Origin of the sequence: Rhodobacter sp. TJ_12 (genome assembly GCF_020023995.1) — a bacterium.
In the GTDB taxonomy this organism is placed as follows: Bacteria; Pseudomonadota; Alphaproteobacteria; order Rhodobacterales; family Rhodobacteraceae; genus Rhodobacter.
In genome coordinates, this window is the sequence record NZ_NRRD01000004.1 from 1 (window position 1) to 112,691 (window position 112,691).

Below are 112,691 nucleotides of genomic sequence, written 5' to 3' on the forward strand. Positions count from 1 at the left end.
CCCCTGCACAGGTCATTCCCACGCCCGCCCCGCGCGCGATGCCGCCCATCGCGGCCCAACCCTGCCCCGGCGCAGCACTTGGCACGGCACTTGCTTCACTGCTGTGACAGGTCCGCGCCACCGGCGGGCCGCAACGGAGGCCCGGATGCACGACTTCTTTTTGATCTTGCTGAGCACGGCGCTCGTCAACAACGTGGTCTTGGTGAAATTCCTTGGCCTGTGCCCCTTTATGGGGGTGTCGCGGAAAACCGATGCCGCCGTGGGCATGGGGCTGGCCACCACTTTCGTGCTGACGCTGGCCGCCGCCGCCAGCTGGTTCATCGAGGTGCTGGTGCTGGAGCCGCTTGATCTTGGCTTCTTGCGCATCCTGAGCCTGATCTTGGTGATCGCCGCCATCGTGCAATTCATCGAAACGGTGTTGCGCAAGGTTTCGCCGGGGCTGCACCGCAACCTTGGGATTTATCTGCCGCTGATCACCACCAACTGCGCGGTTCTGGGCGTGGCGCTTTTGAACATCCAAGAAGGCCACGGCTTCGCCTCCAGCCTGCTTTACGGTTTCGGCTCGGCCTTGGGCTTCACGCTGGTTCTGGTGATCTTTGCGGGCATGCGTGAACGCATGGCACAACTGGCCGTGCCCGCTGCCTTTGCCGGCGCCCCCATCGCTTTCGTTTCCGCAGGCCTTCTGTCGATGGCCTTCATGGGCTTTGCCGGCCTTGTCCCGAACTGAGTTGACCAAGGAGTAAACCAGATGATCGAAGCCGTCGCCGCGATGTCTGCCCTCGGGCTCGGGTTCGGGCTGATGCTCGGCTTTGCCGCGCGCAAGTTCTATGTCGAGACGCCGCCCGTGGTGGATGCGATCGACGCGATCTTGCCGGGCACCAATTGCGGCGCCTGCGGCTATCCGGGCTGCCATGGTCTGGCCGAAGCGATGGCGGCAGGCGAAGCCCCGGTGACCGCCTGCACGCCGGGCGGGCGCGATCTGGCGCTGGAACTGGCCGAAGTGGTCGATACCGTCGGCTGCGGCGCGGGCGGCGTGTCGCTTTCGGGCATGAGCGAGACCGAACCGATGGTGGCCTTCATTTTTGAGGACCACTGCACCGGCTGCACCAAATGCTTCAAGCGCTGTCCGACCGACGCGATCATCGGCGCGAACCGGCAGATTCATACCGTCATCACCGATGCCTGCACTGGCTGTGACGCCTGCATCGAGGTTTGTCCGACCGAGGCCATCGTGAAACGCGTCAAACCCAAGACCCTGCGCCAATGGTATTGGGAAAAACCCGAACCGCGGCTTGGCACCGCCAGCACGGAGCGTGCAGCATGAGCGTCCTTCCCTCCCTTGGCACCCTGCTTCACCCCTCGCAGTTCTTTTCCTTCAAAGGGGTGCACCCCGATCCGCGCAAACACCTCAGCTCGGAGCACGAGATCGAGGTGATGCCGGTGCCGACCCTGATCCGGCTGCCCTTGCAACAGCATATCGGCGCCGAGGCCGAACCGATCGTCGAACGCGATGATCTGGTGCTGAAAGGCCAGTTGATCGCCAAGGCGCGCGGGCCGGTGTCGGCCAATATCCATGCGCCGACCTCGGGCCGGGTGATCGCGGTGGGCCATTTCACCGCCCCGCATCCCTCGGGGCTGCCGGTGCCCACGATCACCATTCGCCCCGATGGCGAAGACAAATGGGGCGCGCGCCTGCCGCGTATCCGCCCCGAGGACGCCAGCCCCGAAGAGATTGCGGCGCAGGTCGCGGCGGCGGGCATCGTCGGCATGGGCGGCGCCACCTTCCCGTCGGCGGTGAAGCTGAACCTGCGCGCGAAATACGATCTGCACACGCTCGTCATCAATGGCGCGGAATGCGAACCCTATCTGACCTGCGATGACCGTCTGATGCGTGAACGCGCCGAGGAAATCGCCGATGGCATCGGCATCATGGGCCGCGCGCTTGGCGTGAAAAATATCATCGTCGCGATTGAATCGAACAAGCCGCAAGCGATCGAGGTGATGAGCCGCTACAACCGCGCGCTCGACTACACCTTCCAAATCAAGGTCGTGCCGACGCAATATCCGATGGGCTCGGAAAAGCATCTGGTGCGGCTGTTGACCGGCAAGGAAACGCCCGCGCGCGCGCTGACGGCGGACCTTGGCGTGGTGGTGCATAATGTGGCCACGGCCCATGCCGTCCACAATGCTGTGCGCTACGGCGAGCCGCTGATTTCGCGCATCGTCACCGTTTCGGGCCGCGCGATCAAACGCCCGGCCAATGTGAAGGTGATGATTGGCACGCCAATGTCGGAAGTGATCGACCATTGCGGCGGTTTCACCGAAGAACCTGACCGGCTGCTTTTGGGCGGGCCGATGATGGGCCAGCCGATTTCCAATCGCCGCGTGCCGATTGTGAAAGGCGCCAACGGCATTTTGGCGCTGGCCAAATCCGAAACCCCCGGTTCGGATGTGATGCCCTGCATCCGCTGCGGGCGCTGTGTGCAATCCTGCCCGGTGGGGCTGACGCCGTTTGAGATGAACGCCCGCATCCAAGCCGATGATCTGGACGGCGCGGCCAAGATCGGGCTGATGGATTGCCTCACCTGCGGCTGCTGCGCCTACACCTGCCCGGGCAATATCCCGCTGGTGCAGACCTTTCACTTTGCCAAGGGCAAACTGGCCGAAAAGCAAAGCCGCAAGCATCAGGCCGAGGAAACCAAACGCCTCGCCGAGGCGCGCAAGGCCCGAGAAGCCGCCATTGCCGAGGCAAAACGGCAAATGATGCTCAAGCGCAAGGCCGAAATGGAAGCCAAGAAGAAAGCCGCCGCAGAAAAAGCGGCCGCCGAAGCGGCCGAGGCTGAACCGGCGATGCAACAAACCCAAGGGGAGGCCAATTCGTGACCGCACAACCGCTTCTCGCCGCCCCGCATACCCATACCGTCTTCACCGTGAACCGCACGATGCTGGCGGTGGTGCTGGCGCTGACGCCCGCCACTGTGTTTGGCCTCTATCAATTCGGCTGGCCCGCAATCTTTTTGTTCGTGACCACCGTCGCTTCGGCCTATCTGTTTGAAATTCTGTCACTTTGGGTGGCAGGAAAACCCATCGGCCCGTTCGCACGCGATGGCTCGGCGCTGCTCTCCGGCTGGCTGGTGGCGATGACCTTGCCGCCCTATGCACCGTGGTGGGTGGGGGTTGTGGGCTCTGGCATCGCCATTGTCATTGCCAAGCATATGTTCGGCGGTCTGGGCCAGAACCTGTTCAACCCCGCGATGGTCGCGCGGGCGATGCTGCTGATTGCGCTGCCCGTGCATATGACCACTTGGGTGCCGCCGGTGGGCCTGCTCAATGGTCCCGATTTCCTGCAATCGCTCGCCATCACCTTTGCCGGGTCGACCGAATATGACGCGATTTCTTCGGCCTCGACACTCAGCCATATCAAAAGCCAACTTGGCGCGGGCGCCTCGATGGAGGCGATCACCCCCGATCTGGCCGATCTGAAGGCGCGGTTGTTCGGCCTTGTGCCGGGATCGATGGGCGAAACCCCGACGCTGTTGCTGTTGGCCGGGGGCTTGGCGCTGGTCTTCATGCGGATCATCACGCTTGCCATTCCGCTTTCGGTGCTGGGCACGATTGCGGGGCTGTCCTTCGTCGCCTCGACCATCTCGCCCGGAACTTTCGCGCCGCCGATCCTGCATCTGACCGCGGGCTCCACGATGCTGTGTGCCTTCTTCATCGCCACCGATTACGTGACCTCGCCGGTCTCGGCCTTGGGCAAGGTGATCTACGGCATCTGCATCGGCGCGCTGATCTTTGTGATCCGCACCTGGGGCTCGTTCCCCGAAGGCGTGGCCTTTGCGGTGCTGTTGATGAACGCCTGCACGCCGCTGATTGAAACCTATGTCCGCCCGCGTGTCTTTGGGCGCACCCGCACCGGCAAACCCTTGCCGATTGTGAAACCGAACCGCACCAAGCAATCCGCCGGAGACAAGGCATGAGCGAGGACACCAAAGACACGAAACCGGCAAAAAGCTGGCTGAAATCCTCGCCCTTCGCGCATGGGCTGATGCTGGGGCTGTTTTCGCTGGTCACCGCCGGGCTTTTGGCGATGGCCGACCAAACCACCCAAGCGCCCATCGCGCAGCGCAGTGCCGAAGATTTGGCCGCCTCGCTGGACCAGGTGCTGCCTGCCGAAATCTATGACAACAGCCCCGCCACCGATTTGCGCAGCGTCGAAGATGCTGATGAGGGCGTGGTGCAGGTGCATATCGCCGCGATGGGCAACCGCGTCACCGGCATGGCCTATGAGTTGGTGGGCTATGGCTATTCCGGCGCGATCCGGGTGCTGATCGGGATTGCGCCCGATGGCACGCTTTTGGGCGTGCGGGTGCTGTCGCATACCGAAACCCCGGGCCTTGGCGATAAGATCGAAGTCACAAAAGGCGATTGGATCGAAGGCTTTACCGGACGTTCGTTGACCGACCCCACCCCCGATGGCTGGAAGGTGAAACGCGACGGCGGCATTTTCGACCAATTCTCGGGCGCGACCATCACCCCGCGCGCCGTGGTCGCCACCATCGCCCGCGGCCTGACCTTTTTTGAGCGCAACCGCCTTGCGCTGACCGCCCCCATCCCCCGCAACGGAGACGAATGATGGCCACAGATTACGGCAAAATCGCCCGCGACGGCTTTTGGGACAAAAACATCGTCTTCGGCCAGCTTCTGGCTTTGTGCCCGGCGCTTGCCATCACCGGCACCGCAACCAATGGTCTGGGGATGGGACTGGCCTCCACGGCCGTGCTGATCGCGGCAAATGGGATCATTTCCGCGCTGCGCAAGGTGATTGCGCCGGAAATCCGCATCCCCACCTTTGTGCTGATCATCGCCTGTATCGTGACGGTGGTGGATATGGCGCTGAATGCTTGGGTGCATGACCTGCACAAGGTGCTGGGCCTGTTCATTCCGCTGATCGTGACGAACTGCGCGATTTTGGGCCGCGCGGAATCCTTTGCCTCGCGCAATGCGGTGATCCCGTCTTTGTGGGATGGGCTGATGATGGGCATCGGTTTCACCGTGGCGCTGGTGCTGGTGGGGGCTTTGCGCGAAATCTTTGGCTCGGGCACGCTGTTTGCCAATGCCTCGGTGCTGCTGGGAAGCCATTTCGCCTTCATGGAAATGACGCTCTTTCCCGATTTCCCCGGCTTTTTGATCCTGATCTTGCCGCCCGGCGGCTTCATCGTGACGGGCTTTTTGCTTGCCATCAAAGCGGTGATCGATGCACGCGGCAAATCGATTGACGAGGAAATCGAAGAAATGCGCGCGCCCAAGGTCTTTACCGCCGCCGGTGCGCTGGGTCCGGTCCCGGTTGAGGAGGATGCGCAATGATCGTCGGTGTTGCCTATGCCAAGCCGACCGCACAGGTCTGGAAACATGTCGATGTGCCCGAAGAGGCCACCGCGAAAGACGCCATCGACCGGTCGGGGCTTTTGGAACAATTCCCCGAGATTGATCTGGAAGAAAACAAGATCGGCATTTTTGGCCAGATCTGCAAACTTGACCGAGTGCTGAAGGAAGGCGACCGGGTGGAGATTTACCGCCCCATTCACCCCGAAGCCGAACTTCTTGAAAAGAAACGCTGAAAAGGAGCGATCTGATGACCCGTATGAGCCGCCGCAGCCTGACCCTAGGCCTTTTGTCCGGCGCCGCGCTGGCGGCCACGGGCACCAGCTTCGCGCTGCGCAAGGGCGAGCGCGCCCTTGTGATTGGCGCGGGCCCCGCAGGGGCCTTGGCCGCCTCGAAACTGGCCGCTTCCAACCCCGGCGCCTCGGTCACGCTGATCGAACGCGACCCGACCCGGATGGCACGCGACCCGGCCCCCGCCACCGCCTTTGACCGCCCCGCCTCGGGCGCCACCTTGTCCACCCTTGCCGCCGCCGGTGTGCAGGTGAAAATCGACGAGGTGACGGGCGTCGATTGGCGCGCAGGCCGCGCCGCGCTGTTTTCGGGCCGCAATATGGGTTTCGACCGGCTGGTGCTGGCCCCGGGCATCGCGCCGCGGGCCGAAAAGATCGCCGGGCTGGATGCCCGCGCGCGCCACGCTTGGCCCGCCGCTTGGGGCAATGCCCGCGAGGCGCGTCGGCTGACCGCGCAACTGGCTGCGCTGCAAGAAAACGGTCATGTCGTGCTGCGCCTGCCCGCCGAGATCAGCCACCCGCATGTGGCCATGACCCGCGCGCTGGCTTTGGCCCGCGCCGTGGCGGCGGTGCCGGGCGCGCGGCTCACTGTTTTGGACGAAAGCGATGATCCGGCGCTGCGTCAGGGCTTTGCCATGGCGGCGGGGCTGCAACGCATCGCGCGCAATGTGGCTTGGGTGACCCCGGCGCAGGGCGCGCGGGTGACCGCTGTCGATGCATCGCGCGGGCGGATCGTGGCCGAGGCAGGCGAGCTGCGCGCCGATGTGGTCAATTTCATCGCGCCGCAACAGGCCGGCGTCTTGGCGCAAAAGGCCGGGCTGACCGATGCCTCGGGCTGGTGCCCCTGCGACGATCAAGGCCGCTCCAACCGCGTTCTGGGCGCTGTGGTGCTGGGCGATGCGCGCAAAGCCGCTGCGCGCACCGTGGCTTGCGCGCTGGCCTCGGCGCAGGCGCTGCCGGTCTAACCCCCCCCGTCCCAGCACGGGGCGGCAAGATATTGGAAAGGCCCCGCGGGCGCACGGGGCCTTTCCTCGACTGCACGACCGAAAGATCAGGCGCGCAGGTCGAACCGGTCTGCTTCCATCACCTTGACCCAAGCGGCGACGAAATCGCAAACGAATTTCTCTTGCGCATCGTCTTGGGCATAGACTTCGGCATAGGCGCGCAAGATCGCATTCGAACCAAACACAAGGTCCACACGGCTGGCCGGCCATTTCGCGGTGCCACTGGCCCGGTCGCGCACCTCATAGCCGCCCGGCACCTGCGCCCAAGTGTTGCCCATATCGGTCAGGTTGACAAAGAAATCGGTGCTCAGCGCGCCGACGCGGTCGGTAAACACCCCCTCGTCGCCGCCGCCCGCATTGGTGCCCATCACCCGCAGGCCGCCCACCAGCACGGTCATTTCCGCCGCCGTCAGCCCCATCAGTTGCGCGCGGTCCAAAAGCAGTTCTTCCGGTGCAACGGCGTAGTCTTTCTTGAGCCAGTTGCGGAACCCGTCGTGAATCGGCTCCAATACGTCGAAGCTATCCGCATCGGTCATCTCGTCGGTCGCATCGCCCCGGCCCGGGGTAAAGGGCACCTCGGTCGGGACACCGGCCGCCTTGGCCGCCAGCTCGACCCCGACATTGCCCGCCAGCACAATCGTATCCGCGACAGAGGCCCCGGCTTCGGCGGCAAGCGGTTCCAGCACCGACAGCACCTTGGCCAGACGCGCAGGCTCGTTGCCCTCCCAATCCTTTTGCGGCGCAAGACGGATACGGGCGCCATTCGCACCGCCACGCATGTCGGACTGACGGAAGGTGCGCGCGCTGTCCCATGCGGTGGCGACCAATTCGCCGACGCTCAACCCAGAAGCGGCGATCTTTTCTTTCAGCGCGGCCACATCATAGCCCGTCGGGCCAACCGGCACCGGGTCTTGCCAGATCAGATCCTCGCTTGGCACCCACGGGCCAAGATAGCGCTGCTTCGGCCCCATATCGCGGTGCAACAGCTTGAACCATGCCCGCGCGAAGGCATCGTTGAAGGCCTCCGGATCGGCCATGAATTTCTGGCAGATCGCATTGTAGATCGGGTCCACCTTCATCGCCATATCCGCATCGGTCATCATCGGATTGTGGCGTTTGCTCGGGTCGGTGGCATCAACCGGCTTGTCTTCTTCCTTGATGTCGACGGGCTCCCATTGCCACGCCCCGGCGGGCGATTTGCGCAACTCCCATTCATGACCAAAGAGCATCTCGAAAAAGCCCATGTCCCATTTGGTGGGATGCGTGGTCCACGCCCCTTCAAGGCCCGAGGTGATGGCATTGGCGGCTTTGCCCTCCATCGTCGGGTTCGCCCAGCCAAGGCCTTGGGCCGTCACATCCGCCGCTTCCGGGTCCGCACCCAGCTTGCCCGCATCGCCGTTGCCATGCGTCTTGCCGACCGTATGCCCGCCCGCCGTCAGCGCGACGGTTTCTTCGTCATTCATCCCCATCCGGGCAAAGGTTTCGCGCACATGCAGCGCGGTTTTCGCCGGGTCGGGTTTGCCGTTCACGCCTTCGGGGTTCACATAGATCAGCCCCATCTGCACGGCGGCCAGCGGGTTTTCCATCGTGTCGGGCTTTTCGACATCGCCATAGCGGCCATCGGACGGCGCCAGCCACTCGGTCTCTGCGCCCCAATAGACGTCTTTTTCGGGCGCCCAAATATCTTCGCGGCCAAAGCCGAAACCATAGGGTTTCAGCCCCATCGATTCATAGGCCACCGTGCCCGCATAAAGGATCAGGTCCGCCCAAGAGATTTTGTTGCCGTATTTCTTTTTGATCGGCCACAAAAGGCGGCGCGCTTTATCCAGCGACACGTTATCGGGCCAGGAATTGAGCGGCGCGAAACGTTGGTTCCCGGTATTGCCGCCGCCGCGGCCATCGGCGCTGCGGTAGCTGCCCGCCGCGTGCCACGCCATGCGGATCATCAACCCGCCATAGTGGCCCCAATCGGCCGGCCACCACGATTGGCTATCGGTCATCAGCGCGTGCAGATCGGCGCGCAGCGCCTCGAAATCCAGTTCTTGCACCGCTTCACGGTAATTGAACCCCTTGAGCGGGTTGGTCTTTTCATCATGTTGATGCAAGATGTCGAGGTTCAGCGCATTGGGCCACCAGCGCATCGTATCCGCGCCCAGCGCCGTGGCGCCGCCATGCATCACCGGGCATTTGCCGCTGCTTTTCATCTCGTTTCCGTCCATCTGTCTTCCTCCCGTGGTTGCGTGTTTCGGGGCCATCCCCGTCTTCTTTCCCAAGGTAGAATTCGGACCCGATAATTTCCAATTGCATTAGCTGAAGGCTTCGATAAGAAAATCTGATGCTGAACCTGTCGATGAAACAGTTGCGCTATTTCGATGCGCTGGCGCGGCTGGGCCATTTTGGCCGCGCGGCGGAAGATTGCGCGATTTCACAACCCGCGCTGTCGGTGCAAATCCGCGAGATGGAGGCCGCCGTGGGCGGCGCTTTGGTGGAACGCTCTGCCCGGCAGATCCGGCTGACGGCGTTGGGGGCGGCCTTTGCCCCGCGGGTGCGCGATATTTTGCGCGCCGTGGATGAACTTGGCCATCTGGCGCGCAGCGCACAGGGCCCGCTAAGCGGCCCCTTGCGGCTGGGCGTGATCCCGACCATCGCGCCCTATCTTTTGCCCGCGATCGTATCGGATTGTGCCACGGCCTTTCCCGGCCTTGATCTGTTGCCGCGCGAGGCGGTGACGGGCAAGCTGGTGGGGGATTTGTTGGAGGCGCGGCTGGATGCGGCGATCATGGCGCTGCCGGTTTCGGAACCTGCATTGCTGGAAGTGCCGCTGTTTGACGAAGATTTCGTGTTGGTGCGCCCGCCCGGCGAGGCAGGCCAGCCCGTCCCCTCGGCCGAGGCGCTGCCCACAATGCGGCTGTTGCTGCTGGAAGAGGGGCATTGCTTTCGCGATCAGGCGCTGGCCTTTTGCACGCTGGGCCCCAGCCCCGGGCGCAATGTGATGGAGGGCTCGTCGCTGTCGACATTGGTGCAGATGGTCGGCGCCGGGATCGGGGTCACGCTTTTGCCCGAAATCGCGCTGCCGGTCGAAACGCGGCTGGCACAGGTGGATCTGGCGCGGTTGCCGCCCCCGGTGCCGGGGCGCAAGGTCGGGATGGTGTGGCGGCGATCTTCGCCGCTGGGACCGCAATTGCACGAGGTGGCGGCGCTGATCGCGCGGCTCGGGGCGGCGCAGCGCGATGGCGCAAAGGCCTTGGCCTTGGGCCAGACCGGCCGCTAGGCGCGGCGCGGGTGCTGCCATCTGCCGCCGCGCCACAGGCTTGCCAAGAGACGCGGTTGCGGGCACGAAAGAAGAAATACAAGGAGCCGCCTCATGTCTTTCGCGCCCCCCCGTTTGCTTCGTGAAGGTCACCGCCCGCTTTATCTTGCCGCCGCCCTGTTTGCCGTGCTGGCCGCCGGGCTTTGGGGCCATTGGATCGGCCATGGCATTGGCAACGCGCTTTTGCCCACCCGCGCCCTGCCGATTGACTGGCACGCGCATGAGCTGATTTTCGGCTATGGCGGTGCGGTGATGGCGGGGATCTTTCTGGCCTCTGCCCCGCGCTTTACCGGTTGGATTTTCTTTCCGCTTCTGACCGCGCTTTGGGTGGCCGGGCGGATCGCCATGGCGGCTTCTGGCGCGCTGTCGGCGCCCTTGGTGGCGCTGATTGATCTAAGCTTTGACGTGGTGGTGATGGCGCGGGTGGCGATGCCGCTTTTTGCGGGCAAGATCACCGCCGAAACCTTTCACGCCAAGCTTAAGACGCTGGGCTTCGTGACGATTTTCTTGCTGCACTTCCTCTCCAACCTTGTGATGCACCTCGATTGGATGGGGATTTGGGACGGGATTGCCGCGACCGGCGCGATGGCGGGGCTGATGGCTTGCGCCACGATGAACGCGGCCTTTGGCGGCAAGCTGACCGCCGCGCTGACCCGCAATGCGATGGTGCATGCCGGTGAAACCGCCCTGCCCCGCCCGCTTGCCAGCCTTGACCGTTGGGGGCCAATCTTCACCGGTCTGTGCGTGCCCGCAGCGTTCTTGCCGGTGCGGGCCTTCGGCGCGGTGCTGGTGCTTGCCGGGGCGTTGAACCTGTTTCGGGTGATGTTCTGGCGCTCTGGCTGGGCGTTTAAAAACGACGCGCTGCTGACCGGCTTCCATGTGGCCTTCATGTGCCTTGGCCTTGGCCAATATGCGATGGGGCTATCGGCGGTGACGGCGATGCAAATCTTCCCCGCCGCGATCCATTTGCTGGCCATCGGCGCGGTGGCGGGGCTGTCGATGGCGGTGATGATCAAATCGAGCCTTGGCCGCGCCGCGCGCCCCGCAGTGGCGACCAAACCGCTCAAAGCCGCAGGGATCGCGCTGATCTTGTCGCTGGCGCTGCGTGTTTCGGGCGAGCAGACGGTGACGCTGATGGCCTCGGCGCTTTTGTTCGCGGCCGCCTATGCGGCGCTGGTGGTGGGGCTTGCGCCGGCGCTCTTTGGGCGCAAACTGACCCCCGGCGAGCCTGGCGCGCGACCCTTGGGCCATGGCAAAGGCGATGGCATGACCACCACCGTGCAGATCAAGGGGCTAAGCGATTAAGGCTGCCAGCTTTGCGCTTGCGGCGGGCCAAGGCGGAGCAAATCCACGGCCCGCGCCCCGATCTGGCGGGCGATATCCTCGACCCCTTGCGGGCGCAGATAGAAGGCAGGCACGGGCGGCAGGATGATGCCGCCCATTTCCGTGACCGTGGTCATATTGCGCAGATGCGCCAGCGTCAGCGGTGCTTCGCGCGCGAGCAAGATCAGCGGACGCCGTTCTTTCAGCTGCACCGAGGCGGCACGGACCAAAAGGTTATCATCCATCCCGCAGGCAATCGCCGCGAGCGAGCGCATCGAGCACGGCGCGACAATCATCCCGGCGCTTGGCGCAGACCCCGACGCAATTGCTGCGCCGACATTGCCAATCGCATGGCTGCGGGTCGCCAAAGATTGCAGCCGCGCAAGCGCGCCCTCATCCGCCTCGGTCGCAAAGGTCAACTTCGCTGCCGAGGACATCACCAAATCGATCTCGACCTCAAGCGCATGCAGCGCCTCGGCCACGGCCAGCGACAACAGCGCACCGGAGGCGCCCGAAACGCCCAAAATCACCCGCGCGGTCATTTCACACCGCCGGGGAATTGGCGCTTCAAAACGGCCTCAGCAAAAGCCTCATCTTCGGGGCGCATTTTCATCACCGTGCCCCATTCGCGCGTGGTCTCGGTGCCGATCTTGGTGGTGGCATCGATGCCGAGCTTGCCGGCCAAGCCCTCCAACGGGGAGGCGAAATCAAGGTAATCCATCGGCGTGCGATCCAGCACCACCAGATCGCGGCCCGGATCCATCCGGGTAGCCATCGCCCAAGCGATATCATCCCAATTGCGCGGGTCGATATCGTCATCCACGACGATCACCATTTTCGTATAGCTGAACTGCGCCAGCATCCCCCAAAGCGCCATCATCACGCGGCGCGCTTGGCCGGGGTAGCTTTTCTTAATCTGCACCACCGCAATGCGATAAGAACAAGCCGCAGGCGGCAGCCAAAGGTCTTTCACCTCGGGGATTTGTTGGCGGATGACCGGCAGCGCCAGATCGTTGAACACCTCGCCAATGATCGCGGGCTCATCCGGCGGGCGGCCCGTATAGGTGGACAGATAAATCGGGTCTTTGCGATGCGTCAGCGCAGACACCCGCATCACCGGGAACGGCTCCACCGCGTTATAATAGCCGGTGTGATCGCCAAACGGGCCCTCGGGGGCGGTGTCGCCCTCGGTGATCCAGCCCTCAATCACCATTTCGGCATTGGCGGGCACCATCAGGGGCACGGTTTTGCACGGCACCAAATGGCTCCGCTGGCCGCGCAACACGCCCGAAAAAGTGAGTTCCGAGACGTTTTCAGGCAAAGGCAAAGCGGCCGAAAGCAGCGTCGCCGGGTCCGCGCCCAAAACCATTGCCACGGGCATCGGTTTGCCCGCCGCCTGCCAAGTGCGGTGATGCTGCGCGCCGCCGCGATGGGCAAGCCAGCGCATGATGATGCTTTCGGGCCCATGCAACTGCGCGCGATAGATGCCAAGGTTATACGACATCACCGCATTCACATCGGAGCCATGCGGACGCGTGACGACCACGGGCCAGGTGAAGAGCCGCCCGCCATCGCCCGGCCAAAGCTGCTGCACCGGCAACTCCTCAAGGTTCAACCCCTTGCCGGGTTCCAGAACGACCTCCTGCACCGGGCCTTTTTTCGAGATATTCACCCGTGTGGACAGCGCCGCTTTCAACATCGGCCAGCGCGAGATCGCATCGCGCATCCCCTCCACCGGTTCGGGGGTTTTGAGCGAGGCGAGAAATTCGCCCAAAGCGGGCACCTGATCAAGCGGCAGCCCCAGCCCCGCCGCCACCCGCGACGTGGTGCCGAACAGATTCGTCACCACCGGAATTTCGGCACGTTTGCCGCCGGGCAAAACAGGCGCGTCAAACCGCAGCACCGGCCCGCCCTGTTCCAAAACCGCGCGATGCACCGCAGACATCTGCAATTCCACGCCCACCGGCTCGGCGATGGCGCGTAACTCATTGCGGCCCTTTGCCCAATCCAGGAAGGACCGCAGGTCGGAAAAAACGGGTAAGCTGCGCATATGTCCTCCTAAGTCATGGTGGCGATAGCATCTAGGGTTCATCAAAGGTTTGACATTGATCAAGTTGCCGCATTGTGACCCGCGTTAAACCACCCCATCTAGGGACGGGGAGTAATCCCCCGACGAAAGGAGCGCCATGTCCGACCATGACCAAATCCCCCGCCTGCCCAAATTGATGGGTCGGGCGATGCGGCCTTTGCCGACGGCGCCGCTGTCGGTGACTTTGACCCTTTTGGCGCGCCGCATTGCCAAACGCCACCCGGGCCTGTTTCAACGGCTCGGCCAATACCGTGAAACGCGCTTCTTGCTGGATGCGACCGACCTGCCCTTCAAGCTGCTGCTGGATCTGCGCGACGGCAAGGTGAAGCTGACCGCGCATCGCACCGCCCCCGAAGCCGAGGCCCGCATTGCCGGGCCGATTGCCGGTTTTCTTGGCATGATGCACGGCGCCTATGATGGCGACGCGCTGTTTTTCTCGCGCGATTTGATCGTTGAGGGCGACACCTCTGCCGTGGTGGCGCTGCGCAATGCGATTGATGATGCGGAGCTTGACCTTTCGGCGGAGCTGGCAGAACTTGCCGGTCCGCTCAAACCCTTCGTGCAGCCCGCCGTCACATTGGCGGAAAAAGGCTCTGGCATGGTGCTGCACCGGGTCGATACGCTGGCTGGAGGCTGGACATGATGGAACTGGTTTGCCCCGCGGGCACCCCTGCCGCGCTGCGCGCCGCCGTGGAGGCTGGCGCGCATGCCGTTTATTGCGGGTTTTCCGATGAGACGAACGCGCGCAACTTTCCGGGCCTGAACTTCTCGCCCGAGGAATTGGTGCCCGCCGTTGCGGGCGCGCACAAACGCGGCGCCAAGGTGCTGGTGGCGCTGAACACCTTCCCGCGGGCGGGGGGCGAAAAGCTTTGGCACCAACGCTTGGCCGATGCCGAGGCGGCGGGCGTCGATGCGGTGATCTTGGCCGATATCGGGCTTTTGGATTATGCCGCGACGCATCACCCGAACCTGCGCCGCCACCTGAGCGTGCAAGCCGCTGCCGCCAACCCCGATGCGATCAACTTCTACGCCGAAGCCTTTGACGTGAAACGGGTTGTTCTGCCGCGCGTGCTGACCGTGGCCGAGATTTCCGCGATCAACAAAGAAATCGACGTGGAAACCGAGGCGTTCGTCTTTGGCGGGCTGTGCGTGATGGCCGAGGGGCGCTGTGCGCTGTCGTCTTATGCCACGGGTCTGTCGCCCAATATGAACGGCGTCTGCTCTCCCGCGTCCCATGTGGTCTATGCCGAAGAAGGCCCGGATCTGGCGGCGAAGCTGGGTGGCTTCACCATTCACCGCACGCCGAAAGACCGCCCCGCGCCCTATCCGACGCTGTGCAAGGGCTGCTTTACCTCGGGCGAGCAAACCGGCCATGTGTTTGAAGACCCGGTTTCGCTCGATGCGCGCCACTTGATTCCGGCGCTGGCAAAAGCGGGCGTGACCGCGCTCAAAATCGAAGGGCGGCAACGCTCGCGCGCCTATGTGGCCGAGGTGGTCCGCGCCTTCCGCGCCGCCACCGATGCCCTTGCCGATGGGCGCGAATTGCCGCTGGCAGAGCTTGCCCGGCTGACAGAAGGCCAATCCGCCACCGCCGGGGCCTATGCGAAAACCTGGAGATGACGATGGACCTGACGGTAGGCTCGAACCTGTTCTTCTGGACAGCCGACGCAACGCGCAAATTCTACGCTGACCTTGCGCAGGCCCCGGTCTCGCGGGTGGTTGTGGGCGAGGTGGTCTGTTCCAAACGGTTGCCGTTTTGGGAAGCCGAAATCCCCACCGCGCTCGCCACGCTGCAAGAGGCGGGCAAGGACGTGGCGATCTCGACCCTTGGGCTTGTCACGCTCAAGCGCGAACGCAACCAGACCGATGATATTTTCGGTATGGGCGTGCCGGTTGAGATCAACGATATCACCGCGCTCAAGCACCTGCCGGAAAACACCCCGTTTTGGGTGGGTCCGCTGGTGAACGTCTATAACGAGGGCACGGTGGCCTATCTGGCGCGCCGGGGCGCGACCCGGATCTGCCTGCCGCCCGAATTGCCGCTGGCCTCGATTGCGACCTTGGCGAAAGCGGGCAAAGAGGCGGGGGTGAAGATCGAGGTCTGGGGCCATGGGCGGTTGCCGCTTGCCATTTCGGCGCGCTGCTACCATGCGCGGCTGAATGACCGGGCCAAGGACAATTGCCAATTCATCTGCGGCGAAGACCTGGACGGGCGCGAGGTTGATACGCTTGACGGGCAGGCGTTTTTGTCGGTGAACGGCGTGCAAACGCTGTCCGCCGCCACCGGCTGCGCGGCCTATCACACCGAAGCTTTGCGCGAAGCGGGCGTTGATAGCCTGCGGCTGTCGCCGCAAACGGGCGACTTCAACGCGCTTTGCGCAGGCTATGCCGACCGGATTGCGGGCAATATCTCGCCCGAAGCTTTGGTGGCGCAACTGCTGCCCGAGGCGCCGGGTGGCCGCTTTGCCGATGGCTTCTTTACCGGGCCTTCGGGCTCCGACTGGGCGCATCCGATCCCGGCCTAAGCTTTTGGCCGGGGGCGGCAAAAGTCTGCCCCCGGCCCCAGCTCAAACGCAATAATGTGATGTAGGAATATGCCTTTAGGCTGATCTATGTCATGCAAGCCCCTTCCCCGCCTCGCTAATCTCGCCCCGTCGGTCACTGCGCCTGGGGAGGAACAGCATGAGCACGCGGCTTCGGGATTTCACACCATCGGTCAGCCCCTATGGCAATCGCGGCACGGGGCCGGTGCGCAGCCAGCATCCGCGTTACGTCACGCTCACCCCGCCCTGCTCTGCCGCCTGCCCGGCGGGGGAAAACATTCGCGCCTGGCTTGAGCTTGCGATGCAGGGCCGCTACCGCGCCGCTTGGGAAAAGCTGACCGAAGACAACCCGATGCCCGCCGTGCATGGCCGGGTGTGCTACCACCCTTGCGAAAGCAATTGTAACCGGGGCGAGGTGGATGAGGCGGTCTCGATCCACGCGGTGGAACGCTTCTTGGGCGATATGGCCACGCGCGAGGGTTGGGAGTTTCACAAGCTCCGTTCGGACACCGACAAACGCGTGTTGATCGTGGGGGCCGGGCCTGCGGGGCTTTCGGCCGCTTATCATTTGGCCCGCCTTGGCCATAAGGTCGAAATCCGCGAAGCCGGGCCGATTGCGGGCGGCATGATGCATTTTGGCATTCCCGCCTACCGGATGCCGCGCGCCGAACTGGCCGCCGATGTGGCGCGGATTGTGAATTTGGGGGTGCGGATCACGCTCAACCACAAGGTCACCGACCTGATGGCCGAAAAGGAACAGGGCGGGTTTGATGCGGTGTTTCTGGCGATTGGCGCGGGGCTGGGAAAACGCGTTGAAATCCCCGCGCGCGATGCCGCCAAGGTTTTGGATGCGGTGAACTTGCTCCATGAAACCTCGTCCGAGACCCCGCCGCTTTTGGGCCGCCGCGTGGTGGTTTATGGTGGCGGCAATACCGCGATGGATGCTGCGCGCACCGCCAAACGGCTTGGCGCGACCGAGACCATCATCGTCTACCGCCGCGACCGAGATCATATGTCCGCGCATAGTTTTGAAGCCGATGAAGCGATTGAAGAAGGCGTCAAAATCCGCTGGCTGACCACGATCAAGGAAATCTCGGGCTCTGATCTGCAGGTCGAGCGAATGGAAATTGATGCCGAGGGCCGCCCCCAACCCACGGGCGAGATTGAAACGCTTTCGGCGGATGCGGTGGTGCTGGCTTTGGGCCAACAAACCGACAGCGGGTTTTTGAAAAACGTGCCGGGGCTGGAGTTCACCCCCGATGGCGCGGTGGTGGTTTCGGGCGAGATGATGACCGGGGCGACGGGTGTCTTTGCAGGCGGCGATATGGTGCCCGCGCAGCAATCTGTCACCATCTCCACCGGCCACGGCAAACGCGCGGCGCGCCATATAGATGCGTGGCTGCGCGGCGAGACGTACAGCGAGCCCCCCCCCAAGCCGGTGGCCGATTTCGCCAAGCTACATTTGCCGGTTTATTCCGATGCCGAGCAAAGCGCGCAGGCGCATTTGTCGGACACCGTGCGCATGGGCGGCTTTCAGGAAATCATCAAAGGGCTGACCACCAAGGAAGCCCGCTATGAGGCCGCGCGGTGCTATTCTTGCGGGCAATGTTATGAATGCGACAATTGCTTTGCCGCCTGCCCAGAAGAGGCGATTGTGAAGCACGGCCCCGGGCGCGGCTACCGCATTGATCTGACCAAATGCACAGGCTGCGCAACCTGCGAAGAACAATGCCCCTGCGGCGCGCTTGATATGATTGCGGAGGAGGCCCCCCATGCGTGACACGGTTGTGCAACAAGAGGCCCCCGCCAATGACGCAACCACCGTGCAAGCGGTGATGGATGGCAACACGGCCGTCGCCCATATCGCTTACCGCGTGAATGAGGTTTGCGGGATCTACCCGATCACCCCCTCTTCGACGATGGCGGAACTGGCCGATGAATGGGCGTCGCGCGACATCCGTAACATCTGGGGCAATGTCCCCGTGGTGCAAGAAATGCAGTCCGAGGCCGGGGCCGCAGGCGCGGTGCATGGCGCTTTGCAAGCGGGCGCGATGACGACGACCTTCACCGCCTCGCAGGGGCTGATGCTGATGATCCCCAATATGTTCAAGATCGCGGGGGAGCTGACACCGACGGTCTTTCATGTGGCGGCGCGCGCTTTGGCGACCCATGCGCTCTCGATCTTTGGCGATCATTCCGATGTGATGGCGGTGCGGTCGACGGGTTTTGCGATGCTCGCCTCCGCCTCGGTGCAAGAGGCCCATGATATGGCGCTGATTGCCCAAGCCGCCACGCTGCGTGCCCGCGTGCCCTTTGTGCATTTTTTCGATGGGTTCCGCACCAGCCATGAGGTCAATACGCTGAGCCTCATCCCGGATGCGCAAATCCGCGCGATGATTGACGATGATCTGGTGCGCGCGCATCGCGCCCGCGCACTTTCGCCCGATAACCCCGTGGTGCGCGGCACCGCGCAAAACCCCGATGTGTTCTTTCAAGGGCGCGAAGCGGCAAACCCGTTCCACGCGGCGGTGCCCGGCATTGTGGCGGAGGAAATGGCAAAACTCGCCACCCTCACCGGGCGCGCCTATAAGCTGTGCGATTACATCGGCGACCCAGAGGCCGAGCGGGTGATTGTGGTCATGGGCTCGGGCGCGGAGGTGGTGGAAGAGGCGCTCGCCGCGCTCAACGCCCAAGGGGCGAAACTCGGCGCGGTGGTGGTGCGGCTCTACCGCCCCTTCCCGGCGGAGGCGTTCTTGGCGGCACTGCCCGCCAGTTGCACCAAATTGGCCGTGCTCGATCGTTGCAAAGAACCCGGCGCCCCGGGCGAGCCGCTCTTTTTGGATGTGGTGGCCACATTGGCCGAGGCCGTCGCCACCGGCAAACGCGCCGCCCTGCCGCGTATCACCGGCGGGCGCTATGGCCTTTCATCCAAGGACTTTGACCCCGCGCAGGTGAAAGCGATTTATGATGATCTGGCGGGGGATGCGCCCAAACAGGGCTTTACCGTCGGTATCACCGATGATGTGGGGCTGACCTCTCTGCCCGCTGACCCCAGCTTTGTGACCGAGCCGCAAGACGTTGTGCGCGCGGTCTTTTATGGCCTTGGGGCCGATGGCACGGTGGGGGCCAATAAAAACTCGGTCAAGATTTTGGCGGAAGAAGCCGGGCGCTTTGCGCAGGGCTATTTTGTCTATGACAGCCATAAATCCGGCGCGCAGACGGTGTCTCACCTCCGCTTTGGCCCGCGCCCGATCAAAGCGCCCTATCTCATTCATTCGGCCAATTTCGTGGCCTGCCATCAGTTCCACTTCCTGCAAAAGATCGACGTGTTGCGCGTGGCTGCTCCGCGGGCAACCTTCCTTTTGAACGCCCCATTTGGGCCAGAGAAGGTCTGGGACCGCCTGCCGCGGTCTGCCCAAGCGGCGATCATCGATAAGGGGCTGAAATTCTATGTGATTGATGCCAACAAAGCCGCGCGCGAAGTGGGGCTGGGGCGGCGCACCAATACGATCTTGCAGACCTGTTTCTTTGCGCTTTCGGGCGTGTTGCCGCGCGAAGCGGCGATTGAACAGATCAAAGCCGCGATCAAGAAAACCTATGGCCGCAAAGGCAAACGGGTGATCGAGCAAAACTGGGCGGCGGTGGATGGCGCGCTGGAACGGCTGCATGAGGTCCCCGTGCCCAAAGCGCCCAGTTCAGAGACCGAACGGCCGCCCGCCGTGCCCGCCACCGCACCCGAGTTTGTGCGCCACGTCACCGCGCTGATGATGGAAGATCGCGGCGACGAGATCCCGGTGAGCTTGCTGCCCGCCGATGGCACCTTCCCCACCGGCACGGCAGCGTGGGAAAAACGCAATGTGGCCGATGAAGTGCCGCTTTGGCGCGACGATTTGTGCATCCAATGCGGGCAATGTTCGTTCGTCTGCCCGCACAGCGTCATTCGCGCGAAATACTTTGACGAAGACCTGCTGGAAGGCGCGCCCGAAGGGTTCAAATCCGCGCCCGTCAATGCGCGCGGCTACCCCGGCGCGCGGTTTTCTTTGCAATTCCATGTCGAAGATTGCACCGGTTGCGGGCTGTGTATAGAGGCTTGCCCCTCGCTTTCGCCCCATGAGCCGGGGGTGAAGGCGATCAACCTTTCAGAGAAGCAACCGCTTGTCGAAACCGCGCGTAAGGCGATGACCTTCTTTGAACATCTGCCGGTGAATGACCGCGCGCGGATCGACTTTGCCAATGTGCGCGGCGTGCAATTCCTTGAGCCTTTGTTCGAGTTCTCGGGCGCTTGCGCGGGCTGTGGGGAAACGCCCTATGTGAAGCTGCTCAGCCAATTGTTTGGCGACCGGCTGATGGTGGCCAATGCCACGGGCTGTTCCTCGATTTATTCGGGCAACCTGCCGGTGACGCCTTGGACGAAAAACGCCGAAGGGCGCGGCCCGGCTTGGGCAAACTCGCTTTTCGAGGATAACGCCGAATTTGGCCTTGGCTTCCGGTTGGCGGCGGACAAGCACCTAGACCTTGCCCGCAGGCTTTCCCAAGAGATGGCGCCGATGGTGGGCGAGGATTTGGTGGCCGATATCCTCAGCGCGCCACAAATCCGCGAAAGCGAGATCCGCGCGCAGCGCGAGCGCGTTGCCACGCTGAAAACCCGGCTTCTTGCGCATCGCGAGGCCCCGCAAGCGCGGCATCTTCTGAGTGTGGTGGATCACCTTGTCCGCCGCTCGATCTGGATCGTTGGCGGCGATGGCTGGGCCTATGACATTGGCTATGGCGGGCTTGACCATGTGCTGGCCTCTGGGCGCAATGTGAATGTGTTGGTGATGGACACGGAGGTTTATTCCAACACGGGCGGGCAGGCCTCAAAGGCCACGCCCTTGGGGGCGATTGCGAAATTCGCGGCCGCGGGCAAGCGCACCGCGCGCAAAGATTTGGCTTTGCAAGCCGTGGCTTACGGCAATGTCTACGTGGCGCAGGTGGCGATGGGGGCCAACCCGCAACAAACGCTGCAAGCCTTCCGCGAGGCCGAGGCTTATGACGGGCCGAGCCTTATTTTGGCCTATAGCCATTGTATCGCGCATGGGTTTGACATCCGCCAAGGGCTGAACCAGCAAGACCGGGCCGTGGCCTCTGGCTATTGGCCGCTCCTGCGCTATGATCCGCAATTGCGGGGCACCGGTGCGGCGCCGTTCCGGCTGGATAGCCCGCGCCCGGTGCTGCCCTTCAAGGATTACGCCTATAATGAGTTGCGTTATTCCGCCCTTGCCGCGACCCGGCCCGAAGAGGCCGCCGCCCTGTTGGATCAGGCGCAGCAGGCGATCTTGGAGAAATACCGCAGCTATGAAGATTTCGCCGCGATGGACGGCGGCCCCGGCCCGGCGCAAGCGCTGGGCGCTGCGGGCAAACTGTAACGGAGACCCGAGATGGAGATGAAAACCCGCTATCTGGGCCTTGATTTGCCAAGCCCGCTTGTGGCCTCGGCCAGCCCGCAAAACGCCAAGCTTGAGGTGCTCAAGATCTTGGCCGATCACGGCGCGGGGGCGGTGGTGCTGCCCTCGGTGTTTGAGGAGCAAATCTGGCATGAGCAGCGCATTCTCGATCAGCTGGTCGAGCATGGCGCGGAAAGCTCGGGCGAGGCGCTGAGCTATTTCCCGACCCAATCGGCCTTTGCCTTTGACAGCTCCAACCACCTGACATTGGTGGAAAAGGCCGCTGCCGTGCTGCCCATTCCGGTGATTGCCTCGCTTAATGGCACCACCGATAGCGGCTGGACCGATATGGCCTATGATTTCGCCGAAGCAGGCGCTGGGGCGATTGAACTGAATGTCCATTTCCTGCCCACCGATCCCGATATGTCGGGGGCCGCAGTGGAAAAGCGCACGCTGGATGTGGTGGCGGCGGTCTGTGACACGGTGGATATTCCGGTTTCGGTGAAAATCGGCCCCTATTTTTCGTCCCCCGCGCATATGGCCAAACGGATCGTGCAGGCCGGGGCGGAAGGCGTGGTGTTGTTCAACCGTTTCTATCAGCCCGATATCGACCCGGTGCGGCTGGCCGTCGAGCCGCAACTGGAACTGTCGCGCCGCTATGAGATGCGGCTGCCGATGCGCTGGATCGGTGTGCTTGCGGGGCGGTTCAAGGGCTCGATCGCCGCGACAACGGGGGTGGAAACCGCGGAAGATGTGGTGCGCTATCTGTTGGCGGGGGCGGATGTGGTGATGACCACCTCGGCGCTGTTGCGCCATGGGCCGGAACATATCGGCATTTTGCGGCAAGGCCTGGAAGACTGGCTGTCCGCGCGCGGACTGCAAAGCCCCGACGATCTGCGCGGCAAACTTGCCTATGGCGCGATGGATGACCCCGAGGGCTATGAGCGCGCCAATTACATCAAGGTCATGCAAAGCTGGGGCAAGGGCTGAGGGCGCAAACGGGCGTCAAGGGGAATATGGGTGCGCGTTAACGCCGCATAAAGAGCACGAGCCTATGTTGGCGCAGAGTTCGTCCCATTTTTTGGAGCCGCCATGTTCCTTCGCCGCCCGCCTAAAGCCACAGATTCGCGCCAAGAGGCCCTGAACACCGCCGTGGAATCCGCACTGGCCGTGACCTCGTTCAATCTTGATGGCAAAATCATGAGCGCCAATTCGGCCTATTGTGATTTGCTTGGCTACACCGAAGCGGAACTGGTGGGCCAATCGCTCGCCATGATCATGCTGCCCAGCTATGCCAAAACCGTCGGCACCGGGAAGTTTTGGGATGATCTGCGTGCGGGCGAGATCGTGCACTTGGCCGTGACGCGGCTGCGCAAGAACGGCGATCCGGTCTGGCTCGAATCGACCTATGTGCCGGTGCGCGATGCCTCGGGCAAAGTGGTCGAAGTGTTCAACTTTGCCTCTGACATCAGCGAAAAGACCCGCGAACGCAAGCATCTCGAATCGATGATGGCCGCGCTGCACCGCTCGCAGGCGGTGATCGAATTCGACCTGCAGGGCAATATCGTCGACGTGAACGACACGTTCTTGGCGGCGATGGGCTACACGCGCGACGAACTGATCGGCAAGCATCACCGCATGTTCATGCCCCCCGGCGCCGCCGAAAAGGCCGATTACGCCGAGTTCTGGGACACGCTGCGCACCGGCGAATTCGTCGCGGGCGTGTTCAGCCGGGTCGCCAAGGGCGGGCGCCAGATATTCTTGCGCGCCACCTACAACCCGATCAAGGGTGTCGATGGCAAGCTTGCCGGGGTGGTGAAATATGCCCAAGACATCACCGAAGATCGCCGCACCGCGCTTGACCAAGCCGGGCAGATCCATGCGCTGCACCGCTCACAAGCGGTGATCGAATTCGACCTGCAGGGCAACATTCTGACTGCGAATGATAATTTCCTGAACGTGATGGGCTACACGCTTGACGAGCTTGTCGGTCAGAAACACGGGATTTTCCTTGCCGCCGAGGAACGCGAAAGCCCGACCTATGCCCACTTCTGGCAAGAGTTGCGCAAGGGCAAAGCGCAGGTGGCCGAATTCCGGCGGATCGCGAAATCGGGCGCAGATGTCTGGATTCAGGCCAGCTACAACCCGATCCTTGATGCCGATGGCAAACCCTACAAGGTGGTGAAATTCGCCACTGATATCACCGCGCAAAAGGATGCGATCCTTGCGTTCGAAGAGGGAATTTCGGCGCTGAGCGCGGGGCAGTTGGACCACCGCATCACCGAAGCGCTGCCGAGCGAATTCGAAGCGCTGCGCGCCAATTACAACGCAGCGATGGAGCGGCTGTCCGAACTGGTGGGCGCGATCTTGGAAAGCGCGGAATCGATCCGCGCGGAAACCGCGAACCTCTCGGGGGCTTCGGCCGAATTGGGGCGGCGCACCGAAACGCAGGCGGCCTCCTTGGAAGAAACCGCCGCCGCGCTGAACCAGCTTTCCGCCTCGGTCGAAAGCTCGGCCACCGGCGCGCGCAATGCGGCCTCGGCGGTGGGTAAGGCGCGGTCGCGCTCCACCGAAGGGCGGCGCGTTGTCGAACAGACGATCTCGGCGATGGGCGATATTGCGACAAGTTCGGATCAGATTTCGCGCATCACCTCGGTGATCGACGACATCGCCTTCCAAACCAATCTTCTGGCGCTGAACGCCGGGGTCGAGGCCGCGCGGGCGGGCGAAACCGGGCGTGGCTTCGCCGTTGTCGCCTCGGAAGTGCGCGCGCTGGCGCAGCGCTCGTCCGAAGCGGCGCGCGAGATTGCCGAACTGATCGAAACCTCTAGCAAACAGGTCCGCCAAGGCGTTGAACTGGTCAATGAATCCGGCACGGCGCTAAGCGAAATCGACGCGCTGGTGAACGAGGTCGATGGCCTTGTGCAGGCGATTGCGGGCTCGTCGGTGGAACAATCGACCGGGCTGGCCGAGATCAATTCGGCGGTGAACCAACTCGATCAGGTGACGCAGCAAAACGCGGCCATGTTCGAAGAAAGCTCTGCAGCGGTTTCGGTGCTGAGCAGCCAAGCCGGGCAACTGGCCGCGCAAGGGGCGGTGTTCCGTGTGAACCAAACGATGACCAGTTCATTGGCGCTACGCGCCGCCTCCTAAGCTGGGCAGATAGATCAAAGAACGCCGCGCAATCTGCGCGGCGTTTTGCGTTTTGGCTTACGTTTTGGCGAGGCGCCCCGATGATCCTCGGGCGATCACTCGCAGGGTTCGGGATTGGCGCGTTTCCAGCGCACCGAGGAAAAGAAGCTCAACCCGATGAACAGCACCCCCAGCAGACCGGTGGCCCATTCCGGCACCGGGAACAGGGTCTGGGCGAACATCGCGCCCGACAGCACCAAGATCGACCAAAAGGCCCCATGTTCCAAAAAGCGGAATTCGCTTAGCGCGTGCCGTTCGACCAGCATCACCGTCATCGACCGCACATAGAACGCGCCGATCCCCAAGCCGATCGCGATCAAAAACAGGTTTTGCGTCAGCGCAAAGGCCCCGATCACGCCGTCAAAACTGAACGAGGCATCCAGCACTTCCAGATAGAGAAAGGCGCCGATGCCACCGCGCGCCACATCAGAGGCCAGCGCGCCGCGATCCAGCACCTGCCCCAAACCTTCGACCGCCAAAAAGGTCAACAAGCCGGTGCAGGCCGCCACCAGAAATGTGCCCTGTTCTTGCACAGGCTGGACCCAGGCCACAAACAGCACCAAGGCCAGAACGAAGCCGATCTCCAACCCTCGGACAGAGGCGCACGCGCTGAGCCTGCGTTCCAAGGCCGGGAACCAATGCACATCCTTGCCTTCATCGACGAAGTAGCTTAGCGCCACCATCATCAGGAAGGCACCGCCAAATCCTGCAATAGAAACATGGGCTTCGTCGATGATCTTGGCATATTCCTGTGGCTCTGTGGCGGCCAGCCGTATCGCCTCCAGCGGGCCGACATGGGCCGCCACCACAACAATGATCAGCGGGAAGATGATCCGCATGCCAAAGACCGCGATCAAGATCCCCCAGGTCAGAAACCTTCGCTGCCACACCGGCGACATCCGCCCCAGCTTGTTGGCATTGACGATGGCATTGTCGAACGACAAAGAGATTTCCAGCACCGCCAGCACACAGGCGACAAAGAAGAACGACATCGCCCCCGAAAACGTGTGTTCGTAGACGAAACCGAGCCACAAAGAGAGCAGAAGGCCAATCGCTGTGAAGCCGAAGGCCCAGCCGAAATAGTGGAAGGTGCTGCGCATTCTGTCCCCGCTGCGACAGCCGGGTGGACCGGCTGCATATCCTTGGGCTTGATGTAGGAAGTGGCACGCCGGGCTGCAAGCCCCTGCCCCGCCCCTGCGCGGATGTGACCGAGGCAGCGCGGTAGGGCCGTGCGCCCGGGCTAGCCTGCGGCCCCGCGCCGCCGGGTCCAGCCATAAAGCGCGACAAGCTCGGTGGCGACATGCGCGCCGGCAATCGCGGTGGCCCCGGTCGGGTCATAGGGGGGCGAGACCTCGACCACATCGCCGCCAACCATATTGATGCCCGCCAGCCCGCGCAAAAGCGCCGCCGCCTGCCAACTGGCCAGGCCGCCCCAGACCGGGGTGCCGGTGCCGGGGGCAAAGGCGGGGTCGAGGCAATCAATATCGAAGCTGATGTAGCATGGCCGCTCGCCCACCACCTGTTTGATGCGGTTCACCGTCTCGGCCACGCCCGCTTGATGCACAAAGGGGGCGTCAAGAATATGCACCCCGCAGGTGTCTGGGTTGTCGGTGCGGATGCCCACCGAAACGGTGGTTTCCGGCGCGACATAGCCCAGCTTCAGCGCTTTATAAAGAAAGGTGCCGTGGTCGATCCGGCTCATGTCATCATCGGCCCAAGTGTCGGAATGGGCATCAAAGTGGATCAGCGCCACCGGCCCGTGACGATCCGCCATCGCGCGCAAGATCGGCTGGGTGATGAAATGATCGCCCCCCAGCGTAATCACCCCCGCCCCCGCGCCCAAGATGGTGGCGATGTGGTTGGTGACCCGGTCGGGGAAGCTGGCCGTATGCGCATAGTCAAAGGCCAGATCGCCATAATCGACAATCTGCATCTCGCTGAGCGGATCATAGCCCCATCCATAGGGCGCATCGAAAGCTTGCAGCGTTGCCGCCTCGCGGATCGCGCGCGGGCCAAAGCGGGTGCCGGGGCGGTTGGTCACCGCCTGATCGAAGGGCACGCCGGTGATAGCAAGATCGACGCCAACCAAATCCTTGCTATAGCGGCGGCGCAGAAATGACGGCGCACCGCCAAAAGCGTTTTCATAGGCAAGACCGCGCGCCTCGGCCCGGGTGAATGCCGTATCCACTTGATTTTTCGCGTCTTCCAGTGCCATGAGCGCCCCCTTTTCGGCCCGAGTATGGGCTCTTTTCAGGTAGAAGTGTCAACCAAAACCTGCGTCAGGCTGTCGCAGATAGAACCATTCCAAACTTGATCTGGATCAACTCTCTCACGCCCGCGTGAACTTAGATTTATTCTATATTTTGCTACGGAGGAACCATCCATGGAACGCTCTCTCGCCCTCGGGCTGGCCCTGACCACCGCCTTGGCCACGCCGGTGCTGGCGGATGACACGGCGCTGCGCGATGAGGCCAAAGACCTTTTCGAAGTCATCCCGATGCAGGCGCCCCTGCTGGAAAACAACAATGCGGTGACCCGCGACAAGGTCGACCTTGGCGCGATGTTGTTCTTCGATCCGCGGATGTCGAAATCGGGCCTGTTCTCGTGCCAGTCGTGCCATAATGTGGGGATCGGTGGCGTCGACGGGCTGGAAACCTCGGTCGGTCACGGCTGGCAAGCGGGTCCGCGCAACGCGCCGACGATGCTGAACGCCGTTTTCAACATCGCCCAATTCTGGGATGGCCGTGCGCCTGACTTGGCCGCACAAGCCAAAGGCCCGGTGCAGGCGGGTGTGGAAATGAACAACACCCCGGAACAAGTGGTGGCGACGCTGAAATCGATGGATGGCTATGTCAGCGCCTTCGACGCCGCCTTCCCGGGCGAAGATGACCCGATCACCTTTGACAATTTCGCGCTGGCGATCGAGGCATTCGAGGCCACGCTGCTCACCCCGAATTCGCGGTTTGACCAATGGCTGATGGGCCAAGACGGCGCGATGACCGATCAAGAAAAGAACGGTCTGACGCTGTTCGTCGAAACCGGCTGTGCAACCTGCCACAACGGCATCAACTTCGGCGGCAACGGCTATTATCCGTTCGGTCTGGTGGAAAAACCCGGCGCCGATGTACTGCCCGAGGGGGACAAGGGCCGCTTTGCCGTGTCTGAAACCGCCGATGACGAATACGTCTTCCGCGCCGCGCCGCTGCGCAACATCGCGCTGACCGCGCCTTACTTCCACTCGGGCAAGGTCTGGGATCTCAATCAAGCGGTCGCCATCATGGCGAATTCGCAGCTTGGGGCAGAGCTGGATGATGCGCAAATCGACGACATCACTGCCTTCTTGGAAACGCTGACCGGCGAACAACCCGAAGTCGTGCATCCGACGCTGCCGGTGCGCACCTCGGCCACGCCGAAACCGGCGCCGATGTAAGCAGACCACGACGGCCTTTGGCCTACGTCCCAACGAAAAGGCGCGGGGGAAACCCCGCGCCTTCACCATTTCGATGGCCTTGGCGGCGCCAAACGCTTGCCGCCTCGGGCGCGTCCCTTACACGGCGCGGATTTGTTTCGCCTTGGGCGTCGGCGCACCGGAATTGGCATCGATGAAATCAAGCACCAGCGGGCGAATGTTGTTGCGCCAGCTGCGCCCCGCGAAAATGCCGTAATGGCCCGCGCCGGGTTCCAGATGCTGGGCCTTCATCTCGTCGGGCAGGCCGGTGCAAAGCCGCAGCGCCGCAACGCATTGGCCCGGCGCAGAAATATCGTCATTCGCGCCTTCGACCGTTTTTACTGCGACCGTGGTGATCTTGCCGATATCGACAGGTTTGCCCGCGACGGTGAATTTGTTTTGTGCGATCTCCAGCCCTTTGAAAATCCGCTCCACCGTCGAAAGATAGAATTCCGCCGTCATATCCATCACGGCCAGATATTCGTCATAGAAGATATTGTGGTGGTCGTGTTCGGAGCCTTCGTCCTGCGCCTCGGCCATGATCTTGTCGGTGAAGGCTTTGGAGTGTTTGTCCATGTTCATCGAGATGAACGAGGCCAATTGCATCAGCCCCGGATAGACCAGCCGCCCCGCGCCCTTATATTTGAAGCCGACGCGTTGAATGACCAAATGCTCCAACTGGCCCATCGTCACGCGGCGACCGAAATCGGTCACATCGGTGGCCGCGGCATCGGGATCAATCGGCCCGCCGATCAACGTCAGCGTGCGCGGCTGCGCCTCGGGTTCTTCTTCGGCCAGATAGGCGGTGGCGGCCAATGTCAGCGGCGCGGGCTGGCAGACCGCGATCACATGGATATCGGGCCCCAAAAGCCGCATGAATTCCACAAGGTAAAGCGTGTAATCCTCGATATCGAATTTGCCCTCGGAGGCGGGAATATCACGCGCATTATGCCAATCTGTCACATAAACGTCGGCATCGGGCAGCAGGCTATTCACCGTGGAGCGGAGCAACGTCGCATAATGGCCCGACATCGGCGCCACCAAAAGCACCCGGCGCTTCATCGGCGCGCGGCCTTGAACCTTGAAATGGATCAGGGCGCCAAACGGTTTATCAAGCAGCGTTTCCACATCGATCAGGTGGTCTTTGCCATCGGCGGCGGGGATCGAGCGGATGCCCCAATCGGGCTTGATGACCATGCGCGCAAAACTGCGCTCGGTCACGCGGCCCCAAGCGGACATCAGTTTGAACATCGGATGAGGCGTCAACCCCCAGACCGGATAGGAGGCCATGGCGCGTGCAGAGGCGCCCATCCACTCGTTGGTATTCCTGATGGTTTCCATCAGGTCGTAACTCATCATGCCTTTCATGGCGCTCCCTCGAAATCGCGCACAACCCCGCTTGCCCCTGATGCATGCGACGTTATGTTTCAAAGAGGATAGGGAGGAAATTGCATTATGACAACGCCCGAAGAGATCGAATCTGCTGCATCGCAGCAAATGCGAGAGAATCTGGCGCGCATCGAAACATTGACAACCCGCTTGGTGGACGCGCTGGCGCATAAGCGCGCGCCCAACCTTGCGCTCGAAGGCCCGGGGATGGATCTCTACCTGGCCTCGTCTGCGGCTTATATGAAGGCGCTCGCGGAAAACCCCGCCAAGATTTTTGAGGCGCAGGTGCGCTATTGGGGCGATGCGATGACGCATTACATGGAGGCCAGTCACGCGCTGGCGCAGGGCAAATTGCAACCGCCCGAAGACCCCGGCCCCAAAGATCGGCGCTTTTCCAACCCGTTGTGGGACAGCCACCCCTATTTCAATTTCGTCAAACAGCAATATCTGATCGCCGCCAAGGCGATTGAGGAGGGCGCGGCCAAGGTCGAGGGGCTTGACCCGGTGAACCGCCGCCGGCTGGATTATTTCACCAAGCAGATCGTCGATTTGATGGCGCCCACGAATTTTCTGGCCACCAACCCCGATGCGCTGGAGCGCGCGGTCGCGACCGAGGGGGAAAGTCTGGTGCGCGGGTTGGAAAACCTTGTCCGCGATATCGAGGAAAACAAAGGCGATCTGATCGTCACGCTTTCCGACCGCAACGCCTTTAAAGTGGGCGAGAATATCGGCACCGCCGAAGGGGCGGTTGTGTATCGCAATGATATGATGGAGCTGATCCAATACGCCCCCACCACCGAAACGGTGCACAAAACCCCGTTGATCATTTTCCCGCCGTGGATCAACAAGTTCTATATCCTTGATCTGAAACCGCAAAACAGCCTGATCCGCTGGATCGTCGATCAAGGCTTCACGCTGTTTGTCGTCAGTTGGAAAAACCCCGATGCCTCTTATGCCGATATCGGCCTAGAGGATTACATCACCGAGGGCTATCTGACCGCGATTGAAAAGGTGAAAAAGATCACCGGCGAGCCCAAGGTGAATGCCGTGGGCTATTGCATCGCGGGCACCACACTGTCGCTGACGCTCGCGCTTTTGAACAAGCGCAAGGATCGCTCGATCAATTCGGCGACCTTCTTTACCACACTGACCGATTTTTCGGATCAGGGCGAGTTCACCGCCTTCTTGCAAGACGATTTCGTTGACGGGATCGAAGCGCAATGCAAGGCGGATGGGGTGCTGTCGAGCTATTTCATGACCCGCACCTTTTCCTATCTGCGGGCCAACGACCTGATATATCAGCCCGCGATCCGCGCTTACATGCTGGGGGAATCGCCGCCCGCTTTCGATCTGCTGTACTGGAACGGCGACAGCACCAACCTGCCGGGCAAAATGGCGATGCAATATCTGCGCGGCCTGTGCCAAGAAGACAGTTTCACCGCCAAGGGTTTTCCGCTTTTGGGCGAGGTGCTGAAAGTTTCGGATGTGAAAGTGCCGCTGTGCGCGATTGCCTGCGAAACCGACCATATTGCGCCGTGGGTTTCCAGTTTCACCGGGGTGGCGCAGATGGGGGCGAAGGATAAGACCTTCATCTTGTCGGAATCGGGCCATATCGCCGGGATCGTCAATCCCCCATCCAAAAAGAAATACGGCCATTACACCTCGGAGGCGCCGGTCGAAAATTATGCCGACTGGAAGGCCGTGGCCGATTATCATCACGGCAGTTGGTGGCCGCGCTGGGGGGAATGGCTGGCCAAACGCTCGGGCAAACAGGTGCCCGCACGCGCCGTGGGCGATGCAGCGCATCCGCCCCTTGCGCCCGCGCCCGGCACCTATGTGACCGAGGTGGTGAAGATCTAGACCCAAGCGGCGCGGCCGGTTCCCAGCCGCCGCGCTTCCATATTGGCCCAAGGCCCCAATCGAACCTATGCCTTGCGACCGATGAGCCCACCGAAGGGAAAAGGGCCGCCCAAGCTGCGGCGGCCCCATTTGTGTCTATAAAGGCGCGGCGCCGCGCTTATTGCTTCAGCGGCGGCCAATCCTTTTTGTCATCTTCGGCGTCATCCTCGGCGGCGCTTGCTTCGAAGGGGCCGAAGTCAAAGGCATCGACTCGCAGGCCGTAATCGGCCTTGTCGGACAGCGCGGCAATAGGGGTCTTGGCGGCGCTATCTTCCCCGGTTGTGCCCACCGAAGCCCCCAAACCATTCACCAGATCGTCCCAGCCTGCTTTCGTCGGCCCAGACCCCATAAGTTGTTCGTAAACGGCCATCTCCTCTTCCGAGAGGTCTTCGCCAAGCAGGCCGACAGCGGCGTCTGTCTCTGCCTGCGCGGCCGCCAGAATATCGAGTACTTTCCCCAAACGGGGATCTGCGCGCAATTTTGCGGTCAGATCCCCTTGGTCTTCAAGGTCAATATCCGCCATACCCTCAGCAAAAACAGGAAGTTCCGGATGCCGCAGGTCATCGATCCCGACCAAAATCACCGGCGTTTTGCCGTCCTCTTCGGGGGTGGAATCGTAGGGCGTATCAAACAGATCGAACATCGGGCGCTTCCTTCGCGGCTGTGGGCCCAGCAAGACCGGGCCGGTAAGGCAGCCTTGCAAAGGGGGCACATCGCTCGCAATTCCCCCGTTGGGGGATGGAACGCGCAAAACCGAGGCCAAAAGGACCGCGGGACGCCTTATGCCTCGTCGTCGTCCACCGGGCCGATGCGCGGGGCGCGACCTTGGGGGGCATTGCTGCTGAGCACGCGGCGGCGGGTCGGCTCTGCCGACAGATTATCCGGCGTCTCTTCAACAATCTCGGCGCGGGCTTGGCGCGGCGGGGCATTTTCCAGCACCCGGCGGAACACCAGCATATTGTGATACACGGTGGTCTTCGAGGTCAGGCCCGAACGTTCCTCGGCGGGCAGCGTTTCGGCGCGGCAATATTCCCAGCCTTCCGCCGCCATTTCATTCATCAACAAGCTTAGCGCATGGGCAAAACGATCCGCGCCCGTCTTCAGCCCCCGGCCCTTTTCGCCCCGCACCGGCGCGGGCACCACCTTGTATTCGTAAGCCTGCATCTTGTTGTCCGTTCTGAAAAGGGTGCGGCGCCAGCAAACACCGCCCTGCCCTATGCGTCAAGAAACGAAGGGGTGAGGCCATGGTCTGTGCCCCGCACAATCGCGCCTCTTGCACGCTCCTGCCCGATGCGCCACAAATCGCTAACCCGATAAAGAGGACGCCCAGATGCTCGATACCAACGCCAAGCCCACCGAAGAAATCGACCTGCGCGAGGTGTTCGGCCTCGAAAGCGATATGAAGGTCAAGGGCTTCGCGGAACGCACCGACCGCGTGCCGGACGTCGATTCGACCTATAAATTCGACCCCGATACCACGCTCGCCATTCTGGCAGGCTTTGCCTACAACCGCCGCGTGATGATTCAGGGCTATCACGGCACCGGCAAATCCACCCATATCGAACAGGTGGCAGCGCGGCTCAATTGGCCCTGTGTGCGGGTCAACCTTGACAGCCATGTCAGCCGGATCGACCTGATCGGCAAAGACGCGATCAAACTGGTCGATGGCAAACAGGTCACCGTTTTCCATGAAGGTATCCTGCCTTGGGCGCTGCGCAACCCGACCGCGATTGTGTTTGATGAATATGATGCGGGGCGCGCCGATGTGATGTTCGTGATCCAGCGCGTGCTGGAGGCCGATGGCAAGCTGACGCTTCTGGACCAAAACGAGGTGATCACGCCGCATTCGTGCTTCCGGCTTTTTGCCACGTCGAACACCGTGGGTCTGGGCGACACGACGGGGCTTTACCACGGCACGCAACAAATCAACCAAGGCCAGATGGACCGCTGGTCGCTGGTGTCGACGCTGAACTATCTTAGCCATGATGCCGAAGCGGCGATCGTCTTGTCGAAATGCCCCAATTACAACACCGACAAGGGCCGCAAGATCATCAACCAGATGGTCACCGTGGCCGATCTGACCCGCTCGGCCTTCATGAACGGCGATCTGTCCACCGTCATGTCGCCCCGCACGGTGATTGCCTGGGCGCAAAACGCCGATATCTTCCGCAATGTGGGCTATGCGTTCCGGCTGACCTTCCTGAACAAATGCGACGAGTTGGAACGCGCCACCGTGGCCGAATTCTATCAGCGCCTGTTCGATGAGGAACTGCCCGAAAGCGCGGCGGTGATTGCGGGGCGCTAAGCCCCTACATCACGGGCCAAATGAAAAGCGGCGCGCCCTTTGGCGCGCCGCTTTTCATTTCGTGAGCGGTTATTAAACTTAGCCGCGCGCGGCTTTGGTGGCAGCGCCCCACCACGCGATATCGGCCAGAAGGCCCTTGGCCGAGCCTTCGATATGGCCCGCGATCTCCGACATTTCGCCATTGGACCCCAGCGGCGAGATCGCCATGAAATCGCCCCCACCAATATGCACCGCGTTGCGCACCGGCACCATTTGCAGCTCGACCGCGATGCCGCGCAGATGTTCGATCGCGCGCCCCGCGCCAAGGCCGCCATAGCCCACCGCGCCCATCGGCTTTTTCGCCCATTCGACATAGGCTTGATCGAGCGCGTTTTTCAAAACGCCGGTGATCGAGTGGTTGTATTCGGCGGTCACAAAAATATAGCCGTCAAATTCGGCGATCTTTTTCTGCCAGCGCACCGCTTCGGCATTTTGCGACGGTGCCCAAGCGTTCGAGGCGACCTCGTCAAAGAACGGCAGGTCGTAATCGCGCAGATCGACCAGTTCGAAACTCATTTCGGGGTGCTCGGCGCGGGCAAAATCCAAGAACCATTGCGCGGGTTTATCGGCCAGCCGCGTCGGGCGGGTCGAGGACAGGATGACGGCGATATTGAGTTTGTCAGACATAGGAACCTCTGGTGTCCGGTGTGGCTTTCCTCAAATATGGCGCACAATGCCGCAAAGAAAAGCCAAGGTTCTGCGCGCAAAAGAACAGCCCCCGTGCTTTTTCGTGTTCTTGTCGGCCCAAGCATTGTGCCGCTGGACGGCGCGCCTTGGCGGTGCTTTACATGCAGTATGACGAAGCCCACGCAAAACCCCGCCGACCCGTTTAAAAAGGCCTTGGCAGAGGCCACGAAGACGCTTGCCGATGCGCCCGAGATGAAGGTCAGCTACACCGTCGACCCGTCCGGCGTGGCGGGCGATGCGATGCGCCTGCCACAGGTAAGCCGCCGCATGACGCGCGACGAAATCATGATGGCGCGCGGCACGGGCGATGCGCTGGCGCTGCGCGAACGCCACCATGATGCAAAGGTCGCCGCGCGCTACACGCCCTCGGGCGAGATGGCGAAAAGCCTGTTTGAGGCAATGGAAACCGCGCGCTGCGAAGCTTTGGGCGCGCGCGATATGCCCGGCACGATGACCAACATCGATTTCAAGATCGGCCATGAGGCCGAGCGCAAGGGCTATGGCCAGATCCGCACGCAGGCCGAGGCGCCGCTTCCAGTCGCAGCGGGCTATCTGGTGCGCGAACTGGCAACGGGGCGCAAATTGCCCGCCGCTGCCGATCATGTGCTTGAGCTCTGGCGGGGTTTTTTGGAAGACAGCGCCGGGCAGGACTTCGAAAACATCAATCACGTGCTGGCCGATCAAGCGGCTTTCGCGCGGCTCGCGCGGCAGGTGATTGCCGATCTGGGCTATGCCGATCAGTTGGGCGATGACCCCGACGAGCCCAATAATGACGACAGCGAGGCCGAGGAAAGCGAAAACGATCCCGAGGCGCAAAACGAGGATCGCTCGGAAGAAGATCAGGTCGAAGAAGACAGCGAGTCGACGCCGGAGCGCAGCCAAGACGACAGCCAAGACCAGACCCAGACGACGGTCAGCCAAGACGATATTTCCGACCAAGAACTGGGCGAAGAAGTGGAGATGCCGCAAGCGGATGCGCCGCCAGAGCCTCCGCCGCCCCCGCCGCATTCGCAGGCCGACCCAAATTACACCGTCTTCACCACCGATTTTGACGAGGAAATCCGCGCAGAAGATTTGGCGGAGCCCGCCGAATTGGAACGGCTGCGGGCCTATCTGGATCAGCAATTGGAACCGCTCAAGGGGGCGGTGGCGCGGCTTGCCAACAAGCTGCAACGCCGCTTGCAGGCCCAGCAAAATCGGTCTTGGGAATTTGACCGCGAAGAGGGCCAGTTGGATGCGGGCCGTTTGGCGCGGGTGGTGGCGAACCCGACCACGCCGCTCAGTTTCAAGGTCGAAAAAGACACCGAATTTCGCGACACCTGCGTGACGCTGCTGTTGGACAACTCCGGCTCGATGCGCGGTCGCCCGATCTCGATTGCCGCGATTTGCGCCGATGTTTTGGCGCGCACGCTGGAACGCTGCTCGGTCAAGGTGGAGATTTTGGGTTTCACCACCCGCGCGTGGAAAGGCGGCCAAGCCCGCGAGAAATGGTTGGCCGAAGGGCGCCCGCAAAGCCCCGGGCGGCTCAACGATCTGCGCCACATCATCTACAAAGGGGCCGATGCGCCGTGGCGGCGTGTGCGGTCCAACCTTGGGCTGATGATGAAAGAGGGGTTGCTGAAAGAAAACATCGACGGCGAGGCGCTCGAATGGGCGTATAAACGCGCCGTTTCGCGCCCGGAATCGCGCAAGATCTTGATGGTGATTTCCGATGGCGCGCCGGTCGATGATTCAACTTTGTCGGTCAACCCCGCGATCTATCTGGAAAAACACCTGCGCGACGTGATCGAAATGGTCGAACGCAAGCGCGCCGTGGAACTGATTGCCATTGGCATCGGCCATGATGTAACGCGCTATTATAGCCGCGCGGTCACCATCACCGATGTCGAACAATTGGCGGGCGCGATGACCGAACAGCTTGCCGCGCTGTTTGACAATGATCCGCGCGCCCGTGCGCGGGTGCTGGGTCTAAAAAAGGCCATCTAAACCGGCCTTCGGGGGAAAGATGTTTCAAGATTTTACCACCCGCTCCGCGCCCGAACATGGCCCCGCGCGGCTCGCCGCGCTGCGTCAGGCGCTGACGCAAGCGGGGCTGAGTGGCTTTTTGGTGCCGCGCGCCGATGCGCATCAGGGCGAATATGTGGCCGAGTGCGATGCCCGGCTGGCGTGGCTGACGGGCTTCACCGGCTCGGCCGGTTTTTGCGCGGTGCTGCCCGATCTGGCGGGCATTTTCATTGATGGCCGCTACCGCGTGCAGGTGCGCGCCGAGGTGGATCTAAGCGCCTTCACCCCGGTCAACTGGCCCGAGCAAAAGCTTGGCCCGTGGCTTCGCGCCCATGCGCCCGAAGGCGCGCGGATCGGCTTTGATCCATGGCTGCACACGATCCGCGAGATCGAGGAATTGCGCAGCGCGCTGGAGGGCAGCGGGGTCACGCTGGTCGAAAGCGCCAATCTGGTGGATACGATCTGGCCCGACCGCCCTGCCCCGCCGCAACAGCCCGCACGGGTGCATCCGCCGGAATTCGCGGGCGAAAGCAGCGCGGACAAACGCGCCCGTCTTGGCGAAGCACTGACCGAATTGGGGGCCGAAGCCGCCGTGCTGACCTTGCCCGATTCCATCGCTTGGCTTTTGAACATTCGTGGCGCGGATATTCCGCGCAACCCGGTGATGCAGGCCTTTGCGGTTTTGCATGCCAACGGGCATCTGACGCTGTTCGTAGATAGCGCGAAAATCGACGGGCCGCTGCGCGCGCATTTGGGCGATGCGGTCACCTTGCGCCCGGTTTCGGCTTTTGCGCCCGGGCTGCGCTCTCTGACCGGGCCGGTGCTGGTTGACCCCGGCTCGGCCCCGCAGCAAGTCGCGCGCGAATTGGCCGAAGCCGATGTGACCGTTCTGCGCGCCGAAGACCCGTGTCTTTTGCCCAAGGCGCGCAAGAACGCCGCCGAGGTGGCGGGGATGAAGGCCGCCCATATCCGCGATGCGGCGGCTTTGGTCGAATTTCTGTGCTGGCTCGACACAGAGGCCCCCAAGGGCACCCTGACCGAGATTGACGTGGTCAAAGCGCTGGAAGAGGCGCGCCGGGCCACCGGCCAGCTTCTTGATATCAGCTTCGACACGATTTGCGGCGCGGGTCAAAATGGCGCGATTGTCCATTACCGCGTGACCGAGGCGACGAACCGCCCCGTCAACCCCGGTGACGTGCTGCTGATCGACAGCGGCGCGCAATATCCCGATGGCACCACCGATATCACGCGCACGCTGGCTGTGGGCGCCCCGCCTACCGGCGCCGCGCAGGCCTTTACCCGCGTGTTGCAAGGCATGATCGCCCTGTCGCGTGCGCGCTTCCCACGCGGGCTGGCCGGGCGCGACCTAGATGCTTTGGCGCGCGCGGCGCTTTGGGCCGCCGGGATGGATTACGACCACGGCACCGGCCATGGCGTCGGCGCGGCGCTTTGCGTGCATGAAGGCCCGGCGCGGATTTCGCGGCTTTCAGATGTGCCGCTGGCGCCGGGAATGATCTTGTCGAACGAGCCCGGCCATTATCACGAGGGGCATTGGGGCATTCGGATCGAAAACCTGATCTTGGTCGAGACCGCCCCGAAGATCGGCGACGAGCGCGACCATCTGTGCTTTGCCACCCTGACATGGGTGCCCATCGACCGGCGCTTGATCGTGGCCGAGATGCTTAGCACCGCCGAACGTGACTGGCTCGACACCTATCACGCCGGGGTGTTTGCGCGCATCGGCCCGCTGGTTTCTGCCCCCGCGCGCGATTGGCTGAAAGCGGTTTGCGCCCCGCTTTGAGATGCGCCGCCCCCTTTGACAGGGGCAACCTTTGGGGCGATTTCGGAAGATCCGGGGGCACAGCCCCCGGCGGGTCGCCCCGCGCCAGCGGGGCGAAACACCTTTAAAGTCGGGCCTTAGAGTAAAGACAGGCCTAGAGCTTCAGCGCCCCTTTGGCCGCCCGCGCGATGACCAGTTCTTCGTTCGTCGGGATCACCCGCACTGCCACGCGCCCGGTCGAAATCGCGCGCGCATGGGTGGCATTCGCCTCGGCATCTACCTCGACCCCGGCCCAGCCAAGCGCTTCACAAACTTCGGCCCGCACCAGCGCAGAGTTTTCCCCGATCCCGCCGCAAAACACGAGCCCGTCGATCCCGCCCATCGCCGCGGCAAGCGAGGCAATCTCGCGCGCCACGCGGTGACAGAAATAATCGATCGCCTCGCGCGCATGCGGGTCCTTGGAGGCTTCGAGCGTGCGCATGTCATTCGACACGCCCGACATGCCCAAAAGGCCCGAGCGTTTGAACAACAATTCGGTGATTTCGGCGGCGCCCATCTTTTCCTGATCCATCAGGTATAGCACGACGCCGGCATCCAACTCCCCGGCGCGCGAGCCCATCGGCAGCCCCGACAGGGTGGAAAAGCCCATCGTCGAGGCAATCGATTTGCCGCCCCGGATTGCACAGATCGACGCGCCCGATCCCAGATGCGCCACAACCACCCGGCCAGCGCGCACCTCTGGCTCTTCGGCGGCAAGAACGCTGTCGATATATTCGTAGCTTAGCCCATGGAAGCCGTAGCGGCGCAGCCCCTTTTCGTAATAGTGGCGCGGCAGGGCATAGGTATCCTCGACAAACGGATGGCCGCGGTGAAAGGCCGTATCGAAACACACCACATTCGGCACGCCCGGAAACGCCTCGGTCGAGGCGCGCACCCCCGCAAGATTGTGCGGCTGGTGCAAAGGCGCAAAGGGGCTGAGCCGTTCCAGATGGTCCAGCAGCACCTCGGTCACCGGTTCGGGTTCGGCGTGATCCACCCCGCCATGCACGATGCGGTGGCCGATCGCGATGATCTCTAGCCCCGGCAGATCGTTCCGAAAGGCCGACAGCGCCGAGCGCAGCGCCAGCGTATGGGTGGCGAAATCATCCGGCCCAAGGTTGGGCACCGGCATCGCCGCGCCCTCGGCATCTTTCAGTTTCAGGCTGGCTTCCGGTGCGGCCAGACGGTCCACATGGGCGGTGGCAAGCGCGGTCAATTCCTCGTCGAACAGACCGAGTTTGAGCGAGGACGAGCCCGCGTTCAGCGTCAAAATTGCGCGTGTCATCAATGGCCCTCCGACAACCGGTTCCAGTGGATCGAGGCCACAGCAGCCGAGGCCAGACGCGCCATCGCACTGTCAGACCGCGAATTGAGGATCACCGGCACCCGCGCGCCCAGCACGACGCCCGCAGCTTCCGCATGGCTGATATAGGCAAGCTGTTTGGCCAGCATGTTGCCCGCATCGATGCCCGGCACCACCAACACATCGGCCTGCCCCGCCACCGGGCCGCGCAGCCCCTTGGTGCGCGCAGCGCCAATATCGACCGCGTTATCCATCGCCAGCGGGCCATCGACGACGCCGCCCTTGATCTGGCCGCGTTCGGCCATTTTCGACAGCAGCGCCGCATCGATCGACGACGGCATCGACGGGTTCACCGTCTCCACCGCGCTGAGAACGCCCACTTTCGGGGTTTCCATGCCGAGCGAGATCGCCAGATCGATGGCGTTTTGGCAAATGTCCACCTTGGTGGCCAGATCGGGGGCAATGTTGATCGCCGCATCGGTGACCAAAAGCGGATGGCTGACGCCCGGCACATCCATCACGAAAACATGGGTAAACCGGCGCCCGATCCGCAGCCCGGTTTGCTTATCCAGCATCGGGCGCAAAAGGTCGTCGGTGTGCAGATGCCCTTTCATGATCGCCTGCGCACGGCCCTCATGCACCAAGGCCACAGCCTGACGCGCCGCATCGCGATGCGTCATCATCTCGACCACTTCGTAATCGGCCAAGGATTTGCCAAGCGCCTTGGCCGCGGCTTCGATTTTTTCGGGTTTGCCGATCAAGATCGGTTTAATGAGCCCGCGCTCGGCCGAGATCAGCGCCCCTTCCAGCGCGGTCTGTTCTTCGGGGCAGACGACAGCAGTGGCCAGTTCGGGCAGGTCTTCGGCCTTGTCGAGCAGCTTTTCGAAATGGCGATGGCGCTGCACGATCAGCCCCGGCGCGTCGATTTCTTCGTAACGGATGTATTTCTCGGGCGCGTGCACCCGCGCCTGACCCGAACAGATCAGCGCATCATCGCCGACCCGGCGCACCTCTGTGTTCAGCAGCACGATCCCGCTGGCTTCCTTGGAATGCACGGTGACCTTGGCCACCAACTCTTCGCCAGCCTGCACGTAATCGTGAAAGCTGAGCGTTTGGTCGCGGTAGCGCGTGCCCGGCCCCGGCAAGATCGAGCCCAGAAGCGATGACAGCATCGACGCCACGAAAAGACCCGGCGCCAAGGGCTGGGCCTTCTGACCCTCGGCATCTTGATGTTCAACGTGCATCGGGTTGTGATTGCCCGTTGCCGCAACAAAGGCATAGATATCATCTGCCGTGCATAGCCGGCGCAACTCGGCGCTCATTCCCGGTTGCAGTTCGTCATACATACGGCTTTCGAAGATCATGCCGGACTCCTTTCGTGATCGACTTTTCGCGCCTTCCGGCTCCCCCCGAACGGAGTCAGGCGCATGCATGTGTCCTCCTAACGGCGGCGCAATACAAGCACATTGATCGGCGACAAACGGATGTGATTTTTTCGCCCCTTTCGGCGCGCGCATGAACGGCCTATGAGAAGCGAAACGGCGGAGGAAAGAATGGGACAGGCATCCTTCTGGCAAGAGGCAGAGACTCTATTGGGCGCACGTCTGGTGCGCACGCAGGCCGATCGCGATCTGCATGGGCATTCCGAGACATGGTTTGCCCCCACCCCGCCCGAGGCAGTGGCCTATCCCGAAACCACTGCCGAAGTGGCGGCGCTGGTCAAGCTTTGTGCCGCGCATCATGTGCCGGTTGTGGGCTGGGGCGCGGGCAGTTCGCTTGAAGGACATGCCTTGGCGATCAAGGGCGGCATTGTGGTCGATTTTCGGCGCATGGCGGCGGTGCTTGAAACCCGGCCCGAAGATCGGCTGGTGCGGGTGCAGCCGGGGATCACGCGCGAAGCGTTGAACACCGATCTGCGCGCCACCGGGCTTTTCTTCCCGGTCGATCCCGGCGCCAATGCCTCGCTTGGCGGAATGGCAGCGACCCGCGCCAGCGGCACCACGACGGTGCGCTATGGCTCCATGCGCGATAACGTGGCCGGGCTTGAGGTGGTGCTAGCCGATGGGCAGGTGATCCGCACCGGCTCGGGCGCGGCAAAATCGGCCTCGGGCTATGATCTGACCGCGCTGATGCTGGGGTCCGAGGGCACCTTGGGGCTGATCACCGAATTGACCCTGCGGCTGCATCCGCACCCCGAGGCGATTTCCTCGGCGGTTTGCGCCTTTGACACGCTGGAAACGGCGGTGGAGACCGTGCAAATGGTGATGCAAATGGGCATCCCGATGGCACGGATCGAATTTGTCGATGCCGAAATCGCGCGTGTCTTCAACAAAATGAACGGCTCCAGCCTGCCCGAAAAGCCGCATCTGATGATCGAATTTCACGGCTCAGACGCCAGCGTGGCCGAGGCCAGCGCGCGCTTTGGCGAGGTGGTGACGGAAATGGGTGGGGCCGATTTTCAATGGGCCACCACCACCGAAGACCGCAACCGGCTGTGGAAAATGCGCCACGGCGCCTATTCCGCCTGTTTGGCTGCGCGGCCCGGTTGCATGGGGCTGGTGACCGATGTTTGCGTGCCGATGTCGCGGCTGGCCGAAGCGGTGGCCAAAGGCCGCGCGATGCTGGATGCGGCGGGGCTGACCGCGCCGATCCTTGGCCATGTGGGCGACGGCAATTTCCACGCGATCGTGCTGCTTGATCGCGACAATGCCGCAGAGCTGCAAAAGGCCAAGGATGTGGCGCATGATCTGGCGCATATGGCGCTAGAGATGGGCGGCACGATCACCGGCGAACACGGGATTGGGCTGGGCAAACGCGATATGATGGCCGAAGAACACGGGGCCGCCTGGGGCGTGATGGGGGCGATCAAACAGGCGCTTGATCCGCAAAATATCCTCAACCCCGGCAAGCTGGTGCCAGATGCCAAAGGGGTGGTGTGATGCTGGCCGATCCTGCCGATCTGCCGCGCCGTTTCGCCGCCCTTTGGGGCGCGCATGATGCCCGCGGCATCGCCGCGCTTTTTGCCCCCGATGGCGAGTTTCTCAGCCTCACCGGCGGCGCGGCGCAAAACCCCAAGGAAATCGCCGAGCTTTTGGCGGGCGAATTTGCGGGCGCCTTTCAGCGGGCGCGACTGGTGACCGGGCGCACCCGGCTGCGCCCCATGGGCGACAGCGCGGCGGTGGTCTGGCAACGCTTCGTTCTGTCGGGTCTGGTCGATGCGCAGGGGGCCGAAGCCGGGCGGATTGGCGCGGCCTTTTGCGCGACGCTGGAACGTGTCGGCGCGGGCTGGCAGATCGTCTCGGCGCAATTCGTGGTCGAGGGCTAGGTCCTAGCCCGCCAAAAGCGACTGCGCGGCCGCGCGGGCGGCGTCGCTGACCTCGGCACCCGAAATCATCCGCGCGATTTCATCCACCCGTTCCGCAGGCGCCAAAGGCACAACCCGCGAAGTGGTCATGCCGCCTTCGACCGATTTCGCCACTTGAAAATGCACCGCACCGCGCGCCGCCACCTGCGGGCTGTGGGTCACCACCAAAACCTGTGCCCCCTCGGACAGTTTGGCCAGCCGTCGCCCCACCGCATCGGCGGTGGCCCCGCCCACGCCCCGGTCGATCTCGTCAAAGATCAGCACCAGCGCATCAGCGCCACGCGCCAAAACCACCTTGAGGGCCAGCAAAAAGCGCGAAAGCTCCCCGCCAGAGGCAATTTTATCCAGCGGTCCGGCGGGCGCACCGGGATTGGTGGCGACGGTAAAAGCCACGGCGTCGCTGCCCTCTGGCCCCGGCTCGCCCGCGCCGATCAGCGTGGCAAACACCGCACGGTCGAGTTTTAGCGGCGCCAGTTCCGCCGCCATCGCGGCATCCAGCTTGCCCGCCGCGGCGCGGCGCGCCTCGGACAGCGCTTTCGCGGCCACTTCATAGCGGCTTTGCGCGGCTGCAACCTCGGCTTCCAGCCCGGCAATCCCCTCTTCACCTGCATCCAAAGCGGCCAAGCGATCCGACAGCTTTTGCGCCAGATCGGCCAGATCATCGGGCAACACCCCATGTTTGCGCGCCGCCGCACGCAGGGCAAACAGCCGTTCCTCACAAGCTTCCAAGGCATGCGGGTCAAAGGACATCGCCTCAAGCGCGGTTTCCACCCCCGCCGCGGCCTCGCCCAATTCGATCAAGGCGCGCTCCAACGCGGCCAAGGGCGCATCCAACTGCCCCTCGGCCCGATCCGCCGCGCCTTGCAGCCAACGATCGGCATCGCGCATCGCCCCCTCGGCGCCTTCAGGGCCCAGCATCTGCGCGGCGCGCGCGACATCCGAGCGGATCTTTTCCGCCGCTTGCATCATCCGGCGCTGTGCATCAAGCCGGTCTTCCTCACCGGGTTCGGGGGCCAGCTTGTCCAGTTCGGCCACGGCATGGCGCAGAAATTCCTCTTCGCCCTTCACCGCCGCAAGCGCGGCCTGTGCCTCGGCCAGACGTTTCGCCGCCGCCGCCCGCGCCACCCACGCCGCGCGGGTGTCCGCCAACAGCCGGTCATGCCCGGCAAACGCATCCAGCGCCGCGCGGTGCCCGCGCGCATTCAACAACCCGCCGTCATCTTGCTGGCCATGCAATTCCACCAAAGACGCCGAAACGCTGCGCAGCACCTCGCCCGAGGCGCGCCGATCGTTGATATAGGCAGTTTTGCGGCCATCGGTGCTGTTCACCCGGCGCAAGATCAATTCATCCGACACCGGCAGCCCCGCCGCCGCCAAAACGCCGCGCGCGGGATGATCGGCGGGCAAATCGAAGACCGCGACCACCTCGCCCTGCGCCGCGCCTTGGCGCACCAGTTCGGCGCGGCCCCGCCAGCCCAGCACGAAGCCCAAACAATCCAGCAAGATGGATTTGCCCGCCCCGGTCTCGCCGGTCAGCACATTCAGACCCGGCCCAAAATCCAGTTCGAGCCGGTCGATCAGCAACATATCCCGAATGTCGAGCGTGCGCAGCATGTCAGCCCCCGAAGGCGACCCTTCCCCCGTGGTTCGGGGTCAGAGCCACGCCCCCTTGATGACCTGACGATAAATCGTGGCCAGCCAGCCATTCCCCTTGGCCTCGGGCTCAAGCCCCTGCTTTTTCAGCCGCTTATAAGCGTCTTCATAGAAGGGCGAGGCTTGGAAGTTATGGCCCAGAATCGCCCCGGCAGTCTGTGCCTCGTCGGTCAGCCCGAGCGACAGATAGGCCTCGACCAGACGCATCAGCGCCTCGGGCGTTTGGGTGGTGGTTTGGTATTGTTCGACCACGACGCGGAAGCGGTTGATCGCGGCGGTGTAATGGCCCTTCTTGAGGTAGAACCGCCCGATTTCCATTTCTTTCGCGGCCAGATGGTCAAAGGCCAAATCGAATTTCAGCGCGGCCGAGCGGGCATAATCGCTGTCGGGATATTCCTCGATCACCGCGCGCAAGGCTTGCAAGGCCTGGAAGGTCAGGCCTTGGTCGCGACCGACCTCGTCGATCTGATCATAATAGCTGAGCGCCAGCAGATATTTGGCATAGGCTGCATCTTCCGAGCCCGGATAGGTGTCCAAATAGCGCTGCGCGGCGGCGCGCGCCTCTTCGTATTTTTTGGCCTTGTGCTGGGCAAAGGCCTGCATGATCAGCGCGCGCTTGGCATATTCCGAATAGGGATAAAGGCGTTCCACCTCCGAAAAATAGCGCAGCGCTTCGACCGGGCGGCGCGGGTTGCCGACTTCCAGTTCATATTCGCCGCGCTTGTAAATTTCTTCGGCGGTGAAATTTTCCAGCGGCGGTTCTTTGTCAGAGCCCCCACCACAAGCGGCCAAAGTCGCAATCAGCACCAGACTTCCGACCCGAAGCGCCGCCGTTCTGCCCAGTGCCATGCCCTGCCTCTTCCCGTTTGGTTGCCGGCCCGTGCCGGCCCATCGTTGACGACGCCGCTTAAAGCGCCGTGCTTCGCTCGTCCTAGCACAGAAAAATCGGCTGCGCAAAACGCCTTTCGCCCCTTTGGCGCCGGGTTTTCACAACCGTGACCGATAACAAACGGGGCAGATGGCGCATAAGCCGCGCCCCCTGCCCCAAGATGCTGTAGATCGTTGAAAAGCTTAACGAGCGGCCACAGATGCGGGGCGCAGCACGCCTGCGCCGGGCAAACGGTGCACCTGTTCGAGCGAGCAGGTCTCGCGCTGCCACGCGGTCGCATCAACAAAAAGCGCACGCAACAGCTTGTTCGTCAGCGCATGGCCCGCGCGATTGCCGACATAACGTGCCAGCAGCGGGGCCCCGGCCAGCGCCAGATCGCCCATCGCATCCAGCATCTTGTGGCGCACGGCCTCATCGGTATGGCGCAGCCCGCCGGGGCTCAACACCTTTGCCCCCTCGACCACGACGGCGTTTTCATAGGTGCCGCCCAAGGCCAGACCATTGGCGCGCATGAAATCCACATCCGCCTGACGGCAGAAGGTGCGGCTGTCCATCAGTTCGCGCACGAAAGCCCCATTCGACATGCTCAAACGTTTGGCCTGTTTGCCAATCGCGGCATCGTCAAACTCGATCGCGAAATCGATCTCCAGCGCGGTGGCGGGTTCCAGCCGGGCAGTCGCTACGCCCTCGGACACTTCGACGGATTTAAGGACACGGATCGCCGCCAGCGGCGCGGCCAGCGCGCGCAGCCCGGCGCGGCGGATCTGCGCGACAAAAGGCGCCGAAGACCCATCCAGAATCGGCACTTCGGGGCCGTCGATTTCGATCAGCGCATTGGTGACGCCAAGCCCCGCCAGCGCGGCCATGATATGTTCGATGGTCGAGACCGACACGCCCGCGTCATTTTCGATCAAGGTGCACAGCTTCGACGGCGTGACCATGTTCCACAGCGCCGGAATACGCGGGTTCAGCCCCACCACATCGGTGCGGCGGAACGTGATACCGTGATCGGCGGTCGCCGGATGCAACACCATGCGCACAGGCTTGCCCGAATGCAGGCCGGTGCCGGTGAAGGCGACAGATTTCGCAAGCGTGATTTGCACGATTGTGCGGCCTTTCTTTCCCTTCCCCCGAAACTCTCCGACCCGGAGCGGGGTTCCCAGTGTCAGTTAAAAGCGCATTGCCCACATCACAATTCACCTTTTGCAACAAACTGAAACAGAACCGTAACGCCCCGGCAAAACCCCGCCGATTCAGCGCCAAGCCTTTGGAACGAAACGAAAAAGGGCCGGGTTTCCCCGGCCCCTTTGCGACATTTCGTGATGCGTCAATTTGCCTGACGGCGCAGGAAAGCCGGAATTTCGATCCGATCCTGATCGGTTTCGGCCTCATCCTCATAAGCTTGATGCTGCGGCGCGGCGGGCATCGCACGCTGAGTCGCAGCACTCCCCTCGCTCGCATGACCCGTCATACGGTTAATCAAGGAGTTGATGCCGAAGCGGCCTTTTTCCCCACCTTGCTGCGGTGCGGCAGCGGGGCGGCTGGCAGCCATCGGCTGTTGCGGCGCGGCGGGGCGCTGATAGCCACCGGCGGGCACTTTGCTGACCGCAGCCTGCAACCGGGCCAGCGCCTCGGGCGAGGGTTGGCCGGGCGCGCGCGGGCGCGGCGCGACGAAGCTGGCATCTTCGCCATAGCCGGGGGCCTCAGCCTCATATTGCGGCTCGGGGCGCGGCTGATAGGCCGGGGGCGGCAGCTCGTCTTCGGCCTGCGCCTGCGGCTGCGGCGCCGCCGGGCGCGGCGCGACTTGCGCGGCGGGCTGGGCGCGCATCGGCTGGGCAGCCGGTTGCATCGGCTGCTGCGGCGGCTGATAGGCGGCAGGCGCTTCGGCCGGGGCTTCGAATAGGTTGCGCTCATAGCCCTGCGCGGCATCGGGCTGCTGCGCGGCGGGCTGTTGTGCCGGCACTTGCTGCGCCGAGGTCACTTGCAGCGTGGGCTTGGCCGGTTCCGGCTCGGACGCGGCGGGTTTCAGCGGTTCGGCCATCGACCGGCGCGGCACCGGCACTTCGGCGGTTGCGGCCACCGCGTCGATCCCGGTCGCCACGACCGACACGCGCATCGCGCCTTCCATCTCCGGGTCGAGCGTCGAGCCAACGATGATATTCGCATCCGGATCGACTTCTTCGCGGATGCGGTTCGCGGCTTCGTCCAGTTCGAACAGCGTCAGGTCATAGCCACCGGTGATGTTGATCAGCACGCCCTTGGCGCCTTTGAGGCTGATTTCATCCAGCAGCGGGTTCGAAATCGCTTGTTCGGCGGCCACAACGGCGCGGTCATCGCCGGTGCCTTCGCCCGTGCCCATCATCGCTTTGCCCATTTCATCCATCACGGCGCGGACATCGGCAAAGTCGAGGTTGATCAGGCCGGGGCGGACCATCAGATCGGTCACGCCTTTGACGCCCTGGTAAAGCACGTCATCGGCCATCGCGAAAGCTTCGGTGAAGGTCGTCTTTTCATTCGCCAGACGGAACAGGTTCTGGTTCGGAATGATGATCAGCGTATCGACGACCTTTTGCAGCGCCTCAAGCCCTGCATCGGCCTGACGCATCCGCTTCGGCCCTTCGAATTGGAAGGGCTTGGTCACAACGCCGACGGTCAGAACGCCCAATTCGCGCGCCGCTTGGGCGATAATCGGGGCCGCGCCGGTGCCGGTGCCACCGCCCATCCCGGCGGTGATGAAGCACATATGCGCGCCCACCAGATGATCGACGATTTCCTCGATCGTTTCTTCGGCGGCACTGGCCCCAACAGAGGGACGCGCGCCCGCGCCCAGACCCTCGGTCGCCTTCACCCCCATCTGGATGCGCGCACGCGACTTCGACTGTTGCAGCGCCTGCGCATCGGTGTTGGCCACGACGAATTCGACGCCCTCAAGCGCCTTGTCGATCATGTTGTTGACGGCGTTGCCGCCCGCGCCGCCCACACCGAACACGGTGATCCGCGGCTTGAGGTCTTCGTGCTCTGACATGCTCAGATTCAAGGTCATTGGAGTCCGCCTGTGTGTTCCCGCGGCCTTGTGCCGGCCGACTGTCCCCGAAATTAAATGGATACTACCTATGAATTTGAGGGCCGTCACTCAAAAAACACGAGAAATCCACAAAATATGGCCACGGAAATGCCGCCTTTGGCGGTATTTCGCGCAAACGCCATCATATGGGGGAATCGAATCCGTACTCCCCTTGCAGTTGTCTTACCAATTATCGCGGAACCAGCGCACCGCACGCTTGAAAGAGCGCCCGCCCATCCGGTCCACGGGAATCTCGAAATCCCACCACTCGTCTTGCGGACAGGCCGCAAACAGCGCCAGCCCCACCATCGCGGAAAAGCCTGGCCCACGCGCCGCCTCGGGCATGCCTTGCACCCGCATCGGGCGGCCCAGCCGCACATTCTGGCCCAAGATCTTGGCCGCCAGCATGTCCAGCCCCGGGATCTGGCTTGCGCCGCCGGTCAGCACGATTTGCTGGCTGGGCAGATACTCAAAGCCCGCCACATCCAGCCGCGCGCGCACCTCTTCCAAAATCTCTTCGACGCGCGGGCGCATGATGCCGATCAACTCGGTGCGGCTGACGGTGCGGCGGTCTTTCTCCCAATCGCCCGAATTGGCCGACAGTTCGATCATTTCGCGGTCGTCGCGCCCGGTGGCATAGACCCCACCATGAAAGGTCTTGATGCGCTCTGCCATGGCCATCGGCACTTGCAGCCCGGCGGCAATATCGCGGGTCACAGTATCGCCCCCCATGCGCACCGCATCGGCAAAGATCATGTGTTTTTTCAAGAAGATAGAAACGCCCGTGGCGCCGCCGCCCATATCGATGCAGGCCGCGCCCAGCTCTTGCTCATCTTCCACCAGCGCCGACAAACCCGCCACATAGGCCGAGCTGGCCAGCCCCGCCAGTTCCAGATCGCAGCGCCGGATGCAATGGATGATGTTTTGCACCGCCGCCGCATCGATGGTCAGCATATGCATATCGGTGGCCAACGTCGCCCCCACATGGCCGCGTGGATCGGCAAGACCCGAGCGATGGTCGAGCGCGAAATTCACCGGATGGGCATGCAGCACATCGCGCCCCGGCCCGATATCGGGCATGTCACAGGCCGCCAGCACCCGCGCCACATCCTGTTCATCGACATGGCCGCCCGAAACCGCCACCTCACCAGCCAACCCATAGCTGCGCGGATCGCCGCCTGCGAAACAGGCGATGACGTGATCGACGCGGGTATTGGCCATTTTCTGTGCCGCCTGCACCACGGTGCGGATCGCACGTTCGGTTTCCACCATCGCGTCGATCTCGCCATAGCGCACGCCTTGCGAACAGATCGTCTTCGCGCCCACCACCCGCATTGCAGATTGCCGGTAAAGCGGGATCACCGTGTCATTGGCGGGCTCGGGCGGTTCGAACCGCAGCACGAGGCAAGACACTTTCGAAGTGCCAATATCCAAAAGCGCGATCACGCCGCGGCTCATGGCTGCGGTGCGCATCGTCCGCATGGCGCGTTGAGTCCGGTGAAACTCGGTCATGGGGAGGCCTTTGCTGAGGTGATGCCCTTGGCGTCATGAAGCGCGTCAAGCGCCGCGCTGCTTAGCCGGATCGTCGGGCGGGTTTCATTACGTAAATCGAGCCGGGTGAAATCGCGGCTCAGCAAATCTTCGGCGGTATCGAGCGCCAGCGTGCGTTGCACGGCGCGCACAGGGTTGTCTTCGGGCAGCAAAATGCGCTGATCGCGGTCCAACACCAGATCCCAGCGCCGCTCCCCCACCCGCACAAGGCCGCGCGCGCGCGGCAAAATCGGTTTTGCCGCCGCAAGGATCGCCAGCGCTTCGGGCACGGCCTTATCCGCCCCCTGCCCTGCGATCAGCGGCAGATCGGGGCGCGCATCGCGGCGCGTCAGCGAGGCCGTGCGATGCCCGGTCATATCCAGCATCTCGATCCCGCGTGCCGTGCGCCACAAGATCACCGGAGTGCGTTCTTGAACCCGCACCTCCAGCGTGCCGCCCGATTGCACGACGATCGCCACGCTTTCGACCGCGTCAAGCCGCCGGATCGCGGCGCGATAGGCATCCAGATCGATGGCAAAGCGCGACGCGGGCAGGCCCACCGGCAACAGCGCGCGCACCGCGCCCTCCACCTCGGCGGAGGCCCCCGCAACATCCAGCGTCGAAATGCGGAATTCGGGGCGGTTTTGAATTTGGGTTTTGACGATCAGATAGCGTTCGATCAGATCGGCGCGCCGCCCGGCATCGCCCAGCCACAGCCCAAGCCCAAGCGTGACGCAAAAGACCGGCAGACCGATCCGGGTGACCAGCCGCACGAAAGGCGTCAGCCACAACCGCTCCAGCCGGAACGCCAAGCGCGAGGGCGCGGCGCGGCGCGGCGGCTTGGGGGCATGTTGCTTTTGCGGTGCCACGACCGGGCCGCGCCGGGCAGCCTGCGGCGGGCGCGGATAGCGCGGATCGGCGCTTAGCGGTCGCATGAGGCATCCTCCACGATCCAGCGGCACAATTGCGCAAAATCCATCCCCTCGGCGGCGGCCTGTTCTGGCACAAGCGAGGTCGGCGTCATCCCCGGCTGGGTGTTGGTTTCCAAAAGGATCAGACCCTCCAGCCCGCGCGCCGCATCCCACCGGAAATCGGTGCGGCTCACCCCCCGGCAGCCCAAGGCCAGATGGGCGCGCAGGGCATAATCGCGGCAGGCTTCGGTGATATTTTCGGGCAGATCGGCGGGGCAGATGTGATGCGACCCGCCCGCAGTATATTTGGCGGCATAGTCATACCAGCCCTCGGTCACGATCTCGGTCACGCACAGCGCGCGATCCCCCAGCACGGTGCAGGTCAGTTCGCGGCCCGGCACGTAAGCCTCGACCATCACCACTTCAGGCATGGCGTCATCCAGCACCGGCGGCGCATTCGCGCCTTCCATCACCAAATAGACCCCGACCGAGGAACCTTCGTTATTCGGTTTGACGACATAGGGGACCGGCAGCACATGGGCGGCGGCGACCTCGGCCTTGCTGGCCAAGCGGCTGTCAACCACCGGCAGCCCCGCCGCCTGATAGGCCGCTTTCGCGCGGATCTTATCCATCGCCAGCGCCGAAGACAGCACCCCCGAATGGGTATAGGGCAGGCGCAACCATTCCAGCAGCCCCTGCACACAGCCATCTTCGCCCCAACGGCCATGCAATGCATTGAACACAACATCGGGCGCAGCGGCTTGCAACCGCTGCGCGAGGTCCGCCCCCGCATCGATCTCCAGAACGTCGTATCCCGCCTTGCGCAGTGCCACGGCGCATTCACGCCCAGACGACAAGGACACCTCGCGCTCTGCCGAGGGTCCGCCCATCAATACCGCCACAAGGGGGGTTGCCCTGCTCGACATACCCGCCACTTTCGCCTCTGCCGGGGTTTGCCCCGTGCATTTGTTTTGCCCGCATGGGCTTGCCCATGCATCTTGTTATTGTTGCGGATCGGGTCTCAATATTCGCCGATACGCATGATTTCCCATTCTAACGAAATTCCCTGCGTCTGCAAAACCTTTTTGCGCACCTCTTCGCCCAATTGCTCAAGATCTTGGGCCGTCGCCCCGCCCGCGTTGATCAAGAAATTGGAATGCTTTTCACTCATTTGCGCGCCGCCCAAGGTTGCACCGCGCATTCCCGCCTTGTCGATCACCGCCCAAGCTTTCAACTCATGCGTGTCATCGGCGCGCCCCGTGGACGATGCGCCCGAGGGGTTGCGGAAGGTCGATCCGGCGGAGCGTTCCTTGGTGGGCTGGCTGGCATCGCGCTTGGCGATTTGCTCGGCCATCCGTGCCTCCAGCGCTTCGGGGTCGCCCTGCGCCGCGCGAAAGGTCGCCGCCACGATCACCGCCCCCTCGGGCAGTTGCGAGGACCGATAGGCGAGATTGAGCGCCGCAACCGGCAGCGTCTGAACCTCGCCCGCGCGGGTGACAATCCGCACTGAAATCAGATGATCGGCCACATAGGAGCCATAACAGCCCGCATTCATCTTTACCGCGCCGCCAATGCTGCCCGGGATGGTGCGCAAAAAGGTCAGATCGCGCCCCGCCTGCGCCGCGCGGCGCGCCACATGGGCATCAAGCGCGGCGGCGCCTGCGGTCACGGTTTCGCCGTCAATGTCAATGCCGTTAAAGCCCCGCCCAAGCCGGATCACCACCGCACGAATGCCGCCATCGCGCACGATCAGGTTGGACCCCACGCCCATCGGAAACACCGCGACATTTTCAGGCAGCGCCTTGAGAAAGTCCGCCAGATCCGCTTCGTCGGCGGGCTGAAAGAACCAATCCGCCGGACCGCCCACGCGCAACCACGTCAGATCGGCCAACGAGCGTTGCGGCGTCAGCACGCCGCGCGGGGTATAAGAAAGGCTATCCATACCCCCTGCCCTAACGCGGCGCGGCAGAGGCGGCAAGGGGGCGCCGCCCCGCACACGTTTGCGTGACCAATGGAACCCACGCCGCAACCGGGCGTTGTGCCTGTTCAATCCGCGCCCATCACAGGAGAATACCATGCGCCTACCGCTTTTGCGCCTGACCGTCGTATCCGTCTCCATGGCCGTCACCACCGGTGCCGTCATCGTGCTTGGCCTGACGGCCGGGTATCATGACTGGATGCTGTTTGCCGCCGCTGCCACCTTTGGCTTCTTTGCCGGGGGGGCGTTCGGGCTGATCATCGCACGTTGGCTGCGCGAAGCGCCGACGCCGCTGCGCCCGGCCAGCCCCAGCATGGACCCCGAGGCTGCACGCCGCGCGGTCGAGCCGCGTGCCCGCGTCGGTTATCCGCCCGCGCCGCAGCAAGGCACGGCCTAATCACACCCTAGCGTTCGGCCCGGCGCAGGTTGGCGAAAAGCCGCCGCACGGGCCAGCGCAACACACTGAGGCCAGCCGCCAACACCACCAGCCCCCAAATCGCGCCGTTTTGCCAAGTGACCCATCCAAGGATCGGCACCCCCACCGCAATCAACCCCCAAGCGGCGGGCCAATGGTAGCGTTGCGGCCCCAGCGCGATGACCGAAGCCACCACCACCCAAAGACAGGCGGCGACAAGCGAAAGTGTCATGGTGGCCTCCCTTCCCTGACGGCGCCTAGGCGAGCTTTGCGGGCAGACCTTGCGCCCAAGTCGAAATCGTCCCCGCGCCAAGGCAAACGACAATATCGCCCGGACGCGCCTGTTCCTTGACCAGCCGCGCCAGATCGTCTTCGTTGAAAAGCGCGCGAGCATGGCGATGGCCATGGCGAATAAGGCCTGACACCAGATCATCGCGGCTAGCCCCCGGGATCGGGTCTTCGCCGGCGGCATAGACATCGGCAATCGCCACCACGTCAGCCTCGTTGAAACAGGTGCAGAAATCGTCAAAAAGCGACGCCAGCCGCGAATAGCGGTGCGGCTGATGCGCAGCAATCACCCGCGCCCCGGGCGTGCCCGACACGGCCTGACGCGCCGCTTTCAACACGGCGGCGATTTCCACCGGGTGATGGCCGTAATCGTCGATCACCGTGACGCCGCCCAGCACCTCGCCCACTTTGGTGAAGCGGCGGTTCACCCCGCCAAAGGCCGCCAAAGCCGCGCGGATTTCGTCTTTTTTCATACCCAGATGACGCGCCACAGCCACGGCGGCCAAAGCGTTAGAGACGTTATGATCGCCCGGCATCGGCAGGGTGCAGCCCTCGATCATCGACCCGTCGTCTTCGGCTTGCAGCAAAATGTCGAAATGCGCATTGCCCTTTTCAAAGGTCAGGTTCACCGCGCGCACATCGGCTTGGGCGTTAAACCCAAAGGTCAGCACGCGGCGGTCATTGACCTTGCCCACCAGCGCCTGCACCTCGGGATGGTCGGTGCAGCACACCGCCAGCCCATAAAACGGAATGCCCGAAACAAAGTCATAAAAGCCTTTGCGCAGGTTCTCGATCGTGCCCCAATGCTCCATATGCTCGGGGTCGATATTGGTCACAATGGCGATGGTCGCGGGCAAGCGGTTGAACGAGCCATCGGACTCGTCCGCCTCCACCACCATCCATTCGCCTGCGCCCGCACGCGCGTTCGAGCCATAGGCATGGATGATCCCGCCATTGATCACGGTCGGGTCGAAATTGCCCTTATCCAAAAGCGTCGCCACCATCGTCGTAGTGGTGGTTTTGCCATGCGTGCCCGCCACCGCAATGTTGGAGCGCAGCCGCATCAGTTCGGCCAGCATTTCGGCGCGGCGCACCACCGGCAACTGGCGTTTGCGCGCCTCTTCCAGTTCCGGGTTGCCCGGTTTGATCGCCGAAGAAATCACGACGACCGCCGCTTCGCCGATATTTTCCGCCCGCTGGCCTTCAAAGACCTCGGCCCCCAATTCCACCAGACGCTCGGTGATCTTGGAGGTTTTCATATCCGAGCCCTGCACCGAAAAGCCCTGCGTCAGCAGCACTTCGGCAATGCCAGACATGCCAATGCCGCCGATCCCGACAAAATGGATGGGGCCCAATTCCCCGGGCAGTTTGGTGGCATTCATGTCTTTGGTCCTGCAAGCTGTTCAACAAGGGCAACAAGGCGCGCGGTGGCATCGGGGATGCCATAGCTCAGCGACGCTCGCGCCATCTGCCCTGCCCCTTCGGGATTGTCCAGCACCAGCGCGATCTGATCACGCAAGCTTTCCACGCTCGCGGCACTTTCGGGCATACGGATTGCCCCGCCCGCGTCGACCAACCCGCGCGCATTGGCGGTTTGGTGATCGCCCGCCGCGACAGCATAGGGGATCAAGATCGCGGGCCGCCCGATCACCGAGATATCGGCAACAGACGAGGCCCCGGCGCGCGAAATCACCAACTGGCATTCGGCCAAGCGGCGCGGCACATCGGTGAAAAATGGCTCCACCTCGGCGTCAATGCCTGCCTCGGCATAGGCGCGCGCGACACGGGCACCATCTTCGGGCCGCGCCTGATGCGCGACGCGCAGAAAATGGCGCAGGTTTTCGGGCAAGGCCGCAAGCGCGGCGGGCACAAGGTCGGACAAGATCCGCGCGCCTTGGCTGCCACCGATCACCAGCACCGACATCGGGTAGTCACCGGGCACGATGTAGGGGGCAGCCGCGCGTTCCGCCACCGCCGCGCGCACCGGATTGCCGGTATGGATGCCCTGCACGCCCTTGGGCAGATCGGTCGGCCATGTGCCGCAGGCAAAGGCCTGCACGCGTTTGGCAAAGACCCGGTTCACCTTGCCCATCACCCCATTTTGTTCATGGATCGCGCGGGGAATGCGCAACAGCGTGGCCGAGGCCAGCGCCGGAATCGTCGGGTATCCCCCAAAGCCGACCACAACACAGGGCCGGTCCAACATGTTGCGCCAAACCGCCGAGATCACCCCGCCCGCGATGCGAAACGGCACAGCGAGTTTCGCGAGCGCCCCCCCACGCGCAAAAGTGGCCGAGGCCACCGTTTCCACCTGCACCATATGCGGAAAGCCGCCCGCGTAGCGCGCGCCGCGCGCATCGGTCGACAGCTTCACCCGCCAGCCACGGCGCACCATTGCCTCGGCCAGCGCTTGGGCGGGAAACATATGACCGCCGGTGCCACCGGCGGCGATCAGCAAAAGCGGGGGTTTGGCGGATTTGGCGGTCATCTCGGTCTCCCTTAGCCGTTCGTTCGGGTGCCGAGAATGCGGGCAATCTCATGCTTGGGGCGGGTGCGGGTCAGCGCCAGCAGAAACCCCAGCGCAATGCCCGAGGCAATGACCGACGAGCCGCCATAGCTGACAAAGGGCAGCGTCATCCCCTTGGCCGGCAAAAGCCGCACGGCAACGCCCATATTGATAAGCGCCTGCACCCCAAAGGCGAAGGCCAGCCCGGTGCCCGCGATCCGCACGAACGGGTCTTGCTCGCGGGTGACGCGCGCGATCGAACGCAGCACCACCGTGGCATAAAGCGCGATGATCACCAAAACGAGGATTAGCCCGTATTCTTCGGCGGCCACTGCAATGATGAAATCGGTATGCGCATCGGGCAGCGACCATTTCACCGAGCCTTGCCCCACGCCCACGCCAAAGAAACCGCCTTCTTGGATCGCATTGGTGGCATAGCCAATCTGGGTGCGTGGATCGATATCGGCGCTTAGAAAGCCATTGATCCGGCGCGCCACATGTTCCGACATATTATAGGCGAAGACGCCGCCCACCGCGCTTAGCCCCGCCGTGGCGGCCAAGGGCAGGATCGGCGCGCCCGACACGAAATACATCACCATCCAGGCAAACAGCACCAGCGACGCCTGGCCGAAATCGGGTTGCAGCGCCAGCGTGACAACGATCACCGCGGTCAGAACAAAGGAATAAAGCCGTCCGGGCGGTCCGGCGACCTCTTGGCTGGCGGCCATGAACCACGCGCCCACGATGACGAAGCCGGGTTTGAGAAATTCCGACGGCTGCACCGAAGCAAAGCCAAGCGAAATCCAACGCACCGCGCCCTTGCCGAAATCGGTGCCGATGATCGGCAGCGCCATCAAGGTGATAAAGGCGCCCAAAAAGCCGATCACGCCGATGCGGCGCACCTGTTGCGGGCTTAAAAGCGACAGCCCCAGCATGATGATCAGCGCAATCGTGCCAAACAGCGCCTGTTTCTTCACATAGAAAAACGGTGCCAGCCCATTCTTTTCGGCCAGCGGCACCGAGGCGGCAAAGCCCAAAAGCATGCCAACGCCAAACAGCGCCAAAACCGCCGCCAAAACCCATTTGTCGATTGTGCGCCACCAACGTGGCAAAACTGCATCCGTCGCCCGCACGGGGACGGTGCCAAAAACCATTTCCGTCATGGCAATACTGCCCTTGCTGCCTCTGATCGCCCGGTGACCGGATCTTGCGTCAAGTTTAGCCCAACTTGTCAGCGGTGCCTAGGGAAAAGGCAGTGCTGCGCCGCGCGCAAAAGAGAGTCGATCGGAACCGCGCGCCGCAATAGCGGTTTTCCTTTGCAAAACGGGGTGCCATGCTGGCGCTATCACGCAAAGACACCAAGGGAGTTTCGTTATGAAAGTGGGCATCGTAGGCGCGGGCATGGTGGGCTCGGCGGCGGGCTTTGCCATCGCGATGCGCGGCGCCGCCTCCGAGGTGGTGTTTGTCGATCGCAACATGGCGCTGGCACGCGCGCAGCAAGAAGATATCCACCATGCCGTGCCCTTTGCCGAAGGCTGTCGTCTGGGCGCGGGGGATTACGACTGCCTTGCGGGCGCGGGGATCGTGATCTTGGCCGCCGGGGTCGCGCAAAAGCCCGGCGAAAGCCGGCTCAGCCTGTTGGCGCGCAATGCCGATGTCTTTGCCGAGGTCATAGGCAAGGTTCGCGCCCATGCGCCCGAGGCGCTTCTGGTCGTTGCCTCCAACCCCGTCGACATCATGACCGAGGTGGCGCAGCGCGCCTCTGGCTTGCCCCCCGAACGGGTGATCGGCACCGGCACGCTGCTGGACACGGCGCGGTTTCGCACGCTGGTGGCGGGGCATCTGGGGGTGTCGTCGCATTCGGTGCACGGGTTTGTGCTGGGCGAGCATGGCGATAGCGAAGTTCTGGCGTGGTCCAGCGCGCGGGTGGGCGCCGAACCGCTTGACCGGATCGCGGTGCAACTGGGTGTCGAGATCACCGAAGAGGTGCGCGCTAAGATTGACGAAGGCGTGCGCCGCGCCGCCTATCGCATCATCGAGGGCAAAGGGGCGACATGGTATGGCATCGGCGCCGGGCTGGCGCGGCTGGTGCTGGCGATCCGCGACGATCAGCGCGCCGTGCTGTCGCTGTCGATCCGCACCCCGCATGTGGCCGGGGTTGAGGATGTGGCGGTCAGCCTGCCGCGCGTGGTGGGCGCGGCAGGGGTGGTCTCGACCCTTGTGCCCTCGCTTGATCCGCCCGAATGGGAGGCGCTGCACCGCTCTGCCGCGCTGCTTAAAGACAGCACCAAGGGCCTGTGGTGAGGGCGGTTTTCACCGCATTCGCGCGGCTGGGGCTGACCAGTTTCGGCGGCCCATCCGCACATATCGGCTATTTTCACCGCGTCTTCGTGGCGCAACAACGATGGCTGTCCGAAACCCGCTTTGCCGAGGCGCTGGGGCTCGCGCAATTTCTGCCCGGCCCCGCTTCGTCACAATTGGGGCTGTTCATCGGGCTTGCGCGCGCGGGCGCTCCGGGGGCCTTGGCCGCTTTTGCGGGCTTCACCCTGCCCTCGGCCCTGCTGATGGGGCTCGCGGGGGGCTTGGCGCTACACCTGCCCGAAACCGGGCCCTTGGCCGGGGCGCTGGCCGGGTTGATTTTGGTTGCCTTGGCCGTGGTGGCGCAGGCCGTCGCGACCATGGCGCGCAGCCTGTGCCCCGACACACCGCGCCGGGTTCTGGCGGGGCTGGCGCTGCTGATCCTTGTGCTTTGGTCGCAAACGGCGCTGCAAATGGCGGTGATCGCCGGGGCCGCGCTGATCGGCGCCTTTTCGCCCGAACCCGAGGCGGCAAGCGGCAGTGCAGAACCCGCCCCGCCGCACAGCCTTGCGTTGGGTCTGGGTCTTTTTGCCTTGTGCCTGCTGCTGGCCACCCTGCCCCTTGCGCGGCCCTATCTGGCGGCAGGCGCGCTTGTTTTTGGCGGCGGGCATGTGGTCTTGCCGCTTTTGCAAGAAAGTCTGGGGGCCTTGGTGGGCGAGGCGCGCTTTTTGGCCGGTTACGGGCTGGCACAGGCGATGCCCGGGCCGCTTTTCACCTTCGCCACCTATCTGGGCGCGGCGCAGGCGGGGCTTTGGGGTGCGATTGTCGCCACGCTCGCGATTTTCGCCCCCGGTTTTGCGCTGCTGACACTCGCCCTGCCGCTTTGGGCACGGCTGCGCCGCTTTCGCCGGTTGCGCGGCGCGGTGGCGGGGGTGAACGCCGCCGTGGTAGGGCTACTTGGGGCCGCATGGGTCACACAACTCGCCCCGCATGGGGTCGAAAGTTGGCCCGCAGCCGCCCTCTCCACGCTTTTGCTAACACTGGTTTTTCTGACCAAACTGCCGCCCGTGGCGCTGGTTGCGCTTGGCGGCACGCTTGGGGCGGTGGTGCTTTAACTTTGGCAATCCTCCAGCGGCACATGTCGCGTGGTCGAAATCAGGTGAAAGCCCCGCGCATCCAGCGTCCATTCGCCAATCATGCAAATGCCAGTGTCCCACGGTCCTTCGATCCAGGTGGTTTTAAGCAGGGCGCTATCGGCCCGGTAGTAGTAACGCGCATTCAACTGCCGCTCGCCGCTCACCGGGGCATCCATGATCGCGCCGCTGGTCAGATCGATCACAAAGGCCATCACGCAGCCCGTGCCGCAGCCCATTTCGTAAAGCACATAGTTGCCCGCGTAATTGGCCCCGCCCTGCGCGGCCTCACCCAGCCGGGTGCGAAACATCGAATAGGCGCTTTGCGCGCCCGCGAAATCGGGCATCACCGCTTGGCCGGTATAAATGTCCACCGGGTGATCGGCAAAGCTGTCCGCCCCGGCGGGGCCACCCGCAAACGCCAACGCGGCCAGCGCGGCCCCAAAAATCTGTTTCATCTGCACAGCCTTATCCGTTCGGAATAATACAGATTTTCTTTGCCTTGGCGCACAAGCTGTCAAGCGCGCCCGGCGCGGCCAAACGGCACGTTTGGCCAAAGGTTTACTTGCCCAAAACCGCCTTGCGCCGCGCCAGCGATGCTTCGGACCACAAATCGGCGCTGCGGTAATAGCCGTCAAAGGCGGGCATCCCGGCCCCAAGCTCCACCCAAGGCTGCTTGGTGGAAATGAAGATATGCGCATCGGGCGGGCACGCGGCGGGGTCGGCCATGGTGCCCACGCGGACAAAGGCGATCTTGCGCCCCGCGCCGCCGTAATGGCTGAAAATCGCCACCTGACAATGGGCGCAGCGCGCCACCTCTTGCCCTTTGCCCGAGGCCGAGGGCGTCATCACATAGTCAACCGCCCCGGTGACCTCTAACCGGTCCGTTTCGATCATCGCATTCACGGCAAAGGCCGATCCGGTCTCGCGCTGGCACCACGTGCAATGGCAACAATGAACGATCATTGGCGCGTCCAACAGCCGATAGCGCAGCGCGCCGCAGGTGCAGCTTCCCTCCATCATCCCCTCCCAAAGATGTCAGTCGGGCAAAGCCTGCACCAGTTCGGTAAAATGGTCACCCCGTTTTTCGAAATTGGGATATTGGTCGAAACTTGCCGCTGCCGGGGCTAACAGCACGGTATCGCCTGCCTCGGCCTCTGCCGCGGCGCGAGCGACGGCGGCCTCCATCGTTTCGCAAATCTCGTGGTCAAGGGGGGCAAGTTCCAGCGCAAAATCCCGCGCCGAATGGCCGATGAAATAGGCTTTCTTCACCGCGCCAAGGCTGGGTTTCAGCGCCGCAACGCCGCCCTCTTTGCCCATGCCGCCCACGATCCAGCGGATATTCAAAAATGCCTCCAGCGCTTTGGCGGCGCTGTCGACATTGGTGGCTTTGCTGTCATTGACAAACCGCACGCCGCGCTTTTCGGCCACGGTTTGGCTGCGATGCGGCAGCCCGCCAAAGCTATGAAACGCCTCTTCGATCAGCTTCGGGGCCAGCCCAAGGCTGCGCACCGCCGCATAGGCCGCGCAGGCGTTTTGGTGGTTATGCGCGCCGGGCAAGCCGGTGATCGCCCGCAGATCGATCGAGGCCACCTGCCGCCCCTTGCGCCATTCGGCCAAGAAGCCCTTGCGCGCAAACACCGACCAACCGTAATCGCCCAGCTTGCGCGCGACAGAGACGCGGATCAGCCGATCATCTTCGCGCCCCATGGCGATTTGATTGGCCAGATACACCCCCTCGGGCTCATCTACGCCGATCACCGCGCGATCCGGCCCGCCCTCGGCAAAAAGCCGACGCTTCGCCGCGAAATAGCCGCCAATGCCGCCGTGCCGGTCCAAATGATCGGGCGACAGGTTGGTGAAGACCGCGATATCGGGGGTCAGCGCGCGGGCCAGATCGGTTTGGTAGCTCGACAATTCCAGCACCACCACCTCGCCCTCGACCGCTGGATCGATATCCAGCACCCCGCGCCCGATATTGCCCGCCACCTGCGTGGGCCGCCCGGCGTGCTGCAAAATATGGTGGATCAGCGCCGTGGTGGTGGATTTGCCATTTGAGCCGGTCACGCAAATGGTGCGCGGCGCGACCTCGAAATCATCCCAAGCCTCGGTCGCCCAAGAGCGGAAGAAGAGGCCGATGTCATTATCGACCGGCACCCCCGCCGCCATCGCCGCCGCAATCACCGGATTGGGGCGCGGGTAAAGATGCGGGATACCGGGCGATGTGATCAGACAGGAAATCCCATCAAACGCCCCTTGGCGCGTCAGATCGGAGCAGGTGAAACCCGCCGCCTCCGCCTTGGCGCGCGCCTCGGGGCTGTCATCCCACAAAACGGGCTCTGCGCCACCGGCCTGAAGGGCTGCCGCCGCCGCAAGACCAGACCGGCCCAGCCCCAACACCGCGACCTTTGCGCCCTCAAAGCCCTGAACCGGAATCATTTTATGCCCTCGCCGTTGGATGTGGGCCGCGCACGGCCCGCCCTTCCGAGATATTTGAGCCAAGATGAAAGGGAAAGCCCTTCCCGCCCCAACGCCCCTTCTGACACAGGTCAGGCAAAGAAAAACCCCGCCCCTGACGGATCAGGGCGCGGGGTCGGAAGGCCGGTTGGCTCTGGATCAGGCGCGCTTTTTCAGGCCCGGGCCAAGGATACCGACAAAGCCAAAGACGACGGCCAGCGCGATCACCAAGGGCGTCAGCCCCGGCTGCATCATCGCAAAGATCAGCGCGACAAGGTCCAGCGCGAGCAGGAAGACCCAGATCGCCATGCGCGCGCGCTCGGGCGTCATCTTGCGGTCATCGGCGCCCACCATGACATCCAGCAGACGGCACAAAGCCAAAAGGCCGATGGTCAGCGCAACGACCGGGCCCCAGCCCAGCGTCAGATTGCTCATCCCCGACAGATCGGCGAAGAGAACAAGAAACGGCAGCATCAGCGCCGTGATTTTCAGCGGGTCGGTGAAGTTCTTGATCATGCGGGGTCCGTCCTTCCTTTCAAAGGGTTACCTGACCTTCAACGTGGCAAGACCGATAAGCGCAAGGATCAGGGAAATGATCCAGAAACGGATCACGATTTGCGGTTCGGCCCAGCCCTTCTTTTCGAAGTGGTGGTGAATGGGTGCCATCAAAAACACCCGTTTTCCGGTGGCCTTGAAGTAAGCCACCTGAATGATGACGCTCAGCGCCTCGACGACGAACAGCCCGCCGACGATGCCCAGAACAAGCTCGTGCTTGGTGCAAACGGCAATCGCGCCCAAAGCGCCGCCCAGTGCCAAAGAGCCGGTATCGCCCATGAAAACCGCCGCTGGCGGCGCGTTATACCAGAGGAACCCAAGCCCCCCGCCGATCAGCGCGGCGGTGAAGACAAACAACTCCCCAGTGCCCGGCACGAAATGCACGCCCAGATATTGGGTAAAGTCGGTGCGGCCCACCACATAGGCGATAGAGCCCAAAGTGCCCGCCGCAATCATCACCGGCATGATCGCCAGACCATCCAGGCCATCGGTCAGGTTCACGGCGTTCGCGGCGCCCACAATGACAAACATGCCGAAGGGAATGAAAAAGAGCCCCAGATTGATCAGCGTATCCTTGAAGACCGGCAAAGCGAGTTGCCATGCCAGATCATCGGGATGCACCAGCGCCGCCAAAAGTGACGCCGCCGCCGCCAAGGCCAGCCCCAAAGCCATGCGGGTGCGCCCGCTTACGCCCTTGGTGTTTTGCTTGGTGACCTTGGCATAATCATCGGCAAAGCCAATCGCGGCATAGCCATAGGTCACGCCCAGCACGATCCAGACATAGGCCTCATCCAGCCGCGCCCACAAAAGCGTGGAAACCAGCAGCGCCGACAGGATCAGCAAGCCCCCCATGGTGGGCGTGCCCGCCTTGGCCAAGTGGCCTTCGGGCCCGTCGTCGCGGATCGGCTGGCCTTTGCCCTGTTTGCGGCGCAGCGCATCGATCAGCGGGCGCCCGAACAAAAAGCCGAACAGAAGCGCGGTGAAGAATGCCCCCCCGGCCCGGAAGGTGATGTAGCGGAACAGGTTGAAGAAATCGCCCCCGTCCGAAAGATTGGCGAGCCAGTAAAGCATTACTCTTTTCCCTTGAAAGCTTCCGCCGCGCCCGGTTGACCCAGTTTGCGCAACGCGTCAACCACGAGGCTGACCTTCGAACCTTTCGAGCCCTTCACCAGCACCACATCTCCCGCATCTACGAGGTGGGGGGCACGCGCGGCGAGATCCTTGGCGGATTCGAACCACTCCCCCCGTTGGTCGCGCGGCAAAGCCTCGAACATCTGTTTCATTCTGGGGCCCGCCGCGTGTATCACGTCGATTATTGCCATTGCGGGATGTTCGGCAATTGCGGCATGGAGCCGCCCCTCCTCGGCGCCCAGCTCCAGCATATCCCCCAAAATCGCGACGCGGCGCCCCCGATGGACCCGGCCCACGCCATCGCGCGGGGTCTGCCCGGCCAGCACCTCCAGCCCCGCCGCCATCGAGGCGGGGTTGGCGTTGAACGCATCGTCGAAAAGATCGAAGCTTTGCGCCTCGTCGATGATATCGAGCCAGACCCGCTCGCGCGCCCCGCGCCCTGCAGGCGGCACCCATTGGCCAATATCAAGCGCGGCAATGGCGGGGTCCGCGCCCACCGCACCCGCCAAGGCAAGCACGCCCAAAGCGTTGTTTGCAAAGTGCTTTCCGGGCGACATCACCTTGAACAGCAGCGGCATACCGGCCTGTTCGGCCTGTACGATCGTGGCATCGCCCCGGATCGTCGTGGCACATAACAGGTGGTCTGAGCCGGGCGCAGGCCCAAAGGTAACGACATGGGCGGCCTGCGCGCGCGCGGCCTCCAGCAACAGGTCTGTCACCGGCAAGCCCGTGGGCACCACGGCGGTCCCGCCGGGCTCCAGCCCTTCGAAGATCGCCGCCTTTTCGCGCGCAATCCCTTCGAGGTTTTCAAAGGCTTCCAGATGCGCCGCCGCCACGGTTGTGATCATTGCGGCATGGGGTCGCGCCATCTTGACGAGTGGCAAAATCTCGCCGGGATGGTTCATCCCGATCTCGACCACGGCGAAATTAGCCTCTTGCGGCAGGCGCGCCAGCGTGATCGGCACGCCCCAGTGGTTGTTGAAGCTGGCCTCGGCGGCATGCACGGTGCCTTGGGCCGACAAGACGGCGCGCAGCATTTCCTTGGTGGAGGTTTTGCCCACCGATCCGGTGACCGCGATCACCTGTGCCCGCGCCCGCGCCCGGCCCGCGCGGCCAAGGTCTTCCAGCGCGGACAGCACATCGGGCACGATCAAAAGCGGATCGGCCTCGGTGCAGCCTTCGGGCACCCGGCTGACCAAAGCCGCACAGGCGCCCTTTTTCAGCGCATCGGCCACAAAATCATGCCCATCGCGCACATCCTTCAGCGCCACGAACAGATCGCCGGGCCGGATCGAGCGGGTGTCGATCGAAAGTCCCGTCGCCGCGAAAGCCTTGGTCGCGCGGCCCCCGGTGGCGGTGGCCGCGTCGTCCGATGTCCATAAAACTGCCATTTTCAGATCACCCCATCCAGCGCAGCCACGGCAATCGAGGCCTGCTCTGCATCATCAAAGGGGAAGACATCGGCGCCGATCACCTGCCCCCGCTCATGCCCCTTGCCCATGATCAACAGCGCATCGCCCGGCCCCAGCGCATCGACGCCGCGCAAGATGGCCTCGGCCCGGTCGCCGACGTCCAGTGCCTCCGCCCCCGCGCCTTCCATCACCGCCGCGCGAATGCTGGCCGGGTCTTCGGTGCGGGGGTTGTCATCGGTAACGATCACCAGATCGGCATGGGCCGCCGCCGCCGCGCCCATCAGCGGCCGTTTCGTGCGGTCGCGATCCCCGCCTGCGCCGACAATCGCCACCAAGCGCCCCAAAACATGCGGGCGCAGCGCCTTGAGCGCGGTCTCCACCGCATCGGGCGTATGGGCATAATCGACAAAGACCGTGGCCCCATTGGCGCGGGTCGCCGCCAATTGCATCCGCCCCCGCACGGTGGTGAGCTTGGGCAGCGCCTCAAACACCTCGGCCGGTTCCGCCCCACAGGCAATCACCAGCGCGGCCGCGGTCAGCACATTCATCGCCTGAAACCCGCCGATCAGCGGCAGGCGCACCAGTTGCGGCCCGCCCAGATAGAGAAACCGCACATCTTGGCCCGAGGCATCGAAGCGTTGCGCCTGAAGCTGAATTTCGCAGGCATCGGCCCGACCGATCCGCACCACCTTTTGCCCGCGCGCCACCGCCTGCAAGGCCAGATCGGTGCCCTTGGGGTCATCGACATTGATCACCGCGGTGCCATCATCGGGCAGCACCCGGTTGAACAGCCCCGCCTTGGCGTCGAAATAGTCTTCGAAGGTTTCGTGGTAGTCGAGATGGTCTTGGGTGAAATTCGTAAACGCCGCCGCGCGCAGCATCACCCCATCCAAACGCCGCTGCGCCAACCCGTGTGAGCTTGCCTCCATAGCCGCATGGGTCACCCCCGCCGTCGCCATATCGGCCAAAAGCCGGTGCAAGGTGACGGGTTCGGGCGTGGTATGGGCCGAGGGCGCGCTATAGGCCCCTTCGACCCCGGTGGTGCCGATATTGGCGGCTTCATGGCCCAAGGCCTGCCAGATCATCCGGGTAAAGGCCGCGACCGAGGTTTTGCCATTGGTGCCGGTCACCGCCACCATCGTCGCGGGCTGCGCGCCAAAAAACAGCGCCGCCGCACAAGCAAGCGCCAGGCGTGCATCTTCCACAACAACCAGCGCGACCGGGGCATTGGCCAAAAGCGGCTTGGCGATTTCTTCGCCCGCGCGATCGGTCAGCACCGCCACCGCGCCGCGTTCGATCACGCCCTCCAAAAAGGTCGCCCCATGCGCCTTGGTGCCGGGCAGGGCCGCGAACAGATGACCGGGTTTGACAAGGCGGCTGTCGACCGAAAGCCCGCTGACCGAAACATCCTCGCCCGAGCGGGCCGTCAGCCCCAATGCGCTCAATGGCTTCGCTGTAAGGGGCATATCTGGTGTCCTTCTTTCCCGTTTATGCCATTTATCGGGAAGGCGATGCCTGCGTCAACGCGCCCCGCCCCCGCTGAGCGGCGCATGGCCAGCCCGCAAGGTGCCATCGTGCGATCAGTGGCCCGAGGCTTTGACCAGTTGAATGCCCTCAAGCGTTTCGGGCTCCACATCGCTGGGGCGCAGCCCCAAGATCGGCGCGATGCGTCGGATCACCTCGGCCGCCACCGGCACCGCCGTCCAGCCCGCCGTGCGCCGGTTCGCATTGGCGGCAAAAGACGAAGGCTCATCAAGCGTGAGCACCAGCACATATTTCGGGTCCGAAGCCGGAAAGGCCGAGGCAAAGGTGGCAATCACCTTATCGTCATAATAGCCGCCTGTCGGGCGCACCTTATCGGCGGTGCCGGTCTTGCCCGCCACCTCGTAGCCCGGCACATCCGCAAAAGAGGCGGTGCCGCGCGTCACCACTGCGCGCATCATCGCAATCGCGGTGCGCGCCACATCGGGGCGCATCACCTGTTCGCCCGGCGGATGATCGGCGCTGTGGATCAGCGTCGGCGTGACCCGGCGCCCGCCATTGGCAATCGTCGCATAGGCGGCGGCCAAATGCATCGGCGAGGCGGCGATGCCATGACCATAGCCCACCGTCATCGCCGAAAGCTCGGACCATTTCGGCGGCAACAGCGGCCGGCCCACCGAGGCTTCGGACAATTCCACCGGCGTGGTCTGCATGAAGCCCAGCTTTTCCAAAAACTCTTGCTGGCGCTCCGGCCCAATCATCTGCACGATCCGCGCCGTGCCCACGTTAGAGCTTTCGACGATCACATCGGTGACCGAAAGCTCGGGGCCGTAATTGTGGAAATCACGAATGCGGAACTTGCCCCAGACCATGGGCGACTTCGTTTCAACCTTGGTCTCGGGGGTCACCAGACCCAGCTCCAACGCCTGCGCGGCAGCAAAAATCTTGAAGGTGGAGCCCAGCTCATACACCCCCTGCACCGCGCGGTTGAACAGCGGGCTATCCGACGCATCCCCCTTGGTCAGCGGCGCGGGCCGATCATTCGGGTCAAAATCAGGCAGGCTTGCCAGCGCGACAATCTCACCGGTATGGGCCTCCATCACCACGGCCGCCGCGCCCTTGGCATTCATCAGCCGCATGCCGCCCGCCAGCAATTCCTCCAGCGCCTGCTGCACCGTCAGATCAAGCGACAAGGTCAGCGGCGCGCCATTATTGGCCGGATCGCGCAGCCAGCCGTCAAAGGCTTTCTCCACCCCCGCCGTGCCGATGATTTCCGCCGAGGCGACCCCCTCGGTGCCAAAGCGCGCGCCGCCCAACACATGGGCCGCCAGACGCCCGTTGGGGTAAAGGCGCATCTCGCGCGGGCCGAACAACAGACCCGGCTCGCCAATATCATGCACGGCCTGCATCTGTTCGGGCGAGATTTTCTTTTTGATCCAGACGAATTTGCGCGACCCGGTGAAATCTTTGCGCAGCCGCTTGGCATCCAGATCCGGGAAGATGGCGACCAGCTTTTCGACCGTGCCTTCGGGGTCCACCATCATCGGCGGCTGGGCGTAAAGCGCATGCGTTACAAGATTGGTGGCCAGCACCCGGCCTGCACGGTCGGTGATATCGGCGCGCTGTGCCAAGATCGCCGGGGCCGAGGTGCCGCGCTGCGGCTCTTGCGGGGTGGCCGAAGCGATCATGCCCATGCGCAGCCCCACCGCCGAAAAGCAGATCATGAAAATGCCCATGACAAGCCACATCCGCCATTCGGCCTTGGCGCGGGCGGCCTCGCGCCCGGCCTCGCCGCGCGCGCGAATGTTTTCCCGTTCGATCTTGTCGGGATTTTCGCCCTTGGCGCGGGCTTCCAGAATATGCGCCAACGGGCGCAGGGGCTTGCGTGGTGTCGGGGTCATTGCAGATCCTCCTGCCCCCGCGCGGCCACATCAATCGGCGCGCCCAGCCCCATCGCCGCAAAATTGGGCGCCATCTCTTCGGGCTGCGGATAGGCCACCTGCGCGGCGGTGCCGAATTGTTCGGGCGCCAGCGGCAGCAGCTGCAACGAGGCGAAGTTGAGATTGACCAGTTCGCGCAGCCGCTCGGGGCGGTTCAAATAGGCCCATTCGGCATTGAGCACGTTGAGCCCCTCTTGCAGATCGGCGATCTCTTGGTTCAGGCTGCGCAGTTCCGCCAACCGATCCTTGGTGGCGTAATTGACGTGATAGGCCCAGAAGGCGAGCCCCAAAACAACAAGAGCGGCAAGAAGATAGGAGACGGTCTTCATCTGCGGCGATCCCGATATTTATCATCGTAAAAAACAGGGGCGGGTAGGCCCAAAGTGGTGCGATCCGCCCGGCCTGCGGGGGTTTCGGTGCGCGCGCCCACGCGCAAAATGGCCGAACGCGCCCGCGGGTTCTCGGCCAGTTCCTGATCGTCGGGGCCGACCCCCTTGCGGGTCAAAAGCGTGAAAGCGGGGGCTTCGGCCTCGGTCACAGGGGCATACCGATTGCCGCCCCCCGCCCGGCCAGAGCGCGCCTGAAAAAAGCGTTTCACGACGCGATCTTCCAGCGAATGAAAGGTGACAACGGCCAGCTTGCCACCGGGCTTCAGCGCACGTTCGGCGGCCTCCAACCCTTCGATCAACTGGCCGAATTCATCATTCACCGCGATGCGCAGCGCCTGAAAGCTGCGCGTGGCGGGGTGGCTTTGGCCAGGTTTCGGGCGCGGCAGGCAACGTTCCACCGTGGCGACCAATTGCTTGGTCGTCTCGTAAGGCGTGGTTTTCCGCGTCTCGCAGATCGCGCGCGCGATCCGGCGCGAGGCACGCTCTTCGCCATAGTGATACAGAATATCTGCCAGTTCGCCCTCGTCTGCGGTATTGACCAGATCCGCCGCCGAGGGCCCCTCTTGCGACATGCGCATATCGAGCGGGCCATCGCGCAGGAAAGAAAAGCCACGCTCGGCTTGGTCCAACTGCATCGAGGACACCCCAAGGTCGAGCACGATCCCATCCACGCCCTCGGGCGCCTCCGCTTGGGCAACGCTATCCAATTCCGAAAAGGTGCTTTCCACCAGCGTCAGCCGCGCGCCATAATTGCCCCGCCAGCTTGCCGCCATGTCAAACACCAGCGGGTCACGGTCGATGCCGATCACCCGGCCCGCGCCAGCGGCCAAAAGCCCGCGCGTATAGCCGCCCGCGCCAAAGGTGCCATCGATCCATGTGCCAAAGACAGGCGCGACCGCCTCAAGGAGCGGTCGCAGCAAAACGGGCACATGCGGGGCGGTGGCGGGCTCCATCTTAGCCTCCGCTTGCCAACAGGCTCAGCGGGTCGAAATCTTCGCCCACTTCGGCCATCAGTTTTTCGAGCCGCGCCGCATCCACTTCGGCGAAAGTCTCGGGGTTCCAAATCTCAAAGGTTTCGCCCATGCCCGCGAAATAGGCATCTCCCGCCAGCTTGAAACGCTCCCGCAGGTTCGCGGGCAGCACCAAGCGGCCATCTGGGTCAATCTCGGTCGGGTGGGCCTTGTTCAGCACAAAGCGCTGCAAAAGCGCGCGGTTCGGGTCATTGTAAGGGCGCGCGTTGATCGCCTGCGCCAGCTTTTGAAACCCGTTGAACGAATGGACCTGCAACATCTTTTGGCTGTCGGCGCCGTAAACGATGACAAGGCGGGGACGTTTGGTGACAGCGGCTTCCGGGTCGCCTTCTTCAAGTTCACGACGAAACAGGGCGGGGATCGACACGCGTCCCTTGCTGTCCACCTTGAAGGTGTATTCGCCGATGAACATTCCCGCCAAGGCGGTAACTCCTGTCCCGTTCCCCCGCGATGGCCCGTTATGGAAAACGGCGGATCGAGCTGCTGCCACTGCTCGATCCGCCGCCCTCGTCCCATCTCTGGGCTGTCCGGTCTGCACGCGCCACCTGGGGGGATGTCTGCTCGCCCGCGCGCCGGATCTCTTTCGTTCGTGAAGCGGGTGCCTGTATGAAACCTGGCTTTTGCGCCGTGGGGTCTTGGTGCCCCTTGCCCGTCTTCCGTGAACAAGTGATGCCATGGCACAGAGTGGGATTTCAAGGGAAATTTTGGGCAATCATGGAATCTGCGCCCCTGCATGTTGTTTCTGGCGGGCCCCAAACGCAAGAGTTTGTGCCGCGCACGCCCAAAATCTGCGCATAAATTGCGAAGGTATATAAAATGCACACAAGATATGGGAGAGGTAGCACATCCCAGACCGCACCCCATGAAGTGGGGGCATTTCCCATTATTTTGCGGCACAGCATCCGAGAACAGCGCGTCTGACGGCCAAAGCCCCCAGAAAGCCCCCCATTCACACCAAAACACGCTCAGGTGATTCGGTGTGAGGCTGACGGTTTTCGCCAATGTCCCGTGATTTCCCATGCCCCGCGCGCGCCCGCACCCCATGATTTCCCATAGCGTGTCGCCCGCCCCATCGCGGTCATGGCCGAGAAATCGCAACCGGGCCCTGCCCCGCCACGCAGCGCGCTCAGGGGGTGGGATCGACGGGGGCGGGATCGGAGGGCGCGGAACTGCTAGGCGCAGGATCGGTGGGCGCGGGCACGCCCCCCCACCGCACAAGCCCCATTTCCTGCGCCGCGCGCTGCGACAAAACCGGGCTGATGAGGCCGCGCTGCGCCTGATACTGGCGCACGGCCTCTTGGGTCTCGTCGCTCAACAGCCCCGTGATCGGCCCCCTGTAATAGCCCCGCGCCAACAATGCGCGTTGCAAGGTGGCAATCAGCGCAGGCGTCATCTCGGCGGCGCAGACGCGCTGAAACCACATCTTTTCCCCACCCTCGACGATGCGCGCATGGGTGGTGGTGCGATAGCCCGCCGGGCGGGTGACCTCGCCGGTGGTTGGATCGCGTTGCTCGGGCGTGACCAGCACATGTTCGGTGACCGTTTCCACCACGGCGGGGCGGAATTGTTCGGTGAAACAGCCCGGCGTATCGGGCCCCGGCGCCTTGGCCAGCCATTCGCCCGCAAGGGAATCTCTGGGCCCGGCGGCGACAATTTCGGGCGCGTCGTCCGGCGGCACGGGCGTGCTTTGCGGCTCGGCCATCGGCCCACAGCCCGACAAGCCCCACAGCCCGGCCCCCAAAAGCGCCGCGGGCAGAGCAGAAATGGCGAAACGAACGGACGGCATGAAGGTGGGCAGATCCGGCAAACTCAGCTTGCCAGACCCTAACGAGTTTCGCCCGCCCCCGCAAAGACGATCTTGAAACCCCATTTGCAGCAAGGATGCGGCCAAGCGGCGGCTTTCCAAAACCGGCCCATTGCCCTAAACCGGGGGCATCCCGCAGCGCGGCCAGACAAGAGGCGATTATGGCGAAGATCATCTATATCGAACAAAACGGCACCCGGCACGAGATCGAGGTGAAACCGGGCCTGACGGTGATGGAAGGCGCGCGCGACAATGGCGTGCCCGGCATCGATGCCGATTGCGGCGGCGCCTGCGCCTGTTCGACCTGCCATGTCTATGTGGACCCGGATTGGGTGGACCGTCTGCCCAAGCCGCTGCCGACCGAAACCGACATGCTTGATTTCGCCTATGAGCCGAACCCCGAAACCTCGCGACTGACCTGCCAGATCAAGGTGACCCCCGACATGGATGGGCTGGTCGTGCATCTGCCCGAAAAGCAGATCTGATCCAGCAGGCTTGGGCCCCTTCCGGCCCCACATGGCACGGGTGCGCCCAAGCGGCGCGCCCTATGCCTGTAGCTCCGCATCCCAATACAGAAAATCGATCCAGCTTTCGTGCAAATAGCCCGGCGGAAAGCGCCGCCCGATGCGGTGCATATCCTCGGCATTGGGTTCGCGCGCGGGCTGGCGCAGCCGCAGCCCCGAGGCCTTGAGCGATTTATTCGCCTTTTTCAGATTGCACGGGGCACAGGCGGCAACCACGTTTTCCCAGCTTGTCACGCCGCCCTTGGACCGCGGGATCACATGATCGAAGGTCAAATCGCCCTTTGCGCCGCAGTATTGGCAACAAAAACCGTCCCGCAAAAAAAGATTGAAGCGCGTGAAGGCCACGCGCTTCTGGGGTTTGACGAATTCTTTGAGCACGACGACAGAGGGAATACGTATGCTTTGCCTTTGGCTGCGCACGACCTCGTCATATTCGGCCAGGATCGTGACCCGATCCAAACAGACCGCCTTGACCGCCTCTTGCCACGGCCACAGCGAAAGCGGGTAGTAGCTCAGCGGTCGGAAATCGGCATTCAGCACAAGCGCCGGATGACGGCGCAGCGCCGATGGCTCGCGCACGAATTGCTTTCGAAAGTCGCTCCTGTCGCCATGATCGAGCATAAGATGCCCTCCCGCCTGTCGCTTGCGGGCAGCGATGCGGAGAAGCCCCCGCTCCTGCCGTCGTCATAACTATATATGGCGTTCGCCACAGAGCAAGGCCCGCGATCTGTGGCGAGCCTGCCCGGGCAAAGGCTTTGCATGACTTTGCAACGCGCAGATGACGACCTGCCCGGGAATCGGGCAGTCGCGCGGTTAGCTGGGCAGATATTCCTTCAGGAAGGACAGCGCCGTGCCCAGCCCATCGGGCGAGATGCCGTGACCGGTGCCCTCCATCACATGGGCATAGGTAGTGAAACCGGCCTCCAAAAGCGCATCGGCGGTCTTTTGCAGGTCCGAAAACGGCACGATCTGATCGGTATTGCCATGCGCCAGCAGCACCGGCGGCTTGGTCTGCAATTCTTCTTGCAGCGCCTCGGGGCGCAACAGGCGGCCCGAAAAACCGATGATCCCGGCAAAGGCCTCGGCGCGGCGCGGAATGACATGCAGCGCCATCATCGTGCCTTGGGAAAAGCCAAAGACCACAATCTGCGACGGGCTCAACCCCTCGTCCGCCATCACCTTATCAAGGAAGGCGTCAAGATCGAGCGAACTTTGCGCAAAGCCGGCCGCGGCCTCTTCGGGTTTCGATTCGTCCATCCACGGGATCGGAAACCACTGCCGCCCGAACGGGTTGGTGATGCATTCCTCGGGCGCGTCGGGGGCCAAGAACAGCGTATCGGGCAAATGCTCGCCCAACGGATCGGCCAGCCCCAGCAGGTCATCCCCATCGGCGCCGTAGCCATGCAGGAAAATCACTGCCGATTTCACAGTGCCAGACCGGGGCGCGACCCGCCCAAGCTTCATATCGCGTGTCATGGTGCGACCCCCTCGCGTGATTTCATGGTTGCGTAATAGGCCCAAAGCCCGCGTGCAGCAACCGCCCGCCACGGCGACCAGCGTGCAGCAAGCGTGCCAAATTCCTTGCGTTTTGGCCGTTCAGGCAGTTCAAACAGCAGCCGCGCGGCCTCGGCCAAGGCCAGATCGTCAACGGCAAAGACATCGGCGCGGCCCAGCGCGAAGATCAGATACATCTCCACCGTCCAGCGCCCGATCCCGGGCAGCGGCAAAAGCTGATCGATCACCTGTTCATCGGGCAAGCTGCGCAGCGCGGCAAAATCGATGCCCGAACGCGCCAGCGCCTGCACATAGCGCACCTTTTGGCGCGACAACCCGCAAGCGCGCAGATCGTCTTCGCTTGCCGCGGCCAAAGCCGGTGCAGGGCCAAAGCCCGCATCCAGAAGCTTTTTCCGGATCGAGCGGGCGGCAGCGGTCGAGACCTGCTGCCCCAAGATCGCATCGCGCAAGGCCTCGAACCCGTCGTCACGGCGCCGCAGCGGCCAAGGCCCGGTCAGCGCCAATGCATCGGCAAAGCGCGGCTCTGTGCGCGCCAGCCATGCCGCGCCCTCGGCAATATCGTCTTCGGTTTCGATGATGCGCCCGACCATGGCCCCACCCTGCCCGGTTTCGCGCCCGCTTGCCAGCCCCGTTCCGTCACGCTAGGGCTGACCCCATGAAAGATACATCTGGCCTTTTGCCCCCTGCCGCGCCGCATGCCCGGCGCAACACCGTGGTTTTGGTGGCCGCGCAAGCGCTTTTGGGCGCGCAGATGTCGATGATCTTCACCGTGGGTGGGCTGGCCGGCGCGTCGCTGACACCCGATCCGTGCTGGGCGACACTGCCCTTGTCGCTGATCGTGCTGGGCTCGGTGCTGACCGCGCAGCCGATGTCGGAATTCATGGCGGCCTTTGGGCGGCGCGCGGGGTTTATTCTGGCGACATTTGCCGGGGCCGTGGGCGCGGCAATTTCCGCCTATGCCTTGCAAACCGGATCTTTCGCGCTGTTCTGTCTGGGCGGGGCCTTTACCGGTATCTATATGTCGGCACAGGGGTTTTACCGCTTTGCGGTGACCGATGGCCTGCCGATTGAGTCGCAATCGAAAGCGATTTCATGGGTCTTGGCCGGGGGGCTTGCCGCCGCGATCATTGGCCCGCAACTGGTCAAGGTGACGGCGCAGGCGATGGTGGTGCCGTTTCTGGCCACCTATCTTGCGATCATCGGCATCAATGTCTTGGGGCCGATCCTGTTTGCCTTTTTGCGCATTCCCGCGCCGGGGCGGCGGGTCAAAGGCGCGCATCATGGCGGGCGCACGCGGCTGCAACTGCTGCGCGATCCGCAAATTGCCGTGGCGATGATTTGCGGTATGGTCTCTTACGCGCTGATGAACCTTGTGATGACCTCGACCCCGCTGGCCGTGGTGGGCTGTGGCCATGACACGACCGATGCCGCCAATATCGTTTCTGCCCATGTGATGGCGATGTATCTGCCCTCGTTCGTCACCGGCCATCTGATCGCGCGTTTCGGGCGCGAGGTGATCGTGGGCATTGGCATGTTCATTCTGGCTGTATCGGGCGCGGTGGCGCTGACCGGGGTGAACCTTGAGCAGTTTTATCTGGCGCTGATCTTGCTAGGGCTTGGCTGGAACTTTGGCTTCATTGGCTCCACCGCGATGCTTAGCGCGGCGCATAGCCCCGAAGAACGCGGCCATGTGCAGGGGATGAACGATTTTGTCGTCTTTGGCGGGGTGTTTTTGGCCTCGCTTTCTTCGGGCGGGCTGATGAATTGTTCCTCTGCGGGGGATAGCACGGCGGGCTGGCAGGCGGTGAACCTGGCGATGCTGCCGTTCCTGACGCTGGCGGGCGCGGCGCTGATCTGGCTCGCGCTGCGGCCCAAGGACACCCGCTAAAACGCATCGCAAGGGCCCGGCCCGTAATAGCCGCGCAGCGGCCCGGGCAGCGCCCAACATCCCCTCGGGCGGGCGCTTTACCCGCGTTGCGCGCAGATCCCCGTTAAGATGTGGTGCACCAGAAAGGGGCCACTACAAACAGGGCGCCCACCCGGCAGTCGGGGCCGCCCGCACGCAAGGCAAGGCCTGCGGGCCATCGCCCCAAGAATACCGGGTCCCGCTCAACCTCAGTTCCGCAAGGCACGGATGCGCTTGGCCAGCATCTGGGTGGAGCCATCCTTGCCCGCCCCGTCGGAGCGGCCATCAAGCACCGGCGCAAGGGCCAGGGCAAGCTCTTTGCCCAGTTCCACGCCCCATTGGTCAAAACTGTTGATCCCCAGCACCACGCCTTCGACAAAGACCCGGTGTTCATAAAGCGCGATCAACCCGCCCAAGGTTTCCGGCGTCAACTGATCAAACATCAGCGTAGTGGAAGGCCGATTGCCCGGGAACACCCGATGCCGCGCCTGACGCTCTAGCTCTGCGCCCTCCAGCCCGCGCGCGCTCATCAGCCCGGCGGCCTCTTGCAACGAGCGGCCGCGCAGCAGCGCCTCGGATTGCGCCAGACAATTGGCCATTAGCAACAGATGCTGATGGTCCAGATCAGGCTCCATCCCATTCGCCGTGACGATGAATTCGCACGGGATCACCCGCGTGCCTTGGTGGATTAGCTGGTAAAAGGCGTGCTGGCCATTGGTGCCGGGCTCGCCCCAGACCACCGGGCCCGAATGATAGGGCAGATCGGTGCCATCCATCGCCACGCGCTTGCCGTTACTTTCCATCTCTAGCTGTTGCAGATAGGCGGGCAAGCGGGCCAAGCGCTGTTCATAGGGCAGCACCGCGCGGGTGGCATAGCCCAGCACCTGATTGTGCCAAAGACCCACCAGCGCCAAAAGCACCGGCAGGTTGCGCGCGAAAGGCGCGGTGCGGAAATGCGCATCCATCGCCGCAGCACCCGCATGAAAGCGCGCGAACATCTCGGGCCCGATGCCGATCATCAGGCTCAGCCCGATCGGTGACCAGACCGAATAGCGCCCGCCGACCCAATCCTCAAAGCCAAAGACCCGCTCGGGCGGGATGCCGAAATCGGCGGTCTTGTCGGTGGCCGAGGAAATCGCCGCGAATTGCTTGGCCGGGTCTTTGACCACCTCGGCCATCCAGCGCCGCGCGGTTTCGGCATTGGTCATCGTCTCGATCGTGGTGAAGGTCTTGGAGGCCACGATCACCAGCGTCGTTTCCGGGTTCAGATCGGCCAGCACATCATGGATATGCGCCCCATCGACATTGGAGACGAAATGCAACCGCGGCCCAGAGGCGAACGCGGAGCATGCCATCGCCGCCATCGCCGGGCCAAGGTCGGACCCGCCAATGCCGATATTGACCACATCGGTGATCGGCCCGCCTTGCCCGGTATAGCGCGCCTCGCGCAGCGCATTGGAAAATTCCTGCATCCGCGCCAGCGTTGCCCGCAGCGCAGGCATCACATTGGTGCCATCGACCAAAATGCTGTCTTCGGGGCTGCGCCAAGCGGTGTGCAGCACCGCGCGCCCCTCGGTTTCATTGATCTTGGCGCCCGCAAACATCGCATCGCGGCGCGCGGCAACCTCGGTCTTTTCGGCCAGTTCCAGCAAAAGCGCGCGGGCCTCACTGTCGATATTGGTCTTGGAATAGTCAAAGAGAAACGGCCCGGCCTCGGCCGAAAATGTCTCGGCCCGCGTAGGATCAGCGGCAAAAAGATCAAGAATATGCCGGTCCTTCACGGTCGCAGCATGGCTTAGGAGTGCATCAAAACGGTTCATCATGGGGCCCAATGGATCGTTGCGAATGGCAGCATCGTGCGCACTGGCGCCTGATCTTCGGGCAGCCTCGCGGCACGTTCAAGGGCGGCACGCTTCCCCGCCCCGGTGATCAATATATGGCAATGCATCGCGGCGCGCAAAACCGGCGCGCTCAGCGTGATACGCGGCTCGCCCGCCGCTTCGGCGCGCAAGGCCATGACCGGCGGCGCATCCTCATCCAGCGCCTCGGCCAGCTTATCCGCGCCCGGAAACAGCGAGGCGGTATGCATATCCGCCCCCATTCCCAAAAGCAGCACGGTCAGCGGCAACACCGCGCGCACCCCCTCGGACAGTTCTTCCAACCGGTCTTCGGGCTGCGGGGCCGGGGCGTAAAGCGGCACCAGCCGTGCCGCCGCGGCGCGGCCTTGCAACAGCCGGGCACGCAACAGCGCGGTATTCGAGCGCGGGCTGGTTTCATCAACCCAGCGTTCGTCATTGAGCAGCACATCGACCCGCGCCCAATCCAGTTCGAGATCCGATAGCACATCGAAGATCGGCCCCGGCGTGGTGCCGCCGGGCACGCAGAGCGTGACCCGATCTTGCACCTCTAGCGCGCGGCGCAACTGGCTGGCGATCTTGTCCGACAGCGCCACCATCAGCATTTCGCGGTCGGGGTAGTCGACGAATTTCATTCCCGAATCTCCCGCCAGCGGCGCCCGTCGCGGTGCATCAGCATCAAGGCGTCTTCCGGCCCGGACGAGCCCGCATCATAAGGCCGGGGCTTGTCACCGCGCGCTTCCCAGCCTGCGATGATTGGATCGGTCCAAGCCCAGGCGGCCTCTACCTCGTCGCCGCGCATGAACAGCGTCTGGTTGCCCCGGATCACATCCATGATCAGCCGCTCATAGGCATCTGGAATATCGGCCCCCTCCTCGCCCAGCGCTTCGGCAAAAGACATATCGAGCGGCACCTGCACCAGACGCATGCCCCCCGGCCCCGGTTCCTTGATCATCACCTTGAGGTTCATCCCCTCGTCAGGTTGCAACCGGATCACCAGCACGTTTTCGCGCCAGCTGGCCTCGTCTTCATCAAAGATCGAATGCGGCGGCGCCTTGAAGGTGATGGCAATTTCCGAGGCGCGACCGCGCAATTTCTTGCCGGTGCGCAGATAGAAGGGCGTGCCCTGCCAGCGCCAGTTCGCGATCTGCACTTTCAGCGCGATATAGCTTTCGGTGCGACTGTCGGGGTTTTCGGCATCTTGCAGATAGCCGGGCTGGGCGGCGCGCGTGTCGTTTGCCTTCACGCCCGCATATTGCCCGCGCACGATGTCGCTGGCCGGGACGGGCTGCAAGGCACGGATCACCTTCACCTTTTCGTCGCGCACCGCATCCGGGTCAAAGTGATAGGGCGGCTCCATCGCGATCAGGCACAATAGCTGCATCAGGTGGTTTTGCACCATGTCGCGCATCGCGCCGGATTTGTCATAATAAGCCCCGCGCCCGCCGACGCCGACCGTTTCCGACACGGTGATCTGCACATGATCAATGTATTGGGCGTTCCACAACGGCTCGAACAGGATATTGGCGAAGCGCACCGCCATCAGGTTTTGCACCGTTTCCTTGCCCAGATAGTGATCGATCCGGTAGATCTGGCTTTCTTCGAAGTGTTCGGCCAGCGTTGCATTCAGCGCCTTGGCGGAAGCCAGATCGCGCCCAAAGGGTTTTTCCACCACGATCCTGGCCTCGCTATCGGCGATGCCATGGTCATGCAGCCGTTCGGCCAAGGCCCCAAACAGCGAGGGCGCGACCGAGAAATAGAATGCATGCACGCGGCCGGGCTGCACCTTTGCCTTTAGCTCCGACCAGCCGCCCTCGCCCGTGGCATCGACGGGAACGTAATCGATACACTCAAGGAAGGTGTCGATATCGCCATCGTCGCGCTTCGTCGCATCAACGAATTGGCCAATCGCCGCGCGGACCTGTTCGCGGAAAGCCGCGCCATCCATGGCCGAGCGCGCCGCGCCGATGATGCGCGCGCCTTGCGGCATCTGCCCGGCATGAAAGCGGCGATAGAGCCCGGGCAAGATCTTGCGTTGGGCAAGATCGCCCGTCGCTCCGAAGATCACGAGATCAAAAGGGTCCACAGGGATAACACGCGACACCATGGGGCTTGCTCCGATTCTTGGCACGACTGGCCCCTCCTCGCGGCTGGCGCCAGATGTTAGCGGTAACAAATAACCTGTCTACCTTGGCGCTTTGTTCAAGTCTAGCCCGGCGTTCGGGGAACGCAAAGTCCTTTGACGTAAAGGAAAGCAATCAAAGGGCCTGAAGCGCCTTGGCGATGCGATAAAGACGCGCGCGTTTGAGCAGCGCGCGCAGCGGCTGCGGTTGCCCCGAAAGCGCTTCGGCCCGAACCCGCACCGCTTCGACCACCTGCGCCACGATATCTGGGGCATCCGCTAGAAGCGCGAGCAAAAACGCATCGACATCGAGCCGGTCGAGCCCTTCGGCGGCCAAGGTGCCGCGCGGAAAATCCGACCGGTTTTGCGTCACGATCGCATCGGCCCCGCCAGCGATGGCGGCGGCCAGAACATGGATGTCGTTTTCATCGGGCAGATGCAGGCGCGCCTCCAGCCCCGGGCGGGGCGCGATGCTGGCCTTGGGAAAGCGCGCCTTCAGCGCCGCAATCTCGCCGCGTGCGACCGCCTCATCGCCCGCAGAAAGGCGCGCCGCGGCCCGCGCCCATTCCTCTAAGATCCGCTCCGACCATAGCGGCTGGTAAAGCCCCTGCGCCGCGCAGCCGATCAAAATCTCGCGCATCACCGTTGGGTAAAGCACACAAGCATCCAGCAGCGCTTTTTGTGGGGCAGCGCGCATCAATCGAGCCGGAAGAACAAGGATTTCAGATAGCCCGATTCGGCCAATTGCGGCAGCATCGGGTGATCGGGCCCGGCAAAGCCCGTGTGCAAAAGCTGTGCGCGCCGACCGCCGCGGCCCAGCCCGCGCGCGGAAGCATTGCGGAATTGTGCCAGATCGGCAGCATGCGAACACGAGCACAAAACGATATAGCCCCCCGGCGCGACCAAGGGCGCGGCCAAGCGGGCGATCCGTTCATAGGCGCGCAGCCCCGCCTCCAGCGCAGGCTTGGCGGGGGCAAAGGCGGGCGGGTCACAGATCACCAGATCGAATTGCGCGCCTTCGCGGGCCAGCGCTTCCAGCGTGGCAAAGGCATCGCCCTGCCGGGTGGCAAAACGCGCGCCCAGCCCCATCGCCTCGGCGCCCCGCGTGGCCAGATCAAGCGCCGCCGCCGAGGCATCGACCGACAGCGCGCTTTCAGCCCCACCGGCCAAACAGGCAAGCGCAAAGCCCCCCACATGCGAAAACACATCCAGCACCCGCGTCCCCGGCGCCAGTCGCGCGGCAAAGGCATGATTGGGCCGCTGGTCATAGAACAACCCTGTTTTCTGCCCGCCCAAAAGATCGGCCAAATAGGTTGCCCCATTCATCTGCACCGGCACCGGGGCGGTGACGGCACCGGTCATCACACGCGTTTCCTCGGGCAGACCTTCAAGCCCGCGCGCCCGACCCGAGCCGTTCTTCACCACCGTCTGCACGCCAGTGACCTCGACCAAGGCAGCGACCAGTTCATCAAGCATCGTCTCGGCCCAAGCTGCATTGGGCTGCACCACCGCCACATCGCCAAAGCGGTCGATGATGACACCGGGCAAGCCATCGGCTTCAGCATGCACCAGCCGGTAAAACGGCGCCTCAAAAAGCCGCGCCCGCAAGGCCAGCGCGCGCGCCAGTCGCGCCGCGATCCAACCGCGATCAATCACCGCCTCGGCGTCGCGATCCAGCACCCGCGCAATGATCTTCGATTTCGGATTGACCGTCACCGTCGCCATCGGCCGCCGCTCAGCATCTTCCAGCGTGGCAATCGTGCCCGGCGCCAGCGCCTGCGTGCGCCGGTCAGTCACCAATTCATCGCCATAGACCCAAGGAAAGCCGTGGCGAATGGCGCGCGCCTCCGCCTTGGGGCGCAACCGCACAACGGGGCGGGGCTTCGGCGCGGCAGGATCGGTCGCAAGATCGGTCATGGAAAGGCGGCCTTTACACAAAAAGAGGGGGCGTTCCCGCCCCCTGTAGCTTGCCTTGGCAAATTTCGAAAGCCCCGCCGGACGGCGGCACGCCCGCGCCTGCTGTGTCCGCACAGGTATGAAAAGACGGATACAGGCGATAGGCTGCGCTTCTGCTAAAATATAATCTCCAAAACAACTATGGCGAAACCTTGATTCAAATCGTGTATTTCCATGCCCGACACGTGCCTGCGCGCCGCACGCCAAGAGCGCAGCACGCACAAGCGCTTGATTTGTTAGCGCTAACGATATAGATAAAAGACAAGAGTCGCCCCGGAGGCTCAAAGCCCCCAGAATAGAGGCGCACCGCACGCCCGTTGCGGTCGCCCCGTCGACACGCCAACCGGATGATACGATGACCCAGACCGATACCCTGCCGCCGCTTGATCCCACGCTTGCGCGGGTGACCGCGCGCATTCGCGCCCGCTCGGCCGCGCGCCGCGCCGATTATCTGGCCCGCATCGATGCCGCCGCCGCCGCAGGCCCCGCCCGCGCGCATCTGACCTGTGGCAACCAAGCCCATGCCTATGCGGCAATGGGCAGCGATCAGGAGGCGCTGGCCAAGGGGCGCGCGCCCAATGTGGGGATCGTCACCGCCTATAACGATATGCTGTCCGCCCATGCGCCCTATGGCGATTACCCGGCCCAGATCAAAGCGGCGTTGCGCGACATTGGCGCCACCGCGCAGGTGGCGGGCGGCGTGCCGGCGATGTGCGACGGCGTCACCCAAGGCCAGCCGGGGATGGAACTGAGCTTGTTTTCGCGCGATGTGATCGCACTGGCCGCCGGTGTCGCGCTGTCCCACAACACCTTCGACGCGGCGCTTTACCTCGGCATTTGCGACAAGATCGTGCCGGGGCTGGTCATGGCCGCGGCCACCTTTGGGCATATTCCGGCGGTGTTCCTGCCTGCCGGGCCGATGCCTGCGGGGCTGCCCAATGACGAAAAGGCGAAGGTGCGCCAGCAATTCGCCACCGGCGAGGTGGGGCGCGATAAGCTGATGGAAGCCGAGATGGCCTCGTATCACGCGCCGGGCACCTGCACCTTTTACGGCACTGCCAATACCAACCAGATGCTGATGGAATTCATGGGGCTGCATCTGCCGGGGTCGAGCTTTGTGAACCCGGGCACCGATCTGCGCCAAGCGCTGACCGTGGCGGGCGCAAAACGCGCCGCCGAGATCACCGCGCTTGGCAATGGCTTCCGCCCGGTGGGCCGGGTGCTGGATGAGCGCGCCTTTGTGAACGGGCTTGTCGGGCTGATGGCGACGGGGGGCTCCACCAACCTTGTGCTGCACCTGCCCGCAATGGCCCGCGCCGCCGGGATCGAGCTTGACCTCGAAGATTTTGACGAAATTTCCTCGGTCGTGCCGCTGATGGCCAAGGTCTATCCGAACGGTCTGGCCGATGTGAACGCCTTCCATGCGGCGGGCGGGCTACAATTCCTGATCCGGCATCTGCTGGGGGCGGGGCTGTTGCACGCAGATGCCGCCACCGTCTGGGGCGACAGCATGGCCGATTACACCAAAGAGCCGAAGCTGATCGACGGCGCCCTAACATGGGTCGAAGGCCCCACAGACAGCCAAAATGACAAGATCCTGCGCCCGGTGGCCGAAGGCTTTGCGCTCACCGGCGGGCTGAAACAGCTTTCGGGCAATCTGGGACGCGGGGTAATCAAAGTGTCCGCCGTCGCGCCCGAGCGCCATGTGATCGAAGCCCCCGCGCGGGTGTTCCACGACCAAGAGGCTGTGAAAACCGCCTTCAAAGCCGGGGAGTTCACCACCGACACCGTGGTTGTCGTGCGGTTCCAAGGCCCGCAGGCCAATGGCATGCCGGAATTGCACTCGCTCACCCCCACCCTGTCGGTGCTGCAAGATCGTGGGTTGAAGGTCGCGCTTGTCACCGATGGGCGGATGTCGGGGGCGTCGGGCAAAGTGCCTGCCGCGATCCATGTCTCGCCCGAGGCGACCTGCGCGGGCCCGATTGCCAAGCTGATCGATGGCGATATCGTGCGCTTGGATGCGGTCGCGGGCACACTGGACTGCCTCAGCGAAGGCTTTGACAGCCGCCCCCCTGCGCAGCCCGATCTGAGCGCGAACAGCCATGGTCTGGGGCGCGAGCTTTTTGAAACCTTCCGCCGCACTGTCGGCCCCGCGACATCGGGCGCCAGCAGCGTTCTATGACTTCCCCCCGCGCGTCTTTTGCGTCTTTATGACCGCAACAAACGTGCCTGCCCGCCCCATTGCGGGGCTAGGCCCGCCCAACCTGACAGGAGGCTTCCATGACCCCCGCCGCCCAATCCGCCGCCGCCCGCGACATTTGCGCGATGGCCCCCATCGTTCCGGTGATCGTGGTGTCTGACACCGCCCATGCCGCGCCGCTGGCGCAGGCTTTGGTGGCCGGCGGCCTGCCCGCGCTTGAGGTAACCTTGCGCACCCCCTGCGCGCTGGAAGCGATCCGCGCCATGGCCGATGTCGAAGGCGGCATCGTCGGCGCGGGCACCTTGCTGAGCCCCGCCGATGTCAAAGCGGCCAAAGCCGCAGGCGCGCGCTTTGGCGTGGCACCGGGGCTGACCGACAGCCTTGTGAAGGCCTGCGAAGATGAAGGCCTGCCGCTTTTGCCGGGCGCCGTCACCGCCTCGGAGGTGATGTATGCGCTTGAACTGGGCTATGACATGTTGAAATTCTTCCCCGCCGCCACTTCGGGCGGGGCGCCCGCGCTTAAGGCGATTGGTGCACCGATGCCGCAAGCCAGCTTTTGCCCCACCGGCGGGGTCAGCCTGAAAAATGCCCGCGATTACCTAAGCTTGCCGAACGTTCTTTGCGCGGGTGGCTCTTGGGTGGCACCCGCTGGCATGATGAATGCCGGCAATTGGACCGGGATCGAGGCGCTTGCGCGCGAGGCCGCCGCCCTGTCACGCGCCAAGGGTTAAGCCCTAGGGGGTAAGCGCCCCCTTTCAACGCGCCGTTTCAGACAGGAGCCCCCCGCCCCGCCCGGCCACCGCGCCGGGCCGGTTTCGGCTGGGCGCGGCTCAATCCCTCGGTCAACAAAGCCGTCATGGGGTGATCGGGCGCGCCCGCATAGGCCGCCATCACGGTGCGCATTGCCGCGGCCTGATCGGCCCCCATCGGCAGGCTCAGCGCCCAATCGGTGAAAATCGAGCGGCATTCGGCATCGCTGATCCCCTCGATCCGGTAGCTTTCGCGGATCAGCCCCTTCGGATCTGCCTCGGTCAGGTTCATCGCGGATTTCCCTTTTTACGCCAGCGCGCGTTCAACGATCTGCGCCACTTCGGATGTGGTCCGCGCCAGCCGTTCGGCAAGGGCATCCAGATGATCGGCATCGGCTTCGCGCAGCAAAAACGCCCGTCCGCCCTCGCCGATCGCTTCCATATCCAACGGCCGGTCGGTCAGCAAGCGCCCCCCCGCCTGAAGCCGCCATAGAAACCGATAGGCCGAGGCCAACCGTTCCCCCTCTTCCTTGCTGATATAGCCCTCGCGGGGCCCAAGGCGCAGTTGCGCCTCCACCCGCCGCGCCGTGGCGCCCGCGCGCAGCGCAAAGCTTTGCGCCAGCAATTCGATATCTTGCAACCGGCCCGGGCCGATCTTGGCCTCCCATGCGCCATCGGGGGCCTTGGCCGCAAAAATCCGCGCCCGCATCTGCGCCAGATCGGGCAGCACCTTCTCCGCCGCCCCCTTGGCTTGCAAGACCGCCGCGCGCACCGCCTCGACATCCGCGCCCAAGCCGGTATCGCCCACCAAGACCCGTGCCCGGGTCAGCGCCAAATGCTCCCAGGTCCAGGCTTCTTCCATCTGGTAGGCGCGAAAACTGTCAAGCGACACCGCCACCGGCCCCTGCCGCCCCGAGGGGCGCAGCCGCATATCCACCTCATACAACCGGCCCTCGGGCGTGGGCGCGGTCAGCGCGGTGATAAAGGCCTGCGTCAGCCGCGCGAAATAGGGCCGCGTGGCCAAGGGTTTCGGCCCGTCGGACCCTTCTGCCCCCTGCGCATCATAAATCACGATCAGATCGAGATCGGAGGCCGCGTTAAGCCGTTCAGCCCCAAGGCTGCCCATCCCCACCACAACCGCACCCCGCCCCGGTGCGGGGCCATGTTTACGGGCGAATTCCGCGCCGACCTCAGGCCAAAGGGCCGCCACCGCCGCCCCGGCTATATCGGCATATTGCTTGGCGGCCTCGCCCGCATCGGCCAGCCCGCGCAGGTGGTGCACGCCGACCCGGAACCGCAACTCCTTGGCCCAGCGCCGCGCCGCATCCAGCTTTTGTTCGTAATCCGGCGCCGCCGCCAGGGCCACGATCAGATCTTCTTGCAGCTTGGCCTGCCCCGGCCAGGCTTCAAAGAAGGTGCCGCCCAAAACCGCATCCAAAACCCCGGCATTGCGGCTGAGATGCGCAGCCAGCCCCGGTGCGGTGGCGCAAATATCCACGATCAGGTCGATCAGTTGCGGATTCGCCTCAAACAGCGAAAACAACTGCACCCCGGCGGGCAACCGCGCCAAGAAACCGTCGAACTGGCGAAGTGCTTCCTCCGGGCAGGCCGCGCGCCCCATTCGGCCCAGAATCTCCGGTTCGATGCGGCGAAAGATCACCTGTGCCCGTTCGGAGCGCAGCGCCGGATAGGCGCGCCAACCCTCAACGATGGCGGCCTCGGTCTCGCTCAGGTCGGGGCGTTGCGCCTCTGCCCCGGGGGCAAAGAAGGCGCCCGTCAGTTCTTCGACCCGCTCCAGCCGTTCCTTCAGACGCGCGGTCCACGCCGCCACATCGCCCTCGCCCATCATATAGGCGATCCGCGCGATCCCCTCTTGCGCGCTTGGCATCAACTGGGTCTGGGCATCGTTGACCATTTGAATGCGATGCTCGATCTCGCGATGTTCGCGGTAGTGTTCGGTCAATTCGCGCGCCACATCGGCAGGCACCCAGCCTTTTACCGCCAGCTTGGCCAAGCCGCCCACGGTAGAGCGGTCGCGCAAATCCGCGTCGCGCCCGCCCGCAATCAATTGCCGGGTCTGGGTGAAAAACTCGATCTCGCGGATGCCGCCCTGCCCCAGCTTCATATTATGGCCCGGCACCTCGATCCGCCCGCCCAGCCCCTTATGGGCGCGGATACGCAGCCGCATGTCATGGGCATCTTCAATCGCCGCGAAATCCAGATGCTTGCGCCACACGAAGGGGATAAGCGTTTGCAAGAACCGCTCTCCTGCCGCGATATCGCCACCGCAAGGCCGCGCCTTGATATAGGCGGCCCGTTCCCAGGTGCGCCCCTCGGCCTCGTAATAAAGTTCCGCCGCCCCCATCGAAATGCAGACCGGCGTGACAGAGGCATCGGGGCGCAGCCGCAGATCGGTGCGAAACACATAGCCCTCGGCGGTGATGTCATTGAGCATCGCCGCCATCTTGCGGGTCACCCGAATAAAGGCCGCGCGCGCCTCCATCCGGTCATCGGGCGCGAATTGGGTTTCATCGAACAGGCAAATCAGATCGATGTCAGAGGAATAATTGAGCTCAAACGCCCCCATCTTGCCCATCGCCAAAGCGACCATACCGCCCGCCGTTTCGGCATCTTGCGCGGTTTTGCCGGGCAGCTTGCCGCGGCGGATTTCCTCGGCCACCAGCAGACGCAGCGCCAGCGTGACCGCCGTATCGGCCAAAAGCGTCAGCGCCCATGTCACCCGTTCAAGCGACCACGCTCCGCCCAGATCGCACAAAGCCGCGAGCGCCGCGACCCGGCGTTTGGCGCGGCGCAATTCCACGTCCAGCGCATCAAGCGCGACGCCGTCCAACCGTGCGATCTCGGCGCCGAAAGCGGCCAGCGGATCGCCCGAAAGCGCCGCCTTGAGCCAATCTTCCTCGCGCAGCAAAAGCCCCGCCAAATAGGGCGAACAGCCTGCCGTGCCCTGCACAAGGCTCTGCACCTCGGGGGCAAAATCGCCATAATGCGCGGCGACATCGGCGCCACGGGCGGGATCGAAGGCAATCGGTTGCCGGGTCAGGCTGGCTGCAAAACTCATGGCGCTACAGTAGCCACCGCGCGAAAGCCGTCAATCACTCCTTCACCCGGCCCCGCGTCTTCATCGCACCAACGCCCCATACGGCCTTGCAAGGCGCGTCTTGGGGTTGTATCACGCCGCCCAACGCGGGTGTTGTGTAATGGTAAGACCCTAGCCTTCCAAGCTAGAGATACGGGTTCGATTCCCGTCACCCGCTCCAACAGCCCCAACCCGGCCGCTTCCCCGAAATCGTCAGTCCAAGATCATGCGGCGGATGCGCCGCTTGCAGCAAAAGGGCGCCCTGTGGGCGCCCGAATTTCCTTGATCTTCCCCCAGTCAGGCCGCCCCCGCTTTGGAGCGTCGGCTTTGTGGGGCCAGTGGCTTTGTAGAACTACTTTGAGTTTTTCCCAAAACTCAAAATCTTCAAAAATAACCCAGCATATTCAATGACATGAAGACACCCCTTCAGATCGTCAGGCTGAGTTTTTCCCGTAGATAGGGTAAGTTCTTCCCGAGACACCCATCTTTTTTCCAATGCGCACATAAAAAAGGCCCGCAAGGCGGGCCGAAAACAAGAGACTTCAGGGAGGAGGCTCGGCGCCTGTCAGGCCGTCCGATAAGCCAGAGCTTCAGATGGCGACAAAACCACCGCCGCGAGCCCGTGTTCTTTGGGTTTGCGGAAGGCAGGAAGCTGGCCTGCCAAGATCGCGCTCAAGATTTCGATTGTTGTCCCGGCGCCTCGTTGGCAGACATAACTGATTGGATAAAGGTCGCGACCGTTCTCGTTCGCGGCCGAAGGCAGTTCAGAAAGTTTTACGAGAAAAGCGTCGAAAGAGCGCCGCGCGAAGACCACCTGGCGTACTTCACCTCGTGCGTTGCGGGGTACGAGGGGCTCGATCATCCCCTCTGCATATAGGGTTTGCATTTGAAACAATGAAGCGCCGATGTAATCCGCGACCTCAGCCATCGGAATGGCCGTTTCGAAATCCTGCAGGAGAGTGACAATTTCTTCGGCATCAAAACGTAGCAACCCGGCCTCCGCATCCGTCGCGCTCGCCGGCACCTTGCCCAACTTTTGAAGCAGGCGGGACATGCGCCGTTCACACGGGTTTGGCGTAGTTCCAAGGCAGCAACTCTTTGATATCCGCTTGTTTGTGCCCGCCCGCAATGGCTGTCAGGACGCCGGATAGATAGCCATGAGGTTCGATCCCGTTGAGTTTGCAGGTTTCGATCAGGGACGCGATGACCGCCCAATTTTGCGCCCCGGCATCATGGCCAGCGAAGAGCGCGTTTTTGCGGTTGAGGGCGATAGGACGGATGGTGCGCTCGACGGGGTTGGAATCCAGTTCGATGCGACCGTCGTCGAGGAACAGGATCAGCCCGTCCCAGTATTTTGCGATGTATTTCAGGGCTTCTCCGGTTGGTGATTTGGCTGAGACGCGGGCACGGCTTTGGGCAAGCCAAAGCGCGCATACGTCGATGATGGGTTTTGAGCGCTCTTGCCGAGCAGCGAGCCGTTGGTCGGCAGGCAGGCCGCGCAGATCTTTTTCGATGCGATAGAGCGCCTGGATTTGGACCAGGCCTTCCTGCGCAATCGGGGCTGTGCTGGACTGGGTGACCTCATGCAGTCTGCGGCGGCCACGTCCTGCAAGATGCGCTCCAACGTGTTATTGCGATGCGCACGGGCGCGGCTTTCGCGCTCCGAGTGGCGGACATAGTCGTGCTGGGCGAGGTCCGCGGCAGAGATCGGCGCGTCAAAAGCCGCAGTCGCCTTTCCCTTCAGCGCGGCAAGCCCGTCCGGGCCAAGCGCCGGCGCAAGAACGTCAATCGCGTGATCAAAGGCGCCGTAACCATCTGCGACCGTGGCCTCAAGGATTTGCTCGGCCAAGGTCTCTGCGCTGAGCGTCAGCTGCGGGGCGATCTCGCCAATGGCCTCCATTGCGGCGCGCATCGTGTCACCAATGCTGCCCCAGCTGTCATCGGTGCGCGCATGGATACCTTCAGCGAGATGCAGCTGCGCCCAGAGCAGATCAAAGGCCAAAGACGGCGCAGTGGGCGCGATGCGGGTTGTGATCAGCTCGATAACCCCGGTCAACTCCTGCGCGAGCTTTTTCTGTGCGGGACGGTTGAGGAAACTTTGGGCCCGCCGGATCGCGGCAAAGCGCTTGCGGATATCGGCGGCCACGGCCTCGGGTCCGTCATCGGCGGCCAACGCCATGCGCACCCGACGTTGCCGCGCGGCATCCCCCTTCACTGTCTCAAGGAGAAGATCGGCCAGAGCCTCGGCGCCGAGTGCCATCAGATTGGTTTTGTTGAGCGGTTTTCCGGCCATGGCGCTGCCTTTGTATCTCCGAGGTCATCCTAGCATAACGAACGCCCCCGCAAGTCAACATATAGAAAAGGCGCCCATCGGGCGCCCTATATATATAGACCTCGGGAAAAACTTAGCCTTCGTTGGGAAAAACTCAGGTTAGCTCTACAAGGCTCAGTGGGTCCAGTTCGCCCGGCGATTGGGTTGGAAATTCTCGCCATAGCCCATCGGGCGAATGTTCACCGCCCGTTTGTGGGCCCCGGTCACGGTGTAGTCGATCCCGTGGCTCTTGGCATATTGCTCTGCGGCCTCGCGGCTTTCGAATTTCAACCGCACCTGGCTTTGCATATCGCCCGAGCCGGTCCAGCCCATCAGCGGGTCGATATCGCGCCCCTCAGACGGCAGGAAATCCAGATACCACAGCCGGGTCTTGGCTTGGCCGGACTGCATCGCGTTGCGGGCAGGTTGATAGATACGTGCGCGCATGGGGAACCTCTCTGCTGACCTTTTGTTTCTAGCGCTTCAGGCCAAAAGCGCAAGCCTTGCATACCGCTGTGTGCCGAAATCGGCAGGCGAACAGGGTCAAAGCTACGGGAAGGGTTGCTACCGGCCGGGTCTGGGGAGCGAGGGGTGGGGTGGTGCCCCGGCCGGTAGCCTATGCTGCTTGCCCGGCCACCATGCGAAACCCGCCCGGAAATCGCAAGCAGAAATGCCGCGCAAGCCATTGATATGCATGAAAAATTGGAGCATTTACCTTAACCTTTCCGCAACACTTTCCACAAGGCCTTGAAAGAGAACGAAAAGGGACCGACATTGAGGCCTGCCTCAGGAGCCCGCAATGCCGCATAACACCACCGACCAGCCCGTGCCGCGCCCCGACGTGCTGACCCGCCCCAAGCTGGAGGGCGGCAAACGCTTTGTCATGGCGACCGATTTTGCCCCTGCGGGGGATCAGCCGACCGCGATTGCGGAACTTTCGGCGGCAGTGCTGGCGGGCGAGCGCGATCAGGTGCTTTTGGGGGCAACCGGCACCGGCAAAACCTACACCATGGCCAAGGTGATCGAAGAAACCCAGCGCCCCGCCATCATCTTGGCGCCCAACAAGACCTTGGCCGCGCAATTATACGGCGAATTCAAAAGCTTCTTTCCCGATAACGCGGTCGAATATTTCGTATCCTATTACGATTATTACCAGCCCGAGGCCTATGTCGCGCGGACCGATACCTATATCGAGAAGGAATCGATGATCAACGAACAGATCGACCGGATGCGCCACTCGGCCACCCGGGCGCTTTTGGAACGCGATGACGTGATCATCGTGGCCTCGGTCTCGTGCATCTACGGGATCGGCTCGGTCGAGACCTATTCGGCGATGACGCTCGATTTGAAACTGGGCGAACTTTACGACCAGCGCAAATTTCTGGCCGATCTGGTAGCACAGCAATACAAACGCCTTGATGCCGCCTTTCAGCGCGGGGCCTTCCGGGTCAAGGGGGACACGGTCGATCTGTGGCCCGCGCACCTTGAAGACCGCGCCTGGCGCTTTAGCTTCTTTGGCGAAGAGCTTGAAGCGATTACCGAATTCGATCCGCTTACCGGGGCAAAGACGGACAGTTTCGAACAGATCCGCATCTATGCAAACAGCCACTACGTGACCCCGCGCCCGACCCTGCAACAGGCGACGAAATCGATCCGGGCAGAACTTGCGCAGCGGCTCAAGCAGCTGAATGACGAGGGCAAACTGCTGGAGGCGCAGCGGCTCGAACAGCGCACCAATTTCGACCTGGAGATGCTGGAGGCCACCGGCGTCTGTTCGGGGATCGAGAATTATTCGCGCTACCTGACGGGCCGCAACCCCGGCGAGCCGCCGCCCACGCTGTTTGAATTCATCCCCGATAACGCGATTGTCTTTGCCGATGAATCCCACGTCACCGTGCCGCAAATCGGCGGCATGTATCGGGGCGACTACCGGCGCAAATTCACGCTGGCCGAACACGGGTTCCGCCTGCCCTCTTGCATGGACAACCGGCCGCTGAAATTCGAGGAATGGGATGCGATGCGCCCGCAATCGGTCTTTGTCTCGGCCACCCCCGCGGCTTGGGAGATGGAGCAAACCGGCGGTGTGTTCACCGAACAAGTCATCCGCCCCACCGGACTTTTGGACCCGGAGGTCGAGATCCGACCGGTCGAAACGCAGGTGGACGATCTGCTGGACGAAATCCGCAAGGTCGCCGCCAAGGGCTTGCGTGTTTTGTGCACCACGCTGACCAAGCGCATGGCCGAGGATCTGACCGAATATCTGCACGAACAAGGCATTCGCGTGCGCTACATGCATTCGGATATCGACACGATCGAGCGGATCGAGATTTTGCGCGATCTGCGGCTGGGCGCCTTTGACGTGCTGATTGGCATCAACCTTTTGCGCGAAGGGCTCGATATTCCCGAATGCGGGCTGGTGGCCATTTTGGATGCGGATAAAGAGGGGTTCTTGCGCTCGGAAACCTCGCTGATCCAAACCATTGGCCGGGCGGCGCGCAATGCCGATGGCCGGGTGATCATGTATGCCGACAAAATCACCGGATCGATGCAGCGCGCGCTGGATGAAACGAACCGGCGCCGCGAAAAGCAGATCGCGTATAACCAAGCGCATGGGATCACGCCGCAAACCGTGCGCAAGAATGTGGACGATGTGCTGGCGGGCCTGTGGCAGGGCGATACCGATATGTCGCGCGTCACCGCAAAAGTTGACAAAGTGCAAGCCGGGGCCAACCTGGCCGCGCATCTGGAAGGGCTGCGGGCGCAAATGCGCAAAGCCGCCGAGAACCTTGAGTTTGAAGAAGCGGCCCGGCTGCGCGATGAGGTCAAACGATTGGAAGCGGTGGAACTGGCCGTGGCCGATGACCCGCTGGCGCGGCAATCCGCGGTGGATGACGCGGTCGAGGCTGCCACCAAGGCCAAGGGGCGCTCCACCGCAGGGCGCCCGGGACAACGCGGCGGCGTGAAACGGCCCAAGAAGCGCTAGCGCAAAACTCTCGCGCATAAGCTTAAAAACCTACAAAATTACACGTTTTCGGTGTATGGTCGGGGTGTTTTGACCAAGGAGTTTTCAAATGAAACAACCGACCGAAAACCACCGGGACTGGTTGCGCGGCCTGCTAGAAGGGGCTCCGCGCAGTGAGATCGCGCACTGGCGCGACAGCATGCACAAGAAACTCGAATATCTTGAACTGGCCTTGCCGGATGGCGCGCATCTGCCCGAGCCGACCCTGCAGGGCTATGATGACCCGCTGTTTTATGATGATCCGCTTTTCTATGATGACCCGCTCTTCAAGCGCATTCTGGCCAAGGACCCAAAGCGGGCCGATTGGGTCGAACGCCTTAAAATCGCGCGTCAGGTCAAGGCCGCGCGCGATCTGCTGAAGACCATGGAAGAGGTCTTAAAGACGAAAGAGCGCGACCACATCCCCCATCGCTAAGCCCGCGCCCAACACTGCGGACGCTCCAGAGGGCGGTCGGCTCTGGCGCCGCCCCCATCGGCTGGATAGACTTCGAAAATCACCCTTTTTTCTGCTAGGGTTGTCTTGTTTCGGAGGAGGACAAGACCATGCAAAGCCCCACTTTGGGGTCGCGGTTCGTGAATCCTGTCAAACCCGCGATGCCCGAACTGACCGAGGATGAGCGCGCCCGTGCCGTTGCCGCCTATTGCGCGCATCTTAACGCCCCCGGCCTTCAGCCCGCCGACCGGCTGCCCCCCGATCCCGCCGATCCAAGCCTGTTTGACGCGCCCGTGCTTGATGCGGTCGCGCGGTCGAGCGGGGCGGCAGCGGCCTGCGTGGCGCATATCCGGCGCAGGCGCGATCGCAAGGCGGCGCTGGCACTGCTGCGCGCGCTGCAACAGCAGGCCGCCACCTCAATGACGTGACCGGCGCGCCGATCCCCATCCCGATCCCCGGCTGGCGTCAGAAATCTGCCGCCACCTCATACATCACCGGCTCAAACCCCCGGCACAGGGTGTTGATCACCTTGTTGCGCGCAATCATTTCGGGGCTGCGCAGCATCGCTTGGTAATCGCCGCGCTTTTCCCACTTGGAATAGGTGGCGATGCGGGTCTGGGCATCGTTCATATGCAGCCCCGCCCCTAAAAACCCATCGGCCTTGCTGATGCATTCCGCATAGGCCGCTTTCAGATGTTCCATCAATTCGGTGGCCGTGGCCGGTGTCATCTCAAAGGTGCAAATCACCGTCTGGCCGTCAAAATCGGCTTTGATCTCTGGCATTGATTTTCCTCCTGTCTCCCTTGCGACAGGATGGCACAGCTCTGCACAAAATCCAGCCCCTTCGCGCGCCCCCTCCGCCAAAGTGACGGGCAGGTAACAGAATTGTTGCAATGCGCTAGGTTTCGGACAAATCTTTCCCGGTCGGTAAAATCCGGCCACCGCAGGCGCGCGCACGTTGCAAGACTGTCATGGAACGCGCCTAGGTGCTGGCTGGTGCCCATTGTGGGCCCAACCGTCCAACGGGGAGACTGAAAATGAAACCGATCCACTTGCTTGCCGGGGCTGCTGCGCTTCTGGCCTCGACCGCGCTGGTGCAGGCCGAAGATATGGCCGCGCTGGAGGCGGCCGCGAAAGAAGAAGGCATGCTGACCACCATTGCGCTGCCGCACAGCTGGTGTGGCTACGGCGAGGTGATCGCGGGCTTCAAAGAGAAATATCCCGATATCGAAGTGAACGAGTTGAACCCCGATGCGGGCTCGGCCGATGAGCTGGAAGCGATCCGCGCGAACGTCGGCAACACCGGCCCGCAAGCCCCCGATGTGATCGATGTGGGTCTGTCCTTTGGCCCGCAAGCCAAGGAAGAAGGCCTGTTGCAGCCCTATAAAGTGGCCACGTGGGACGATATCCCCGCATCGGTGAAAGATGCCGATGGCTATTGGTATGCCGATTATTATGGCGTGATGTCCTTCATGGTGAACAAAGACCTTGTGATGGACACGCCCACCGATTGGGGCGACCTGCTCAAGCCCGATTACGTGGGCCAAGTGGCGCTGGCCGGTGACCCGCGCGCCTCGAACCAAGCGATCTTGTCGGTGCTGGCGGCGGGCATGGCTGCGGGCGGGGCAGCGGGGCAAGAAGCCGGCGAAAAGGGCCTTGAATACTTCAAGGAAATGAACGCGAACGGCAATTTCGTGCCGGTCATCGGCAAGGCGGGCACGCTGGCGCAGGGGGCCACCCCCATCGTGGTGATGTGGGACTATAACGCCTTGGCCGCGCGCGACACGCTGGCGGGCAACCCGCCGGTCGATGTGGTCGTGCCCGACTCGGGCGTTTTGGCGGGGGTCTATGTTCAGGCGATTTCCGCCCATGCGCCGCATCCGAATGCCGCGAAACTCTGGATGGAATATCTTTATTCGGATGAAGGCCAAAACCTCTGGCTCAAAGGTTATTGCCACCCGGCGCGCTTCAACGCGATGGCCGAAGCGGGCGTGATCCCGCAAGAGCTGATCGACGCGCTGCCCCCAGCGGAAGCCTATGCCAAGGCCTATTTCCCGACGCTGGATGAGCAAGGCGCCAATAAAGACGCCGTGACCGCAGGCTGGGATGCGGTCGTGGGCGCCAACGTCCAATAAACCGGGGCCCCTGCCCCATCACCGCCCCTGGCCCGCGCCGGGGGCGGCTTTTGACCAAATGGACCCCAAGCGTGACAGAGCATCCCCCGCCGCCCCCGCGCCCGCGCCGCAGGCTCAACCTCGCCTGGATCGGCATTTTGCCTTTTGCCGCCTTTGTCGCGCTGTTTTTGATTGCGCCAACGATGAAGATCGTGATCGGCGCGTTTCAGCGCGCCGATGGCAGCTTCACGCTGGAAAATATCTTTGGGCTGTTCACGCCGACGATCTTGTCCAGCTATTGGGTGTCGATCAAAATCTCGCTCGCCTCTTCGGCTTTGGGGTCTTTGATCGGCTTTTTGATGGCCGCGGCAATGGTGCTGGGCGGTTTGCCGCGGTTCATACGCTCGCCCCTACTGACCTTTTCGGGCGTGGCGTCGAACTTTGCAGGCGTGCCGCTCGCCTTTGCGTTTTTGGCAACCCTTGGCCCGCTGGGTTTGGTCACCATGTGGCTGCGCACCGAATTTGGCATCAACCTGCGCGCGATGGGGTTCAATATCCTTAGTTTCTGGGGCCTGACGATCACCTATATCTTCTTTCAGATCCCCTTGATGATCTTGATCATCACCCCCGCGCTGGATGGGCTGAAACGCGAATGGCGTGAAGCCGCGCAATGTTTGGGCGCTTCGGCCACGCAATACTGGACGCAAGTGGCGCTGCCGATCTTGGCCCCCAACATTTTGGGCACCTTCGCGCTTTTGTTTGCCAATGCGTTCGGGGCTGTGGCCACGGCCATTGCGCTGACGGGGTCAAGCCTTAACATCGTGCCGATCATGCTGTTTGCGCAAATTCGCGGCGATGTGCTGGGCAACCCACATCTGGGCTATGCGATGGCCTTTGGCATGATCTTGGTAACAGCGCTGGCCAATGTGCTTTATATCGTGCTGCGGATGCGCTCAGAAAGGTGGCTCAAATGAAACGCGCCGCCGCTTGGTCGATCCTTCTGGTCGGCATGATCTATTTCATCCTGCCGCTGGTGGGCATGGTCGAATTCTCGCTTTCGATGAAACGCGGTATCTATAGTTTCGAAGCGTATCGCGTTGTTTTTGCCGATCCGCAATTTCGCCAGACCTTCTCTTACTCGGTGATGATGGCGGTGCTGACGATCCTCTTTGGCGTGCTTTTGGTGGTGCCCACGGCGTTTTGGGTGCGGCTCAAGCTGCCGGGGCTGCGCCCCTATGTGGAATTCGTCACGCTATTGCCGCTGGTGATCCCTGCCATCGTCGTCGTCTTTGGCTATATCCGGCTTTACAACACCTCTAGCTGGTTGCCGATGACCGGCTCTGTCACCGGCACCAACCTGTTGCTGCTCTTTGGCTATTCGATGCTGAGCCTGCCTTATATGTATCGCGCCATCGACACCGGGCTGCGCACGATTGATGTGGCCACGCTGACCGAGGCCGCGCAATCGCTCGGCGCGGGCTGGTTCACGATCTTGGCGAAAATCATCATGCCAAATGTTTTGGTGGCGGTGCTTTCCGGCGCGTTCGTCACCTTTGCCATCGTGATGGGGGAATTCACGCTTGCCGCGCTTTTGGACCGGCCCGCCTTTGGCCCCTATTTGCAGCTTATGGGCGCGAACAAGGCCTATGAGCCCTTTGCCCTATCCACCATCGCTTTCATCATCACTTGGGCCTGTATGGGGCTGATTCAGCTCGTGACCCGGCTCACCAAACACGACAAGGCCGCCCGATGAGCTATCTCACGCTATCGCATCTGGAAAAAAGCTTCGGCCCGGCGCGGGTGGTGAAGGATTTCAACCTGACCGTGGACCAAGGCGAGTTCATCTCGCTTTTGGGGCCCTCTGGCTGCGGCAAGACCACGGTTTTGCGCATGGTGGCGGGGTTTGAACTGCCCACCGCCGGCGGCATCACGATCGAGGGGCGGGACGTGACCCGGCTCAAACCCAACCAGCGCAATATCGGCATGGTGTTTCAGGCCTATGCGCTGTTTCCCAACCTGACGGTCGCGCAAAACGTGGGTTTTGGGCTGAAGGTGCAAGGCGCGCCCAAGGCCTCGATCAAGCCGCGGGTGGCGGAAATGCTATCGCTGATTGGCCTTTCCGACCTTGGCAACCGCTACCCGTTCCAACTTTCGGGCGGGCAGCAGCAGCGGGTGGCCTTGGCGCGTGCGCTTGCCCCCAAACCCTCGGTGCTGCTTCTGGATGAGCCGCTTTCCGCGCTGGATGCCAAGGTGCGGGTCAGCCTGCGCAATGAAATCCGCCAAATTCAGCGCGAATTGGGCATCACCACGATTTTTGTCACCCATGACCAAGAAGAGGCGCTCTCGATGTCGGACCGGGTGGTGGTGATGCATGAAGGCATTGCCGATCAGGTCGGCACGCCCTTTGACATCTACAACCGCCCCGCGACCCGGTTTGTGGCGGGCTTTGTCGGCACGCTGAACACGCTGGAAGCCAAAGTGCTGGATGCGGCGGCTGGCAAGGTGACGCTTGGCGGGACCGAAATCACCCTGCCCGCCCCCTTGCCTGCGGGCCCCACCGTCACGCTGGGCCTGCGCCCCGAAGCGATCCGGCTTAGCGCGGCAACGGGCCCGCAGCTTCGCGCCACGATCAAGGATGTGGATTTTCTGGGATCAGTGATCCGGCTGCGCGCCGATCTGGCGGGGCAGCCGATCGCCTTTGACACGTTCAACACCACGCGGGTCGCCCCGCCCAAAGTGGGCGAGACGGTCGCGCTGGGGCTGGATACGGCGGATCTTTTGGTGATCGGCGCTTAGCGTGCAACTGCCGGTCACCACATAGGGCTGCGCGGTGGTCATTTTACCGATTTGGCTCAGCACCATCGGGTAAAATTGCCCGTCAATCAAAGCCGCTGCGGGCGCCGTATCGAACCATTGATCTCAGACAAGCTAGCCCCCCTCGGGCCCGGCATCGAACCGCAACAACCGCCCGGCGCGTTCGGGTTTCGACCAATCGGTCAGCACCGCGCTGAACGATCCCGGCGCCCCTTGCACGATTTCACACGCGCCCATTTGCGCATAGCTTTGCGCCGCTGCGCCCCCCTGTCCCGTCTGCGACGCGGGGGCGCCCGAAGCGCGCTTATTTCCGGCCCCGAAAGAAACGCGCACGCTCATAAAGCTCTTCAAGCCGCTGCATCCTTGCCGATGTGGTCTCCCATGTCAGCGCCTGCACGGCGGCCATCAAGGTTTCCACGATCAACTGGATCGCCACGGTGCTATCCCACGCGCTTGGCACCTCCACCTGCGCGGACAGACGAATGCGCGCATGCGCGGCGGCGGGGCTGACCCAAGGATCGGTGATTAAGATCACCTCCGCCCCCTGTTCAGCGGCCATTTCCACCAGTTGTAAAACGGCGTTTTCATAGCGGCGAATGTCAAAAACCAGCAAAACATCGCCCTGCCCAATCTCCAAAAGCGCGGGCGGCCAGGCGTTTGACACCGGCATCAACAGTTCCACATCCGGGCGGATCACCTTCATATGGGCGACGAAATATTCCGCCATCGCCAGCGTGATCCGGCCCCCGGTGGCAAAAATCTTGCGCGCCGGATCGGCCAACAACGCTGCCGCCGCATCGAAATCGGCCTGTTCGATCTGCGACAGCGTGGTATGAAGATTGGCCATCACCGCATCGGCGAAACGGTTCAGCACATGCCCCTCGGGCGCTTGCGCGGCCCAAAGATCATGCTTGGCCAAAGGGCCGACAAGGCGCGATTCGAGTTCATCGCGCACCGCCGCTTGCAGCCCCGCATAGCCGCCATAGCCCATTTTTTGGGCCAGCCGCACCACGGTGGGCGAGCTAACGTCAGCCCCGCGCGCCAGCTGCGTCACCGAGCCCAAAAGCGCCAGCGGATATTGGCGCAGGATGTGACTGGCCAATTGTCGCTCGGCCCGCGTCATCGTGGCGATCGCCGCGCGCAATTCTTCTTCGATGGTTCGTTTCATTGCCGCCAAAATGGGCACTCCTTGCTGCGCGAGCCATGCCGCACCGCCGAACAGATTGTAACAGAAATATTCCGCCTGAAATGATGTTGACAGTTTCCGCGCCCCGGTCAAGCCTGCAAGAGGAGATCGAAGAATCGACGCGGAGCACGGGGAGCGACGGGTGGAAGATCAGCTGCAAGGCGCGGTCGTCATCGAAAGACGCGCGGCTCAGGGGCCGTTTGTTTTCGTTTGCGAACATGCGGTGAATGCCTTTCCCGCGCCATGGGGCGATCTGGGCCTCAGCAGCGAGGTGCAATCGGCGCATGTGGCGTGGGACCCGGGCGCGCTGGGGCTGGCGCGCGGCTTGGCCGAACGGCTCGACGCCCCCTTGGTGCGCGCCACCACCTCGCGGCTGATCTATGACCTCAACCGCCCGCCGCAGTCGCCCGGCGCGATGCCCGCGCGCTCCGAAATCTTTGACATTCCCGGCAATGCCGCGCTGGACCCGGCCCAGCGCCTGACGCGCACACAAGCGCTTTATCTGCCATTTCATGCGCAATTGCGCACACTTTTGGCCGAAAAGCTGGCACTGGGGCAGCGCCCTATCCTTGTCACAGTGCATTCTTTTACGCCGGTCTATCATGGCCGCCCGCGCGCGGTCGAATTGGGCATCATCCATGATGCAGACCCGAGCCTTGCCTGCGCCGTGCTGGAAGAGGCGCGCGCGCAAACCCCGCTCGATGCGCGGCTGAATGATCCCTATAGTGCCGCAGATGAGGTGACCCATACGCTGGCGCTGCACGCCACGCCGATGGGGCTGCGCAATGTGATGCTCGAATTGCGCAATGACCTGATCGCCGATGCGCTCGCACAAGCGGCCATGGCCGCGCGTCTGGCCCCGGTTCTGCTGGCCGCGCTGGCCCGCCTCGACAAACCGCTGGAGGTCGTGTGATGCCGCGCTTTCTTGTCGCCTATGTCCATGCCGTCGAGGCGGTGAACCGCAAGCTTGGCCGCATCGCCATGTATCTGCTGTTTGTGATGATGGGGATCATGGTCTGGTCGATGATCACCAAATTCGCCCATATCCCCGCGCTGTGGACGCTGGAAATGGCGCAGTTCACGCTGGTCGCCTATTACATGCTGGGCGCGCCGTGGACCATGCAATCCGAGGTGAACGTGCGCATGGATCTGATCTATGCGCGCTTTTCTCACAAGGGCAAAGCGCTGACCGATGCGCTGACGGTCTTCTTCTTGATGACCTATCTGGCCATCATGCTTTATGGCGCGTTTGACAGCACCGTTTATTCCTACACTTACAACGAGCGAAACCCGACCGCGTGGCGGCCGGTGCTTTGGCCGCTTAAGACCATCATCACCTTCAGTTTCGCTTTGATGCTGCTGCAAGCCACAGCACTTCTGATCCGCGACATTGCCACTTTGCGCGGGGAGAAGATCTGATGGATCACAATACCATCGCCCTTTTGATGTTTTCCTCGCTGATGCTGATGATGCTCACCGGGCAGCGCGTCTTTGGCGCGATTGGCTTTGTTGCGGTGATTGCGGCGCTGACGCTTTGGGGGCCGGGCGGCACCGATATGGGCTTTTCCGCCGTGATGAAGCTGATGAAATGGACCCCGCTGCTGACGCTGCCGATGTTCGTTTTCATGGGCTATGTGATGAGCGAAAGCCGCTTGGCCGAAGACCTGTATCGGATGTTTCACGTCTGGTTCGGCCCGCTGCCGGGTGGGCTCGCCATTGGCACGATTTTGTTGATGGTGCTGATTTCGGCGATGAACGGGCTGTCGGTCGCGGGCATGGCGATTGGGGCCACGATCGCGCTGCCCGAACTGGTGCGGCGCAACTATGACAAGCTGATGATTTCGGGCGTCATTCAGGCGGGCTCCAGCCTTGGCATTTTGATCCCGCCCTCGGTCGTGCTGGTGCTGTTTGCACTGATTGCACGCCAGCCCGTTTCCAACCTGTGGCTGGCGGGCATTGGGCCGGGGCTTTTGATGGCGGTGATGTTCATCGCCTATATCACCATCCGCACTTGGCTGAACCCGAAGCTGGCCCCGCGCATGAGCGCCGAGGAACGCGCCAGCATCCCGCGGGCCGAGAAATACAAGCTTCTGCGCGCAGGGCTTTTGCCGGTTTTCATCTTTGCCGCGATGATGGTGCCCTTCATCAACGGCTGGGCCAGCCTGACCGAGGCCTCGGTCGTGGGCGTTGGTGCCACGGTTTTGGTCGCCGCCCTCAAGCGCCGCCTGACTTGGCGCGTCTTCGAAACCGCCACCAAGCAAACGCTGCATATCACGGTGATGTTCATGCTGATCATCACGGCGGCGCTGTCCTTTGGCGCGGTGTTCGATGGCTTGGGCGCGGGCCGCGCGATCCAGACCTTCTTCACCTCGGATCTGGGGCTCGCGCCTTGGATGATCTTGGTGCTGATGCAGCTCAGCTTTCTGGTGCTTGGCATGTTCTTGGACGATACCGCGATGCTGGTGATCGTCGCCCCGGTTTTCGTGGGGCTGGCCAAAGCGCTTGGCTTCGATCTGATCTGGTATGGCGTGCTTTATACCATCACCTGCCAAATCGCCTATCTGACGCCGCCCTTCGGCTATAACCTGTTCTTGATGAAGGCGCTGGCGCCCCCCGATTTTACGCTGCCCGTGATCTATCGCTCGGTGCTGCCTTTCGTGTTGGTGATGGTTCTGACCTTGGTTTTGATCATGGTGTTTCCGCAAATTGCGCTTTGGCTGCCGCAAACGGTTCTGGGGCGCTGACGAACAACGACCCCGAATGGGGCATCCCACAACAAGGAGAGAGAAATGACGACGACGAGACGGAAGTTTCTGACCACCGGTGCCGTGGGTGCCGCCGCCGCCGCAGGGCTTGCCGCCCCGGCGCGCGCGCAAGACACGATCAAATGGCGGCTGCAAACCTATGCAGGCCCGGCGCTGGCCGAAGAGGTGGTGAAACCCGCGATCGAGGCGTTCAACACCATCGCCAATGGCCAAATGGAGATCGAGCTTTACACCTCGGACCAGTTGGTGCCGACGGGCGAATTGTTCCGCGCCATGCAAAACGGCACCATCGATGCCGTGCAATCGGATGATGACTCTATGGCCTCTCCCACCGAGGTGACGGTGTTTGGCGGCTATTATCCCTTTGCGCTGCGCTATTCGCTCGATGTGCCTGCGCTTTTCAATTCCTGGGGGTTGAAGGAAATCTGGGAAGAAGAATACGCCAAGGTGGGCATCAAGCACATCTCGGCGGGGTCGTGGGACCCGTGCCATTTCAATATGAAAGAGCCGGTCAACTCGCTTGAGGATCTGCGCGGCAAACGCGTCTTCACCTTCCCAACCGCCGGGCGCTTCCTCGCGCAATTCGGCGTCATTCCGGTGACGATCCCGTGGGAAGATGTGGAAGTTGCGTTGCAAACCGGCGAGCTTGATGGCCTTGCGTGGTCGGGCATCACCGAAGATTACACCTCGGGCTGGTCGAAAGTGGCGCCCTACTTCCTGACCAACAACATCTCGGGCGCTTGGATTGGCCACTTCTTCGCGAATATGGAGCGCTGGAACGCCGTTCCCGCCCACCTGCAGCAGCTTTTGCAAACCTGCTTCGACCAATCGCATTATCGCCGCCAATGGTGGTATTGGGCGGGCGAAGCCAAGCTGCGCGTCGAAGGCGAGGATATGAAGCTGACCTCGCTGCCGCCGGAAGATTATGCCAAGCTCGAAGAGGCCGCGCATAAATTCTGGGATGAAATCGCCGCCGAAAGCCCGCTGAAGGCCAAGGTCGTCGAGATCATCCGCAAATATAACGACACGATGGTGAAGGCTGGCGCGCCTTACCGCAGCTAATCGGTTCGGGCCGGGGACTGCCCCGGCCCAAGCCCCAACGGCCTGCGCGCGGCGGGACAACCGCGCCACTAGTGGAGGAAATCATGCCCGCAAACCTGACCTTCGAGACGCTGAAAACAGCCGTTGCCAGCGGCGAGATCGACACGGTGATCGCCTGCATTTGCGACATGCAGGGCCGGTTGCAGGGCAAACGCTTCCATGCGCAGCATTTCATCGACAGCGCTTGGGAAGAAACCCATTGCTGCAACTATCTGCTGGCCACCGATATGGAGATGGTCACGGTGGAGGGCTATGAAGCCTCTAGCTGGCGGCGCGGCTATGGCGATTATGTCATGAAGCCTGATCTTGACACGCTGCGCCGCATCCCGTGGGTGGATGGTACGGCGCTGGTGATGTGCGATGTGCTGGACCATCACACCCATGATCCCGTGCCGCATGCGCCGCGTTCGGTGCTAAAGCGCCAGATCGACCGCGCCAAGGCGATGGGCTTTGACGTGATGATGGCGACCGAGCTTGAGTTTTTCTTGTTCGAGCAAAGCTATCCCGATCTGTTTGACGCGGGCTATCCGATCCCCACCCCGATGGCGCGTTACAATGTCGATTATTCGCTGATGGGCACCGCACGTGACGAGCCGATCATGCGCGACATCCGCAATTTCCTTTATGGCGCGGGCATTCCGGTCGAATGTTCGAAGGGCGAGGCCGAATGCGGCCAAGAAGAGATCAACGCGAAATATTCGCACGCGCTTGATACCGCCGATATGCACACGCTGATCAAGCAAGGGGTGAAGGAAATCGCCCAGCAACACGGCGCCTCGGCCACCTTCATGGCGAAATACCATACCGACAAGGCGGGCTCGTCAAGCCACGTGCACCAATCTTTGTGGCAAGACGGCGCGAATGCGTTCTACGACCCCGAAGCCGAATATGGGATGAGCGCGTTGATGCGCCATTTTCTTGCCGGTCAGCTAGAATTTTCGCGCGATATCAGCTATTTCTTGGCGCCTTATGTGAACAGCTACAAGCGCTTCTGTGTCGGGTTGTTTGCGCCGACGAAAGCCGTCTGGTCGCTGGACAATCGCACCGCAGGCTACCGGATCTGCGGCGAGGGCACCAAGGGCGTGCGCGTCGAATGCCGCATCGGCGGCGCCGATCTGAACCCCTATTTGGCGTGTGCGGCGCTGTTGGCGGCGGGGCTTGAAGGCGTCGTAAACAAGCTTGATCCGGGCGCGCCGATTTCGGGCGATCTTTATCATGCCGAAGCGCCCGAAGTGCCCAAAACCCTGACCGAGGCCGCCGAAGCGCTGGAAAATTCGGATTTCCTCAAACGCACCTTCGGCGAAGAGGTGGTGGCGCATTATGTCCGCGCCGCGCAGTGGGAAATCGAAGAAAGCCAGCGCGTCGTGACCGATTGGGAACGCCAGCGCGGGTTTGAACGCGCCTAACAAAACAGTTTTACGGGGCCGAAGGGGCCACGAGAGGAAGGTCGACATGACGAAGATGATCCAGTGTATCTCGCCGGTGGATGGGCGGGTCTATGCCGAGCGGCCGGCCCTAAGCCTGCCCGATGCAGAAGAAATGGCCGCACGCGCCCGCGCTGCGCAGCCCGCATGGGCCGCGCGCCCGCTGGAAGAGCGCATCGCGCTGGTGCAAGCCGGTGTGGCCAAGCTCAACGAGATGAAAGACCGCGTGGTTGAAGAACTGGCGTGGCAAATGGGCCGCCCCACCCGCTTTGGCGGTGAATTTGGCGGCGTGAATGACCGCGCCAATTACATGGCCGAGATCGCCGCCGAAACGCTGGCCCCCAAAGTGGTGGAAGACAGCGCCAATTTCCGCCGCTATCTGGCGCGCGAGCCGGTGGGCGTGGTGTTCATCATTGCGCCGTGGAACTACCCCTATCTGACCACGATCAACACGCTCGCCCCGGCGTTGATTGCGGGCAATACGGTCGTGCTGAAACACGCCACGCAAACCATGCTGGTGGGCGAACGGCTGGCTGAGGCCTTCCACGCGGCGGGCGTGCCCGAAGATGTGTTCCAAAACGTCTATCTGACCCATGACGTGACCGAAGCGCTGATCGGCCAGCGTGCGTTCAACTTCATCAACTTCACCGGCTCGGTGAATGGCGGCGCCACGATCGAGCGCGCGGCGGCGGGCACCTTTACCGCTGTGGGGCTGGAGCTGGGCGGCAAAGACCCGGGCTATGTGATGGCCGACGCCGATCTTGATGCCGCGGTCGATGGCCTGATGGATGGCGCAATGTTCAACGCGGGCCAATGCTGCTGCGGGATTGAGCGGATCTATGTGCACGAAAGCCTGTATGACGCCTTTGTTGAAAAGGCCGTGGCTTGGGTGAAAAATCTCAAACTGGGCAACCCGTTTGAACCCGAAAGCACGCTTGGCCCGATGGCGAACAAGCGCTTTGCCCATATCGTGCGCGAACAAATCGCTGAGGCCGTGGCCGAAGGTGCAGAGGCGCTCATTGACCCGGCGCTTTTCCCGGCCGATGACGGCGGCGCTTACCTCGCCCCGCAGATTTTGGTGAATGTGAACCACGAAATGCGGGTGATGCGCGAAGAAAGCTTTGGCCCCGTGGTCGGCATCATGTCGGTAAAAGACGATGAAGAAGCCATCGCCGCGATGAACGACAGCCCCTATGGGCTGACCTGCTCGATCTGGACTGCCGATCCCGACAAAGCCGCCGAAATTGGCGCGCGGATCGAGACCGGCACCGTCTTCATGAACCGCTGCGACTACCTTGACCCGGCTTTGTGCTGGACCGGCTGCAAAGACACCGGGCGCGGCACGGCCCTGTCGGCGCTTGGCTATTACTCGGTCACACGGCCAAAATCCTACCATCTCAAGAAGGTGACGAAATGAGCGTTCCGAGCATGAACTGGGGCTATCCCACGCCGATCAAATTCGGCCCCGGGCGGATCAAGGAATTGGCCGAGCATTGCAAGGCCGTGGGCATGACCAAGCCGCTTTTGGTGACCGACAAGGCGCTGTCGAGCCTGCCGATCACGGCGGATGCGCTGGATGTGCTGGCCAAAGCGGGCCTTGGCCGCGCGATGTTTTGCGAGGTGGACCCGAACCCGACCGAAGCCAATATGAAAGACGGCATTGCCGTTTACAAAGCGGGCGGGCATGATGGCGTTGTCTGCTTTGGCGGTGGCTCGGCGCTGGATCTTGGCAAAATGATCGCGCTGATGGCAGATCAGCCTGAAACGCTCAGCGTGTGGGAATTGGAAGATATCGGCGATTGGTGGACCCGTGCCGATGGCGAAAAAATCGCCCCGATCATAGCAGTGCCCACCACGGCGGGCACGGGCTCCGAAGTGGGCCGCGCGGGCGTTTTGACCAATTCCGACACGCATAAGAAAAAGATCATCTTCCACCCGAAGCTGATGCCCGCCATCACCATTTGCGACCCGGAACTGACCGTGGGCATGCCCGCGTTCATCACCGCGGGCACTGGCATGGATGCGCTGGCGCATTGCCTTGAGGCCTATTGCAGCCCGCATTATCACCCGATGAGCCAAGGCATTGCGCTTGAAGGGATGCGGCTTGTGTTTGAAAACCTGCCCAAGGTCTATGCCACACCGACCGACCTTGAAGGCCGCGCGCATATGATGAGCGCGGCGGCAATGGGGGCGGTGGCCTTCCAAAAGGGTCTGGGTGCGATCCATTCGCTCTCCCACCCCGTGGGCGCGGTTTATGGCACGCACCACGGCACCACCAATGCCTGCGTGATGCCGATGGTGCTGGATTACAACCGTTCGGCGATTGAGGCGCGGATCGAAAAAGCCGCCGCCTATCTTGGCATTGACGGCGGGTTTGACGGCTTCCGCGCCGCCATTGTGGCGCTGCGCAAGGAACTGAGCATCCCCCAAACGCTCACCGAGATGGGCGTGAAAGAGGAAGACCTCGATATGCTCACCGAAATGGCGCTGGAAGACCCGTCCTGCGGCGGCAACCCGATTGAAATGACGCGCGAAAATACCCGCGCGCTGTTCGCAGCCTGCCTCTAAGCGCGCCCGCTTGCCCAACCCGGCGGCGGTTGTGCGCCGCCGGGATTTTGAACTGGTGTTTTCCTGCCATGGCGGGCCAAAACTGGCTTGCTGTGACGTGTTTCATCTCGTCTCTGCGGTGAAATTGGGTATAACGGCCCAAAGACTTCGGAGGACCGCGTGTTTTTTGCCCACCCGACCCGGCCCGTGACGGCCCGTAACCGCCTTCGGGCCGTGCTTCTTGGCGCCTCGGCGCTTGCCGTCGCCGCGCCTGTTTTGGCGGAACCGCTGACCGGGTGGAGCCGCAACACCTATGGCATGCCGGGTCTGGTTGACCTGCCCACCGCCGAGGTGCGCCCCGATGGCGAGCTTGGCTTTTCCGTCACAGGCATGGGCGATGGCACGTTCCGCAACACGCTGACCTTTCAGATCGCGCCGCAGCTGACCGGCGCCTTTCGCTATTCGCGCGTGCCGGGGCTCAACCCGGTCGAAGATGACATCACCGGCCTGCCCACCGGCGCCTATGAGGCGCTTTTCGATCGCTCGTTCGATATCCGGTGGCAATTTCTGGAAGAGGGACGCTACCGCCCCGCCCTCGCCATCGGTCTGAACGATTTCATCGGCACCGGCGTCTATTCCTCGGAATATATCGTCGCCACCAAGACCTTTGGCGAGCGGCTGCGGCTCAGCGGCGGGCTTGGCTGGGGGCGGCTAGGCTCCTTTGGCTCGATCGCTTCCATGGGCGACCGCCCGGCATATGATTACGGCTCCAACGGCGGGCAGTTGAACGGCAAGACATGGTTCCGGGGCGATGTCGCACCGTTCTTTGGGCTGGCTTGGGCGATGAACGACCGGGTGACGCTGAAGGCGGAATATTCCTCGGATGCCTATGCGCAAGAAACCACCTTGGGCGATTGGACCCGCCGCAGTTCGATGAACTTCGGGGTGGATTACGCGCTCAACGACGTGTCGAAGCTGCAACTGTTCGTGCTGCATGGCGACAAGGTGGGCTTTCAATTCTCGCGCGCGATCAACCCGAAAGCGCCGCCCTTCCCCTCGGGGATCGAACGCGCACCGCTGCCAGTGCGCCCGCGCCCGCCGCGCGGCGCCGATATTGCCGGCTGGTCGGGCGCATGGAGCGCCGATCCGACCGCACAGCCCGCGATTCAGGGCGCACTGGCCGATGCGCTGGCCAAGGACGGGCAAATCCTTGAATCGATGGCGCTCAGCGCCACGCGCGCCGAATTGCGCGTGCGCAACGAAACCTATGCCGCCCAGCCGCAAGCGCTCGGCCATGTGGCCCGCGCGGCAACCCGCGCCCTGCCCCCTTCGGTGGAAACGATCACCGTCACCTCGATGCGCAAGGGCATGGCGGTTTCTTCCGTGACCTTCCGCCGTTCGGATCTGGAGCGGCTGGAAAACACCGCCGCTGCGGAAATTCTGGCCACGACCACGATCACCGAAGCCGATGCAGAGGCCGCTTTGGTGCCCACGGCAGGGCTTTATCCGCGCTTTCGCTGGAGCCTGACGCCCTATGCCGAAGCCTCGATCTTCGACCCGGACAATCCGTTCCGCGTGGATCTGGGCGCGCAGCTTGCAGGCCGGTTCGAGATTGCGCCGGGGCTGATCGTGTCGGGCGCCGTGCGCCAAAAGCTCGTGGGCAATCTGGATGACAGCACTCGGGTGTCGGATTCGATTGCCCAGCATGTGCGCTCTGACTTGGCCGAATATCAAAAGCATGGCGATCTGGCGCTGCGGAACCTGCAATTGGCTTGGTATGCCCAACCGGGCCGCAACCTGTATTCGCGGGTGACGGTCGGCTATCTGGAACGGATGTATGGCGGCGTTTCGGGCGAGCTTTTGTGGAAGCCCGTCGACAGTCGGCTGGCGCTTGGGGTCGAGGCGAACTGGGTCAAGCAACGCGACTTTGACCAGCATTTCGGCTTCCAAGATTATTCGGTCGCCACCGGGCATGCCTCCGCCTATTACGATTTTGGCGGCGGCTATGTCGGCGCGTTGGATGTCGGCCGCTATTTGGCCAAGGATTGGGGCGCGACCGTCGCGCTGGACCGGACCTTTGAAAACGGCTGGAAAGTGGGAGCTTTTGCCACTTTCACCGATATGTCGAATGCCGAATTTGGCGAAGGCTCGTTTGACAAGGGGATCCGCATCTCGATCCCGGTGGTCTGGACCACGGGCAAACCCTCGGTCAACACGCTGTCGACCACGATCCGCTCCTTGCAGCGCGATGGCGGGGCCCGGCTGGATGTCGAGGGGCGGCTTTATGAAACCGTCGATGCGGCGCAGATGGGGACGCTTTACGATCAATGGGGAAGGTTCTGGCGATGAAACGCAGGCCTCGTGCGGCGTTGGTCGCCGCTGCGCTGGCCTTGGCGCTGGTGGGCTGCGGCAACGATACGACACAGCTTGAAACCGGTCGCCAAGCGATGAGCGAATTGTTCGGCAAATTGCGCGCCAAGCGCGCCGCCGCAAAAGCCGGCCCCGCCTTGGATGCAGAGGCGATTGCCCGCAGCGGCATGGCCTCCAACCCCGGACCGGTGCTGATCGCCACGCTGGAAACGAACAAATCCACCTCTATCTTCGCGCAGCGCGGCCAGAACGGCACGATGCGCACTTGGCTGTCACCCTCGGGGCAGGCGGTGATCACCCGCAACGGGCTTTTGGTCGGCACCCGCGGCTTTGGCCATGACCTTATGTCTGCCGATACCAGCGCGCTTTCGGCCAAGCTGCGCGCGCGCAGCCCCGGTCAGGCGGCAATCGAATTGCGCTACCTCGACGGGCTGGGGATCGAACGCCCGTTGCCACTGACCTGCACCGTGATCCTTGGTGAGGCGGTAAGCTACAGCTTTGCCGATATCGACTTTTCCGGCTTGCAGATGGCCGCGCGGTGCGAAGGTCACGGCTTTGCCTTTGACGCAAGCTATATCGTCTCGGACGGGGGCGAGATCCTGTCCTCGCGGCAATGGATCGGCCAGCATCTGGGCTATCTGACCATTCAGACGCTGCGCAACTAAACCGTTCGGCCCCAAACAAACAGCAAAGGACCGGCCACATTTCGGCCGGGCCTTTCGCATTAGCATCGCAGACATTTGCCCAAACAAAAGACCGGAAAGCTTGCGCTTTCCGGTCTTGATCTTTGCCCGAAACGGGCGAAAGATTAGTTCGACGAGGCCGCGACGGCGATGCCGACGAGCAGCATGGCCGGGATCAGGATGCCGGCGTTCGACGACGAGGTTTCGGCGACGACCGGGGTCGCGTCAACGACCGGGGCGCTGTAGCCGCCGGCGAAAGCGGTGGAAGCCGAAAGGCTGGCAACCAGAGCGATGGTAGCGATCTTTTTCATGATAATTCTCCGTCATTGCTGTAGAAAGCCGCCAAGCCCGGCAGCATCACCGCGAGGAAAGCACATGCGCTGGTAAATGCAAAGGGAAAAACAGGGGCCGCCCCATGTGGGGCAAGGGAAGTGTTGCGGTTTTGCACCCGTCTTGGGAAAACCCGCCAAGGGGCGGTTTTGTCTCGCCCCGCCGCCCGGCCCACTCGCGTCGCAAAAGGCGAAAAACGGCACCATTTCAGGAAGTTATTGCCCGGTTGCTGGGGCGTCACCGGCTTTCGATGATCGGGCATCGCCAAGCCGGAAAAGAGGGCCATCTGTAAGGGCTGCACGGCGCGGCATGGGCGCTGTCGGGCCTGTCGCGAAGCTGTGAAGTCCGGGCTTTGGCCCCAAGCGCATCTGCATCAAGAAAGCCCCGGTCCAGGTCGCGCCCGTGGCGTCAAAAGATGTGCCGATATCCGCGCGCAAACAGCCCGAAGCCCCGCGCCGCTAGCCGCGGCGCCGTATGATCAGCGACAAAACGAACATCACTGCCGCCACAGCCACGATCGACGGGCCTGCGGGCGTGTCGAAATGGAGCGAGGCTTGCAAGCCCCCCAGCACCGCCGCCGCGCCAATCCCGGTGGCCGCCAAGGCCATCGTCTCGGGCCCGCGGGCCAGTTGCCGCGCAGTGGCGGCCGGAACGATCAACAGCGCCGCGATGAGCAGCGCACCGACGATCTTGATGGCCACCGCCACAGTCAGCGCCAGCGCCACCGTCAGCACCAGCCGGGCATGGCGCGGGCTTTGCCCCGACGCTTGCGCCAGTTCTTCGTTCACCGTGGCGGTCAAAAGCCCCTGCCAGCGCCATGCCAAAAGCCCCGCAACCAAGGCCGCGCCGCCCCAGATCACCGCCAGATCGCTCCGGCTGACGGCCAAAATATCGCCAAACAGAAAGGCCGTCAGGTCGACCCGCAAGGCCGGAATGAACGAGGCGGCAACCAGCCCGAAGGCCAACGCGGAATGCGCCAATACCCCCAAGACCGTATCCATCGCATGGCCGCGCCCGGCCAAGGAGGCCACCGTCAGCGCCATCGCCAAAGCAACGACCAGCGTGCCCGCGTAAAGCGGCAGCCCCGCGCCAAAGGCCAGCGCCACGCCCAAAATCGCGGCATGGGATGTGGCATCGCCAAAATAGGCCATGCGCCGCCAGACCACGAAAGAGCCCAAAGGCCCGGTCGCCAGCGTCAAACCGATACCGGCCAGCGCCGCGCGGATCAGAAAATCGTCAAGCATGGTCGTGGTTGCACCCCGGGCCGTGGCTATGTTGGTCATGCGCATGCGCGATATGCGGGGCGCCATGGTCATGGCCATGCCCCTCGTCCGCCTCGTGATCATGGTCATGCATATGCTGGTAAAGCGCAAAAGCCCCGCCGGTGCCCAGACCGAAAAGGGCGCGATATTCCGGCGCCGCCGACACGACCTTGGGCGTGCCCTGGCAGCAAACATGGCCATTGAGACAAATCACCCGGTCCGAGGCCGACATCACCACATGCAGATCGTGGCTGACCATCAGCACCGCTGCCCCGGTTTCGGCCCGGACCTCTTCGATCAGCCGGTAAAAGGCCGCCGTGCCGGGCTGATCGAGCCCTTGCGTCGGCTCGTCAAGGATCAAGATATCGGGCTTGGCCAACAGCGCGCGCGCCAGCAAGACCCGCTGAAACTGCCCGCCCGAAAGCCGCGCCAATTGCCGCTGGCCCAGCCCCGGCACGCCGGTGCGCGCCAATGCGGCCTCGGCCCGCGCATCGCTGACCCGGCGCGGCAAGGACAGGAACCGGCGCACCGTCATTGGCAAGCCGGCATCGATATGCAACTTTTGCGGCACATAGCCGATCACCAGACCGGGCTTGCGCATCACCGACCCGGTCGCCGCCGGTTCAAGCCCGATCAACGCCCGGATCAGCGTGGATTTGCCCGAGCCATTGGGCCCCACCACGGTGACGATCTCGCCTTTTTCGATGGCGAATTGCACGCCG

100 protein-coding genes, 1 tRNA gene and 2 pseudogenes (1 of these 103 running past the window's edge) are annotated in these 112,691 nt (G+C 63.0%); 48 read left to right on the plus strand and 55 right to left on the minus strand.

Annotated elements, in window-relative coordinates:
• The first annotated feature begins 145 nt into the window (after nt 1-145).
• The 8 genes from rsxA to CKO11_RS04880 are packed head-to-tail and all read left to right on the plus strand — an operon-like array spanning nt 146 to nt 6,640.
• A complete protein-coding gene (gene rsxA / locus CKO11_RS04845) occupies nt 146-727 on the plus strand; it encodes an electron transport complex subunit RsxA (protein ID WP_223633585.1) in 582 nt (193 codons plus the stop codon).
• Between the two features lie 21 nt (nt 728-748).
• Complete coding sequence (locus tag CKO11_RS04850) at nt 749-1,324, plus strand: RnfABCDGE type electron transport complex subunit B (RefSeq protein ID WP_223633588.1); 576 nt, start codon at nt 749-751, stop codon at nt 1,322-1,324.
• A complete protein-coding gene (gene rsxC / locus CKO11_RS04855; RefSeq protein ID WP_223633591.1) occupies nt 1,321-2,883 on the plus strand; it encodes an electron transport complex subunit RsxC in 1,563 nt (520 codons plus the stop codon). The genes CKO11_RS04850 and rsxC overlap by 4 nt, the downstream gene beginning before the upstream one ends.
• Nucleotides 2,880-3,980 (plus strand): RnfABCDGE type electron transport complex subunit D, encoded by a 1,101-nt coding sequence (locus CKO11_RS04860; protein ID WP_223633594.1) that lies wholly within the window; start codon nt 2,880-2,882, stop codon nt 3,978-3,980. Before rsxC ends, CKO11_RS04860 begins: the two co-directional genes overlap by 4 nt.
• The gene (gene rsxG, locus CKO11_RS04865) at nt 3,977-4,636 is read left to right on the plus strand and encodes an electron transport complex subunit RsxG (RefSeq protein ID WP_223633597.1); all 660 of its coding nucleotides are present in this window, start codon (nt 3,977-3,979) and stop codon (nt 4,634-4,636) included. The genes CKO11_RS04860 and rsxG overlap by 4 nt, the downstream gene beginning before the upstream one ends.
• Nucleotides 4,636-5,367 (plus strand): electron transport complex subunit E, encoded by a 732-nt coding sequence (locus CKO11_RS04870; RefSeq protein WP_223633599.1) that lies wholly within the window; start codon nt 4,636-4,638, stop codon nt 5,365-5,367. Before rsxG ends, CKO11_RS04870 begins: the two co-directional genes overlap by 1 nt.
• Nucleotides 5,364-5,621: an RnfH family protein gene (locus CKO11_RS04875; protein ID WP_223633600.1), complete on the plus strand. Its 258-nt coding sequence runs from the start codon at nt 5,364-5,366 to the stop codon at nt 5,619-5,621. Before CKO11_RS04870 ends, CKO11_RS04875 begins: the two co-directional genes overlap by 4 nt.
• A 14-nt stretch (nt 5,622-5,635) precedes the next feature.
• Nucleotides 5,636-6,640: an FAD-dependent oxidoreductase gene (locus CKO11_RS04880; RefSeq protein ID WP_223633602.1), complete on the plus strand. Its 1,005-nt coding sequence runs from the start codon at nt 5,636-5,638 to the stop codon at nt 6,638-6,640.
• A gap of 86 nt (nt 6,641-6,726) precedes the next feature.
• Here the strand turns inward: CKO11_RS04880 and katG are convergent, their stop codons facing one another.
• Nucleotides 6,727-8,898 carry a catalase/peroxidase HPI gene (gene katG / locus CKO11_RS04885; protein ID WP_223633604.1) on the minus strand — a complete coding sequence of 724 codons (2,172 nt, stop codon included), beginning with the start codon at nt 8,896-8,898 and terminating at the stop codon, nt 6,727-6,729.
• Between the two features lie 116 nt (nt 8,899-9,014).
• Between katG and CKO11_RS04890 the strand changes: the two genes are divergently transcribed.
• Both CKO11_RS04890 and CKO11_RS04895 read left to right on the plus strand, forming a co-directional pair.
• Nucleotides 9,015-9,950: a hydrogen peroxide-inducible genes activator gene (locus CKO11_RS04890; protein ID WP_223633606.1), complete on the plus strand. Its 936-nt coding sequence runs from the start codon at nt 9,015-9,017 to the stop codon at nt 9,948-9,950.
• A gap of 93 nt (nt 9,951-10,043) precedes the next feature.
• Nucleotides 10,044-11,294: an NnrS family protein gene (locus tag CKO11_RS04895; protein ID WP_223633608.1), complete on the plus strand. Its 1,251-nt coding sequence runs from the start codon at nt 10,044-10,046 to the stop codon at nt 11,292-11,294.
• On the opposite strand, the gene CKO11_RS04900 is transcribed toward CKO11_RS04895, so the two are convergent.
• Together CKO11_RS04900 and CKO11_RS04905 are read right to left on the minus strand one after the other, a co-directional pair.
• Nucleotides 11,291-11,854 (minus strand): UbiX family flavin prenyltransferase, encoded by a 564-nt coding sequence (locus tag CKO11_RS04900; RefSeq protein ID WP_223633610.1) that lies wholly within the window; start codon nt 11,852-11,854, stop codon nt 11,291-11,293. The two genes, CKO11_RS04895 and CKO11_RS04900, sit on opposite strands and share 4 nt — an antisense overlap.
• Complete coding sequence (locus tag CKO11_RS04905) at nt 11,851-13,362, minus strand: UbiD family decarboxylase (RefSeq protein WP_223633613.1); 1,512 nt, start codon at nt 13,360-13,362, stop codon at nt 11,851-11,853. Before CKO11_RS04905 ends, CKO11_RS04900 begins: the two co-directional genes overlap by 4 nt.
• A 136-nt stretch (nt 13,363-13,498) precedes the next feature.
• Here CKO11_RS04905 and CKO11_RS04910 point away from each other — a divergent pair, with 136 nt between their 5' ends.
• The 7 genes from CKO11_RS04910 to CKO11_RS04940 all read left to right on the plus strand — a co-directional run bounded on the left by CKO11_RS04910 (nt 13,499) and on the right by CKO11_RS04940 (nt 24,520).
• Nucleotides 13,499-14,044 (plus strand): SCP2 domain-containing protein, encoded by a 546-nt coding sequence (locus tag CKO11_RS04910; RefSeq protein ID WP_223633615.1) that lies wholly within the window; start codon nt 13,499-13,501, stop codon nt 14,042-14,044.
• Nucleotides 14,044-15,021 carry a peptidase U32 family protein gene (locus CKO11_RS04915; protein WP_076483390.1) on the plus strand — a complete coding sequence of 326 codons (978 nt, stop codon included), beginning with the start codon at nt 14,044-14,046 and terminating at the stop codon, nt 15,019-15,021. The genes CKO11_RS04910 and CKO11_RS04915 overlap by 1 nt, the downstream gene beginning before the upstream one ends.
• A 2-nt stretch (nt 15,022-15,023) precedes the next feature.
• A complete protein-coding gene (locus CKO11_RS04920; protein ID WP_223633618.1) occupies nt 15,024-15,926 on the plus strand; it encodes a U32 family peptidase in 903 nt (300 codons plus the stop codon).
• A 157-nt stretch (nt 15,927-16,083) separates the two neighbouring features.
• Nucleotides 16,084-17,724 (plus strand): NAD(P)-binding protein, encoded by a 1,641-nt coding sequence (locus CKO11_RS04925; RefSeq protein ID WP_223633621.1) that lies wholly within the window; start codon nt 16,084-16,086, stop codon nt 17,722-17,724.
• Nucleotides 17,717-21,349 carry a pyruvate:ferredoxin (flavodoxin) oxidoreductase gene (gene nifJ, locus CKO11_RS04930; RefSeq protein ID WP_223633624.1) on the plus strand — a complete coding sequence of 1,211 codons (3,633 nt, stop codon included), beginning with the start codon at nt 17,717-17,719 and terminating at the stop codon, nt 21,347-21,349. Before CKO11_RS04925 ends, nifJ begins: the two co-directional genes overlap by 8 nt.
• A 12-nt stretch (nt 21,350-21,361) precedes the next feature.
• Entirely contained in the window at nt 21,362-22,357 is a 996-nt protein-coding gene (locus CKO11_RS04935) for a dihydroorotate dehydrogenase-like protein (RefSeq protein ID WP_223633627.1), read from the plus strand.
• 102 nt (nt 22,358-22,459) lie between these two features.
• Nucleotides 22,460-24,520 (plus strand): PAS domain-containing methyl-accepting chemotaxis protein, encoded by a 2,061-nt coding sequence (locus CKO11_RS04940; protein ID WP_223633630.1) that lies wholly within the window; start codon nt 22,460-22,462, stop codon nt 24,518-24,520.
• Nucleotides 24,521-24,615: 95 nt separating this feature from the next.
• On the opposite strand, the gene CKO11_RS04945 is transcribed toward CKO11_RS04940, so the two are convergent.
• Together CKO11_RS04945 and speB are read right to left on the minus strand one after the other, a co-directional pair.
• Complete coding sequence (locus tag CKO11_RS04945; protein WP_223633633.1) at nt 24,616-25,659, minus strand: DUF475 domain-containing protein; 1,044 nt, start codon at nt 25,657-25,659, stop codon at nt 24,616-24,618.
• Between the two features lie 140 nt (nt 25,660-25,799).
• Nucleotides 25,800-26,774 carry an agmatinase gene (speB, locus tag CKO11_RS04950; protein ID WP_223633635.1) on the minus strand — a complete coding sequence of 325 codons (975 nt, stop codon included), beginning with the start codon at nt 26,772-26,774 and terminating at the stop codon, nt 25,800-25,802.
• Nucleotides 26,775-26,942: 168 nt separating this feature from the next.
• Here speB and CKO11_RS04955 point away from each other — a divergent pair, with 168 nt between their 5' ends.
• A complete protein-coding gene (locus CKO11_RS04955; RefSeq protein WP_223633637.1) occupies nt 26,943-27,989 on the plus strand; it encodes a cytochrome-c peroxidase in 1,047 nt (348 codons plus the stop codon).
• A 117-nt stretch (nt 27,990-28,106) separates the two neighbouring features.
• Here the strand turns inward: CKO11_RS04955 and phaZ are convergent, their stop codons facing one another.
• Nucleotides 28,107-29,375, minus strand: a complete 1,269-nt coding sequence (phaZ, locus tag CKO11_RS04960; RefSeq protein WP_223633639.1) for a polyhydroxyalkanoate depolymerase — start codon at nt 29,373-29,375, stop codon at nt 28,107-28,109.
• An 87-nt stretch (nt 29,376-29,462) separates the two neighbouring features.
• On the opposite strand from phaZ, the gene phaC reads away from it, so the two are divergent.
• The gene (gene phaC, locus CKO11_RS04965) at nt 29,463-31,256 is read left to right on the plus strand and encodes a class I poly(R)-hydroxyalkanoic acid synthase (RefSeq protein ID WP_223633641.1); all 1,794 of its coding nucleotides are present in this window, start codon (nt 29,463-29,465) and stop codon (nt 31,254-31,256) included.
• Between the two features lie 157 nt (nt 31,257-31,413).
• Here the strand turns inward: phaC and CKO11_RS04970 are convergent, their stop codons facing one another.
• On the minus strand, nt 31,414-31,938 hold the full coding sequence (locus CKO11_RS04970) for a hypothetical protein (protein ID WP_223633643.1): 525 nt from the start codon (nt 31,936-31,938) through the stop codon (nt 31,414-31,416).
• Between the two features lie 137 nt (nt 31,939-32,075).
• Complete coding sequence (locus CKO11_RS04975; RefSeq protein WP_223633645.1) at nt 32,076-32,459, minus strand: DUF4177 domain-containing protein; 384 nt, start codon at nt 32,457-32,459, stop codon at nt 32,076-32,078.
• A gap of 166 nt (nt 32,460-32,625) precedes the next feature.
• Between CKO11_RS04975 and cobS the strand changes: the two genes are divergently transcribed.
• Complete coding sequence (cobS, locus tag CKO11_RS04980; RefSeq protein WP_223633647.1) at nt 32,626-33,600, plus strand: cobaltochelatase subunit CobS; 975 nt, start codon at nt 32,626-32,628, stop codon at nt 33,598-33,600.
• A gap of 78 nt (nt 33,601-33,678) precedes the next feature.
• Here cobS and CKO11_RS04985 read toward each other — a convergent pair whose 3' ends face one another.
• The gene (locus CKO11_RS04985; RefSeq protein ID WP_223633650.1) at nt 33,679-34,266 is read right to left on the minus strand and encodes an NADPH-dependent FMN reductase; all 588 of its coding nucleotides are present in this window, start codon (nt 34,264-34,266) and stop codon (nt 33,679-33,681) included.
• Nucleotides 34,267-34,434: 168 nt separating this feature from the next.
• On the opposite strand from CKO11_RS04985, the gene cobT reads away from it, so the two are divergent.
• Nucleotides 34,435-36,312, plus strand: coding sequence for a cobaltochelatase subunit CobT (gene cobT / locus CKO11_RS04990; RefSeq protein ID WP_223633653.1), 1,878 nt, complete (start codon nt 34,435-34,437; stop codon nt 36,310-36,312).
• Nucleotides 36,313-36,331: 19 nt separating this feature from the next.
• The gene (locus tag CKO11_RS04995) at nt 36,332-38,131 is read left to right on the plus strand and encodes an aminopeptidase P family protein (RefSeq protein WP_223633656.1); all 1,800 of its coding nucleotides are present in this window, start codon (nt 36,332-36,334) and stop codon (nt 38,129-38,131) included.
• Between the two features lie 133 nt (nt 38,132-38,264).
• Here CKO11_RS04995 and CKO11_RS05000 read toward each other — a convergent pair whose 3' ends face one another.
• On the minus strand, nt 38,265-39,434 hold the full coding sequence (locus tag CKO11_RS05000; RefSeq protein ID WP_223633659.1) for an acetate/propionate family kinase: 1,170 nt from the start codon (nt 39,432-39,434) through the stop codon (nt 38,265-38,267).
• A complete protein-coding gene (locus CKO11_RS05005; RefSeq protein WP_223633661.1) occupies nt 39,434-40,816 on the minus strand; it encodes a bifunctional enoyl-CoA hydratase/phosphate acetyltransferase in 1,383 nt (460 codons plus the stop codon). The genes CKO11_RS05000 and CKO11_RS05005 overlap by 1 nt, the downstream gene beginning before the upstream one ends.
• 189 nt (nt 40,817-41,005) lie before the next feature.
• Between CKO11_RS05005 and CKO11_RS05010 the strand changes: the two genes are divergently transcribed.
• Together CKO11_RS05010 and CKO11_RS05015 are read left to right on the plus strand one after the other, a co-directional pair.
• Complete coding sequence (locus CKO11_RS05010) at nt 41,006-42,391, plus strand: FAD-binding oxidoreductase (RefSeq protein WP_223633666.1); 1,386 nt, start codon at nt 41,006-41,008, stop codon at nt 42,389-42,391.
• Nucleotides 42,391-42,777 carry an SgcJ/EcaC family oxidoreductase gene (locus CKO11_RS05015; protein ID WP_223633669.1) on the plus strand — a complete coding sequence of 129 codons (387 nt, stop codon included), beginning with the start codon at nt 42,391-42,393 and terminating at the stop codon, nt 42,775-42,777. Before CKO11_RS05010 ends, CKO11_RS05015 begins: the two co-directional genes overlap by 1 nt.
• 3 nt (nt 42,778-42,780) lie before the next feature.
• On the opposite strand, the gene recN is transcribed toward CKO11_RS05015, so the two are convergent.
• The 8 genes from recN to murB form a co-directional block, all read right to left on the minus strand.
• On the minus strand, nt 42,781-44,430 hold the full coding sequence (gene recN, locus CKO11_RS05020) for a DNA repair protein RecN (RefSeq protein WP_223633672.1): 1,650 nt from the start codon (nt 44,428-44,430) through the stop codon (nt 42,781-42,783).
• A gap of 39 nt (nt 44,431-44,469) precedes the next feature.
• Complete coding sequence (locus tag CKO11_RS05025) at nt 44,470-45,318, minus strand: outer membrane protein assembly factor BamD (protein WP_223633675.1); 849 nt, start codon at nt 45,316-45,318, stop codon at nt 44,470-44,472.
• 222 nt (nt 45,319-45,540) lie between these two features.
• Nucleotides 45,541-46,461 (minus strand): UDP-3-O-acyl-N-acetylglucosamine deacetylase, encoded by a 921-nt coding sequence (gene lpxC, locus CKO11_RS05030; protein WP_223633678.1) that lies wholly within the window; start codon nt 46,459-46,461, stop codon nt 45,541-45,543.
• A gap of 224 nt (nt 46,462-46,685) precedes the next feature.
• Nucleotides 46,686-48,401, minus strand: a complete 1,716-nt coding sequence (ftsZ, locus tag CKO11_RS05035; RefSeq protein ID WP_223633681.1) for a cell division protein FtsZ — start codon at nt 48,399-48,401, stop codon at nt 46,686-46,688.
• Between the two features lie 204 nt (nt 48,402-48,605).
• Nucleotides 48,606-49,934, minus strand: coding sequence for a cell division protein FtsA (gene ftsA / locus CKO11_RS05040; protein WP_223633684.1), 1,329 nt, complete (start codon nt 49,932-49,934; stop codon nt 48,606-48,608).
• The gene (locus CKO11_RS05045) at nt 49,931-50,887 is read right to left on the minus strand and encodes a cell division protein FtsQ/DivIB (RefSeq protein ID WP_223633687.1); all 957 of its coding nucleotides are present in this window, start codon (nt 50,885-50,887) and stop codon (nt 49,931-49,933) included. The genes ftsA and CKO11_RS05045 overlap by 4 nt, the downstream gene beginning before the upstream one ends.
• On the minus strand, nt 50,875-51,789 hold the full coding sequence (locus tag CKO11_RS05050; protein WP_223633690.1) for a D-alanine--D-alanine ligase: 915 nt from the start codon (nt 51,787-51,789) through the stop codon (nt 50,875-50,877). Before CKO11_RS05050 ends, CKO11_RS05045 begins: the two co-directional genes overlap by 13 nt.
• 95 nt (nt 51,790-51,884) lie before the next feature.
• Complete coding sequence (gene murB, locus CKO11_RS05055; protein WP_223633693.1) at nt 51,885-52,805, minus strand: UDP-N-acetylmuramate dehydrogenase; 921 nt, start codon at nt 52,803-52,805, stop codon at nt 51,885-51,887.
• A 133-nt stretch (nt 52,806-52,938) separates the two neighbouring features.
• Here murB and CKO11_RS05060 point away from each other — a divergent pair, with 133 nt between their 5' ends.
• Complete coding sequence (locus tag CKO11_RS05060) at nt 52,939-53,238, plus strand: hypothetical protein (protein WP_223633696.1); 300 nt, start codon at nt 52,939-52,941, stop codon at nt 53,236-53,238.
• A gap of 7 nt (nt 53,239-53,245) precedes the next feature.
• Here CKO11_RS05060 and CKO11_RS05065 read toward each other — a convergent pair whose 3' ends face one another.
• From CKO11_RS05065 to CKO11_RS05080, 4 genes are read right to left on the minus strand one after another with little or no spacing between them, the layout of a single operon-like run.
• Nucleotides 53,246-53,488: a DUF2484 family protein gene (locus tag CKO11_RS05065; RefSeq protein WP_223633698.1), complete on the minus strand. Its 243-nt coding sequence runs from the start codon at nt 53,486-53,488 to the stop codon at nt 53,246-53,248.
• A 25-nt stretch (nt 53,489-53,513) separates the two neighbouring features.
• Nucleotides 53,514-54,926: a UDP-N-acetylmuramate--L-alanine ligase gene (gene murC / locus CKO11_RS05070; protein ID WP_223633700.1), complete on the minus strand. Its 1,413-nt coding sequence runs from the start codon at nt 54,924-54,926 to the stop codon at nt 53,514-53,516.
• A complete protein-coding gene (locus tag CKO11_RS05075) occupies nt 54,923-56,032 on the minus strand; it encodes a UDP-N-acetylglucosamine--N-acetylmuramyl-(pentapeptide) pyrophosphoryl-undecaprenol N-acetylglucosamine transferase (protein WP_223633702.1) in 1,110 nt (369 codons plus the stop codon). The genes murC and CKO11_RS05075 overlap by 4 nt, the downstream gene beginning before the upstream one ends.
• 11 nt (nt 56,033-56,043) lie before the next feature.
• On the minus strand, nt 56,044-57,213 hold the full coding sequence (locus tag CKO11_RS05080) for a putative peptidoglycan glycosyltransferase FtsW (RefSeq protein WP_223633704.1): 1,170 nt from the start codon (nt 57,211-57,213) through the stop codon (nt 56,044-56,046).
• Between the two features lie 211 nt (nt 57,214-57,424).
• Between CKO11_RS05080 and CKO11_RS05085 the strand changes: the two genes are divergently transcribed.
• Both CKO11_RS05085 and chrA read left to right on the plus strand, forming a co-directional pair.
• The gene (locus tag CKO11_RS05085) at nt 57,425-58,354 is read left to right on the plus strand and encodes an L-lactate dehydrogenase (protein ID WP_223633705.1); all 930 of its coding nucleotides are present in this window, start codon (nt 57,425-57,427) and stop codon (nt 58,352-58,354) included.
• A complete protein-coding gene (chrA, locus tag CKO11_RS05090; protein WP_223633707.1) occupies nt 58,351-59,463 on the plus strand; it encodes a chromate efflux transporter in 1,113 nt (370 codons plus the stop codon). The genes CKO11_RS05085 and chrA overlap by 4 nt, the downstream gene beginning before the upstream one ends.
• Here the strand turns inward: chrA and CKO11_RS05095 are convergent.
• From CKO11_RS05095 to CKO11_RS05150, 12 genes are all read right to left on the minus strand, one after another.
• Nucleotides 59,460-59,939, minus strand: a complete 480-nt coding sequence (locus tag CKO11_RS05095) for a hypothetical protein (RefSeq protein WP_223633709.1) — start codon at nt 59,937-59,939, stop codon at nt 59,460-59,462. The two genes, chrA and CKO11_RS05095, sit on opposite strands and share 4 nt — an antisense overlap.
• A gap of 103 nt (nt 59,940-60,042) precedes the next feature.
• Complete coding sequence (locus CKO11_RS05100) at nt 60,043-60,501, minus strand: GFA family protein (RefSeq protein ID WP_223633712.1); 459 nt, start codon at nt 60,499-60,501, stop codon at nt 60,043-60,045.
• A gap of 18 nt (nt 60,502-60,519) precedes the next feature.
• A complete protein-coding gene (gene murD, locus CKO11_RS05105) occupies nt 60,520-61,920 on the minus strand; it encodes a UDP-N-acetylmuramoyl-L-alanine--D-glutamate ligase (RefSeq protein ID WP_223633715.1) in 1,401 nt (466 codons plus the stop codon).
• Nucleotides 61,921-62,097: 177 nt separating this feature from the next.
• Nucleotides 62,098-62,454, minus strand: a complete 357-nt coding sequence (locus CKO11_RS05110) for a hypothetical protein (protein ID WP_223633718.1) — start codon at nt 62,452-62,454, stop codon at nt 62,098-62,100.
• 27 nt (nt 62,455-62,481) lie between these two features.
• Nucleotides 62,482-63,564 carry a phospho-N-acetylmuramoyl-pentapeptide-transferase gene (gene mraY / locus CKO11_RS05115; RefSeq protein WP_223633721.1) on the minus strand — a complete coding sequence of 361 codons (1,083 nt, stop codon included), beginning with the start codon at nt 63,562-63,564 and terminating at the stop codon, nt 62,482-62,484.
• Complete coding sequence (locus CKO11_RS05120) at nt 63,564-65,015, minus strand: UDP-N-acetylmuramoyl-tripeptide--D-alanyl-D-alanine ligase (RefSeq protein ID WP_223633724.1); 1,452 nt, start codon at nt 65,013-65,015, stop codon at nt 63,564-63,566. The genes mraY and CKO11_RS05120 overlap by 1 nt, the downstream gene beginning before the upstream one ends.
• A 2-nt stretch (nt 65,016-65,017) precedes the next feature.
• Nucleotides 65,018-66,502, minus strand: a complete 1,485-nt coding sequence (locus CKO11_RS05125) for a UDP-N-acetylmuramoyl-L-alanyl-D-glutamate--2,6-diaminopimelate ligase (protein WP_223633726.1) — start codon at nt 66,500-66,502, stop codon at nt 65,018-65,020.
• Nucleotides 66,503-66,616: 114 nt separating this feature from the next.
• Nucleotides 66,617-68,419, minus strand: coding sequence for a peptidoglycan D,D-transpeptidase FtsI family protein (locus CKO11_RS05130; RefSeq protein WP_223633729.1), 1,803 nt, complete (start codon nt 68,417-68,419; stop codon nt 66,617-66,619).
• On the minus strand, nt 68,416-68,787 hold the full coding sequence (locus tag CKO11_RS05135) for a cell division protein FtsL (protein ID WP_223633731.1): 372 nt from the start codon (nt 68,785-68,787) through the stop codon (nt 68,416-68,418). Before CKO11_RS05135 ends, CKO11_RS05130 begins: the two co-directional genes overlap by 4 nt.
• On the minus strand, nt 68,784-69,800 hold the full coding sequence (gene rsmH / locus CKO11_RS05140) for a 16S rRNA (cytosine(1402)-N(4))-methyltransferase RsmH (protein WP_223633734.1): 1,017 nt from the start codon (nt 69,798-69,800) through the stop codon (nt 68,784-68,786). The genes CKO11_RS05135 and rsmH overlap by 4 nt, the downstream gene beginning before the upstream one ends.
• A gap of 1 nt (nt 69,801) precedes the next feature.
• The gene (mraZ, locus tag CKO11_RS05145) at nt 69,802-70,290 is read right to left on the minus strand and encodes a division/cell wall cluster transcriptional repressor MraZ (RefSeq protein ID WP_223634278.1); all 489 of its coding nucleotides are present in this window, start codon (nt 70,288-70,290) and stop codon (nt 69,802-69,804) included.
• Nucleotides 70,291-71,004: 714 nt separating this feature from the next.
• On the minus strand, nt 71,005-71,664 hold the full coding sequence (locus CKO11_RS05150) for a peptidoglycan-binding domain-containing protein (protein WP_223633738.1): 660 nt from the start codon (nt 71,662-71,664) through the stop codon (nt 71,005-71,007).
• Nucleotides 71,665-71,843: 179 nt separating this feature from the next.
• Here CKO11_RS05150 and fdxE point away from each other — a divergent pair, with 179 nt between their 5' ends.
• A complete protein-coding gene (gene fdxE, locus CKO11_RS05155; RefSeq protein WP_223633749.1) occupies nt 71,844-72,167 on the plus strand; it encodes a ferredoxin FdxE in 324 nt (107 codons plus the stop codon).
• A gap of 60 nt (nt 72,168-72,227) precedes the next feature.
• On the opposite strand, the gene CKO11_RS05160 is transcribed toward fdxE, so the two are convergent.
• From CKO11_RS05160 to CKO11_RS05170, 3 genes are all read right to left on the minus strand, one after another.
• Complete coding sequence (locus CKO11_RS05160; protein ID WP_223633752.1) at nt 72,228-72,827, minus strand: HNH endonuclease; 600 nt, start codon at nt 72,825-72,827, stop codon at nt 72,228-72,230.
• A 192-nt stretch (nt 72,828-73,019) separates the two neighbouring features.
• Nucleotides 73,020-73,682 carry an alpha/beta hydrolase gene (locus CKO11_RS05165; RefSeq protein ID WP_223633756.1) on the minus strand — a complete coding sequence of 221 codons (663 nt, stop codon included), beginning with the start codon at nt 73,680-73,682 and terminating at the stop codon, nt 73,020-73,022.
• Nucleotides 73,679-74,311: a DNA-3-methyladenine glycosylase family protein gene (locus CKO11_RS05170; RefSeq protein WP_223633759.1), complete on the minus strand. Its 633-nt coding sequence runs from the start codon at nt 74,309-74,311 to the stop codon at nt 73,679-73,681. The genes CKO11_RS05165 and CKO11_RS05170 overlap by 4 nt, the downstream gene beginning before the upstream one ends.
• 65 nt (nt 74,312-74,376) lie before the next feature.
• Between CKO11_RS05170 and CKO11_RS05175 the strand changes: the two genes are divergently transcribed.
• Nucleotides 74,377-75,609, plus strand: a complete 1,233-nt coding sequence (locus CKO11_RS05175) for an MFS transporter (protein WP_223633762.1) — start codon at nt 74,377-74,379, stop codon at nt 75,607-75,609.
• A 227-nt stretch (nt 75,610-75,836) separates the two neighbouring features.
• Here CKO11_RS05175 and pgi read toward each other — a convergent pair whose 3' ends face one another.
• The 5 genes from pgi to CKO11_RS05200 all read right to left on the minus strand — a co-directional run bounded on the left by pgi (nt 75,837) and on the right by CKO11_RS05200 (nt 81,522).
• Nucleotides 75,837-77,450 carry a glucose-6-phosphate isomerase gene (gene pgi / locus CKO11_RS05180; protein WP_223633765.1) on the minus strand — a complete coding sequence of 538 codons (1,614 nt, stop codon included), beginning with the start codon at nt 77,448-77,450 and terminating at the stop codon, nt 75,837-75,839.
• Entirely contained in the window at nt 77,447-78,118 is a 672-nt protein-coding gene (gene pgl, locus CKO11_RS05185; RefSeq protein WP_223633768.1) for a 6-phosphogluconolactonase, read from the minus strand. The genes pgi and pgl overlap by 4 nt, the downstream gene beginning before the upstream one ends.
• Complete coding sequence (gene zwf, locus CKO11_RS05190) at nt 78,115-79,590, minus strand: glucose-6-phosphate dehydrogenase (protein ID WP_223633771.1); 1,476 nt, start codon at nt 79,588-79,590, stop codon at nt 78,115-78,117. Before zwf ends, pgl begins: the two co-directional genes overlap by 4 nt.
• A gap of 151 nt (nt 79,591-79,741) precedes the next feature.
• The gene (locus CKO11_RS05195) at nt 79,742-80,302 is read right to left on the minus strand and encodes an RSP_2648 family PIN domain-containing protein (protein ID WP_223633775.1); all 561 of its coding nucleotides are present in this window, start codon (nt 80,300-80,302) and stop codon (nt 79,742-79,744) included.
• The gene (locus CKO11_RS05200; protein ID WP_223633777.1) at nt 80,302-81,522 is read right to left on the minus strand and encodes an RSP_2647 family RNA methyltransferase; all 1,221 of its coding nucleotides are present in this window, start codon (nt 81,520-81,522) and stop codon (nt 80,302-80,304) included. Before CKO11_RS05200 ends, CKO11_RS05195 begins: the two co-directional genes overlap by 1 nt.
• Before the next feature lie 394 nt (nt 81,523-81,916).
• On the opposite strand from CKO11_RS05200, the gene edd reads away from it, so the two are divergent.
• Both edd and eda read left to right on the plus strand, forming a co-directional pair.
• Nucleotides 81,917-83,743: a phosphogluconate dehydratase gene (gene edd, locus CKO11_RS05205; RefSeq protein ID WP_223633779.1), complete on the plus strand. Its 1,827-nt coding sequence runs from the start codon at nt 81,917-81,919 to the stop codon at nt 83,741-83,743.
• A gap of 98 nt (nt 83,744-83,841) precedes the next feature.
• Complete coding sequence (eda, locus tag CKO11_RS05210; RefSeq protein WP_223633784.1) at nt 83,842-84,492, plus strand: bifunctional 4-hydroxy-2-oxoglutarate aldolase/2-dehydro-3-deoxy-phosphogluconate aldolase; 651 nt, start codon at nt 83,842-83,844, stop codon at nt 84,490-84,492.
• 37 nt (nt 84,493-84,529) lie between these two features.
• Here eda and CKO11_RS05215 read toward each other — a convergent pair whose 3' ends face one another.
• Entirely contained in the window at nt 84,530-84,802 is a 273-nt protein-coding gene (locus CKO11_RS05215; RefSeq protein ID WP_223633787.1) for a hypothetical protein, read from the minus strand.
• Between the two features lie 15 nt (nt 84,803-84,817).
• On the minus strand, nt 84,818-87,589 hold the full coding sequence (locus CKO11_RS05220; protein ID WP_223633789.1) for a glutamine-synthetase adenylyltransferase: 2,772 nt from the start codon (nt 87,587-87,589) through the stop codon (nt 84,818-84,820).
• Nucleotides 87,590-87,714: 125 nt separating this feature from the next.
• On the opposite strand from CKO11_RS05220, the gene CKO11_RS05225 reads away from it, so the two are divergent.
• Nucleotides 87,715-87,788 (plus strand) — tRNA-Gly (locus CKO11_RS05225).
• A 384-nt stretch (nt 87,789-88,172) separates the two neighbouring features.
• Here CKO11_RS05225 and CKO11_RS05230 read toward each other — a convergent pair.
• The 4 genes and pseudogenes from CKO11_RS05230 to CKO11_RS05240 form a co-directional block, all read right to left on the minus strand.
• Nucleotides 88,173-88,661 carry a hypothetical protein gene (locus CKO11_RS05230; RefSeq protein ID WP_223633792.1) on the minus strand — a complete coding sequence of 163 codons (489 nt, stop codon included), beginning with the start codon at nt 88,659-88,661 and terminating at the stop codon, nt 88,173-88,175.
• 7 nt (nt 88,662-88,668) lie between these two features.
• Nucleotides 88,669-89,226: pseudogene (locus CKO11_RS05235) on the minus strand (IS66 family transposase); the annotation flags it as partial.
• A gap of 32 nt (nt 89,227-89,258) precedes the next feature.
• Nucleotides 89,259-89,900 (minus strand): annotated as a pseudogene (locus CKO11_RS17610) (DUF6880 family protein); the annotation flags it as partial.
• Nucleotides 89,901-90,053: 153 nt separating this feature from the next.
• Nucleotides 90,054-90,365 carry an ETC complex I subunit gene (locus CKO11_RS05240; RefSeq protein WP_223633795.1) on the minus strand — a complete coding sequence of 104 codons (312 nt, stop codon included), beginning with the start codon at nt 90,363-90,365 and terminating at the stop codon, nt 90,054-90,056.
• A gap of 352 nt (nt 90,366-90,717) precedes the next feature.
• On the opposite strand from CKO11_RS05240, the gene uvrB reads away from it, so the two are divergent.
• From uvrB to CKO11_RS05255, 3 genes are all read left to right on the plus strand, one after another.
• Nucleotides 90,718-92,901 (plus strand): excinuclease ABC subunit UvrB, encoded by a 2,184-nt coding sequence (gene uvrB, locus CKO11_RS05245; RefSeq protein WP_223633797.1) that lies wholly within the window; start codon nt 90,718-90,720, stop codon nt 92,899-92,901.
• Between the two features lie 88 nt (nt 92,902-92,989).
• A complete protein-coding gene (locus CKO11_RS05250) occupies nt 92,990-93,355 on the plus strand; it encodes a hypothetical protein (protein ID WP_223633800.1) in 366 nt (121 codons plus the stop codon).
• A 128-nt stretch (nt 93,356-93,483) separates the two neighbouring features.
• Nucleotides 93,484-93,801 (plus strand): hypothetical protein, encoded by a 318-nt coding sequence (locus tag CKO11_RS05255; RefSeq protein WP_223633803.1) that lies wholly within the window; start codon nt 93,484-93,486, stop codon nt 93,799-93,801.
• 37 nt (nt 93,802-93,838) lie between these two features.
• On the opposite strand, the gene CKO11_RS05260 is transcribed toward CKO11_RS05255, so the two are convergent.
• Nucleotides 93,839-94,156 carry an antibiotic biosynthesis monooxygenase family protein gene (locus CKO11_RS05260; RefSeq protein WP_223633806.1) on the minus strand — a complete coding sequence of 106 codons (318 nt, stop codon included), beginning with the start codon at nt 94,154-94,156 and terminating at the stop codon, nt 93,839-93,841.
• A gap of 254 nt (nt 94,157-94,410) precedes the next feature.
• Between CKO11_RS05260 and CKO11_RS05265 the strand changes: the two genes are divergently transcribed.
• From CKO11_RS05265 to CKO11_RS05280, 4 genes are all read left to right on the plus strand, one after another.
• Nucleotides 94,411-95,508 carry an ABC transporter substrate-binding protein gene (locus CKO11_RS05265; RefSeq protein WP_223633809.1) on the plus strand — a complete coding sequence of 366 codons (1,098 nt, stop codon included), beginning with the start codon at nt 94,411-94,413 and terminating at the stop codon, nt 95,506-95,508.
• A gap of 71 nt (nt 95,509-95,579) precedes the next feature.
• The gene (locus CKO11_RS05270) at nt 95,580-96,461 is read left to right on the plus strand and encodes an ABC transporter permease (protein ID WP_223633812.1); all 882 of its coding nucleotides are present in this window, start codon (nt 95,580-95,582) and stop codon (nt 96,459-96,461) included.
• Nucleotides 96,458-97,240 carry an ABC transporter permease gene (locus CKO11_RS05275; RefSeq protein WP_223633822.1) on the plus strand — a complete coding sequence of 261 codons (783 nt, stop codon included), beginning with the start codon at nt 96,458-96,460 and terminating at the stop codon, nt 97,238-97,240. The genes CKO11_RS05270 and CKO11_RS05275 overlap by 4 nt, the downstream gene beginning before the upstream one ends.
• On the plus strand, nt 97,237-98,283 hold the full coding sequence (locus CKO11_RS05280) for an ABC transporter ATP-binding protein (RefSeq protein ID WP_223633824.1): 1,047 nt from the start codon (nt 97,237-97,239) through the stop codon (nt 98,281-98,283). Before CKO11_RS05275 ends, CKO11_RS05280 begins: the two co-directional genes overlap by 4 nt.
• A gap of 132 nt (nt 98,284-98,415) precedes the next feature.
• Here CKO11_RS05280 and CKO11_RS05285 read toward each other — a convergent pair whose 3' ends face one another.
• On the minus strand, nt 98,416-98,640 hold the full coding sequence (locus CKO11_RS05285; RefSeq protein ID WP_223633827.1) for a hypothetical protein: 225 nt from the start codon (nt 98,638-98,640) through the stop codon (nt 98,416-98,418).
• Nucleotides 98,606-99,469, minus strand: coding sequence for a MurR/RpiR family transcriptional regulator (locus CKO11_RS05290; protein ID WP_223633829.1), 864 nt, complete (start codon nt 99,467-99,469; stop codon nt 98,606-98,608). The genes CKO11_RS05285 and CKO11_RS05290 overlap by 35 nt, the downstream gene beginning before the upstream one ends.
• A gap of 160 nt (nt 99,470-99,629) precedes the next feature.
• On the opposite strand from CKO11_RS05290, the gene CKO11_RS05295 reads away from it, so the two are divergent.
• From CKO11_RS05295 to CKO11_RS05335, 9 genes are all read left to right on the plus strand, one after another.
• Nucleotides 99,630-100,400 (plus strand): N-formylglutamate amidohydrolase, encoded by a 771-nt coding sequence (locus CKO11_RS05295; RefSeq protein ID WP_223633832.1) that lies wholly within the window; start codon nt 99,630-99,632, stop codon nt 100,398-100,400.
• Complete coding sequence (locus CKO11_RS05300; RefSeq protein WP_223633834.1) at nt 100,400-100,906, plus strand: TRAP transporter small permease subunit; 507 nt, start codon at nt 100,400-100,402, stop codon at nt 100,904-100,906. Before CKO11_RS05295 ends, CKO11_RS05300 begins: the two co-directional genes overlap by 1 nt.
• Nucleotides 100,906-102,231 (plus strand): TRAP transporter large permease subunit, encoded by a 1,326-nt coding sequence (locus CKO11_RS05305; RefSeq protein WP_223633837.1) that lies wholly within the window; start codon nt 100,906-100,908, stop codon nt 102,229-102,231. The genes CKO11_RS05300 and CKO11_RS05305 overlap by 1 nt, the downstream gene beginning before the upstream one ends.
• Nucleotides 102,232-102,276: 45 nt before the next feature.
• A complete protein-coding gene (locus CKO11_RS05310) occupies nt 102,277-103,314 on the plus strand; it encodes a TRAP transporter substrate-binding protein (protein ID WP_223633848.1) in 1,038 nt (345 codons plus the stop codon).
• 83 nt (nt 103,315-103,397) lie between these two features.
• Nucleotides 103,398-104,759, plus strand: coding sequence for a glutamine synthetase family protein (locus tag CKO11_RS05315; RefSeq protein ID WP_223633851.1), 1,362 nt, complete (start codon nt 103,398-103,400; stop codon nt 104,757-104,759).
• 46 nt (nt 104,760-104,805) lie between these two features.
• On the plus strand, nt 104,806-106,194 hold the full coding sequence (locus CKO11_RS05320; RefSeq protein ID WP_223633853.1) for an aldehyde dehydrogenase family protein: 1,389 nt from the start codon (nt 104,806-104,808) through the stop codon (nt 106,192-106,194).
• Entirely contained in the window at nt 106,191-107,345 is a 1,155-nt protein-coding gene (locus tag CKO11_RS05325) for an iron-containing alcohol dehydrogenase (RefSeq protein WP_223633857.1), read from the plus strand. The genes CKO11_RS05320 and CKO11_RS05325 overlap by 4 nt, the downstream gene beginning before the upstream one ends.
• A gap of 159 nt (nt 107,346-107,504) precedes the next feature.
• Nucleotides 107,505-109,673, plus strand: a complete 2,169-nt coding sequence (locus tag CKO11_RS05330; RefSeq protein ID WP_223633860.1) for a YjbH domain-containing protein — start codon at nt 107,505-107,507, stop codon at nt 109,671-109,673.
• Nucleotides 109,670-110,359, plus strand: a complete 690-nt coding sequence (locus CKO11_RS05335) for a YjbF family lipoprotein (protein WP_223633879.1) — start codon at nt 109,670-109,672, stop codon at nt 110,357-110,359. Before CKO11_RS05330 ends, CKO11_RS05335 begins: the two co-directional genes overlap by 4 nt.
• 143 nt (nt 110,360-110,502) lie before the next feature.
• On the opposite strand, the gene CKO11_RS05340 is transcribed toward CKO11_RS05335, so the two are convergent.
• The 3 genes from CKO11_RS05340 to CKO11_RS05350 all read right to left on the minus strand — a co-directional run.
• Nucleotides 110,503-110,688 carry a hypothetical protein gene (locus tag CKO11_RS05340; protein ID WP_223633883.1) on the minus strand — a complete coding sequence of 62 codons (186 nt, stop codon included), beginning with the start codon at nt 110,686-110,688 and terminating at the stop codon, nt 110,503-110,505.
• 477 nt (nt 110,689-111,165) lie between these two features.
• Complete coding sequence (locus CKO11_RS05345; RefSeq protein WP_223633886.1) at nt 111,166-111,951, minus strand: metal ABC transporter permease; 786 nt, start codon at nt 111,949-111,951, stop codon at nt 111,166-111,168.
• Nucleotides 111,944-112,691: the 3' portion of a metal ABC transporter ATP-binding protein gene (locus CKO11_RS05350; RefSeq protein ID WP_223633895.1), read on the minus strand. Its footprint extends 62 nt past the window's final position; the window shows 748 of its 810 coding nt (coding positions 63-810); the start codon falls outside the window, past its right edge — the gene reads right to left on this strand; it ends in the stop codon at nt 111,944-111,946. Before CKO11_RS05350 ends, CKO11_RS05345 begins: the two co-directional genes overlap by 8 nt.

What these genes read in the sequence shown, in the direction of transcription:
- rsxA (WP_223633585.1), top strand. Translation starts at nt 146, where the DNA reads ATGCACGACTTCTTTTTGATCTTGCTGAGCACGGCGCTCGTCAACAAC.
- CKO11_RS04850 (WP_223633588.1), top strand. Translation starts at nt 749, where the DNA reads ATGATCGAAGCCGTCGCCGCGATGTCTGCCCTCGGGCTCGGGTTCGGG.
- rsxC (WP_223633591.1), top strand. Translation starts at nt 1,321, where the DNA reads ATGAGCGTCCTTCCCTCCCTTGGCACCCTGCTTCACCCCTCGCAGTTC.
- rsxG (WP_223633597.1), top strand. Translation starts at nt 3,977, where the DNA reads ATGAGCGAGGACACCAAAGACACGAAACCGGCAAAAAGCTGGCTGAAA.
- CKO11_RS04870 (WP_223633599.1), top strand. Translation starts at nt 4,636, where the DNA reads ATGGCCACAGATTACGGCAAAATCGCCCGCGACGGCTTTTGGGACAAA.
- CKO11_RS04875 (WP_223633600.1), top strand. Translation starts at nt 5,364, where the DNA reads ATGATCGTCGGTGTTGCCTATGCCAAGCCGACCGCACAGGTCTGGAAA.
- CKO11_RS04880 (WP_223633602.1), top strand. Translation starts at nt 5,636, where the DNA reads ATGACCCGTATGAGCCGCCGCAGCCTGACCCTAGGCCTTTTGTCCGGC.
- katG (WP_223633604.1), bottom strand. Translation starts at nt 8,898, where the DNA reads ATGGACGGAAACGAGATGAAAAGCAGCGGCAAATGCCCGGTGATGCAT.
- CKO11_RS04890 (WP_223633606.1), top strand. Translation starts at nt 9,015, where the DNA reads ATGCTGAACCTGTCGATGAAACAGTTGCGCTATTTCGATGCGCTGGCG.
- CKO11_RS04895 (WP_223633608.1), top strand. Translation starts at nt 10,044, where the DNA reads ATGTCTTTCGCGCCCCCCCGTTTGCTTCGTGAAGGTCACCGCCCGCTT.
- CKO11_RS04900 (WP_223633610.1), bottom strand. Translation starts at nt 11,854, where the DNA reads ATGACCGCGCGGGTGATTTTGGGCGTTTCGGGCGCCTCCGGTGCGCTG.
- CKO11_RS04905 (WP_223633613.1), bottom strand. Translation starts at nt 13,362, where the DNA reads ATGCGCAGCTTACCCGTTTTTTCCGACCTGCGGTCCTTCCTGGATTGG.
- CKO11_RS04910 (WP_223633615.1), top strand. Translation starts at nt 13,499, where the DNA reads ATGTCCGACCATGACCAAATCCCCCGCCTGCCCAAATTGATGGGTCGG.
- CKO11_RS04915 (WP_076483390.1), top strand. Translation starts at nt 14,044, where the DNA reads ATGGAACTGGTTTGCCCCGCGGGCACCCCTGCCGCGCTGCGCGCCGCC.
- CKO11_RS04920 (WP_223633618.1), top strand. Translation starts at nt 15,024, where the DNA reads ATGGACCTGACGGTAGGCTCGAACCTGTTCTTCTGGACAGCCGACGCA.
- CKO11_RS04925 (WP_223633621.1), top strand. Translation starts at nt 16,084, where the DNA reads ATGAGCACGCGGCTTCGGGATTTCACACCATCGGTCAGCCCCTATGGC.
- nifJ (WP_223633624.1), top strand. Translation starts at nt 17,717, where the DNA reads ATGCGTGACACGGTTGTGCAACAAGAGGCCCCCGCCAATGACGCAACC.
- CKO11_RS04935 (WP_223633627.1), top strand. Translation starts at nt 21,362, where the DNA reads ATGGAGATGAAAACCCGCTATCTGGGCCTTGATTTGCCAAGCCCGCTT.
- CKO11_RS04940 (WP_223633630.1), top strand. Translation starts at nt 22,460, where the DNA reads ATGTTCCTTCGCCGCCCGCCTAAAGCCACAGATTCGCGCCAAGAGGCC.
- CKO11_RS04945 (WP_223633633.1), bottom strand. Translation starts at nt 25,659, where the DNA reads ATGCGCAGCACCTTCCACTATTTCGGCTGGGCCTTCGGCTTCACAGCG.
- speB (WP_223633635.1), bottom strand. Translation starts at nt 26,774, where the DNA reads ATGGCACTGGAAGACGCGAAAAATCAAGTGGATACGGCATTCACCCGG.
- CKO11_RS04955 (WP_223633637.1), top strand. Translation starts at nt 26,943, where the DNA reads ATGGAACGCTCTCTCGCCCTCGGGCTGGCCCTGACCACCGCCTTGGCC.
- phaZ (WP_223633639.1), bottom strand. Translation starts at nt 29,375, where the DNA reads ATGAAAGGCATGATGAGTTACGACCTGATGGAAACCATCAGGAATACC.
- phaC (WP_223633641.1), top strand. Translation starts at nt 29,463, where the DNA reads ATGACAACGCCCGAAGAGATCGAATCTGCTGCATCGCAGCAAATGCGA.
- CKO11_RS04970 (WP_223633643.1), bottom strand. Translation starts at nt 31,938, where the DNA reads ATGTTCGATCTGTTTGATACGCCCTACGATTCCACCCCCGAAGAGGAC.
- CKO11_RS04975 (WP_223633645.1), bottom strand. Translation starts at nt 32,459, where the DNA reads ATGCAGGCTTACGAATACAAGGTGGTGCCCGCGCCGGTGCGGGGCGAA.
- cobS (WP_223633647.1), top strand. Translation starts at nt 32,626, where the DNA reads ATGCTCGATACCAACGCCAAGCCCACCGAAGAAATCGACCTGCGCGAG.
- CKO11_RS04985 (WP_223633650.1), bottom strand. Translation starts at nt 34,266, where the DNA reads ATGTCTGACAAACTCAATATCGCCGTCATCCTGTCCTCGACCCGCCCG.
- cobT (WP_223633653.1), top strand. Translation starts at nt 34,435, where the DNA reads ATGACGAAGCCCACGCAAAACCCCGCCGACCCGTTTAAAAAGGCCTTG.
- CKO11_RS04995 (WP_223633656.1), top strand. Translation starts at nt 36,332, where the DNA reads ATGTTTCAAGATTTTACCACCCGCTCCGCGCCCGAACATGGCCCCGCG.
- CKO11_RS05000 (WP_223633659.1), bottom strand. Translation starts at nt 39,434, where the DNA reads ATGACACGCGCAATTTTGACGCTGAACGCGGGCTCGTCCTCGCTCAAA.
- CKO11_RS05005 (WP_223633661.1), bottom strand. Translation starts at nt 40,816, where the DNA reads ATGATCTTCGAAAGCCGTATGTATGACGAACTGCAACCGGGAATGAGC.
- CKO11_RS05010 (WP_223633666.1), top strand. Translation starts at nt 41,006, where the DNA reads ATGGGACAGGCATCCTTCTGGCAAGAGGCAGAGACTCTATTGGGCGCA.
- CKO11_RS05015 (WP_223633669.1), top strand. Translation starts at nt 42,391, where the DNA reads ATGCTGGCCGATCCTGCCGATCTGCCGCGCCGTTTCGCCGCCCTTTGG.
- recN (WP_223633672.1), bottom strand. Translation starts at nt 44,430, where the DNA reads ATGCTGCGCACGCTCGACATTCGGGATATGTTGCTGATCGACCGGCTC.
- CKO11_RS05025 (WP_223633675.1), bottom strand. Translation starts at nt 45,318, where the DNA reads ATGGCACTGGGCAGAACGGCGGCGCTTCGGGTCGGAAGTCTGGTGCTG.
- ftsZ (WP_223633681.1), bottom strand. Translation starts at nt 48,401, where the DNA reads ATGACCTTGAATCTGAGCATGTCAGAGCACGAAGACCTCAAGCCGCGG.
- ftsA (WP_223633684.1), bottom strand. Translation starts at nt 49,934, where the DNA reads ATGACCGAGTTTCACCGGACTCAACGCGCCATGCGGACGATGCGCACC.
- CKO11_RS05045 (WP_223633687.1), bottom strand. Translation starts at nt 50,887, where the DNA reads ATGCGACCGCTAAGCGCCGATCCGCGCTATCCGCGCCCGCCGCAGGCT.
- CKO11_RS05050 (WP_223633690.1), bottom strand. Translation starts at nt 51,789, where the DNA reads ATGTCGAGCAGGGCAACCCCCCTTGTGGCGGTATTGATGGGCGGACCC.
- murB (WP_223633693.1), bottom strand. Translation starts at nt 52,805, where the DNA reads ATGGATAGCCTTTCTTATACCCCGCGCGGCGTGCTGACGCCGCAACGC.
- CKO11_RS05060 (WP_223633696.1), top strand. Translation starts at nt 52,939, where the DNA reads ATGCGCCTACCGCTTTTGCGCCTGACCGTCGTATCCGTCTCCATGGCC.
- CKO11_RS05065 (WP_223633698.1), bottom strand. Translation starts at nt 53,488, where the DNA reads ATGACACTTTCGCTTGTCGCCGCCTGTCTTTGGGTGGTGGTGGCTTCG.
- murC (WP_223633700.1), bottom strand. Translation starts at nt 54,926, where the DNA reads ATGAATGCCACCAAACTGCCCGGGGAATTGGGCCCCATCCATTTTGTC.
- CKO11_RS05075 (WP_223633702.1), bottom strand. Translation starts at nt 56,032, where the DNA reads ATGACCGCCAAATCCGCCAAACCCCCGCTTTTGCTGATCGCCGCCGGT.
- CKO11_RS05080 (WP_223633704.1), bottom strand. Translation starts at nt 57,213, where the DNA reads ATGACGGAAATGGTTTTTGGCACCGTCCCCGTGCGGGCGACGGATGCA.
- CKO11_RS05085 (WP_223633705.1), top strand. Translation starts at nt 57,425, where the DNA reads ATGAAAGTGGGCATCGTAGGCGCGGGCATGGTGGGCTCGGCGGCGGGC.
- CKO11_RS05095 (WP_223633709.1), bottom strand. Translation starts at nt 59,939, where the DNA reads ATGAAACAGATTTTTGGGGCCGCGCTGGCCGCGTTGGCGTTTGCGGGT.
- CKO11_RS05100 (WP_223633712.1), bottom strand. Translation starts at nt 60,501, where the DNA reads ATGGAGGGAAGCTGCACCTGCGGCGCGCTGCGCTATCGGCTGTTGGAC.
- murD (WP_223633715.1), bottom strand. Translation starts at nt 61,920, where the DNA reads ATGATTCCGGTTCAGGGCTTTGAGGGCGCAAAGGTCGCGGTGTTGGGG.
- CKO11_RS05110 (WP_223633718.1), bottom strand. Translation starts at nt 62,454, where the DNA reads ATGATCAAGAACTTCACCGACCCGCTGAAAATCACGGCGCTGATGCTG.
- mraY (WP_223633721.1), bottom strand. Translation starts at nt 63,564, where the DNA reads ATGCTTTACTGGCTCGCCAATCTTTCGGACGGGGGCGATTTCTTCAAC.
- CKO11_RS05120 (WP_223633724.1), bottom strand. Translation starts at nt 65,015, where the DNA reads ATGGCAGTTTTATGGACATCGGACGACGCGGCCACCGCCACCGGGGGC.
- CKO11_RS05125 (WP_223633726.1), bottom strand. Translation starts at nt 66,502, where the DNA reads ATGCCCCTTACAGCGAAGCCATTGAGCGCATTGGGGCTGACGGCCCGC.
- CKO11_RS05130 (WP_223633729.1), bottom strand. Translation starts at nt 68,419, where the DNA reads ATGACCCCGACACCACGCAAGCCCCTGCGCCCGTTGGCGCATATTCTG.
- CKO11_RS05135 (WP_223633731.1), bottom strand. Translation starts at nt 68,787, where the DNA reads ATGAAGACCGTCTCCTATCTTCTTGCCGCTCTTGTTGTTTTGGGGCTC.
- rsmH (WP_223633734.1), bottom strand. Translation starts at nt 69,800, where the DNA reads ATGGAGCCCGCCACCGCCCCGCATGTGCCCGTTTTGCTGCGACCGCTC.
- mraZ (WP_223634278.1), bottom strand. Translation starts at nt 70,290, where the DNA reads ATGTTCATCGGCGAATACACCTTCAAGGTGGACAGCAAGGGACGCGTG.
- CKO11_RS05150 (WP_223633738.1), bottom strand. Translation starts at nt 71,664, where the DNA reads ATGCCGTCCGTTCGTTTCGCCATTTCTGCTCTGCCCGCGGCGCTTTTG.
- fdxE (WP_223633749.1), top strand. Translation starts at nt 71,844, where the DNA reads ATGGCGAAGATCATCTATATCGAACAAAACGGCACCCGGCACGAGATC.
- CKO11_RS05160 (WP_223633752.1), bottom strand. Translation starts at nt 72,827, where the DNA reads ATGCTCGATCATGGCGACAGGAGCGACTTTCGAAAGCAATTCGTGCGC.
- CKO11_RS05165 (WP_223633756.1), bottom strand. Translation starts at nt 73,682, where the DNA reads ATGACACGCGATATGAAGCTTGGGCGGGTCGCGCCCCGGTCTGGCACT.
- CKO11_RS05170 (WP_223633759.1), bottom strand. Translation starts at nt 74,311, where the DNA reads ATGGTCGGGCGCATCATCGAAACCGAAGACGATATTGCCGAGGGCGCG.
- CKO11_RS05175 (WP_223633762.1), top strand. Translation starts at nt 74,377, where the DNA reads ATGAAAGATACATCTGGCCTTTTGCCCCCTGCCGCGCCGCATGCCCGG.
- pgi (WP_223633765.1), bottom strand. Translation starts at nt 77,450, where the DNA reads ATGATGAACCGTTTTGATGCACTCCTAAGCCATGCTGCGACCGTGAAG.
- pgl (WP_223633768.1), bottom strand. Translation starts at nt 78,118, where the DNA reads ATGAAATTCGTCGACTACCCCGACCGCGAAATGCTGATGGTGGCGCTG.
- zwf (WP_223633771.1), bottom strand. Translation starts at nt 79,590, where the DNA reads ATGGTGTCGCGTGTTATCCCTGTGGACCCTTTTGATCTCGTGATCTTC.
- CKO11_RS05195 (WP_223633775.1), bottom strand. Translation starts at nt 80,302, where the DNA reads ATGCGCGCTGCCCCACAAAAAGCGCTGCTGGATGCTTGTGTGCTTTAC.
- CKO11_RS05200 (WP_223633777.1), bottom strand. Translation starts at nt 81,522, where the DNA reads ATGACCGATCTTGCGACCGATCCTGCCGCGCCGAAGCCCCGCCCCGTT.
- edd (WP_223633779.1), top strand. Translation starts at nt 81,917, where the DNA reads ATGACCCAGACCGATACCCTGCCGCCGCTTGATCCCACGCTTGCGCGG.
- eda (WP_223633784.1), top strand. Translation starts at nt 83,842, where the DNA reads ATGACCCCCGCCGCCCAATCCGCCGCCGCCCGCGACATTTGCGCGATG.
- CKO11_RS05215 (WP_223633787.1), bottom strand. Translation starts at nt 84,802, where the DNA reads ATGAACCTGACCGAGGCAGATCCGAAGGGGCTGATCCGCGAAAGCTAC.
- CKO11_RS05220 (WP_223633789.1), bottom strand. Translation starts at nt 87,589, where the DNA reads ATGAGTTTTGCAGCCAGCCTGACCCGGCAACCGATTGCCTTCGATCCC.
- CKO11_RS05230 (WP_223633792.1), bottom strand. Translation starts at nt 88,661, where the DNA reads ATGTCCCGCCTGCTTCAAAAGTTGGGCAAGGTGCCGGCGAGCGCGACG.
- CKO11_RS05240 (WP_223633795.1), bottom strand. Translation starts at nt 90,365, where the DNA reads ATGCGCGCACGTATCTATCAACCTGCCCGCAACGCGATGCAGTCCGGC.
- uvrB (WP_223633797.1), top strand. Translation starts at nt 90,718, where the DNA reads ATGCCGCATAACACCACCGACCAGCCCGTGCCGCGCCCCGACGTGCTG.
- CKO11_RS05250 (WP_223633800.1), top strand. Translation starts at nt 92,990, where the DNA reads ATGAAACAACCGACCGAAAACCACCGGGACTGGTTGCGCGGCCTGCTA.
- CKO11_RS05255 (WP_223633803.1), top strand. Translation starts at nt 93,484, where the DNA reads ATGCAAAGCCCCACTTTGGGGTCGCGGTTCGTGAATCCTGTCAAACCC.
- CKO11_RS05260 (WP_223633806.1), bottom strand. Translation starts at nt 94,156, where the DNA reads ATGCCAGAGATCAAAGCCGATTTTGACGGCCAGACGGTGATTTGCACC.
- CKO11_RS05265 (WP_223633809.1), top strand. Translation starts at nt 94,411, where the DNA reads ATGAAACCGATCCACTTGCTTGCCGGGGCTGCTGCGCTTCTGGCCTCG.
- CKO11_RS05275 (WP_223633822.1), top strand. Translation starts at nt 96,458, where the DNA reads ATGAAACGCGCCGCCGCTTGGTCGATCCTTCTGGTCGGCATGATCTAT.
- CKO11_RS05280 (WP_223633824.1), top strand. Translation starts at nt 97,237, where the DNA reads ATGAGCTATCTCACGCTATCGCATCTGGAAAAAAGCTTCGGCCCGGCG.
- CKO11_RS05285 (WP_223633827.1), bottom strand. Translation starts at nt 98,640, where the DNA reads ATGAGCGTGCGCGTTTCTTTCGGGGCCGGAAATAAGCGCGCTTCGGGC.
- CKO11_RS05290 (WP_223633829.1), bottom strand. Translation starts at nt 99,469, where the DNA reads ATGAAACGAACCATCGAAGAAGAATTGCGCGCGGCGATCGCCACGATG.
- CKO11_RS05300 (WP_223633834.1), top strand. Translation starts at nt 100,400, where the DNA reads ATGCCGCGCTTTCTTGTCGCCTATGTCCATGCCGTCGAGGCGGTGAAC.
- CKO11_RS05305 (WP_223633837.1), top strand. Translation starts at nt 100,906, where the DNA reads ATGGATCACAATACCATCGCCCTTTTGATGTTTTCCTCGCTGATGCTG.
- CKO11_RS05310 (WP_223633848.1), top strand. Translation starts at nt 102,277, where the DNA reads ATGACGACGACGAGACGGAAGTTTCTGACCACCGGTGCCGTGGGTGCC.
- CKO11_RS05315 (WP_223633851.1), top strand. Translation starts at nt 103,398, where the DNA reads ATGCCCGCAAACCTGACCTTCGAGACGCTGAAAACAGCCGTTGCCAGC.
- CKO11_RS05320 (WP_223633853.1), top strand. Translation starts at nt 104,806, where the DNA reads ATGACGAAGATGATCCAGTGTATCTCGCCGGTGGATGGGCGGGTCTAT.
- CKO11_RS05325 (WP_223633857.1), top strand. Translation starts at nt 106,191, where the DNA reads ATGAGCGTTCCGAGCATGAACTGGGGCTATCCCACGCCGATCAAATTC.
- CKO11_RS05335 (WP_223633879.1), top strand. Translation starts at nt 109,670, where the DNA reads ATGAAACGCAGGCCTCGTGCGGCGTTGGTCGCCGCTGCGCTGGCCTTG.
- CKO11_RS05340 (WP_223633883.1), bottom strand. Translation starts at nt 110,688, where the DNA reads ATGAAAAAGATCGCTACCATCGCTCTGGTTGCCAGCCTTTCGGCTTCC.
- CKO11_RS05345 (WP_223633886.1), bottom strand. Translation starts at nt 111,951, where the DNA reads ATGCTTGACGATTTTCTGATCCGCGCGGCGCTGGCCGGTATCGGTTTG.